The 112,897-nt window shown below is 70.0% G+C and carries 97 protein-coding genes, 1 tRNA gene and 1 pseudogene (2 of these 99 only partly in view); 63 read left to right on the top strand and 36 right to left on the bottom strand.

Translation table 11 applies throughout. The features are described 5' to 3' along the window. The 3 genes from ACI7BZ_RS03980 to ACI7BZ_RS03990 all read left to right on the top strand — a co-directional run. Positions 1-521: the 3' portion of an electron transfer flavoprotein subunit beta/FixA family protein gene (locus tag ACI7BZ_RS03980; protein ID WP_414115899.1), read on the top strand. Its footprint begins 229 nt before the window's first position; only the last 521 of its 750 coding nucleotides appear in the window; its start codon lies beyond the left edge, outside the window; the stop codon is at positions 519-521. After that, positions 521-1,465, top strand: a complete 945-nt coding sequence (locus tag ACI7BZ_RS03985; RefSeq protein WP_414115900.1) for an electron transfer flavoprotein subunit alpha/FixB family protein — start codon at positions 521-523, stop codon at positions 1,463-1,465. Before ACI7BZ_RS03980 ends, ACI7BZ_RS03985 begins: the two co-directional genes overlap by 1 nt. 87 nt (positions 1,466-1,552) lie before the next feature. Next, positions 1,553-2,434, top strand: coding sequence for a 3-hydroxybutyryl-CoA dehydrogenase (locus tag ACI7BZ_RS03990; protein ID WP_414115901.1), 882 nt, complete (start codon positions 1,553-1,555; stop codon positions 2,432-2,434). Positions 2,435-2,614: 180 nt separating this feature from the next. Here the strand turns inward: ACI7BZ_RS03990 and ACI7BZ_RS03995 are convergent, their stop codons facing one another. Both ACI7BZ_RS03995 and ACI7BZ_RS04000 read right to left on the bottom strand, forming a co-directional pair. Next, positions 2,615-3,946 carry an ATP-binding protein gene (locus ACI7BZ_RS03995; protein WP_414115902.1) on the bottom strand — a complete coding sequence of 444 codons (1,332 nt, stop codon included), beginning with the start codon at positions 3,944-3,946 and terminating at the stop codon, positions 2,615-2,617. Further along, entirely contained in the window at positions 3,943-4,671 is a 729-nt protein-coding gene (locus ACI7BZ_RS04000; protein WP_414115903.1) for a response regulator, read from the bottom strand. The genes ACI7BZ_RS03995 and ACI7BZ_RS04000 overlap by 4 nt, the downstream gene beginning before the upstream one ends. A gap of 225 nt (positions 4,672-4,896) precedes the next feature. Here ACI7BZ_RS04000 and ACI7BZ_RS04005 point away from each other — a divergent pair, with 225 nt between their 5' ends. The 7 genes from ACI7BZ_RS04005 (at position 4,897) to ACI7BZ_RS04035 (ending at position 11,723) form a co-directional block, all read left to right on the top strand. Next, on the top strand, positions 4,897-5,568 hold the full coding sequence (locus ACI7BZ_RS04005; protein ID WP_414115904.1) for a hypothetical protein: 672 nt from the start codon (positions 4,897-4,899) through the stop codon (positions 5,566-5,568). 407 nt (positions 5,569-5,975) lie between these two features. Beyond that, on the top strand, positions 5,976-7,055 hold the full coding sequence (locus ACI7BZ_RS04010; protein WP_414115905.1) for a substrate-binding domain-containing protein: 1,080 nt from the start codon (positions 5,976-5,978) through the stop codon (positions 7,053-7,055). A gap of 13 nt (positions 7,056-7,068) precedes the next feature. Beyond that, positions 7,069-8,097 carry an ABC transporter substrate-binding protein gene (locus ACI7BZ_RS04015; RefSeq protein ID WP_414115906.1) on the top strand — a complete coding sequence of 343 codons (1,029 nt, stop codon included), beginning with the start codon at positions 7,069-7,071 and terminating at the stop codon, positions 8,095-8,097. Between the two features lie 154 nt (positions 8,098-8,251). After that, positions 8,252-9,070 (top strand): ABC transporter permease, encoded by an 819-nt coding sequence (locus ACI7BZ_RS04020; protein WP_414115907.1) that lies wholly within the window; start codon positions 8,252-8,254, stop codon positions 9,068-9,070. Positions 9,071-9,074: 4 nt separating this feature from the next. Beyond that, positions 9,075-9,863, top strand: a complete 789-nt coding sequence (locus tag ACI7BZ_RS04025; RefSeq protein WP_414115908.1) for an ABC transporter permease — start codon at positions 9,075-9,077, stop codon at positions 9,861-9,863. Next, positions 9,860-10,900: an ABC transporter ATP-binding protein gene (locus ACI7BZ_RS04030; RefSeq protein WP_414115909.1), complete on the top strand. Its 1,041-nt coding sequence runs from the start codon at positions 9,860-9,862 to the stop codon at positions 10,898-10,900. The genes ACI7BZ_RS04025 and ACI7BZ_RS04030 overlap by 4 nt, the downstream gene beginning before the upstream one ends. Positions 10,901-10,904: 4 nt before the next feature. Beyond that, a complete protein-coding gene (locus ACI7BZ_RS04035; protein ID WP_414115910.1) occupies positions 10,905-11,723 on the top strand; it encodes a phosphodiesterase in 819 nt (272 codons plus the stop codon). Positions 11,724-11,927: 204 nt separating this feature from the next. Here the strand turns inward: ACI7BZ_RS04035 and ACI7BZ_RS04040 are convergent, their stop codons facing one another. Beyond that, positions 11,928-12,881: a LysR family transcriptional regulator gene (locus tag ACI7BZ_RS04040; RefSeq protein WP_414115911.1), complete on the bottom strand. Its 954-nt coding sequence runs from the start codon at positions 12,879-12,881 to the stop codon at positions 11,928-11,930. A 94-nt stretch (positions 12,882-12,975) separates the two neighbouring features. Here ACI7BZ_RS04040 and ACI7BZ_RS04045 point away from each other — a divergent pair, with 94 nt between their 5' ends. The 8 genes from ACI7BZ_RS04045 (at position 12,976) to rpe (ending at position 22,527) form a co-directional block, all read left to right on the top strand. Next, on the top strand, positions 12,976-14,442 hold the full coding sequence (locus tag ACI7BZ_RS04045; RefSeq protein ID WP_414115912.1) for a form I ribulose bisphosphate carboxylase large subunit: 1,467 nt from the start codon (positions 12,976-12,978) through the stop codon (positions 14,440-14,442). Positions 14,443-14,453: 11 nt separating this feature from the next. After that, the gene (locus ACI7BZ_RS04050) at positions 14,454-14,855 is read left to right on the top strand and encodes a ribulose bisphosphate carboxylase small subunit (protein ID WP_414115913.1); all 402 of its coding nucleotides are present in this window, start codon (positions 14,454-14,456) and stop codon (positions 14,853-14,855) included. Between the two features lie 68 nt (positions 14,856-14,923). Then, complete coding sequence (gene cbbX, locus ACI7BZ_RS04055; RefSeq protein ID WP_414115914.1) at positions 14,924-15,877, top strand: CbbX protein; 954 nt, start codon at positions 14,924-14,926, stop codon at positions 15,875-15,877. Between the two features lie 23 nt (positions 15,878-15,900). Then, positions 15,901-17,070, top strand: coding sequence for a class 1 fructose-bisphosphatase (locus tag ACI7BZ_RS04060; RefSeq protein WP_414115915.1), 1,170 nt, complete (start codon positions 15,901-15,903; stop codon positions 17,068-17,070). A 23-nt stretch (positions 17,071-17,093) separates the two neighbouring features. Next, positions 17,094-17,969: a phosphoribulokinase gene (locus ACI7BZ_RS04065; RefSeq protein ID WP_414115916.1), complete on the top strand. Its 876-nt coding sequence runs from the start codon at positions 17,094-17,096 to the stop codon at positions 17,967-17,969. Between the two features lie 276 nt (positions 17,970-18,245). Further along, a complete protein-coding gene (gene tkt, locus ACI7BZ_RS04070) occupies positions 18,246-20,318 on the top strand; it encodes a transketolase (RefSeq protein ID WP_414115917.1) in 2,073 nt (690 codons plus the stop codon). Between the two features lie 179 nt (positions 20,319-20,497). Then, positions 20,498-21,562 carry a class II fructose-bisphosphate aldolase gene (gene fba, locus ACI7BZ_RS04075; RefSeq protein ID WP_414115918.1) on the top strand — a complete coding sequence of 355 codons (1,065 nt, stop codon included), beginning with the start codon at positions 20,498-20,500 and terminating at the stop codon, positions 21,560-21,562. 272 nt (positions 21,563-21,834) lie between these two features. Continuing rightward, positions 21,835-22,527, top strand: coding sequence for a ribulose-phosphate 3-epimerase (gene rpe, locus ACI7BZ_RS04080; RefSeq protein ID WP_414115919.1), 693 nt, complete (start codon positions 21,835-21,837; stop codon positions 22,525-22,527). Between the two features lie 46 nt (positions 22,528-22,573). On the opposite strand, the gene scpC is transcribed toward rpe, so the two are convergent. From scpC to ACI7BZ_RS04105, 5 genes are all read right to left on the bottom strand, one after another. Continuing rightward, on the bottom strand, positions 22,574-24,088 hold the full coding sequence (scpC, locus tag ACI7BZ_RS04085) for a succinyl-CoA:acetate CoA-transferase ScpC (protein WP_414115920.1): 1,515 nt from the start codon (positions 24,086-24,088) through the stop codon (positions 22,574-22,576). Between the two features lie 87 nt (positions 24,089-24,175). Beyond that, complete coding sequence (locus ACI7BZ_RS04090) at positions 24,176-24,934, bottom strand: DUF429 domain-containing protein (RefSeq protein ID WP_414115921.1); 759 nt, start codon at positions 24,932-24,934, stop codon at positions 24,176-24,178. A gap of 1 nt (position 24,935) precedes the next feature. Continuing rightward, positions 24,936-26,099 (bottom strand): extensin-like domain-containing protein, encoded by a 1,164-nt coding sequence (locus tag ACI7BZ_RS04095; RefSeq protein WP_414115922.1) that lies wholly within the window; start codon positions 26,097-26,099, stop codon positions 24,936-24,938. Between the two features lie 140 nt (positions 26,100-26,239). Beyond that, positions 26,240-26,491 carry a hypothetical protein gene (locus ACI7BZ_RS04100; RefSeq protein ID WP_414115923.1) on the bottom strand — a complete coding sequence of 84 codons (252 nt, stop codon included), beginning with the start codon at positions 26,489-26,491 and terminating at the stop codon, positions 26,240-26,242. A 191-nt stretch (positions 26,492-26,682) separates the two neighbouring features. Then, complete coding sequence (locus tag ACI7BZ_RS04105; RefSeq protein ID WP_414115924.1) at positions 26,683-26,991, bottom strand: hypothetical protein; 309 nt, start codon at positions 26,989-26,991, stop codon at positions 26,683-26,685. Between the two features lie 268 nt (positions 26,992-27,259). Between ACI7BZ_RS04105 and ACI7BZ_RS04110 the strand changes: the two genes are divergently transcribed. After that, positions 27,260-27,442: a DUF1328 domain-containing protein gene (locus ACI7BZ_RS04110; protein WP_414115925.1), complete on the top strand. Its 183-nt coding sequence runs from the start codon at positions 27,260-27,262 to the stop codon at positions 27,440-27,442. Between the two features lie 201 nt (positions 27,443-27,643). Here ACI7BZ_RS04110 and ACI7BZ_RS04115 read toward each other — a convergent pair whose 3' ends face one another. Then, a complete protein-coding gene (locus tag ACI7BZ_RS04115) occupies positions 27,644-27,913 on the bottom strand; it encodes a YMGG-like glycine zipper-containing protein (RefSeq protein WP_414115926.1) in 270 nt (89 codons plus the stop codon). Between the two features lie 551 nt (positions 27,914-28,464). On the opposite strand from ACI7BZ_RS04115, the gene otsB reads away from it, so the two are divergent. The 4 genes from otsB to edd all read left to right on the top strand — a co-directional run bounded on the left by otsB (position 28,465) and on the right by edd (position 33,469). Beyond that, positions 28,465-29,280, top strand: a complete 816-nt coding sequence (otsB, locus tag ACI7BZ_RS04120; protein WP_414115927.1) for a trehalose-phosphatase — start codon at positions 28,465-28,467, stop codon at positions 29,278-29,280. 5 nt (positions 29,281-29,285) lie between these two features. Further along, positions 29,286-30,761 carry an alpha,alpha-trehalose-phosphate synthase (UDP-forming) gene (gene otsA, locus ACI7BZ_RS04125; RefSeq protein ID WP_414115928.1) on the top strand — a complete coding sequence of 492 codons (1,476 nt, stop codon included), beginning with the start codon at positions 29,286-29,288 and terminating at the stop codon, positions 30,759-30,761. A 158-nt stretch (positions 30,762-30,919) separates the two neighbouring features. After that, positions 30,920-31,006: transfer RNA gene (locus tag ACI7BZ_RS04130), tRNA-Leu, on the top strand. 627 nt (positions 31,007-31,633) lie between these two features. Further along, the gene (edd, locus tag ACI7BZ_RS04135; RefSeq protein ID WP_414115929.1) at positions 31,634-33,469 is read left to right on the top strand and encodes a phosphogluconate dehydratase; all 1,836 of its coding nucleotides are present in this window, start codon (positions 31,634-31,636) and stop codon (positions 33,467-33,469) included. A gap of 28 nt (positions 33,470-33,497) precedes the next feature. Here the strand turns inward: edd and ACI7BZ_RS04140 are convergent, their stop codons facing one another. Together ACI7BZ_RS04140 and ACI7BZ_RS04145 are read right to left on the bottom strand one after the other, a co-directional pair. Beyond that, positions 33,498-34,850, bottom strand: a complete 1,353-nt coding sequence (locus ACI7BZ_RS04140; RefSeq protein WP_414115930.1) for a sigma-54-dependent transcriptional regulator — start codon at positions 34,848-34,850, stop codon at positions 33,498-33,500. Next, positions 34,847-36,637: a sensor histidine kinase gene (locus tag ACI7BZ_RS04145; RefSeq protein WP_414115931.1), complete on the bottom strand. Its 1,791-nt coding sequence runs from the start codon at positions 36,635-36,637 to the stop codon at positions 34,847-34,849. The genes ACI7BZ_RS04140 and ACI7BZ_RS04145 overlap by 4 nt, the downstream gene beginning before the upstream one ends. Before the next feature lie 337 nt (positions 36,638-36,974). Here ACI7BZ_RS04145 and ACI7BZ_RS04150 point away from each other — a divergent pair, with 337 nt between their 5' ends. The 9 genes from ACI7BZ_RS04150 (at position 36,975) to ACI7BZ_RS04190 (ending at position 48,053) form a co-directional block, all read left to right on the top strand. Beyond that, entirely contained in the window at positions 36,975-38,321 is a 1,347-nt protein-coding gene (locus tag ACI7BZ_RS04150) for a dicarboxylate/amino acid:cation symporter (RefSeq protein ID WP_414115932.1), read from the top strand. 77 nt (positions 38,322-38,398) lie between these two features. After that, positions 38,399-39,625 (top strand): chromate efflux transporter, encoded by a 1,227-nt coding sequence (gene chrA, locus ACI7BZ_RS04155; protein WP_414115933.1) that lies wholly within the window; start codon positions 38,399-38,401, stop codon positions 39,623-39,625. 70 nt (positions 39,626-39,695) lie between these two features. Continuing rightward, a complete protein-coding gene (locus ACI7BZ_RS04160) occupies positions 39,696-39,881 on the top strand; it encodes a hypothetical protein (protein WP_414115934.1) in 186 nt (61 codons plus the stop codon). 171 nt (positions 39,882-40,052) lie between these two features. Then, positions 40,053-40,145: a K(+)-transporting ATPase subunit F gene (locus ACI7BZ_RS04165; protein WP_414115935.1), complete on the top strand. Its 93-nt coding sequence runs from the start codon at positions 40,053-40,055 to the stop codon at positions 40,143-40,145. 14 nt (positions 40,146-40,159) lie between these two features. Beyond that, positions 40,160-41,875, top strand: a complete 1,716-nt coding sequence (gene kdpA, locus ACI7BZ_RS04170; protein ID WP_414115936.1) for a potassium-transporting ATPase subunit KdpA — start codon at positions 40,160-40,162, stop codon at positions 41,873-41,875. Positions 41,876-41,923: 48 nt separating this feature from the next. Further along, positions 41,924-43,972 carry a potassium-transporting ATPase subunit KdpB gene (gene kdpB / locus ACI7BZ_RS04175; RefSeq protein ID WP_414115937.1) on the top strand — a complete coding sequence of 683 codons (2,049 nt, stop codon included), beginning with the start codon at positions 41,924-41,926 and terminating at the stop codon, positions 43,970-43,972. Positions 43,973-43,984: 12 nt separating this feature from the next. Next, complete coding sequence (locus ACI7BZ_RS04180) at positions 43,985-44,590, top strand: K(+)-transporting ATPase subunit C (protein ID WP_414115938.1); 606 nt, start codon at positions 43,985-43,987, stop codon at positions 44,588-44,590. A gap of 65 nt (positions 44,591-44,655) precedes the next feature. After that, entirely contained in the window at positions 44,656-47,364 is a 2,709-nt protein-coding gene (locus ACI7BZ_RS04185; RefSeq protein WP_414115939.1) for a DUF4118 domain-containing protein, read from the top strand. Then, on the top strand, positions 47,361-48,053 hold the full coding sequence (locus ACI7BZ_RS04190) for a response regulator transcription factor (RefSeq protein WP_414115940.1): 693 nt from the start codon (positions 47,361-47,363) through the stop codon (positions 48,051-48,053). The genes ACI7BZ_RS04185 and ACI7BZ_RS04190 overlap by 4 nt, the downstream gene beginning before the upstream one ends. An 18-nt stretch (positions 48,054-48,071) precedes the next feature. On the opposite strand, the gene ACI7BZ_RS04195 is transcribed toward ACI7BZ_RS04190, so the two are convergent. Together ACI7BZ_RS04195 and ACI7BZ_RS04200 are read right to left on the bottom strand one after the other, a co-directional pair. Beyond that, the gene (locus ACI7BZ_RS04195) at positions 48,072-48,551 is read right to left on the bottom strand and encodes a cyclic nucleotide-binding domain-containing protein (RefSeq protein WP_414115941.1); all 480 of its coding nucleotides are present in this window, start codon (positions 48,549-48,551) and stop codon (positions 48,072-48,074) included. A 49-nt stretch (positions 48,552-48,600) separates the two neighbouring features. After that, positions 48,601-49,287, bottom strand: a complete 687-nt coding sequence (locus tag ACI7BZ_RS04200; RefSeq protein ID WP_414115942.1) for a response regulator transcription factor — start codon at positions 49,285-49,287, stop codon at positions 48,601-48,603. A 176-nt stretch (positions 49,288-49,463) separates the two neighbouring features. Here ACI7BZ_RS04200 and ACI7BZ_RS04205 point away from each other — a divergent pair, with 176 nt between their 5' ends. The 4 genes from ACI7BZ_RS04205 (at position 49,464) to ACI7BZ_RS04220 (ending at position 53,088) form a co-directional block, all read left to right on the top strand. Beyond that, complete coding sequence (locus ACI7BZ_RS04205) at positions 49,464-49,955, top strand: L,D-transpeptidase family protein (protein WP_414115943.1); 492 nt, start codon at positions 49,464-49,466, stop codon at positions 49,953-49,955. Between the two features lie 126 nt (positions 49,956-50,081). Then, complete coding sequence (locus ACI7BZ_RS04210; protein WP_414115944.1) at positions 50,082-50,903, top strand: (Fe-S)-binding protein; 822 nt, start codon at positions 50,082-50,084, stop codon at positions 50,901-50,903. Beyond that, entirely contained in the window at positions 50,900-52,372 is a 1,473-nt protein-coding gene (locus ACI7BZ_RS04215; RefSeq protein ID WP_414115945.1) for a LutB/LldF family L-lactate oxidation iron-sulfur protein, read from the top strand. The genes ACI7BZ_RS04210 and ACI7BZ_RS04215 overlap by 4 nt, the downstream gene beginning before the upstream one ends. Beyond that, positions 52,369-53,088, top strand: coding sequence for a LutC/YkgG family protein (locus tag ACI7BZ_RS04220; protein WP_414115946.1), 720 nt, complete (start codon positions 52,369-52,371; stop codon positions 53,086-53,088). The genes ACI7BZ_RS04215 and ACI7BZ_RS04220 overlap by 4 nt, the downstream gene beginning before the upstream one ends. Positions 53,089-53,091: 3 nt before the next feature. Here ACI7BZ_RS04220 and ACI7BZ_RS04225 read toward each other — a convergent pair whose 3' ends face one another. Continuing rightward, entirely contained in the window at positions 53,092-53,232 is a 141-nt protein-coding gene (locus tag ACI7BZ_RS04225; RefSeq protein ID WP_414115947.1) for a hypothetical protein, read from the bottom strand. 406 nt (positions 53,233-53,638) lie between these two features. Here ACI7BZ_RS04225 and ACI7BZ_RS04230 point away from each other — a divergent pair, with 406 nt between their 5' ends. Further along, the gene (locus tag ACI7BZ_RS04230) at positions 53,639-54,343 is read left to right on the top strand and encodes a thioesterase domain-containing protein (RefSeq protein WP_414115948.1); all 705 of its coding nucleotides are present in this window, start codon (positions 53,639-53,641) and stop codon (positions 54,341-54,343) included. Between the two features lie 235 nt (positions 54,344-54,578). On the opposite strand, the gene ACI7BZ_RS04235 is transcribed toward ACI7BZ_RS04230, so the two are convergent. The 3 genes from ACI7BZ_RS04235 to ACI7BZ_RS04245 all read right to left on the bottom strand — a co-directional run bounded on the left by ACI7BZ_RS04235 (position 54,579) and on the right by ACI7BZ_RS04245 (position 56,637). After that, the gene (locus ACI7BZ_RS04235; protein ID WP_414115949.1) at positions 54,579-54,887 is read right to left on the bottom strand and encodes a branched-chain amino acid transport AzlD family protein; all 309 of its coding nucleotides are present in this window, start codon (positions 54,885-54,887) and stop codon (positions 54,579-54,581) included. Further along, complete coding sequence (locus tag ACI7BZ_RS04240; protein WP_414115950.1) at positions 54,874-55,584, bottom strand: AzlC family ABC transporter permease; 711 nt, start codon at positions 55,582-55,584, stop codon at positions 54,874-54,876. The genes ACI7BZ_RS04235 and ACI7BZ_RS04240 overlap by 14 nt, the downstream gene beginning before the upstream one ends. 105 nt (positions 55,585-55,689) lie before the next feature. Further along, positions 55,690-56,637 (bottom strand): LysR family transcriptional regulator, encoded by a 948-nt coding sequence (locus ACI7BZ_RS04245; RefSeq protein WP_414115951.1) that lies wholly within the window; start codon positions 56,635-56,637, stop codon positions 55,690-55,692. Positions 56,638-56,787: 150 nt separating this feature from the next. Between ACI7BZ_RS04245 and ACI7BZ_RS04250 the strand changes: the two genes are divergently transcribed. From ACI7BZ_RS04250 to thiE, 4 genes are all read left to right on the top strand, one after another. After that, positions 56,788-58,296 (top strand): FAD-linked oxidase C-terminal domain-containing protein, encoded by a 1,509-nt coding sequence (locus tag ACI7BZ_RS04250; protein ID WP_414115952.1) that lies wholly within the window; start codon positions 56,788-56,790, stop codon positions 58,294-58,296. A gap of 36 nt (positions 58,297-58,332) precedes the next feature. Then, positions 58,333-59,556 (top strand): glycolate oxidase subunit GlcE, encoded by a 1,224-nt coding sequence (gene glcE / locus ACI7BZ_RS04255; RefSeq protein ID WP_414115953.1) that lies wholly within the window; start codon positions 58,333-58,335, stop codon positions 59,554-59,556. A gap of 49 nt (positions 59,557-59,605) precedes the next feature. Next, positions 59,606-60,925 (top strand): glycolate oxidase subunit GlcF, encoded by a 1,320-nt coding sequence (gene glcF / locus ACI7BZ_RS04260; RefSeq protein ID WP_414115954.1) that lies wholly within the window; start codon positions 59,606-59,608, stop codon positions 60,923-60,925. Between the two features lie 382 nt (positions 60,926-61,307). Beyond that, on the top strand, positions 61,308-61,958 hold the full coding sequence (thiE, locus tag ACI7BZ_RS04265) for a thiamine phosphate synthase (RefSeq protein WP_414115955.1): 651 nt from the start codon (positions 61,308-61,310) through the stop codon (positions 61,956-61,958). Between the two features lie 185 nt (positions 61,959-62,143). On the opposite strand, the gene ACI7BZ_RS04270 is transcribed toward thiE, so the two are convergent. The 7 genes from ACI7BZ_RS04270 to ACI7BZ_RS04300 form a co-directional block, all read right to left on the bottom strand. Further along, complete coding sequence (locus ACI7BZ_RS04270) at positions 62,144-63,388, bottom strand: phenylacetate--CoA ligase family protein (protein WP_414115956.1); 1,245 nt, start codon at positions 63,386-63,388, stop codon at positions 62,144-62,146. Between the two features lie 134 nt (positions 63,389-63,522). After that, a complete protein-coding gene (locus ACI7BZ_RS04275) occupies positions 63,523-64,359 on the bottom strand; it encodes an ABC transporter ATP-binding protein (RefSeq protein WP_414115957.1) in 837 nt (278 codons plus the stop codon). A gap of 128 nt (positions 64,360-64,487) precedes the next feature. Beyond that, complete coding sequence (locus ACI7BZ_RS04280) at positions 64,488-65,768, bottom strand: ABC transporter substrate-binding protein (RefSeq protein WP_414115958.1); 1,281 nt, start codon at positions 65,766-65,768, stop codon at positions 64,488-64,490. A gap of 66 nt (positions 65,769-65,834) precedes the next feature. After that, entirely contained in the window at positions 65,835-66,905 is a 1,071-nt protein-coding gene (locus ACI7BZ_RS04285) for a branched-chain amino acid ABC transporter permease (RefSeq protein ID WP_414115959.1), read from the bottom strand. A gap of 4 nt (positions 66,906-66,909) precedes the next feature. Beyond that, positions 66,910-67,803, bottom strand: a complete 894-nt coding sequence (locus ACI7BZ_RS04290; protein ID WP_414115960.1) for a branched-chain amino acid ABC transporter permease — start codon at positions 67,801-67,803, stop codon at positions 66,910-66,912. A gap of 160 nt (positions 67,804-67,963) precedes the next feature. Continuing rightward, complete coding sequence (locus ACI7BZ_RS04295) at positions 67,964-69,913, bottom strand: AMP-binding protein (RefSeq protein ID WP_414115961.1); 1,950 nt, start codon at positions 69,911-69,913, stop codon at positions 67,964-67,966. A gap of 8 nt (positions 69,914-69,921) precedes the next feature. After that, the gene (locus ACI7BZ_RS04300; RefSeq protein ID WP_414115962.1) at positions 69,922-70,794 is read right to left on the bottom strand and encodes an ABC transporter ATP-binding protein; all 873 of its coding nucleotides are present in this window, start codon (positions 70,792-70,794) and stop codon (positions 69,922-69,924) included. A gap of 526 nt (positions 70,795-71,320) precedes the next feature. Between ACI7BZ_RS04300 and ACI7BZ_RS04305 the strand changes: the two genes are divergently transcribed. The 11 genes from ACI7BZ_RS04305 (at position 71,321) to hemN (ending at position 87,339) form a co-directional block, all read left to right on the top strand. After that, entirely contained in the window at positions 71,321-72,067 is a 747-nt protein-coding gene (locus ACI7BZ_RS04305; protein WP_414115963.1) for a TetR/AcrR family transcriptional regulator, read from the top strand. A gap of 293 nt (positions 72,068-72,360) precedes the next feature. Beyond that, entirely contained in the window at positions 72,361-73,968 is a 1,608-nt protein-coding gene (locus tag ACI7BZ_RS04310) for a carboxyl transferase domain-containing protein (protein ID WP_414115964.1), read from the top strand. A 37-nt stretch (positions 73,969-74,005) separates the two neighbouring features. Next, entirely contained in the window at positions 74,006-74,782 is a 777-nt protein-coding gene (locus ACI7BZ_RS04315) for an enoyl-CoA hydratase-related protein (protein ID WP_414115965.1), read from the top strand. Then, positions 74,779-76,779 (top strand): acetyl/propionyl/methylcrotonyl-CoA carboxylase subunit alpha, encoded by a 2,001-nt coding sequence (locus ACI7BZ_RS04320; RefSeq protein ID WP_414115966.1) that lies wholly within the window; start codon positions 74,779-74,781, stop codon positions 76,777-76,779. Before ACI7BZ_RS04315 ends, ACI7BZ_RS04320 begins: the two co-directional genes overlap by 4 nt. Next, entirely contained in the window at positions 76,779-77,705 is a 927-nt protein-coding gene (locus tag ACI7BZ_RS04325; RefSeq protein ID WP_414115967.1) for a hydroxymethylglutaryl-CoA lyase, read from the top strand. Before ACI7BZ_RS04320 ends, ACI7BZ_RS04325 begins: the two co-directional genes overlap by 1 nt. A 260-nt stretch (positions 77,706-77,965) precedes the next feature. Further along, positions 77,966-78,649, top strand: a complete 684-nt coding sequence (locus ACI7BZ_RS04330; RefSeq protein ID WP_414115968.1) for an alginate O-acetyltransferase AlgF — start codon at positions 77,966-77,968, stop codon at positions 78,647-78,649. Positions 78,650-78,658: 9 nt separating this feature from the next. Next, positions 78,659-80,044, top strand: a complete 1,386-nt coding sequence (locus tag ACI7BZ_RS04335) for an MBOAT family O-acyltransferase (RefSeq protein WP_414115969.1) — start codon at positions 78,659-78,661, stop codon at positions 80,042-80,044. A 6-nt stretch (positions 80,045-80,050) separates the two neighbouring features. Beyond that, positions 80,051-81,154 (top strand): alginate O-acetyltransferase AlgX-related protein, encoded by a 1,104-nt coding sequence (locus tag ACI7BZ_RS04340; protein WP_414115970.1) that lies wholly within the window; start codon positions 80,051-80,053, stop codon positions 81,152-81,154. Then, complete coding sequence (locus ACI7BZ_RS04345; RefSeq protein WP_414115971.1) at positions 81,151-82,134, top strand: alginate O-acetyltransferase AlgX-related protein; 984 nt, start codon at positions 81,151-81,153, stop codon at positions 82,132-82,134. Before ACI7BZ_RS04340 ends, ACI7BZ_RS04345 begins: the two co-directional genes overlap by 4 nt. Before the next feature lie 267 nt (positions 82,135-82,401). Beyond that, entirely contained in the window at positions 82,402-85,800 is a 3,399-nt protein-coding gene (locus tag ACI7BZ_RS04350; RefSeq protein ID WP_414115972.1) for a bacteriophage N4 adsorption protein A, read from the top strand. A 159-nt stretch (positions 85,801-85,959) separates the two neighbouring features. Next, positions 85,960-87,339: an oxygen-independent coproporphyrinogen III oxidase gene (gene hemN / locus ACI7BZ_RS04355; RefSeq protein WP_414115973.1), complete on the top strand. Its 1,380-nt coding sequence runs from the start codon at positions 85,960-85,962 to the stop codon at positions 87,337-87,339. Positions 87,340-87,401: 62 nt separating this feature from the next. On the opposite strand, the gene ACI7BZ_RS04360 is transcribed toward hemN, so the two are convergent. Continuing rightward, positions 87,402-88,112, bottom strand: coding sequence for a helix-turn-helix domain-containing protein (locus ACI7BZ_RS04360; RefSeq protein WP_414115974.1), 711 nt, complete (start codon positions 88,110-88,112; stop codon positions 87,402-87,404). A gap of 131 nt (positions 88,113-88,243) precedes the next feature. Here ACI7BZ_RS04360 and ACI7BZ_RS04365 point away from each other — a divergent pair, with 131 nt between their 5' ends. The 6 genes and pseudogenes from ACI7BZ_RS04365 (at position 88,244) to ACI7BZ_RS04390 (ending at position 95,316) form a co-directional block, all read left to right on the top strand. Then, positions 88,244-89,752 carry a sensor histidine kinase gene (locus tag ACI7BZ_RS04365; protein ID WP_414119083.1) on the top strand — a complete coding sequence of 503 codons (1,509 nt, stop codon included), beginning with the start codon at positions 88,244-88,246 and terminating at the stop codon, positions 89,750-89,752. Continuing rightward, on the top strand, positions 89,745-90,392 hold the full coding sequence (gene fixJ / locus ACI7BZ_RS04370; RefSeq protein WP_414115975.1) for a response regulator FixJ: 648 nt from the start codon (positions 89,745-89,747) through the stop codon (positions 90,390-90,392). Before ACI7BZ_RS04365 ends, fixJ begins: the two co-directional genes overlap by 8 nt. 129 nt (positions 90,393-90,521) lie before the next feature. Beyond that, the gene (locus ACI7BZ_RS04375) at positions 90,522-90,911 is read left to right on the top strand and encodes a response regulator transcription factor (protein ID WP_414115976.1); all 390 of its coding nucleotides are present in this window, start codon (positions 90,522-90,524) and stop codon (positions 90,909-90,911) included. 168 nt (positions 90,912-91,079) lie between these two features. After that, positions 91,080-92,795 (top strand): annotated as a pseudogene (locus ACI7BZ_RS04380) (acetate--CoA ligase family protein); the annotation flags it as partial. Between the two features lie 55 nt (positions 92,796-92,850). Next, on the top strand, positions 92,851-93,795 hold the full coding sequence (locus ACI7BZ_RS04385; RefSeq protein ID WP_414115977.1) for a GNAT family N-acetyltransferase: 945 nt from the start codon (positions 92,851-92,853) through the stop codon (positions 93,793-93,795). A gap of 189 nt (positions 93,796-93,984) precedes the next feature. Continuing rightward, the gene (locus ACI7BZ_RS04390; RefSeq protein ID WP_414115978.1) at positions 93,985-95,316 is read left to right on the top strand and encodes a putative bifunctional diguanylate cyclase/phosphodiesterase; all 1,332 of its coding nucleotides are present in this window, start codon (positions 93,985-93,987) and stop codon (positions 95,314-95,316) included. A gap of 22 nt (positions 95,317-95,338) precedes the next feature. Here the strand turns inward: ACI7BZ_RS04390 and lysA are convergent, their stop codons facing one another. From lysA to argH, 3 genes are all read right to left on the bottom strand, one after another. After that, the gene (gene lysA, locus ACI7BZ_RS04395; RefSeq protein ID WP_414115979.1) at positions 95,339-96,607 is read right to left on the bottom strand and encodes a diaminopimelate decarboxylase; all 1,269 of its coding nucleotides are present in this window, start codon (positions 96,605-96,607) and stop codon (positions 95,339-95,341) included. Between the two features lie 77 nt (positions 96,608-96,684). Beyond that, on the bottom strand, positions 96,685-96,984 hold the full coding sequence (gene lptM / locus ACI7BZ_RS04400; protein WP_414115980.1) for an LPS translocon maturation chaperone LptM: 300 nt from the start codon (positions 96,982-96,984) through the stop codon (positions 96,685-96,687). A gap of 98 nt (positions 96,985-97,082) precedes the next feature. Further along, positions 97,083-98,474, bottom strand: a complete 1,392-nt coding sequence (gene argH / locus ACI7BZ_RS04405) for an argininosuccinate lyase (RefSeq protein ID WP_414115981.1) — start codon at positions 98,472-98,474, stop codon at positions 97,083-97,085. A gap of 16 nt (positions 98,475-98,490) precedes the next feature. Between argH and tlpA the strand changes: the two genes are divergently transcribed. The 5 genes from tlpA to ACI7BZ_RS04430 all read left to right on the top strand — a co-directional run bounded on the left by tlpA (position 98,491) and on the right by ACI7BZ_RS04430 (position 105,995). Then, positions 98,491-99,279 (top strand): thiol:disulfide interchange protein TlpA, encoded by a 789-nt coding sequence (gene tlpA, locus ACI7BZ_RS04410; RefSeq protein WP_414115982.1) that lies wholly within the window; start codon positions 98,491-98,493, stop codon positions 99,277-99,279. A gap of 245 nt (positions 99,280-99,524) precedes the next feature. Next, positions 99,525-100,733, top strand: a complete 1,209-nt coding sequence (wecB, locus tag ACI7BZ_RS04415) for a non-hydrolyzing UDP-N-acetylglucosamine 2-epimerase (RefSeq protein ID WP_414115983.1) — start codon at positions 99,525-99,527, stop codon at positions 100,731-100,733. Between the two features lies 1 nt (position 100,734). Beyond that, on the top strand, positions 100,735-102,978 hold the full coding sequence (locus tag ACI7BZ_RS04420; protein ID WP_414115984.1) for a hypothetical protein: 2,244 nt from the start codon (positions 100,735-100,737) through the stop codon (positions 102,976-102,978). Between the two features lie 22 nt (positions 102,979-103,000). Continuing rightward, positions 103,001-105,115 (top strand): glycosyl transferase family protein, encoded by a 2,115-nt coding sequence (locus ACI7BZ_RS04425; RefSeq protein WP_414115985.1) that lies wholly within the window; start codon positions 103,001-103,003, stop codon positions 105,113-105,115. Positions 105,116-105,149: 34 nt separating this feature from the next. Further along, positions 105,150-105,995 (top strand): alpha-amylase family protein, encoded by an 846-nt coding sequence (locus ACI7BZ_RS04430; RefSeq protein WP_414115986.1) that lies wholly within the window; start codon positions 105,150-105,152, stop codon positions 105,993-105,995. A 51-nt stretch (positions 105,996-106,046) separates the two neighbouring features. On the opposite strand, the gene purH is transcribed toward ACI7BZ_RS04430, so the two are convergent. From purH to ACI7BZ_RS04470, 8 genes are all read right to left on the bottom strand, one after another. After that, positions 106,047-107,636: a bifunctional phosphoribosylaminoimidazolecarboxamide formyltransferase/IMP cyclohydrolase gene (gene purH / locus ACI7BZ_RS04435; protein WP_414115987.1), complete on the bottom strand. Its 1,590-nt coding sequence runs from the start codon at positions 107,634-107,636 to the stop codon at positions 106,047-106,049. Positions 107,637-107,741: 105 nt separating this feature from the next. After that, complete coding sequence (locus ACI7BZ_RS04440) at positions 107,742-108,356, bottom strand: LbetaH domain-containing protein (protein ID WP_414115988.1); 615 nt, start codon at positions 108,354-108,356, stop codon at positions 107,742-107,744. Further along, the gene (locus tag ACI7BZ_RS04445) at positions 108,353-109,063 is read right to left on the bottom strand and encodes a DUF1045 domain-containing protein (RefSeq protein ID WP_414115989.1); all 711 of its coding nucleotides are present in this window, start codon (positions 109,061-109,063) and stop codon (positions 108,353-108,355) included. The genes ACI7BZ_RS04440 and ACI7BZ_RS04445 overlap by 4 nt, the downstream gene beginning before the upstream one ends. A gap of 15 nt (positions 109,064-109,078) precedes the next feature. Continuing rightward, on the bottom strand, positions 109,079-109,720 hold the full coding sequence (locus ACI7BZ_RS04450; protein WP_414115990.1) for an MBL fold metallo-hydrolase: 642 nt from the start codon (positions 109,718-109,720) through the stop codon (positions 109,079-109,081). Between the two features lie 108 nt (positions 109,721-109,828). Continuing rightward, on the bottom strand, positions 109,829-110,659 hold the full coding sequence (locus ACI7BZ_RS04455) for an alpha/beta hydrolase (RefSeq protein ID WP_414115991.1): 831 nt from the start codon (positions 110,657-110,659) through the stop codon (positions 109,829-109,831). A gap of 64 nt (positions 110,660-110,723) precedes the next feature. Then, positions 110,724-112,067, bottom strand: coding sequence for a DUF3422 family protein (locus tag ACI7BZ_RS04460; RefSeq protein WP_414115992.1), 1,344 nt, complete (start codon positions 112,065-112,067; stop codon positions 110,724-110,726). A gap of 147 nt (positions 112,068-112,214) precedes the next feature. Then, positions 112,215-112,493, bottom strand: coding sequence for a GCG_CRPN prefix-to-repeats domain-containing protein (locus ACI7BZ_RS04465; protein WP_414115993.1), 279 nt, complete (start codon positions 112,491-112,493; stop codon positions 112,215-112,217). A gap of 29 nt (positions 112,494-112,522) precedes the next feature. Next, positions 112,523-112,897, bottom strand: the 3' portion of a protein-coding gene (locus ACI7BZ_RS04470; RefSeq protein WP_414115994.1) for a Spy/CpxP family protein refolding chaperone. 117 nt of this gene lie beyond the right edge of the window; 375 of the gene's 492 nt are visible here — the last part of the coding sequence; its start codon lies off the right edge, out of view; the stop codon is at positions 112,523-112,525.

Below are 112,897 nucleotides of genomic sequence, written 5' to 3' on the forward strand. Positions count from 1 at the left end.
CCATGGGTGCCGACCGCGGCATCCTGGTGAAGGTGGACGGCGTGGTGGAGCCGCTGGCGGTGGCCAAGATCCTCAAGGGCGTGGTGGGCGAGGAAGCCCCCGGCCTCGTCATCCTCGGCAAGCAGGCCATCGACGACGACAGCAACCAGACCGGCCAGATGCTGGCGGCGCTGCTGGGCTGGCCGCAGGGTACGTTCGCCTCGAAGGTCACCATCGAGGACGGCGGCGTGGCGGTCACCCGCGAGATCGACGGCGGCCTGCAGACCGTGAAGCTCACCGGCCCGGCCATCGTCACCACCGACCTGCGCCTCAACGAGCCGCGCTACGCCTCGCTGCCCAACATCATGAAGGCCAAGAAGAAGCCCATCGCCGAGAAGACCCCGGCGGACTACGGCGTCGATGTCGCCCCGCGCCTCCAGGTGCTGGGCACCGCGGAGCCGGCCGGCCGCAAGGCGGGCGTGAAGGTGGGCTCGGTGGCCGAGCTGGTGGCGAAGCTCAAGGACGAGGCGGGGGTGATCTGATGGCTGTGCTGCTCGTTGCCGAACACGACAATTCGGCCCTCAACGGCGTCACCGCCAAGGCGCTCACCGCCGCCGCCGCCATGGGCGGCCCGGTGCATGTGCTCGTGGCCGGCCAGAATGCCGCAGGCGTCGTGGAAGCCGCGGCCAGGCTCTCCGGCGTGGAGAAGGTGCTCGTCGCCGACGACGCGCTCTATGCCCACCGCCTCGCCGAGCCCCTGGCGGCGCTCATCGTGGCGCTGGCGCCCGGCTACGACGCCATCGTCGGCCCCTCCACCGCCATGGTGAAGAACGTGCTGCCGCGGGTGGCGGCCCTGCTCGACGTGATGCAGGTGTCCGACATCATCAAGGTGGTGGCCCCCGACACGTTCGAGCGGCCCATCTATGCCGGCAATGCCGTGCAGACGGTGAAGGCCACCGACGCCAAGAAGGTGGTGACCGTGCGCACCGCCTCCTTCGCCGCCACCGGCGAGGGCGGCGCGGCGGCGGTGGAGAGCGTGTCGGCGGCCGGCGACCCCGGCGTCTCCACCTTCGTCGAGGAAAGCATCGCCGCCTCGGACCGTCCCGAGCTGACGGCGGCCAAGATCATCGTGTCGGGCGGCCGCGCGGTGGGCTCGCGGGAGAAGTTCGCCGAGCTCATCGAGCCCCTGGCCGACGCGCTGGGCGCGGCGGTGGGCGCCTCGCGGGCGGCGGTGGACGCGGGCTACGCTCCCAACGACTGGCAGGTGGGCCAGACCGGCAAGGTGGTGGCCCCCGAGCTGTATATTGCGCTGGGTATCTCCGGCGCCATCCAGCACCTCGCCGGCATGAAGGACTCCAAGGTCATCGTCGCCGTCAACAAGGACGAGGAGGCCCCCATCTTCCAGGTGGCCGACTACGGGATTGTGGGCGACATCAACACGGTCATCCCCGAACTGAAGGCGGAAATCGCCAAGCTGAAGGGATAAGCGTAGAAGAACGCGGCCGGGTCCCCCCGGCCGCGGCCAGAAGGGCGCCGGCTCTTCCGCCCGGCATCAAGGCGAAACGAGAGAATCATGCCGCTCGAGATCAAGAAGGTCGGGGTCATCGGCGCTGGCCAGATGGGCAACGGCATCGCCCACGTCTGCGCGCTCGCCGGCTATGACGTGGCGCTCCACGACGCGGATGCCGACCGCATCCGCTCCGGCATCGCAACCATCAACGGCAACATGGCCAAGCAGGTGTCCAAGGGCACCGTGAGCGAGGCCGACCGCCAGGGCGCGCTGACCCGCATCGCCGTGGCCGAGAAGGTGGACGATCTTTCCGATTGCGACCTCGTGATCGAATCCGCCACCGAGCGGGAAGAGGTCAAACGCAAGATCTTCGCCGGCCTGTGCGCCGTGGTGAAGCCGGAGGCGATGCTCGCGTCCAACACCTCCTCCATCTCCATCACCCGCCTCGCCGCCTCCACGGACCGGCCGGAGCGCTTCATCGGCATTCACTTCATGAATCCGGTGCCGCTGATGGAGCTGGTGGAGCTGGTGCGCGGCATCGCCACCGACGACGACACCTTCGAAAGCTCGAAGCAGTTCGTCACCCGCCTGCACAAGACCTATGCGGTGGCCGAGGACTTCCCGGCCTTCATCGTCAACCGCATCCTCCTGCCCATGATCAACGAGGCCATCTACACGCTGTATGAAGGCGTGGGTTCGGTGGACTCCATTGATCGGGCCATGAAGCTGGGCGCCAACCATCCCATGGGCCCGCTGCAGCTGGCCGATTTCATCGGCCTCGACACCTGCCTTGCGGTGATGCAGGTGCTGCACGAGGGGCTGGCGGATTCCAAGTATCGCCCGTGCCCGCTGCTGGTGAAATATGTCGAGGCCGGCTGGCTGGGCCGCAAGACCCAGCGCGGCTTCTACGATTATCGCGGCGAGAAGCCGGTTCCCACCCGCTGATCGCGCGGCCGGCTGCGGCCGGCCCGCACCCCCGCAGGCCGGGGGTTGCGCCGAGGACGGGGAACGCGGCCGCTCCGCCGCGCTCCTCTGGAACACGCGCCGATCGGCCTGCATCGCAAGCTGATCGGACAACGCATTCTCTTTCCTGAGTTTAGAGGGCGATTCACCGGGCAAACGGATTCACTTTGCCCGGATCGCGCTCAGGGTGTCCTGCGTGCTTTCCTCGCCCGCCGCTGGCAGCTCCACCCGCTGCAGCAGCCCGCCGCCGGGACGGTTGGCGAGGGTGAGGCGGCCGCGGTGCCGGCCGATGATCTCATGGGCGATGGCCAGCCCCAGCCCCGCCCCCGGGATGATGACCTTGCGGCCGGGATCGACCCGGAAGAAGGGCTCGAACACCCGCCCCATGAGGGCCTCGGGAATGCCCGGCCCGTCATCCTCGATCATCAGGACCACGGTCCCGCCCTGCGCGTGCAGGGCGATGCGGGCGCCGCCGCCATGGGTGGCGGCATTCACCACCAGGTTGCGCACCGCCCGCTTCAGCGACAGGGAGCGCCCCGAAACCGTGGCGGGCTGCACCTCCAGCAGCGTCACCTTATGGGTGGCCTCGGCCAGCTCTGCGGCCACCTCCGTCACCAGCCGGTCGAAGCGCACCCGCTCTTCCGGGCCGCCCTCCACCTCCTCGCGCACCAGGCGGATGGCACTGTCGGCGATGCGATCCAGTTCGGCCAGGTCGGCGAGCCACTGGGTGCGCTCCTCCTCGTCGGCGATGAACTCGGCGCGAAGCCGCATGCGGGTGAGAGGGGTGCGCAGATCATGCGCCGCGCCGGCGACGATGCGCATGCGGCTGTCCATGACCGACTTGAGCCGCGCCGACAGCCGGTTGATGGCGGCGGCGGCGGCGCGCACCTCCTTGGCGCCCTGCTCGGGCAGCACCGGCAGCTGGCCATCCGCGCCGATGCGCCCCACCGCCTCCTCGATGAGGGAGAGGGGCTTCGTCAGCCGGCGCACGGCGAAGAACACCACCAGCGTCACCCCCGCCACCAGAAAGGCGAGCCAGGTGGCGAGCCCGAAGGGGCCGCCGGGCGGGCCGGGCGGCGGCGGCATCATCCCGCGGGTTCCCTGGAGCACGAGCCACCTTCCGTCCGGCAACCGCACCGCAGTGAGAAAGGGGCCGCCCCCCTCGGCCATCACCACGCGCACCGGGAAGGGCTTGCCCAGCCGTGCGAGGTCCGCCGCGAGCCTGCGGGTCTCCTCCTCCAGGATCTCCCCGGCGGGCGGCTCGGGGCGAATGCCGGTGGCGGGCGCGGCCTCGTGACCGCCGGGCGCGCCGGCAAAGCTGACATAGCCGGGCGCGGCCTGCGCCAAGTCCAGGATGGAGGCCAGGGGCTCGGCGGCGGCGAAGTGCGGCCAGGGCGGGCCGGCGAGGAAGAAGGAAGCACCATTGGCCAGGGCGATCACCACCAGCATGGCCACCACGAGCAGCGCGGTGACCTGGGCGCGCAGCGTCCTCACGGCATCGCCTCCGCATCCACCCGCACCGCCAGCTGGTAGCCGCCGTTGCGCAGGGTCTTCAGGATCTGGAACGTACCCTGGTCGCCGAGCTTGCGCCGCAGCCGGCTGACCAGCACGTCCACGGAGCGGTCGAAGGGGCCGGCCTCCCGCCCCTTGGTGATGTCCAGCAGCTGGTCGCGCGAGAGGATGCGGCCGGGCCGCTCCAGGAAGGCCATCAGCAGCTCGAATTCCGCGCCCGTCAGCGCCACCTCGGCGCCGTCGTCGGCAGTGACGCGGCGGATGTCCGGCTCGGCGCGGAAGCGGCCGAAGCGGAACACCCGGGCCGCCGCGGCCGGGGCGGCGGGCGCATCGCTGCCTCCGGTCCGGCGCAGCACGGCGCGGATGCGGGCCACCAGCTCGCGTGGGTTGAACGGCTTGCCGAGATAATCGTCGGCGCCGATCTCAAGGCCGATGATGCGGTCCACATCCTCCTTCAGGGCGGTCAGGAGGATCACCGGTATGGCGGAGCGGTTGCGCAGCGCCCGGCACAGATCCAGCCCGGAGGCATCGGGCAGCATGAGGTCGAGCACCAGAAGGTCGATGCGGCAGGTGGCGAGCTTCTCCTCCATCTCCCGCCCGTCGCCGGCGAGGGTGACGCGGAAGCCCTGGGCGGCGAGGTAGCGCCCCAGCAGCTTGCGGATTTCAAGGTCGTCATCGACGACCAGTATGTGGGCACCACCTTCCAATCGACTGGCCTCTCTTTCGGCTCGCAACCCCAGGTGAGGCGCCATTTCTAGCGGAACCCACCCGCCGGCTCCCGCCGCCATGTGCGTCCGAATGTTGCCAGTACCGGCCTGGCAACATTGCGCAACAAATTGGGGCGCGCAGGAGACGCTTGGACACATGCGGACCTTCGGGAGCAAAGGAGAGCAGCGACAGTGCGCATGAAACGACGCCCGACGGAGTCCCCCATGCCACATCGCGCACTGCGCCTCGCCCTCGCCGCCGGGGCCCTTCTGGTCCCCCTGCTCGGCGGCGGGCTGTTGCTTGCGCCGGCGCCGGCTGCCAGCGCGGCGAAGGCGCAGGATCGCATCCGGCAGGAGCCAGCCCCCGCCAGCGGCGCCATCGGCCCCATGGCGCTGGCGCAGGACATGATGCCGGACATGATGCCCCCCTCCGCCGGCCCGGACCGCCCCGCCCGGCCGCCCCGTGGCCGCCCGCCGGGCCCGGACGAGGCATTCCCGCCCCCCGGGCCGCTGGGCCTTGCGCAGAGCCTGGCGGCGGCCGAGGCGCAGCTGGGCATCCGCGCCGGCCAGATCGACGCGTGGCGCGACTTCACCGACGCCCTGCTGGAGGTGGCGCGCCCGCCGTTCGCCGATCCGCCCCGGCCGCCCGCGCCGGGAGCGGGACCCGCCGCCCCGCTGGCCCTCACCGCCGCCTTCGCCGCGCGGGTGGAGGAGGCCGGCAAGGCCGCGACCCGCCTCATCCAGGCCGCCGACGCCCTCAAGACCCGCCTGACGCCCCGGCAGCTGGAGCAGCTGGCCCGCATCGAGCCCGCCCTGCTGCCGCCGCCTCCCGCCGGGCCGCCCCACGCCGGCCCGCTTGCGGGGCCGCCGCCAAAGGATCGCCTCCCGCCCCGGTGAGGCCACGAGAAGGAAGGGATTCTCGCCGCCCCTGATCATCCCTTCCCCACAGCGGGCGTGTTCCCTGACACGCCCGCTGTTTAATTTTTCCTCGCGCCACCTGAGCATCGCCTCCCGCCCCGGTGAGGCCATGAGAAGGAAGGGATTCTCGCCGCCCCTGATCATCCCTTCCTCACAGCGGGCGTGTCCCCGGACACGCCCGCTGTTTATTTTTGAGACCGTCGCGCCGCCACCGGCCACGTTCCCGCCCCCGCCCGCCATCCGCCCCGGTGCGCCCTGCGTCACACGCGTGTCGCAGCTGATGGACAAGAATGCGCCTTGAAAACGTTTTCGCACTTGCCAGCCGCGGCCTCCCACGCCCTTCATCGGGCAGCCGCATGGCCGGCATGCCGGATTCAGGAGCACCATTGCCCCGCGTCGTCACCATACGCACCGTCGCCGAACGCGCCGGATGTTCCATCGCCACGGTAAGCCGGGTCATCAACCGCTCGGCCCCCACCAGCGCCGACGTGGAAGCGCGCGTGCGCGTCGCCATCGACGAGCTGGGCTTCCGCCCCAGCGAGATCGGGCGCGCGCTGAAGACCCTGCGCATGCGCACCCTGGGCGTGGTCATCCCCAGCCTCACCAACCCGGTCTTCGCCGCCTCGGTGAGCGGCATGGAGGCCGCGGCGCGCGCCCGCCGCCACACCCTGCTCCTCACCTCCACCGACTATGACCCGACCCGCGAGGCGGAGCTGGTGGAGACGCTGGTGGCGCAGAACGTGGCGGGGCTCATCCTCACCGTGGCCGATGCCGACCACAGCCCCACCCTGGACCTGCTGGATTCCGCGCGCATCGCCTATGTGCTCCTGCACAACGAGCCACAGGCCAGCGAGCGCCCCGCCGTGTGCGTGGACAATGCCGGCGCCACCTTCGCCCTGACGCAGGAGATGATCGCCGCCGGCCACCGCCGCATCGCCTACCTGGCCGGGCGCTTCTCCACCTCCGATCGCTCGCGCCGGCGCCACGAGGGCTACCGCGCCGCCATGTCGGCGGCGGGCCTTGCCCCGGAAGAACCGCTGGAGCTGGACTATCTGGGCGACGCGCCGGGCCACGTCCCCACCCTCGCCGGCCTGTTCGCCGGACCCGGGCGACCCACGGCGGCGCTGTGCTCCAACGATCTGCTCGCCATTTCCGTGGCCGGCGCCCTGCGCGCGCTCGGCCTCAAGGTCCCCGACGACGTTTCCGTCGCCGGCTTCGACGGCATCGCCCTGGGCCGTGCCGTCTACCCCACCCTCGCCACCGTGGACACGCCCACCCGCCTCATGGGCGAGCGGGGCGTGGACATGCTGTTCGCCATGCTGGAGGGCAGCGCGCCGCCGCGCGTGGAGCACCTGCCCTTCACCCTGCGGCCGGGGGGAACCCTCGCCCGCGCCCCGGACCCCGCCCGCCGGCGGGCCATCGTCCGCCCGGTCGCCGATACAGAGTCCCCCTCCAAGCCCCTGTGATGAGGCTGATGCCATGAGCCGAACCCGCGCCTTCCGTCTTCCCGGCCTCGCGGCCGCGACCATCACCGCCATTCTCGCCCTCGCCCCCGCGGCCCCCGCCGCGGCGGCGGATGCCATCTGCTACAATTGTCCTCCTGAATGGGCCGACTGGGGCGGCATGCTGAAGGCCATCAAGGCCGACCTGGGCATCGACGTGCCGCAGGACAACAAGAATTCCGGCCAGTCCCTCACCCAGCTCATCGCCGAGAAGGCGAGCCCGGTGGCCGACGTGGCCTATCTCGGCGTCACCTTCGGCATCAAGGCGAAGGATGCCGGCGTCACCCAGCCCTACGAGCCCAAGGGCTTCGCCGACATCCCGGCCGGCCTGAAGGACCCGCAGGGCAACTGGTTCACCATCCATTCGGGCACGCTGGGCCTGTTCGTGAACAAGGATGCCCTGGGCGGCGCGCCGGTGCCGGCCTGCTGGGCCGACCTGCTGAAGCCTGAGTACAAGGGCCTCGTGGGCTATCTCGACCCCACCTCAGCCTTCGTGGGCTATGTGGGCGCGGTGGCGGTGAACGGCGCCATGGGCGGCACGCTGGACGACTTCAAGCCGGGCATCGAATACTTCAGGAAGCTGCAAGCCAACCAGCCCATCGTGCCCAAGCAGACCTCCTATGCCCGCGTGGTCTCCGGCGAGATCCCGATCCTGTTCGACTATGATTTCAACGCCTACCGCGCCCGTTACTCGGACATGGGCCATTTCGAGTTCGTCATCCCCTGCGAAGGCACGGTGGTGGTGCCCTATGTGATGACCATGGTGAAGGGCGCGCCCCACCCGGAAGCGGCGAAGAAGGTGCTCGACTACGTGCTGTCCGACAAGGGCCAGGCCATGTGGGCCAAGGCCTACCTGCGCCCGGCGCGCAACATCGAGCTGCCGAAGGAGATCGCCAGCCGCTTCCTGCCCGCCGCCGACTACGCCCGCGCCAAGCCGGTGGACTATGCCAGGATGGAAGCCGCCCAGAAGGACTTCTCCGAGGCGTATCTCAACGCAGTGAAGTAACGGGGCGCCCTCTAACTTAAAGATAGAGAACGCGTTGTCCGATCAGCCTGCGACGCAGGCTGATCGGCGCGTGCTCCAGACCCGCGCGGCGTCGCTGCCCCCCACCGGCCGGGGATGCGGCGGCCTCTCACCCTCCAGACCCGCGACCTCGCCCATGCACAGCGCCGACCGCCTCGCCCGCCTGTTCCTGCTGCCGCTGTTCGTGTTCGTGGCCGCCTTCTTCCTTTTGCCCCTGGTGCGGCTGGTGGGAGTGGCGGGAGCGGGGCCGAACGGGGCGGCGGAATATCTCGCCATCCTCACCAATCCGCGCCACTTCGGCACGCTGGTGGCCACCCTGCTTTTGTCCGCCGCGGTCACCGCCGCCACCTTGGCCATCGGCACCGTGGTGGCCCTGTTCCTCGCCCGCAACCGCTTTCCCGGGCGCCCGGTGCTGGTCTCCCTGCTCACCCTGCCGCTGGCCTTTCCCGGCGTGGTGGTGGGCTTCATGATCATCCTTCTGGCCGGCCGGCAGGGATTGCTGGGAAGCGTTTCCATGAGCCTCGGCCTGGGGCGGTGGGTGTTCGCCTATTCCATCGCCGGCCTGTTCGCGGGCTATGTCTATTTCTCCCTGCCGCGGGTGCTGGTCACCCTGATGGCGGCGGTGGAGAAGCTCGATCCGGCGCTGGAGGAGGCCGCCCGCTCGCTGGGGGCGGGGCGCGCGCAGGTGCTGCGCGACGTGACCCTGCCCGGCATCGCCCCGGCGCTCATGGCCTCCGGCGCCATCGCCTTCGCCACCGCCATGGGCGCCTTCGGCACGGCCTTCACCCTGGCCACCCGCATCGACGTGCTGGCCATGACCATCTACACCGAGTTCACCCTCAGCGCGAACTTCTCCACCGCCGCCGCGCTGTCCATCGCCCTCGGCCTCATCACCTGGGCGGTGCTGGCGTTGACCCGCAACCTGGCCGGCTCCGGCGTGGCCGCGGCGGGGTGAGACCATGAAGCCCCATCACTTCACCTTCGCCTTCCAGCTGGCGGTCACGCTCGCCGCCTGCGCCTTCCTGATGGTGCCGGCCGGCGCCTCCATCCTCGCCGGCTTCACCGCGAACTATTTCCGCGGCCTCGCCTCCGGCCTGACGCTGGACTGGGTGCGGCAGGTGCTGGAGCTTTATTCCAGCACCATCCTCTTGTCCCTGGGGATCGCGCTGGGCACCCTCGCCGTCACCCTGGTGCTGGGCGTGCCCGCCGCCTGGGCGCTGGCGCGCCGGCCCTCCCGCCTGTCGCGGCTGGTGGAGGAGGTGGTGACGCTGCCGGTGGCCATCCCCGGTCTGGCGCTGGCCCTGGCCCTCATCCTCGCCTATGGCGGCTGGCGCGACTTCCGCATGAGCCCGCTGTTCATCCTCACCGGCCATGTGCTCTACACCCTGCCTTTCATGCTGCGCTCGGTGATGGCGGTGCTCGCGGCCATCGACGTGCGCACCCTGGAGGAGGGGGCGGCCTCGCTGGGCGCCTCGCCGCTGCAGCGCTTCTTCCATGTGGTGGTGCCCAATGCGCGGGGCGGCATCCTGGCCGGCGCGCTCATGGTGGTGACCCTCTCCATCGGCGAGTTCAACCTCACCTGGATGCTGCATACGCCGCTCACCAAGACCCTGCCGGTGGGCCTGGCCGACAGCTACGCCTCCATGCGCCTCGAAATCGCGAGCGCCTACACCCTGGTATTCTTCGTCATGATCGTGCCCCTCCTCATCGCCCTGCAGATGTTCGGCCGCACCGGAGGCCCCCGATGAGCGCTACCGGTGGCGCCGCCATCACCGTGTCCGGCTGCGGCAAGACCTATGCCGACGGCACCCGCGCCCTCGCCCCCCTCGACCTGGAGGTGAAGGCGGGGGAAACGCTGGTGCTGCTCGGCCCCTCCGGCTGCGGCAAGACCACCCTCTTGCGCATCATCGCCGGGCTGGAGACGCCCGATGCCGGCGGGCGCGTCGCCTTCGACGGCAGCGACGTGACCGGCCTGCCCATCGAGAAGCGCAACGTGGGCATGGTGTTCCAATCCTACGCCCTGTTCCCCAACATGAGCGTGGTGGAGAATGTGGCCTATGGCCTGCGCGTGCGCGGTGTGGCCAAGGCCGAGCGCCTGGCGCAGGCCACCGCGGTGCTGGAGATGATGCGCATCGAGGCCTTGGCCCGCCGGCGCATCGACCAGCTCTCCGGCGGGCAGCGCCAGCGGGTGGCCCTGGCCCGGGCGCTGGCGGTGCGGCCGCGCGTCATCCTCCTCGACGAACCGCTCACGGCGCTGGACGCCGCCCTGCGCGAGCACCTGCGGGCCGAGATCGACGCCTTGCTGAAGCGCCTCGCCATCACCGCCATCTATGTCACCCACGACCAGGCGGAGGCGCTGGCGCTGGGCGACCGCATCGTCGTCATGCGCCACGGCGCCATCGCCCAGGTGGGCACGCCGCGGGCGGTCTATTTCCAGCCCGCCGACGATTTCGTGGCGGATTTCGTCGGCATCACCAACCGCATCCCGGGCGCGGTGCGCGACGGGCGGTTCGTGAGCGCGGCGGGCGCCCTGCCCGTCGCCGCGCCGGACCGCGCCGCCGCCACCCTGCTGTTCCGCCCCGAGGCGGCCACCCTGTGCGCCCCGGCGGAGGCGGCGCTGACGCTGCGGGTGGAGCAGGTGGAGTTCCAGGGGGCGCGCCAGCGCGTGGTGCTCGCCGGGGCCGACGGCGGGCGCATCGTGGTGGAGGCGCCGGCGGGCACCGACCTCGTTACCGGCGCGGCCGTGGGCGTTACCCTCGACCCCACCCGAATCACCCTGGTGTGACCCGATGCTTCTCGCCCAGCTCACCGACACCCACATCCGCCGGCCCGGCACCCGCGCCTACGGGGTGGTGGACACGGCGCATTTCCTGGAAGCTGCGGTGGCGCACATCCTTGCCCTGTCGCCCCGGCCCGATGCGGTGATCGTCACCGGCGACCTGACCGACTTCGACGATGCGGCCGAATATGCCCGCTTCAGCGCCCTCACCGCCGCCCTGCCCATGCCGCTCTTCCCCATCCCCGGCAACCACGACAGCAGCGCCGGCCTGCTGGCCGCCTTCCCGCAGATTGCGGCGCGGTGCGCGGGTGCGCGGGTGAACTATGTTGTGGACGATGCCCCCCTGCGGCTGGTGATGCTGGATTCCACCGTCCCCGGCCGGCCCCACGGCACCCTGGGGGAGGCGGGCCTCGCCTTCCTCGACCGGGTGCTGGCCGAGGGCCGGGAGCGGCCGACCCTGGTGGCCGCCCACCATCCGCCCTTCCACACCGGCATCCGCCACATGGACGTGCAGAACTTGCAGGACGCCGCCGCGCTGGAACAGGTGCTGCGCCGGCATCCGCAGGTGCTGGGCTTCACCTGCGGCCATGTGCACCGCGCCGTGACCACCAGCTTCGCCGGCATCGCCGCCACCATCGCCCCGGCGCCGGCCCATGCGGTGAGCCTGGCACTCGATCCAGCCGCCCCGCCCAGCTTCCACATGGAGCCGCCCAGCCTGTCGCTGCACCTGTTCACGGATGGCCGGCTGGTGACGCATCGCAGCTTCATCGGCACATTCTCCGGGCCGCACCCCTTTTTCGGGGCGGACGGAAAGGCGATCCGGGGATAGAGTCGGCGCTGCCTGCACTCAATCGCCGAGGCGATTCCGGTTGGGCATTAAATCCGTCTCTATTCAATATGTTAGAGCGCGATCCGATCAAATTGAATCAATTTGATCGGTGAATCGCCCTCTCACTTAAGGATAGAGAACGCGTTATCCGACCAGCTTGCGTTGCAAGCGGGTCGGCGCGTGCTCTAGAGGGTGGCCCGGCCCTCAGCGGGACGGCAGGAAGCAGCGCCCGCCCTCGCCCTCCGGCATCTTCGGCAGGAACGTGCCGCCCTCCTTGGCCAGGAAGTCCAGCAGCGCCCGCCCGGCCGGCAGCAGGCGCTTGTCGCGGGCGCGCACCACCAGCCACTGGCGCACCGCCGGCAGGCCCTCCACGTCGAGCACCACGAGGCGCCCGTCCGCCACCTCCGCCGCCACCGTGTGGGCGGAGATGAAGGAGAGGCCGAGCCCCGCCATCACTGCCTGCTTGATGGTCTCGTTGGAGCCGATCTCCATGGCGATGGGCGGATGCGGAACGCAGGCTTCCTCGAACACCCGCTCCATGAGGCTGCGCGTGCCCGAGCCCTGCTCGCGCACCAGGAACGGTTCGCGGGAGAGGCTGGCGGGGGAGAGGGCGCGCCGGCGCATGAGCCGGTGGGCGGGGGGGGCGATGACCACATGGGGGTGGTCGCCGATCACCTGGGTCTGCGCCTCCATCGCCGCTGGCGGACGGCCCATGACGGCGAGGTCCAGGTCCAGGCTCACCAGGCCGGCGATGATCTCCTCCCGGTTGCCGATCATCAGCTTCAGCTCGATTTCCGGCCGGCGCTTGCGGAAGGCGGCCAGCGCCATGGGCGCGAAGTATTTGGCCGTGGAGACCACCCCCACCACCACCGAGCCGCGATCCGGGCTTTTCAGCGCCGCGATCGCCCGCTCGGCCTCGGCGAGGGCGTGGGCGATGCGCTGCTGGGCGGCCAGAAGCTCGCCGCCAGCGGCGGTCGGTCGCAGGCGGCCCTCCACCCGCTCGAACACGGGCACCCCCAGTTCCACCTCCAGCGCCTTCATCTGCGCGGTCACGGCCGGTGGGCTCAAACCCATGTCCTGTGCGGCCTTGGCATAGGAACCGGAGGCCGCGGCCAGGGCCACGAGACGCAATTGCTTGAGGGTCCAGTGAGGCGCCACTTCCATTTTCCTGAATGCTTAGTTCATATCATTCAAATTTACCTAAATCGCGACCCGCGGCAAGGTCCCTCCAACAAACAGGAGGGCCGCCATCATGGGTGCCGACGCCGCCATCGGGCAGATCAAGGACGCCAAGAAGAGGTACGCCGCCGGCGTGCTCAAATATGCCCAGATGGGCTATTGGGATGGCGACTACCAGCCGAAGGACACCGATGTCCTCGCCCTCTTCCGCGTCACCCCCCAGGAGGGCGTGGACCCCATCGAGGCCGCCGCAGCCGTGGCCGGGGAAAGCTCCACTGCTACCTGGACCGTGGTGTGGACCGACCGCCTCACCGCCGCCGACATGTACCGCGCCAAGGCCTACAAGGTGGAGCCGGTGCCGGGTCAGCCGGGCCAGTATTTCTGCTGGGTCGCCTACGAGCTCGACCTGTTCGAGGAAGGCTCGATTGCCAACCTCACCGCCTCCATCATCGGCAACGTCTTCTCGTTCAAGCCGCTGAAGGCCTGCCGGCTGGAGGACATGCGTCTTCCCGTGGCCTATGTGAAGACCTTCCGCGGCCCGCCCACCGGCATCGTGGTGGAGCGCGAGCGCCTCGACAAGTTCGGCCGCCCGCTTCTGGGCGCCACCACCAAGCCCAAGCTCGGCCTTTCCGGCAAGAACTACGGCCGCGTGGTCTATGAGGGGCTGAAGGGCGGCCTCGACTTCGTGAAAGACGACGAGAACATCAATTCCCAGCCCTTCATGCACTGGCGCGACCGCTTCCTCTACTGCATGGAAGCCGTCAACAAGGCCCAGGCCGAGACCGGCGAGGTGAAGGGGCACTATCTCAACATCACCGCCGGGACCATGGAGGAGATGTACCGCCGCGCCGACTTCGCCAAGGAGCTGGGCTCGGTGGTGGTGATGGTGGACCTCATCGTCGGGTGGACCGCCATCCAGTCCATCTCCAACTGGTGCCGCGAGAACGACATGCTCCTGCACATGCACCGTGCGGGCCACGGCACCTACACGCGCCAGAAGGGGCACGGCATCTCGTTCCGCGTCATCGCCAAGTGGCTGCGCCTCGCCGGCGTCGATCATCTCCACACCGGCACCGCGGTGGGCAAGCTGGAAGGCGACCCCATGACCGTGCAGGGCTATTACAACGTCTGCCGCGAGACGACGACCAAGACCGACTACACCCGCGGCATCTTCTTCGACCAGGAATGGGCCGGCCTGCGCAAGGTGATGCCGGTGGCCTCCGGCGGCATCCATGCCGGCCAGATGCACCAGCTCATCGACCTGTTCGGCGAAGACGTGGTGCTGCAGTTCGGCGGCGGCACCATCGGCCACCCGGACGGCATCCAGGCTGGCGCCATCGCCAACCGCGTGGCGCTGGAGACGATGATCCTGGCCCGCAACGAGGGCCGGGACATCAGGAACGAGGGCCCGGAAATCCTCATCGAGGCGGCCAAATGGTGCCGCCCGCTGCGCGCCGCCCTCGATACCTGGGGCGAGGTGACCTTCAACTACGCCTCCACCGACACGTCCGATTTCGTGCCCACCGCTTCCGTCGCCTGAAGGAGGAAGACATGCGCATCACCCAAGGCACCTTCTCCTTCCTGCCCGACCTCACCCCGGCGCAGGTCAAGGCCCAGATCCAGTATGCCCTGGACCAGGGCTGGGCGGTCTCGGTGGAATATACGGACGACCCCCACCCGCGGAACACCTATTGGGAAATGTGGGGGCCGCCCATGTTCGACCTGCGCGACGCCGCCGGCGTCTATGGCGAGGTGGAGGCCTGCCGCGCCGCCAATCCCGGCCTCTATGTGCGGGTGAACGCCTTCGATTCCACCCGCGGCTGGGAGACGGTGCGCCTGTCCTTCATCGTCCAGCGGCCGGCCGTGGAGAACGGCTTCCGCCTGGAGCGCACCGAAGTGGAAGGCCGCACCCAGCGCTACAGCCTGCAGCACCGGCCGTATTCGGCCGGCTGATCTTCGCCCCTCTTGCAGCTTCACCAGCGCGGCCGTTCCCACCGCGCAACTTAGCCGAGGTCCGGGTCATGCTCGACGTTGCCTTTTCCGCTCCGCCCGCCGCGTTGCCGGCAAAGGCCGCCGAAGGCAGGCTCGACCTCGGCGCTCTCTTCACCGAAAGCGAAGTTCCGCAATTCCTGGCCGAGCTGGACGCCGGCCTCATCGGGCTGAAGCCGGTGAAGCGCCGCATCCGCGAGATCGCCGCCCATCTCGTCATCGGCCGCGCCCGGCAGACGCTCGGCCTCACCTCCGGCGCACCCACCCTGCACATGGCCTTCACCGGCAACCCCGGCACCGGCAAGACCACCGTTGCCCTGAAGATGGCGCAGATCCTCCATCGCCTGGGCTATGTGCGCCGGGGTCATCTTGTCTCGGTGACGCGGGACGATCTTGTGGGTCAATATATCGGCCACACGGCACCGAAGACCAAAGAGATTCTTAAGAAAGCCATGGGCGGGGTCCTTTTCATAGACGAGGCTTATTATCTGTACCGGCCCGAGAACGAGCGGGATTACGGACAGGAAGCCATCGAGATCCTGCTGCAGGTGATGGAGAACCAGCGCGACGATCTGGTGGTGATCCTCGCCGGCTACAAGGACCGCATGGACCGCTTCTTCGAAAGCAATCCGGGCTTCCGCTCGCGCATCGCCCACCACATCGACTTTCCTGATTACGAGGACGCCGAGCTGGTGGAGATCGCCCGCACCATGGCCGAGGAGGCGGACTACAGCTTCAGCCGCGCGGCCGCCGTGGCGCTGGAGGAATATGTGGCCCTGCGCCGGGCCCAGCCGAATTTCGCCAATGCGCGCTCCATCCGCAACGCCTTGGACCGCATGCGCCTGCGCCAGTCCCTGCGCCTGTTCGAACAGGGCGGCATGGCCGACCGCGCCGCCCTCGCCACCATCGAGGAAGGCGACGTGCGCGCGAGCCGGGTGTTCGCCGGCGGCATCGACGCACCGAAAGACCCCCCCCGCGCCGGATGAAGGCCGCGGAACCGACAAGACCGATGACGGCCCGGCCAACGGGCCGCGCGGAGGAGCCCTCAGGGAGACCTGCCATGCCGACATCTGCCTCGCCGACAGCCGCCTCGCCGAATGTGTCCGCGTCCACCTCCGGCCTTCATGGCGCCCCGCGCGCAACCGCCGGCATCACCCTTGCCTGCGCCCTGGACGAATGGGCGGGCGAGGCGGCCGGCCGCCGTGACGTCGCCGCCACCATCGCCGCCCTCGGCGCGGGCGCCATCGCGCTGGCGCAGCGCATATCCGAGGGGCCCCTGGCCGGCGACATGGCGCACACCCTGTCCTCCGGCGAGGCCGGCGAGGGGCAGAAGGCGCTGGACGTCCTCTCCAACGACATGATCATCGCGGCCCTGCGTCACGCACCGGTCGCGGCAGTGGCTTCGGAAGAGAACGACGCGCCGGTGCTGCTGGACGCCGCCGCCCCGCTGCTGGTGGCCATCGACCCGCTGGACGGCTCGTCCAACATCGACACCTGCCTCTCGGTGGGCACCATCTTCGCCGTCTTTCCCCGGCGCGAGGGCGCCGACGCGGGCGAGGCCGCGGCCTTCCTCCAGGGCGGGCGGGACATGCTGGCCGCCGGCTATGTCATCTACGGCCCCCACACGGCGCTGATGCTCACGGTGGGCGCCGGAACCTGGCATTTCGCCCTCGACCCGGACGGCGCCTTCCGCCTCGTGAATGCGGCGGTGAAGGTGAAGGAGGGGGCGGCGGAATTCGCCATCAACATGTCCAACTACCACCATTGGGACCCGCCGGTGCGGGCCTATGTGGACGATTGCCTGGCCGGGGCGAAGGGCCCGCGCGAGCGCGACTTCAACATGCGCTGGGTGGCCTCCATGGTGGCCGATGCCCACCGCATCTTCCAGCGCGGCGGGGTCTATCTTTATCCCGGCGACAGCCGCAAGGGCTATGGCAGCGGTCGCCTGCGGCTGCTCTACGAGGCGTTCCCGGTGGCCTTCCTGATGGAGCAGGCCCAGGGCTGCGCCACCGACGGGCGCGCCGACATCCTCGACCTTGCCGCCACCGGCCTGCACCAGCGCGTGCCCTTCGTGTTCGGCTCCCGCGACGAGGTGACCCGCGTCGCGCGCTATCACCTGGAATCCGCCGGCCACGGCGAGCGCTCGCCGCTGTTCGCGCGGCGCGGCCTGTTCATCTGATCCCGATCGAAGGCCGCACCTCCATGTCCGTGAAGCACCCCATCATCGTCGTCACCGGCTCCTCGGGGGCCGGGACCACCTCCGTCAAGCGCACCTTCGACCAGATCTTCCGCCGGGAGGGGGTGAAGGCCGCCTATGTGGAGGGCGACGCCTTCCACCGCTACGACCGCTACGAGATGCGCGAGCTGATGGCGGCCGAGGCCGCCAAGGGCAACAAGCATTTCAGCCATTTCTCGCCCGACACCAATCTTTTGGGCGAGCTGGGCCAGCTCTTCCGCGATTATGGCGCCACCGGCTCCGGCCGCTTCCGCCACTATGTGCATGACGCCGACGAGGCCAAGGCCTATGGCACCGACCCCGGCCGCTTCACCGGCTGGGAGGAGGTGGAGGGCAGCACCGACCTTCTGTTCTACGAGGGCCTGCACGGCGCCGTGGTGACCGACGAGCTCAACCTCGCCCAGCATGCAGACCTGAAGATCGGCGTGGTTCCGGTGATCAACCTCGAATGGATCCAGAAGATCCATCGCGACAAGTCCACCCGCGGCTATTCCACGGAAGATGTCACCGACACCATCCTGCGCCGTATGCCGGATTATGTGCGCTACATCTGCCCGCAGTTCACGGAAACCGACATCAACTTCCAGCGCGTACCCACGGTGGACACCTCCAACCCGTTCACCGCGCGCTGGATTCCGACGCCGGACGAATCCATGGTGGTCATCCGCTTCCGCGACCCGCACGGCATCGACTTTCCCTATCTGCTGTCCATGATCCACAACAGCTTCATGTCGCGGGCGAATTCCATCGTCATCCCGGGCAACAAGCAGGACCTCGCCATGCAGCTCCTGCTCACCCCGCTGATCATGAAGCTGATGGACAGGAAGCGCCGCGCCGGCTGAGCCGGCCGCACCGGTCCCCTCCCCCGCGCCGGGGGGCGGGCGCGGGGGAGGGGGGCAGGTTCCGGGCACCCGGTGCGGGCCGCCCGGGATGCGTGACTGCCGCCCTCCCCCACCACCCCCTTTTGGGGGCGCCGCAGGGATGATCCCCCCTTCCAGACGGAAGGGGCACGGGACGGCGCGCCGCCGCCCCGACGAGAACTGGCATGCCCTTCCCACCCGCCGCCGGCCGGCGCGGGGGAAACCGCGAAGGGACAAGAAGCCGAAGGGAGAAAAGCCATGACCGCCCACGCCATCGCCCCGACCACCGGTGCCGCGACCGCCGGCTCCGCGCCGGCCGACCGCACCCCCGGCGCCCTCGCCTGGCCGGTGACGGCCGCGCTGCGGGCGCTCGCCATGGATGGCGTGGAGCAGGCGAAATCCGGCCATCCCGGCGCCCCCATGGGCATGGCGGAGATCGCCGCCGTGCTGTGGCGCGAGCAGCTGCGGCACAATCCCGCCGATCCCTCCTGGCCGGACCGCGACCGCTTCGTCCTGTCCAACGGGCACGGCTCCATGCTGGTCTATGCCCTGCTGCACCTCACCGGCTACGACCTGCCGATCGACGAGCTGAAGCGCTTCCGCCAGCTGCATTCGCGCACCCCCGGCCATCCCGAATACGGCATGACCCCGGGGGTGGAGACCACCACCGGCCCGCTGGGCCAGGGCCTCGCCAATGCGGTGGGCATGGCCATTGCCGAGAAGACGCTGGCGGCCCAGTTCAACCGGCCGGGCCTGCCCATCGTCGATCACCGCACCTTCGTCTTCCTCGGCGACGGCTGCCTGATGGAGGGCGTCAGCCACGAGGCCTGCTCGCTGGCCGGCCGGCTCGGCCTGGGCAAGCTGGTGGCCTTCTATGACGACAACGGCATCTCCATCGACGGCAAGGTGGAGGAATGGTTCCCCGACGACACCCCGGCCCGCTTCGCCGCCTATGGCTGGCAGGTGATCGGCGCCGTGGACGGCCACGACCCCGCGGCCCTGCGCGCCGCCATGGAGAGCGCGCTGGCCGAAACCGGCAAGCCCACCCTCATCTGCTGCAAGACCACCATCGGCCGCGGCGCCCCCACCAAGCAGGGCCACCAGGACACCCACGGCGCCCCGCTGGGGGCCGAGGAGATCGCCCGCACCCGCGCCGCCATGGGGTGGAACTTCGCCCCCTTCGAGGTGCCGCAGGAGATCTACGCCCTGTGGGATGCCCGCAAGGCCGGCGCGGCGCGGCAGGAGGCGTGGGAGGCCCGCATGGCGGCCTATGAGCGGGCCTACCCCGCCGAGGCGGCCGAATTCCGCCGCCGCCTCAGGGGCGACCTCTCCCCCGCCTTCGCCGCAACCTATGCCGCCGCGCTCGACGCCACGGTGGAGAAGGCCGAGACGGTGGCCACCCGCAAGGCCAGCCAGCAGGCGCTGGCAGCGCTGGCCCCCGCGGTGCCCGAATTCCTCGGCGGCTCGGCGGACCTCGCCCATTCCAACCTCACCACCTTCCCCGGCGCGGTGCCCATCACCCGCGATCCGGCCGGCAACCAGATCTTCTATGGGGTGCGCGAGTTCGGCATGTCGGCCATCGCCAATGGCATCGCGCTGCACGGCGGCTTCATCCCGTTCGTGGCCACCTTCCTGGTGTTTTCGGACTATGCCCGCAACGCCATGCGCATGAGCGCGCTGATGGGCCAAAGGGTGATCTACATCCTCACCCACGATTCCATCGGCCTGGGCGAGGACGGCCCCACCCACCAGCCGGTGGAGCATGTGGAGAGCCTGCGCCTCATCCCCAACCTCCAGGTCTGGCGCCCCTGCGACACGGTGGAGACGCTGAAGGCCTGGCATGGGGCCCTTACCCGCACCGACGGGCCGAGCGCGCTCATCCTGTCGCGGCAGAACCTGCCCTGCTGGCCGCGCAGCGAGGCCCAACTGGGGGCCATCGAAGGCGGCGCCTATGTGCTGCGCGAGAGCGAGGGCCTGGCCCGCGCCGTCCTCGTGGCCACCGGCTCCGAGGTGAAGCTGGCGGTGGCGGCGGCCGAGGCGCTGGACCTCGCCGGCATCCCCACCCGCATCGTCTCCATGCCCTGCCGCGAACGCTTCGAGGCGCTGACCGAGACCGAGCGCGCCGCGCTGTTCCCCAAGGGCGTGCCGGTGGTGGCGGTGGAGGCGGGCGTCACCCGCGGCTGGCGCGGCCTGTGCGGCACGCGCGGCGACGGCATCACCGCCATCGGCATCGACCGCTTCGGCGAGAGCGCGCCGGAAAAGGATCTTTGGCCCCTGTTCGGCTTCACCGCCGAGAAGGTGGCCGACGCCGTGCGCCGCGCGGTGGGGTGAACGCAAATAAAGCCCTCTCCCGCTTGCGGGGGAGGGTTGGGAGGGGGCAGGCCCTCTCCGCTTTTCATGGCGGCCGCCAATTCGAACCGCCCCTTCCCCCTCCCCGGCCCTCCCCCGCAAGCGGGGGAGGGGGAGCGGCGGCTCATGTGACGAAACCCAGGATTTAAAAGGAGAGGACAATGGCCCTCGTTTCCATGCGCCAGCTGCTCGACCACGCGGCGGAGCTTTCCTACGGCCTGCCGGCCTTCAACGTGAACAACATGGAGCAGGTGAAGGCGATCATGGAGGCGGCCCGCGCCACCTCCTCCCCCGTCATCCTCCAGGGCTCGGCCGGTGCGCGCAAATATGCCGGCGAGCCCTTCCTGCGCCACCTCATCGCCGCCGCCGTGGAGGCCTACCCGGAAATCCCGGTGGTGATGCACCAGGACCATGGCGCCTCCCCCGCCGTGTGCATGGGCGCCATCAAGTCCGGCTTCTCCTCGGTGATGATGGACGGCTCCCTGAAGGAGGACGGCAAGACCCCGGCGGACTACGACTATAACGTCGCCGTCACCGCCAAGGTGGTGGAGCTGGCCCATGCGGTGGGCGTCTCGGTGGAAGGCGAATTGGGCTGCCTCGGCTCGCTGGAGACCGGCAAGGGCGAGGCGGAGGACGGCCACGGCGCCGAGGAGGCCCTCGACCATTCCAAGCTGCTCACCGACCCGGACGAGGCCGCCCAGTTCGTGAAGGCCACCCAGTGCGACGCGCTGGCCATCGCCATCGGCACATCGCACGGCGCCTACAAATTCACCCGCAAGCCCACCGGCGACATTCTCGCCATCGACCGCATCAAGGCCATCCACCAGCGCATCCCCACCACCCATCTGGTGATGCATGGCTCCTCCTCGGTGCCGCAGGAGCTGCTGGAGGAGATCCGCACCTATGGCGGCGACATCAAGGAGACCTACGGCGTGCCGGTGGAGGAGATCCAGGAGGGCATCCGCTACGGCGTGCGCAAGGTGAATATCGACACCGACATCCGCCTCGCCATGACCGCCGCCATCCGCCGCGTGGGGGCGAAGAACAAGTCCGAGTTCGACCCGCGCAAATTCCTCGCCGCCGCCATGGAGGAGGCCAAGAAGGTGTGCATCAACCGCTTCGAGGCGTTCGGATCGGCCGGCAAGGCCGAGAAGATCCGGCCCATCGAGCTCGACGACATGGCCAGGCGCTATGCCTCCGGCGAACTGGCGCAGGTGGTGCATTGAGGACGTCCGCTGGTGCCAATGCGGCGCCGTGACGTATAGAAGTGCGCAAGGCGGCTCTGCCGCCGCGTCCCCCGGACAAGCGACAGCGCAGCTGGAGCGCTGATCCGGGGTCCAGGGAAAGGTCCTGCGCTGCAGGCTCTTTCTGCGACGGTCAGGAAGAAAGCCGCCTGCGGCGCACGCTTGCGCCGGGCCCCGGCTCTCCTTCCGCCGACGCTCCAGTCGGCCGGGGCACAAGATCGGGCCCTGGCTATCCAGATGTTGAGGAGACCCCCATGGCCAGCGCCCACCCCATCATCGCCCCGTCCATCCTCTCGGCCGATTTCACCCGCCTCGGCGCCGAGGTGGAGGCGGTGCTGCAGGGCGGGGCCGAGTGGATCCATTTCGACGTGATGGACAATCATTACGTCCCCAACCTCACCATCGGCCCGCTGGTGCTCCAGTCCCTGCGCAAGGTCACGAAGGCCTTCGTGGACGTGCACCTGATGGTGAAGCCGGTGGACGGCATGATCGAGGCGTTCGCCGGCGCCGGCGCCGATCTCATCTCCTTCCATCCCGAGGCGAGCGAGCATGTGGACCGCTCGCTCCAGCTCATCCGCTCCAAGGGGGTGAAGGCGGGGCTGGTGCTGAACCCGGCCACCCCGCTGGCCGTGCTCGACCACACGCTGGACCAGCTCGACCTGGTGCTGGTGATGTCGGTGAACCCCGGCTTCGGCGGGCAGGCCTTCATTCCCGGCGCCCTTGGCAAATTGAAGGCCATCCGCGAGCGCATCGCCGCCTCGGGCCGCGACATCCGCCTGGAGGTGGACGGCGGCGTGAAGGTGGACAATATCGGCGCCATCGCGGCGGCCGGGGCGGACACCTTCGTGGCCGGCAGCGCCATTTTCGGCGCCGCCGACTATGCCGCCACCATCGCCGCCATGAAGCGGGAGATCGCCGCCGCCACCGCGGCCGCCGCGGCGGCGTGACGGCCCCGGCATGCCGGCCGCGCCCCGCCGGGGCCGGCCACCGCCCTCACGCGATCTTCAGCGCCGCGCCGTCCGGCAGCATGGAACCCGCCTCGCGCGCCTTCACATGCCAGGACAGCGCCTCCTCGATGAGGTGCGGCGTGTGCCCGCCCCGCGCGCAAGCCCGCGCGAAATAATCTTCCAGCGCCGGGCGATAGAGCGGGTGGACGCAATTGGCGATGATCACCCGCGCCCGCTCCCGCGGGGCCAGCTCGCGCAGGTCGGCAAGGCCCTGCTCGGTGATGAGGATGTCCACGTCGTGCTCGGTGTGGTCCACATGGCTCACCATGGGCACCACCGAGGACAGGGCCCCGTTCTTGGCGATGGACTTGGTGACGAAGACCGAGAGATAGGCATTGCGCGCAAAGTCGCCCGAGCCGCCGATACCGTTCATCATGTGGGTGCCGCCCACATGGGTGGAATTCACATTGCCGAAGATGTCGAATTCCAGCGCCGTATTGATGCCGATGAGGCCGAGCCGGCGGATGATCTCGGGATGGTTGGAAATCTCCTGCGGGCGCAGGATGAGCCGCGACTTGTAATCGGTGATGCGCGGCATCACCTCGTCATACTTGGTCTTCGACAGGGTGATGGAGGAGCCGGAGGCAAAATTGAGCTTGCCGGCGTCGAACAGGTCGAAGGTGGAATCCTGCAGCACCTCCGAATACATGGTCAGATCGCTGAAGGGGCTGGCAATGAAGCCGTGCATCACCGCATTGGCGATGGTGCCGATGCCGGCCTGCAGCGGCTGCAGGCGCTCGGTGAGACGGCCGCGCTTCACCTCGTGCTTCAGGAATTCCATGAGATGGCCGGCGATGGCCGCCGTCTCGTGGTCGGGCGGCAGCACGGTGGACGCGGAATCGAGCTTCTGGGTGATGACGATGGCTGCGATCTTCTCCGCCGGAACGGGAATGAAGGGCAGGCCCACCCGGCTTTCCGGCGCCACCACCGGAATCGGCTGGCGGAACGGGCGGCGGGTGGGGATGTAGATGTCGTGCAGCCCCTCCAGCTCCACCGGCTGGGTGAGGTTGATCTCCACGATCACCTTTTCCGCCAGGATGGCGAAGGTGGCCGAATTGCCCACCGAGGTGGTGGGAATGATGCCCCCCTGCGCGGTGATGCCCACCGCCTCGATCACCGCCACGTCGATGGGGCCGAGCTGGTTGGTGCGCAGATGCTCCACCGTCTCGGACAGGTGCTGGTCCACGAACATCACCTCGCCGGCGTTGATCGCCTTGCGCAGCGCCGGGTCGGACTGGAACGGGATGCGGCGCGAGAGCAGGTGCGCCTCGGCCATCTGCTTGTCCAGGTCGTTGCCCAGGGAGGCGCCGGTGATGAGGGTGATCTTCAGCGGCTCCGTTTTCGCCCGCGCCGCCAGCGCCATGGGCACCGCCTTGGCCTCGCCGGCGCGGGTGAAGCCGCTCATGCCCACGATCATGCCATCCTTGATGTGGCGGGCCGCCTCCTCGGCGGAGACGATCTTGTCACACAGGGACGAGAGGCGGATACGCTCGTGGTGCATCGTCGGCCATCCGGAATGGGGGGACTGTTCCCCGCGCATAGCGATGCGGCCGCGGCGTCTCAAATTCGACTTAAGAGAAAAGCCCGGTCAGGCGTGGATGGCCACCGGCAGGCCGAAGGCGTCGCGCCCGGGCGGGTCGGGGTAGCGCAAAGCCTTGCCCTCGGCCACTCTTCTGGCGGTGACGGCGCAGGCGCAGGCGTCCACCAAGTCGTCGAGCCCTGCGTGGAGCGCAAGTGCGGTCTTCGCCTCAAGCAGACCGACAGGCAGGCCGGCGCGCGCCAGCAGGCCGATGCGCAGGGCCAGGCCGGGCCCGTGCGGCCGGCCCTTCACCTTCTTGGGCTCGGGCACCACGGCCCCGTTCATGGTGCGGAAGGAGACCTCCGGGTGGCACTCCACCAGGCGCGCCTGAAGCTCCGGGCGCCGCCGCAGCAGCTCGTCCACCTCGGCGATCTTGGCAAACAGGTTGAAGCACTGGATGGAGACCTTGCGCGGCGGGCTCGAATGAGCGAGCGCGGCAGCGCAGGCGGCGGCAAAGCGCGCCTTTTCGTCTCCCGGCCCGAGCCCGGCCATCACCGCCGCCCGCGCCGGCACCGAGAACACCGACGACTGGCGCATGCCCAGCAGCGGGCGAACCGCGCGCTCGGCGCTGCGGCCGCCGATCTCGCTGGTTTCGGGCAGGCCGATGGGCATGTCGATGGCGGCGAGGGCGGGGGCATCGGGCGCGTCGAACAGTTCCTCCACCCGGGTGCGGCGGAACAATTGGAGATGATCGGCGCCGTCCCATCGGGCGATCACCCAGCCGCCGCGGCAGCCGTCGATGCCGGCGAAGGGAAGCGCGCCGGCCATCTCAATCCTCGCCGGCCTTCGCCTTCGGCAGCGGGATGGTGGAGGGCTGCGGCAGGGGCGCGGTGTAGTATTTGCGCTTGATGGAGCCGGTTTCCGGGTTGCCGGCGGACGCGCCGGGCGACGTATAGGACATGGGCACCCCCTGCGGGCCCACCTGCCAGCCGGGCGGAATGCCGGACGGCGCCGGGGGTGGCGGCGCGGGCCGCGCGGCGGGTGCGCCCTGGGGCATGGCCGCCGGCGGCAGCGGCGCCGGCGCGGCAACGATGGCCGAAGAAGGCGCGGGCGGCGCACCCCATTGCACCGGCGGCGCGGGGGGTGGCGGTTCCGCAGCGGCGGGCGCCGGCCGGGGCGCGAACAGGCCCGACAGGAAGGAGGGCGGCGCTTCGGGCGGCGGGAGCGGCGGCGGCTCGGGCGGCGCCATCACCGCCTGCGGCGCGGCTTCGAACTGCGGCTGCTGCGCCATCGGCGGCGCCTTGGTGGCCATCGGCGCCGGCATGGGCCGGGGCGCCGGCTTGCAGATGGTGCGCCCTTTGGCGTGGCGCATGAGATCCAGGTGGATATGGTCGTAATGGAACATGTTGGAGCCCGGTGCCAGCACCGTGGAGAAGCGCTCGCAGGCGCCGGCCTGCACCTGCAGCAGGAAGCCGCGGGCGTCGGCCGGGCCCTTCCAGCCGTCGCGGACCGTGATCCAGCGCCCGTCCGCGGTGCGGAAGGCGCCGATGTCCAGGGCATTGCCGAAGGCGTGCTCGGAAATCTTGGCTCCGGCCTGCCCGTTCATGCCGCGGCAGGAATAGGCCGACATCTGACTGATGGCGACGATGGGCTGGCCCAGCCACGCCATGGCGGCCGGCTGCACCACCTCATTCACCCATGCATCCACCTGGTAGATGACCGGGCAGGCGAGCTTGCCGGCCGGCTCCAGCACCACGTTTCCGCCCGACAGCGCGCTGACGCGGAAGGGGTGGTCCATGCCGCACATGCCCGGCCCGTCGATGGCCGGCAGGGGCTCCATGAAGGCGGAGGCGACCACGCCGCGCGCGGCGATGCACTCGTCTTCCGCTTCCGCGCGCCAGCGCTCCCGCGTTTCGAAATCGAAACGACAGCCGGAAAGCACCACAGCCAGGACCAGCAGGGTGAGGGGGATCGACAAAGCACCGCGCGCCATGGCGGGCACCTTGGCCGATGCGGCGTTGCGAAGGGGTTAAGGCAGGCCCGGCGGGACATGCCCGGCGCCGGCCTGCGAGGGAACGCGCGGGGCCGGGACGCGGGACAGAGAAGGACGGCGCCGGGAGCGGAGCGCGCGGCCTACCGCGTCTCCTCGTCGTCGGCCACCCGGCCGTTGCGCAATGGGACGGTGGGGGCGGGCCGCGCCCCGGCCCCCTGCACCTGCGGCGGGCCGCCCTCCGGCCGCTCCTCGAAGGCGGCCTGGAGCTGCTCGGCGAGCCGCTGCAGCTCGTCGGGCATGTCTTCCTGCGTGTAATCGTCGAAAAGCTGGCGCAGCTCCCGCCCCAGAAGATCCTGACGCGCGGAAATATCCCGACGGTGAGGCGTCCGCATGGAGCCGGCCTCTTTCTGATGCTGCGTCATGGGCGTGTCGAGAGGGCCTTCAGAGCGTGCCGTTCGCATGGCTGATCTTCGAGACAGACGCGGGCGATCCCAACCTGTGGCACCACGCCGCGTACGTTGCAATGTGAGATTTCGTCATCATTTGTCGGGAAGAAACCCGGCCCCGGAAGGGGAAACGGGCCTCATTCGCGGTAGAGCCGCACGGACTTGCCGGTGCCGGCCCGGGAAGGCATGGCATCAGGCGCCGCGTCCTCGTCCCACGCCTTGTCGCCGTCCGCATCCACGTCGGACCGGCGGTCCGGCCCCTCGAATGCGGCTTGCGCCTCGCGCAAGAGGCGGCGCTCCTCGTCCGGCTCCCGGCGGCGGCGCGGGGGAAAATCCCGCCGGCTCTCGCCCGGGCCGAACTCGGTGCGGTCATAGCCGTGCGGCGTCGCGCTGGCAGGCCAGCCGCCGTGGCCTGGCGGACCTTCGCTGTGTCGCGGTCCGGTCATGCTGCTGCTCCGCGCTCCTGGAGCGCGCGCCGATCGGAAAGATTCAACCCGATCGCATCGCGCTCCGATCCGAGAATTCCACGAGAAACGCGGCGCGCAGGGGTTTTGTTCCAGAGCCTGGCCCCCTTCGTCCTTCCCAACCGGCGGCGGGAACCGGCCATCGGGCACTGCCGTTTCAGAAACTCTACAGTTTCACAGAACGCCGGGTTGGCCATTTATAAATTCACGTCACGCCCGGCCGAAATCCACCTGCAAAGGAGATGTAAAAATGCTGAGCTGGGCAATAACCTTCCTCATCATCGCCCTGATCGCCGCATTGCTGGGGTTCGGCGCCATTGCCGGAACCGCCATCGAGATTGCCAAGGTGATCTTCTTTGTGGCGATCATCCTGTTCCTGATATCGGCAGTGGCCGGCCTGATGCGCCGCGGCCGCGGCCCCACCGTGCCCTGACCGGCGCGCCGGGTGATCGAGCGTTCGTGAAGTCACGCGCGGCGCAAAAAAGGGGCGGATCGGGAGGTCCCGGTCCGCCCCAGGTGCTTGGAGATGACAACATCCTGCGCCGACGTGGTAAATTTTACGTTTAGCCGGCGCCTTCGGGAACGGCGGAAAGGGCGCCGCTCCGGCGCCCCTTCCCCGTCCTGCAATCCGGCCTCAGGGGCACTGGACGCGGTAGCGGTTGCCGTAGGCGTCACGCGCCCAGCAGGCCTTGGGGGTCGTCTCGGCGCCGATGACCGCGCCGGCGCCGGCGCCGATCAGGCCGCCCACCAGGGCTCCGGTGCCGGTGCCGGTGGCCGCCGCGCCCACCAGGGCCCCGGTGCCGCCGCCGATGAGCGCGCCACCCACGGCCCGGTCCGACCGCGAATACTCGCTGCAACCGCCCAGCGCCAGCGCCATCGCGCACGCAATGAGAGCCGCTTTCATCATGTTCTCCCTTGCCCTAGATCCCCGGCGAAGGCCGGGCTCAGCCCGATCGGTCACTCCACGATCCTCGACGACGGCCGACGGGCCTGCCCCCTCGACGAGGACGCCGCCGAACGATTTCCCGTCCCGGACGACGTAACGGCATATAACACGCCCCCCACACCCACGCCCACCGCCAGCGCCACCGGCCCAAGTCTTGTGCCGGCTCTAGCCAGTGAATTAGAGGGCCATCCGCTCCCAGCCGCCGGACTGGCGGGGCCACAGGGCATCCTGCAGTTGCTCCATCTCTTTCCTCAGCGTCGCGAGGCGCCGGCCAAGGCTGGCCGACGAGGCGTGCCTGTGCCCTGCAAACATCCGCCGCTCTCTCGTGGAGGGTGCCCGTGAGGGCTCCCGTTCCTGCCTCGAACGCCCGACAATGGCTAAGGTTCCTCACGCCGATCAAAGGTCCGGCGGCTTGTGGCGGGATTGCGTCGGCCCTGCGATGGAACCATGGCGACGCCTGCGGCGTTCTGTGCATGGTATTCAGGAACGGAGGAGCAGCGAAAACCGCAATGCAGGAGCGCGTCACACCTTCTCCCGTCGCCCCGCGCGCCGACGCCGCCCTTGCGGACATTGCGCAGGGGCCTGCGCTTCTGGCCGCGGTCGCTCCCCCGACACACGCTTTCTTCCTCGACGTGGACGGAACACTGCTCGACCTTGCGCCCCACCCCGATGCCGTAGAGGTGCCGGCCGCCCTTCCCGCCGCGCTCCAGGCCCTTTCCGTACGGGCCGGCGGCGCGCTCGCCCTGGTCAGCGGCCGCACGGTGGACCGGCTCGACCGCCTTTTCGCCCCGCTGCGCCTGCCGGTGGCGGGAAGCCATGGGGCGGAGATCCGCGCCGCGCCCCATGGCGCGGTGGAGCGGGCGGCGCCCCTCGACCGGGACCTGGTGGCGGCGCTGGCGCAGATCGCCCGCGCCCATGGCGGCCTGTTCACGGAGGACAAGGGGCCGGCCTTCGCCATCCATTACCGCGCCCGGCCGGAGCTGCAGCGCCCGCTGGCCGCGGCGCTGGCGCAGCTGCTGGCGGGGCGGGAGGCGCTGGCCTTGCTGCCCGGCCATTTCGTGTTCGAGATCAAGCCCGCCGGCCGCGACAAGGGCAGCGCGATCCGGGCCCTGCTGGCCCAACCGCCGTTTGCCGGCCGCATCCCGGTCTTCATCGGCGACGACGTGACCGACGAGGCCGGCTTCGCCGCGGCAACGCAGGCGGGAGGGCTGGCCCTTGCCGTGGGCGTGCCCCGGGCCGGAGCCCAGGCGGTGCTGCCCGGCCCCGCGGCGGTGCGCGATTTCCTCTCCCGCCTTGCGGCCGAGCCGCAGCAACACAGGAGGTGACCCCCGTGTCCCGCATCGTGGTCATATCCAATCGCGTCGCCGTGCCGGAACGCGCCGGCGGCCCTTCCGCCGGCGGGCTCGCGGTGGCGGTGAACGCCGCCCTGAAGGACCGGGGCGGCATCTGGTTCGGCTGGAGCGGCCGCATCACCGAGGAGCCGTCCGATGCGCCGCAGGTGACGCGGCACGGGGCCGTCACCTATGCCGTGGTGGACCTCAAGCCCGACGACTATCAGGAATATTACAACGGCTTCGCCAACCGGGTGCTGTGGCCCGTGCTGCACTATCGCCTGGACCTGACGGAATTCTACCGCTCGGACCTTTCCGGCTACATCCGCGTGAACCGCATGTTCGCCGACCGGCTGGAGAAGATCATCCGGCCGGACGACGTGTTGTGGGTCCACGACTACCACATGATGCCCCTCGCCAAATACCTGCGCGAGCGCGGCCATGCCAACCGCATCGGCTTCTTCCTGCACATTCCCATGCCGCCGGCGGACATCATCCAGGCCCTGCCGCAGCACGGCGCCACCGTGGGGGCGCTGGCCCATTACGATCTCGTGGGCTTCCAGACCGAGGGGGACCGGGACAATTTCTCCGGCTACCTGGAGACCCGCGGCGGACAGATGACCCCGGACGGCACCGGATGCGACATCGGCGGGCGCCGGGTGCAGCTCGGCGCCTTCCCGGTGGCCATCGAGACCGCCGCCTTCGCCCGGCGGGCGCGCCATGCGAGCCGCACCCGCCCGGTGAAGGCGCTGCGCGAGAGCCTCATGGGCCGCAAGCTCATCATCGGGGTGGACCGGCTCGACTATTCCAAAGGCATCCCCAACCGGCTCGATGCCTATGAGCATTTCCTGCGCACCGTGCCGCAGTGGCACGACAAGGTTTCCTACGTGCAGATCACCCCCAAGAGCCGCACCGACGTGCCAGAATATCAGGAGATGGACCGCTACGTGTCCCACAAGGCGGGGCAGATCAACGGCGCCTATTCCGATGTCACCTGGACCCCGCTGCGCTACGTGAACCGCACCTATTCGCGCTCGGTGCTGGCCGGCTTCTACCGCATGGCCGACGTGGCCCTGGTGACCCCCCTGCGCGACGGCATGAACCTGGTGGCGAAGGAGTTCGTGGCGGCGCAGGACCCCGCCGACCCCGGCGTGCTGGTGCTGTCCCAGTTCGCCGGTGCTGCGGCGGAGCTGGCCACCGGCGCCCTCATCGTGAACCCGCACGACACCGAGGGCATGGCCGCCGCCCTGCCGCGGGCGCTGGAAATGCCCCTGGGCGAGCGGCGCGAGCGCTATGCGCGGATGATGCGGGTGCTGGAGACGCGGGACATCGACCGCTGGGCGGAGGATTTCATCGCCGCCCTGTCGCCGCCGCCGGCCCGCGACCCGCTGCACATCCCCCTGCCCCGGGCCGCCCTGCGCAGCGTGCACCTGCCCGGCGCGTGGGGCCGCGGCCTCGCCCCGCGCGGCGCCTGACCCCGCCGCCGACGGTTGCCGCCGGCGGGCCTTCTCGCTATAGGCAGGATGGTGCTTCGGCCCGTGCCACGCGGGCAGGAGGAAGTGGCCCTGAGCCGCCGAAGGGGGCAACTGCCCCGGCCGGCGCGGCGCGCACCGGCGGCCATGGGCGGCAGAATGCGGGCGTGGCGGAATTGGTAGACGCAGCGGACTCAAAATCCGCCGTCCTCACGGATATGTCGGTTCGAGTCCGACCGCCCGCACCACCTCTTTTTGCGCGATGCCGCCCCCCAACCCATCGCGCCACCTCTTTTTGCGCGATGCCGCCCCCCAACCCATCGCACCACCTTCTTCTGCGCGATGCCGCCCCCCAACCCATCGCACCACCTTCTTCTGCGCGATGCCGCCCCCCAACCCATCGCGCCACCTGCGCCTGCGCGGTGACCAGCAGCCCCGCCAGCACATAGAAGGTGCCGGCCGGGGCCATGGCGCGCGGCAGCCTGCGCAGCGCGGCGAAGATGCCAAGGCCCACCAGCATCTGCCACAGGCCCGGCAGCAGCCGGAGATGGCCCGGCGCGCATCGGCAAGACCAAGATGGCGGCGACGCGCGCGAGCCACCATCTTGGTGCCGATGATCGCCGCGGCAAGGGCAGCCGCGGCACGCCGATGCGAATGGGCTTGCCCTCCCGGCCTCCGGCGCGCCAGAATCGCCCCGCACCGGACCTGCGCGGGTGCACGCCGTCACGGCGACCTTCGAGCATCCCTCTCCCCGCCGCTTGTGCAGAAGGAAACCGTTGCACCCGCCGGATCGTTGCGCGATCTGAACCCGCGCCTCGCGCCGGTCCCCACGGGTCGGCGCCGCCAGCCCATGCCAGCCCCGCAGGAGAACCGCGATGGTCGCACAGCCCCCCCTCAACGCCCGTGTCGGCGAGGTCACGCAGCGCATCGTCGAGCGCAGCCGGGAGCGCCGGGGGCGCTATCTGGAGCGCATTGCCGCCGCGGCGGCCCGGGCGCCCCAGCGCCAGGCGCTGGGCTGCGCCAACCAGGCCCACGGCTTCGCCGCCTGCGGCCCCTCCGACAAGGCCATGCTGCGGGCGGGGCAAGGCGCCGCCCTCGGCATCGTCACCGCCTATAACGACATGCTGTCCGCCCACCGGCCCTATGAGCGCTACCCGGACCTGCTGCGCGAAGCCGCGCGGGAGGCGGGCGGCGTGGCGCTGGTGGCCGGCGGCGTGCCGGCCATGTGCGACGGCATCACCCAGGGCGAGGCAGGCATGGAACTGTCCCTGTTCTCCCGCGAGGTCATCGCCCTTTCCACCGCCGTCGCCCTGTCCCACCAGACCTTCGATGCGGCCGTGTTCCTCGGCATCTGCGACAAGATCGTGCCGGGCCTTGTCATCGGCGCCCTGTCCTTCGGCCACCTGCCGGCGGTGTTCATCCCCTCCGGGCCCATGACCAGCGGCCTGCCCAACGATGAGAAATCGAAGATCCGCCAGCTCTTCGCCGAGGGGAAGGTGGGACGCGACGCGCTGCTGGAGGCGGAATCCCAAAGCTACCACGGCCCGGGCACCTGCACCTTCTACGGCACCGCCAACACCAACCAGATGCTCATGGAGATCATGGGCCTGCACCTGCCCGGCGCCTCCTTCGTGACGCCGGACACGCCGCTGCGCGATGCCCTCACCCGCGCCGCCGCCCAGCGCGCGCTGGCCATCACCGCGCTGGGCAACGACTATATCCCCGCCGGCCGGATGTTGGACGAGCGGGCGTTCGTGAACGGCATCGTCGGGCTGCATGCCACCGGCGGCTCCACCAACCACACCCTCCACCTGGTGGCCATGGCGGCGGCGGGGGGCATCGTGCTGAGCTGGGACGATTTCTCGGCTTTGGCCGAGGTGACGCCCCTGCTCGCCCGGGTCTATCCCAACGGCGCGGCGGACGTGAACCACTTCCACGCCGCCGGCGGCATGGCCTTCGTCATCCGCGAACTTCTGGGCGCGGGCCTGCTGCATCCCGATGCGCAGACCATCCTCGGCACCGGGCTCGACGCCTACACGCGCGAGCCGGTGCTGGCGGCGGACGGCAGCCTCTCCTGGCGCGACGGCCCGGCCGCCAGCGGCGATGAAAAGGTGCTGCGCGGCGGCGCCGCCCCGTTCCAGGCCACAGGCGGGCTGAAGGTGCTGGACGGCAATCTCGGCCGCGCCGTCATCAAGACCTCGGCCGTGGCGCCCGAGCGGCACGTCATCGAGGCCCCCGCCCGCATCTTCCATTCCCAGGAGGAGCTGCAGGCGGCGTTCAAGGCCGGAGCGCTGACCGGCGATCTCGTGGCGGTGGTGCGGTTCCAGGGTCCCAAGGCCAACGGCATGCCGGAGCTGCACAAATTGATGCCGCCCCTGGGCGTGCTGCAGGACCGCGGGCACAAGGTGGCCCTCGTCACCGACGGCCGCCTGTCCGGCGCTTCGGGCAAGGTGCCCGCCGCCATCCATGTGACGCCGGAAGCGGTGGACGGCGGCGCCATCGCGAAGATCCGTGACGGCGATCTGGTTCGGGTGGATGCGGTGTCCGGCCGGCTGGAAGCCCTGGTGCCGGCCGCCGAATGGGCGGCGCGGCCGGCTGCCCGCGCCGACCTCACCGGCAACCATGCGGGGGTGGGGCGCGAACTGTTCGCCGCCTTCCGCGCCGCGGTGGGCGGGGCCGAGCACGGCGCGAGCATCTTCGAAGAGGCGTGACGGGGCGCCACCCGGGAGGTGGCGGCGCTCAGTCGGCCGGCGTGCGCCCCCGCGGCGAGCGGTAGGCGGACTGGTCGATGCCATGGCGGCGCAGCTTGTCGTAGAAGGTCTTGCGCGGAAGGCCGAGGGCGGCGACCGTGGCCTGCACGTCGCCCTGATGGGCGGCGAGGGCCAGGCGGATCTCAGCCGCCTCGAAGGCGTCCACCCGCTCCGGCAGCGGGCCGGCAGCGGCGGGGGGCAGGGCCTGCGGCGCCGTCTCCGCCAGCCCCAGCGCCACCCGCTCGGCATAATGCACCAGCTCGCGCACATTGCCCGGCCAGTCGTGGGTGGCAAGGTGCCGGCGCACGTCGGCATCCACCGGCGGCGGCGGCCGGCGGAAACGTTCCGCCGCCCGGGCAAGGAAATGGCCGAACAGCAGCGGCACGTCCGCCCGCCGCTCGCGCAGGGCGGGAATGCGCACCGCGGCCACATGCAGGCGGTAATAAAGATCCTCCCGGAAGCTGCCCTGGCGCACCAGCGCGGGCAGGTCCACCTTGGAGGCCGCGACCACGCGGATGTCCACGCGGCGCGTCTCGTTGGTGCCGAGGGGGGCGATCTCGCGCGCCTCCAGCACCCGCAGCAGCTTCACCTGCAGGGCCGGCGACATGGCCTCGATCTCGTCGAGGAAGAGGGTGCCGCCATTGGCGTGCTCGATGCGCCCCACCCGCTTCTTCAGCGCCCCGGTGAAGGCGCCGGCCTCGTAGCCGAACAGCTCGCTCTCGATGACGGTTTCCGGCAGCGCGCCGCAATTCACCGTCACCAGCGGACGCGGCGCCCGCCGGCTCCAGCGGTGGAGGGCATGGGCCACCACCTCCTTGCCCGATCCGGTCTCGCCTTCCACCAGCACGTCCACGTCGGCATCGGCGATCTGGTGCAGCATCTGGCGCAGGCGCTCCATCACCGGGGTGGAGCCGAGCAGCGGCAGGTCCTCGCGCGCCGCCTCCACGCTGCGGCGCAGCTCGCGGTTCTCCAAGACCAGCCGGCGCTTGTCGAGGGCGTGGCGCACGCTGGTGATGAGCCGCTCGGAGGCATAGGGCTTGGCGAGGAAATCGTAGGCCCCCTCGCGCATGGCATCCACCGCCATGGCGATGTCGCCGTGGCCGGTGACGAGGATCACCGGCAGGTCCGCATCGCAGCGTTTCAGCCGGCGGAACAATTCCAGCCCGTCGATGCGCGGCATGCGCACGTCGCTCACCACCACGCCGGGGAAGGTCTGGTCGATCTCCTCCAGCGCCGCCACGGCGGACGAGAAGGACACGACGGAAAGCCCGGCCAGCATCAGCGCCTGCACATTGGCGACGCGCAGCACCTCGTCGTCGTCGATGAAGGCGACGTCGCTCATCGGGCCTCCTCCTGCGCCCGGGGCAGCGTGATGGTGAAGACGGCGCCGCCGCGGTTCTCCACCGCCAGCGACCCGCCGCATTCGGCGATGATGTCGTGGGAGATGACGAGCCCGAGCCCCAGCCCCTGCGGCTTGGTGGTGGTGAAGGGCAGGAACAGGGCGCCGAGCACATGGGCCGGCAGCCCCGGCCCGTTGTCGGCCACGGTGATGACCACCCGCGCGGCATCGCTGACGCCGGTGATGCGGATCTCGCCGTCGGCGCGCCCGGACAGCGCTTCCGCCGCATTCTGGATGAGGTTGACGAACACCTGCTCCAGCCGCACCCGGTCCACCGCCACCCTGGCCTGCGGCGCATCCAGCGCCAGGTGGAGGGCGATATCGCTCTTGATGAGGCGGAAGCGCAGCAGCAGCAAGGCGCCATCCAAGGCGGTGCCCACCGCCACCGGCTCGGCCCGGCCTTCGGACTTGCGCGCGAAGGCCCGCAATTCGCCGGTGATGGTGCCGATGCGCTCGGTGAGGGCGGCGATGGTGTCGAGGTTCTGCGCCGCCGAGCGGGTGTCGCCGCGATCGAGGAAGGTGCGGGAATTCTCCGCGAAGGTGCGGATGGCCGCCACCGGCTGGTTCACCTCGTGGGCGACGCCGGCGGCGATCTGGCCGAGCAGGGCGAGCTTGCTCGCCTGCACCAGCTCGTCCTGCATGGCATCGAGGGCGAGGCGGGCGAGGCGGCGCTCCTCCATCTCGGTCACGAGGCGGGCATTGGCGGCGCTCAGCTCGGCCGTGCGCTCGGCGACCCGCGCCTCCAGATCGCGCCGGGCCGCCGCCTGCCGCGCCTCGGCGCGGGCGCGGCGACGGCGGCGGGAGCGCCACAGGCCGGCGGAGCCGAGGGCGACGACGCCGAGCAGAGCGGCGGAAGCCCGCGCCGCGGTGGCGGCAAGGCCGGTGGTGGCGGCGGTGGGGGCGAGCACGAACAAGGTCCAGTCCGTGGTGGGCACGCTCTGGGCGGCTTCCAGGAAGGTTTCCCGCCGCGCCTCCCCCGGCAGGCGCACCTGCTTCACCCGAGGGTCGCCGGGCACCGGGGCAAGGTCGATGAGGTCGAGGGGCGCGTCGCCGAACTGCAGGCTTTCGCGGATGGCCGCGCGCTCCACCTCGTCGAGGGGCGCGGTGGTGCGGAAGCGGAAGGCCGGCTCGCTGGCGATGAGGACGATGTGGCGGGCATCGGTGACGAAGGTGGGCTCCGGCAGCTGGCGCCATGCCTCCTCGATGGCCGCGAACTCGGCCTTCAGCACCAGCACCCCCAGCGGCGCGCCATCATGCTCCACCCGCTGCGCCAGATAGAGGCCGGGCTTGTGGCTGACGGTGCCGAAGGCGAAATGCTCCGCCTGCCCGTCCGCCAGGGCCAGGCGGAAATAGGGCCGGAAGCCGTAGTCCGACCCGAGGAAGCTCTCCGGGGTGCGGAAGTTGCTTGCCACCACCGTGTGGCCGTCGGCGTCGATGAGATAGATGACGCCGGCGCGGACCCCGGACGCCAGCGCCTCGAACCGGGCGCTGAGCGCGGCATAGAGCCGGGGGTCGCGGGTCTGCAGGGCGCGGCGGACATCCGGGTCCTGGGCCAGAGCGAAGGGCAGGGAGCGCTGCTTCTCGATCTCGCTGCGCAGCACCGCCACCCGGAGCGCCGCCGCTGTCTGCGCCCGGGCCTCCACCTCGGCGAGAGCCCAGCGCCGGGCGGCATGGTCGGCGAAGCGATCGAGGCTGAACAGGATGGCGAGGGCACAGGCGGCAAGGACCATGCCGGCGACGATGCGCCCGCTCCCGCCCCTCCCGCCTCCTGCATCCCCGGCGGCGCTCACATCGTGACCCTCGGATCAAATCTGTGCGACTTTCCGCACGCATTCCGGGCCAGAGTGCAGCAATCCGCACGTCATGTCGAGCCCCGGCCGCGCCGTACGCCATTTTCTCCAATATCCACAGATAGATATGGACGCCCCGCGGAGCGTGCGGAACTGGCATGCAGCTTGCGCAGGAGGGAGCGTCCACGGCGCCCCTGCGCCGGCCCCACAACGAAGCATCCGGCGCCCGAAGTGCCCAGCTGAAGAGGCACCACGGCCCCGGCGGAGGAACTCTCCAATGGCCCATGCCATTCCGGTCGCGGTGCCGATGCGCCCGCGCAAATTCTATCATCACCTTTATTTCCAGGTGCTGTTCGCCATCGTGGCGGGCTGCCTGCTCGGCCATTTCTACCCGGACCTCGGCGCCAGCCTGAAGCCCCTCGGCGACGCCTTCATCAAGCTGGTGAAGATGGTGATCGCGCCGGTGATCTTCCTCACCGTGGTCACCGGCATTGCCGGCATGCGCGACCTTGCCAAGGTCGGCCGGGTGGCCGGCAAGGCCATGATCTATTTCCTCAGCTTCTCCACCCTTGCCCTCATCATCGGCCTGATCGTCGCCAATGTGGTGCAGCCGGGCGCCGGCCTCAACATCGACCCGGCCAGCCTCGATCCCAAGGCGGTGGCGGGCTATGCGGCGAAGGCCCACGATTCGTCCATCATCGCCTTTCTGATGAACATCATCCCGGCCACGCCGGTGTCGGCCCATGCCTCGGGCGACATCCTGCAGGTGCTGTTCTTCTCGGTGCTGTTCGGCATCGCGCTCGGCAGCATCGGCGATCTCGGCCAGCCGGTGATGACGCTGTTCAACTCCCTGTCCCAGGCCATGTTCCGCCTGGTGGCCATCGTCATGAAGGCGGCACCCATCGGCGCGTTCGGCGCCATGGCCTTCACCATCGGCAAGTACGGCATCGGCTCGGTGGCGAACCTTGCCATGCTGATCCTCACCTTCTACATCACCTCGGCGCTGTTCATCTTTGCAGTGCTGGGCGCGGTGGCGCGCTACAATGGATTTTCCCTGTGGAAGCTCCTGCGCTACATCCGGGAAGAACTGCTGCTGGTGCTCGGCACCTCCTCGTCGGAGGCGGCCCTGCCCGGCCTCATGCTGAAGATGGAGCGGGCCGGCTGCGCCAAGTCGGTGGTGGGCCTCGTCATCCCCACCGGCTATTCGTTCAACCTGGACGGCACCAACATCTACATGACGCTGGCCGCCCTGTTCATCGCCCAGGCCACCGGCATCCATCTGTCGCTGGAGGAACAGGTCCTGCTGCTACTGGTGGCCATGCTCTCGTCCAAGGGCGCGGCGGGCATCACCGGGGCGGGCTTCATCACCCTTGCGGCCACCCTGTCGGTGGTGCCCTCGGTGCCGGTGGCGGGCCTGGCCCTCATCCTCGGCATCGACCGCTTCATGTCGGAATGCCGGGCCATCACCAACTTCATCGGCAATGCGGTGGCCACCATCGTCGTCGCCCGCTGGGAAGGCGAGCTGGACAAGGGGCAGCTGGCGCGCGCCCTCTCCGGCGCGCCCTTCTCCCTGGAGGACGAGCTTGAGACCGGCCGGGTGCCGGTGGCGCAGCCGGCAGAATGATGCCGGCCGGCGGCCGCGGGCCTTGACGGCCGGCCCGTCGCAATGACATCCACCCCCGCAGGCAGCGGGGGTGATCCATGGTCCAGCAGGCCGACGGCACGAGGGAAGACCCGCAAGGCACGCCGGGCGAAGTCTTCCTCGCCTTCCTGAAGCTCGGCCTCACCTGTTTCGGCGGGCCCATCGCCCACCTGGGCTATTTCCGCGACGCCTTCGTGCTGCGCCGGAAATGGCTGGACGACGAAGCCTATGGCGATCTCGTCGCCCTGTGCCAGTTCCTGCCCGGGCCGGCATCGAGCCAGCTCGGCTTCGCCCTCGGCATCCTGCGCGGGGGCGGGCTGCCCGGCGGGCTGGCCGCCTGGGCCGGCTTCACCCTGCCCTCCGCATTGGCGCTGCTGGCCTTCGCCCTCGCCGCGCCCGCCGTGGCCGGGCCGACCCTCGACGGCGTGCTGCACGGGCTGAAGCTGGTGGCGGTGGCGGTGGTGGCGCAGGCGGTGTGGGGCATGGCGCGGAACCTCACGCCCGACCGGCCGCGCGCGGCCATCGCCCTCGCCGCGGTCGGGCTTGCCGCCTTCGCCGGCGGGGCCTTCGCCCAGATCTGCGCCATCGGCCTCGGCGCCGCGGCGGGGCTGGTGCTGTGCCGCGACGGCCATGCGCCACCGGCCGGCGCGATGCGCCTGCGCTTTTCCCTTTCCCCGCGTCTCGGCGCCGCCCTGCTCGCGCTCTTCGCCGCGCTGCTGGTGCTGCCGCCGCTTCTCGCCTCAGGCACCGCGTTCCAGGGCGTCGCCGTGTTCGATGCCTTCTACCGCTCGGGCGCGCTGGTGTTCGGGGGCGGGCATGTGGTGCTGCCTCTGCTCCAGGCGCAGGTGGTGGCGCCCGGCTGGGTTTCGCCGGAAACCTTTCTCGCCGGCTACGGCCTCGCCCAGGCAGTGCCGGGACCGCTCTTCACGTTCGCCGCCTATCTCGGCGCGGTGATGGGCCCGCCGCCCAACGGTGTGGCCGGCGCCGCCATCGCCCTGGTGGCGGTGTTCCTGCCGGGACTGCTGCTGGTGGCCGGCATCCTGCCCTTCTGGGACGGGCTGCGGCGGCGCAGCCGGGCGCAGGCCGCCATGCGCGGCGCCAATGCCGCCGTTGTGGGCATTCTTGCGGCCGCGCTCTACAGCCCGGTGTTCACCGGCGCCGTGTTCGGCCCGCCGGACTTCGCCGCCGCCCTCGCCGGCTTCCTGCTGCTGACCGTATGGAAGGCGCCGCCGCTGCTGGTGGTGGCCCTCGCCGCCGCCGCCGGTCCGCTGCTGGCCGCCGCCTGAGCCCAGGGGCCGCGCGGGCGTGACCAACGGCCCATGAGGCTGCGGCGGCGGGTCTTTATAAAATTCCTATATGGGCGGCGTGCGATCCGTCTCGATTCCCTATGCCCCACCTGCCACCTTCAGCGGCGAACCCCGCGGCCCGGACGCCCCGGGGGCAGCTGAAGGCACCTTGATGCTCGACATTCTGCTGGTGGCGCTGGTCGCCATCCTCGCCGCCGCGGCCATAGGCTATGCCTATGCCTGCGAACAGCTCTGACCCGCGTGCGGTCCCGACGCGTCGCACGAGCCGGAACCGGCTCCTGACCTGAACAGCGAAACGGCTGCCGGACGGACCGCCCCCCGCGATCCCCCGGGCCCTGCCTGAGGCCCACAGGCTCCCGCCCCGCACCCCGCGCGGCGGGCGCATGCCCATGGGTCGGGGAGACACATGATGACACTTGATTACGCCCTCGGCGGCCTGGTGGCGGCCGCGCTTCTTTTCTACCTCACCTTCGCGCTGCTGCGCCCCGAGCGGTTCTGAGGAGGAACGCTCCCATGACAGCCAACGGCTTCATCCAGATCGCGCTGTTCTGCGCCGTCGTCCTGGCCCTCGCGCGGCCGCTGGGCGGCTACATGACGCGCGTGTTCTCCGGCGAACGCACGCTCCTGTCCCCCGTCCTCGGTCCCGTGGAAGGGGGGCTCTACAAGCTCGCCGGCGTCGATCCGGCGCGCGAGCAGCATTGGCTCTCCTATGTGCTGGGCATGCTCCTGTTCAACGTGGCCGGCATCGCCCTGCTCTATGCGCTGCTGCGCTTCCAGGATGTGCTGCCCCTCAACCCGCAGGGCATGGCGGCGGTGCCGCCGGAGCTTGCCTTCAACACGGCGGTGAGCTTCGTCACCAACACCAACTGGCAGAATTACGGCGGCGAGGGGACCATGTCCTACCTCACGCAGATGCTGGGCCTCACCCACCAGAACTTCCTGTCGGCGGCCACCGGCATCGCCCTTGCGCTGGCGATGATCCGCGGCTTCTCCCGCCAGTCGGCGCGCACCGTGGGCAATTTCTGGGTGGACCTCACCCGCACCACGCTCTACGTGCTCCTGCCCATCTGCATCCTCTACACCCTGTTCCTGGTGTGGCAGGGCATGCCCCAGACCCTGGGCGCCACGGTGGACGCCACCACGCTGGAGGGCGCCAGGCAGTCCATCGCCCTCGGCCCGGTGGCCTCGCAGGTGGCCATCAAGATGCTGGGCACCAATGGCGGCGGCTTCTTCAACGCCAATGCCGCCCACCCGTTCGAGAATCCCACCGCCCTGTCCAACTTCGTGCAGATGGTGTCCATCTTCGCGCTGGGCGCGGCGCTGACCAACGTGTTCGGCCGCATGGTGGGGGACGAGCGGCAGGGCTGGGCCATCCTCGCCGCCATGGGCCTCCTGTTCCTTGCAGGCGTCGCGGTGGCCTATTGGGCGGAAGCCTCCGGCACGCCGGCGCTGAACGCGCTGGGGCTCACCGGCGGCAACATGGAAGGCAAGGAGGTGCGCTTCGGCATCGTCCTGTCCGCCTTGTTCGCCACCATCACCACCGCCGCCTCCTGCGGCGCGGTGAACGCCATGCACGACAGCTTCACGGCGCTCGGCGGCATGATCCCGCTCATCAACATGGAGCTGGGCGAGATCGTCGTGGGCGGCGTGGGCGCGGGCCTCTACGGCATGCTGCTGTTCGTGGTGCTGGCGGTGTTCGTCGCCGGCCTCATGGTGGGGCGCACGCCGGAATATGTGGGCAAGAAGATCGAGGCGAAGGAAGTGAAGATGGCCATGCTGGCCATTCTGGTGCTGCCCCTGGTGATGCTGGGCTTCACCGCCCTGGCGACGGTGCTGCCGAACGCGGTGGCCTCCATCGCCAATCCGGGGCCGCACGGCTTCTCGGAGATCCTCTACGCCTACACGTCCGCGGCGGCCAACAACGGCTCGGCGTTCGGCGGGCTCACCGGCAACACGCCCTTCTACAATGTCACCCTCGGCATCGCCATGTTCCTCGGCCGCTTCTTCATGATCGTGCCGGCGCTGGCGCTGGCCGGCGCGCTGGCACAGAAGAAGAAGGTGCCCGCCTCCGCCGGCACCTTCCCCACCGACGGCGGCCTGTTCGTGGGCCTGCTGGTGGGCGTGATCCTGATCGTGGGCGGCCTCACCTTCTTCCCGGCCCTGTCCCTCGGACCGATCGTGGAGCACCTCGCCGCCATCGCCGGCCAGACCTTCGGGGCGGGCGGCTGATCGCCGCCGCCCGCGACACCCCTTTGCAACATTTCGGGAGTTCCCCCCATGGCGAAGTCGCATACGACAAGCCTGCTTGATGCCTCCATCCTGGTGCCGGCCATCGGCGCCTCGTTCCGCAAGCTCGACCCGCGGACGATGGTGAAGAATCCGGTGATGTTCGTGGTGGAGGCGGTCGCGCTCCTCACCACCGTGCTGTTCCTGCGCGACCTCGCCACCGGCGGGAGCGGCCTTAGCTTTTCCTTCCAGATCATCCTGTGGCTCTGGTTCACCGTGCTGTTCGCCAATTTCGCCGAGGCGGTGGCGGAGGGGCGCGGCAAGGCGCAGGCGCAATCCCTGCGGCGCACCCGCACCGAGACATCGGCGAAGCTGCTCGCCAGCCCGGCGGGCACCGGCTTTCGCACCGTGCCCGGCACCAGCCTGAAGGTGGGTGACGTGGTGCTGGTGGAGGCCGGCGATATCATCCCCTCCGACGGCGAGGTGGTGGAGGGCGTGGCCTCGGTGAACGAGGCGGCCATCACCGGCGAGAGCGCGCCGGTGATCCGCGAGAGCGGCGGCGACCGTTCGGCCGTCACCGGCGGCACCACCGTGGTGTCCGACTGGCTGAAGGTGCGCATCACGGCGGCAGCCGGCGCCACCTTCCTCGACCGCATGATCGCTTTGGTGGAGGGCGCCGAGCGGCAGAAGACGCCGAACGAGATCGCCCTCAACATCCTGCTCGCGGGCATGACGCTCATCTTCCTGTTCGCCACGGCCAGCATTCCCAGCTTCGCCGCCTATGCCGGCGGCTCCATCTCCGTGGTGGTGCTGGTGGCGCTGTTCGTGACGCTCATCCCCACCACCATCGGCGCCCTGCTCTCCGCCATCGGCATCGCCGGCATGGACCGCCTGGTGCGCTTCAACGTGCTGGCCATGTCCGGCCGCGCGGTGGAGGCGGCCGGCGACGTGGACACGCTGCTTCTGGACAAGACCGGCACCATCACCCTGGGCAACCGGCAGGCGGCGGCGTTCCTGCCCCTGCGCGGGGTCGGCGAGGAGGAGCTGGCCGATGCGGCGCAGCTCGCGTCCCTCGCCGACGAGACGCCGGAAGGCCGCTCCATCGTGGTCCTGGCGAAGGAGAAGCACGGCCTGCGGGCCCGCGACATGGCCGGCCTCGACGCCCATTTCGTGCCCTTCACCGCCCAGACCCGCATGAGCGGGGTGGACGTGGGCGGCAGCTCGGTGCGCAAGGGCGCGGTGGACGCCATCGTCGCCTCGCTGCAGAACCGCGGGGTGTCCGAGGCGGTGCGCGAGCTGACCGCCATTGCCGACGACGTGGCCAAGGCCGGCGGCACCCCCCTCGCCGTCGCCCGGGACGGGCGCCTCCTGGGCATCATCCAGCTGAAGGACATCGTGAAGGGCGGCATCCGCGAGCGCTTCGCCGAGCTCCGGCGCATGGGCATCCGCACGGTGATGATCACCGGCGACAACCCGCTCACCGCCGCCGCCATCGCCGCCGAGGCGGGGGTGGACGACTTCCTCGCCCAGGCCACGCCGGAGGCCAAGCTGAAGCTGATCCGCGACGAGCAGGCCAAGGGCAAGCTGGTGGCCATGTGCGGCGACGGCACCAACGATGCCCCGGCGCTGGCCCAGGCGGATGTGGGCGTGGCCATGAACACCGGCACGATGGCCGCCCGCGAGGCCGGCAACATGGTGGATCTGGACAGCGACCCCACCAAGCTCATCGAGATCGTGGAGATCGGCAAGGCGCTGCTGATGACGCGCGGCTCGCTCACCACCTTCTCCATCGCCAACGACGTGGCGAAGTATTTCGCCATCATCCCGGCCATGTTCGTGGCCTTCTACCCGCAGCTCGGGGCCCTGAACGTGATGGGCCTCGCCTCGCCGCAGAGCGCCATCCTCTCGGCCATCATCTTCAACGCGCTGATCATCATCGCGCTGATCCCGCTCGCCCTGCGCGGCGTGCGGTTCCGTCCCATCGGGGCGGGCGCGCTGCTGAAGCGCAACCTGCTGGTCTACGGCCTCGGCGGCATCCTGGTGCCCTTCGCCGGCATCAAGGTGATCGACCTTGCCGTGACCGCCCTTCACCTCGTCTGAGGAGATGCTTCCATGCTGAACGAACTCCGCCCCGCCCTGGTGCTCGCCGTGCTGCTCGCGGCCATCACCGGCCTTGCCTACCCCCTCGCCATGACCGGCGCGGCGCAGGCGCTGTTTCCGGTCCAGGCCAATGGCAGCCTGGTGGAGAAGAACGGGACCGTGATCGGCTCGGCCCTGGTGGGCCAGGCCTTCACCGGGGAGGGCTATTTCCACCCCCGCCCCTCCGCCACCACCGGCGCCGATCCGGCCGACCCGGCCAAGAGCGTGCCGCAGCCCTACAATGCGTCCAACTCCATGGGCTCGAACCTTGGTCCCACCAACCCGGCCCTGGTGGAGCGGGTGAGCGCCGACCTCGACCGGCTCAAGGCGGAAAATCCCTCCGCGGCGGTGCCGGTGGATCTCGTGACCACCTCCGGCAGCGGCCTCGACCCGCACATCACGCCCGCGGCCGCCCTGTTCCAGGTGCCGCGCGTCGCCAGGGCCCGCGGCCTTGCGCCCGATGCGGTGAAGGCCCTGGTGGAGGCCCGGGTGGAAGACCGTACCCTCGGCGTGCTGGGCGAGCCGAGGGTGAACGTGCTGGCCCTCAACCTCGCCCTCGACGCCCTGCCCCGGCGCTGAGGCGTGCGCCGGCCACGTTGCGGGGACGCGGCCGGCGCGGTAATGCGACAAGGCGAGGGATCACCATGGCCGAAGACGGAAACGGCGGAAAGCGCCCGTCACCGGAGGCTCTGCTGGAAGCCGCCGAGCGGGAGACCCGCGGCCGGCTGAAGATCTTCCTCGGCGCCGCCCCGGGCGTCGGCAAGACCTACGAGATGCTGAGCGCCGCGCGCGCCCGCAAGGCGGACGGCACCGACGTGGTGATCGGCGTGGTGGAAACCCACGGCCGCAAGGAGACCGAAGCCCTCATCGAGGGGCTGGAGGTCGTCGCCCGCCGCCGCACCGCCCACCGCGGCCGCACCCTCGACGAGATGGACCTCGACGCCATCCTCGCGCGCCGGCCCGGCCTCGTCCTGGTGGACGAGCTGGCCCACACCAACGCCCCCGGCAGCCGCCACGCCAAGCGCTACATGGACGTGGAGGAACTGATCGCCGCCGGCATCAGCGTCTACACCACCCTCAACATCCAGCACCTGGAAAGCCTCAACGACGTCATCGCCCAGATCACCCGGGTGCGGGTGCGCGAGACGGTGCCCGACGCCATCCTCGACCGGGCCGACGACATCGAGCTCATCGACCTGACCCCCGACGACCTGATCCAGCGGCTGAAGGACGGCAAGGTCTACTTCCGCGAGACGGCGCGGCGGGCCATGGAGAATTACTTCTCCCCCGGCAATCTCACCGCCCTGCGCGAGCTGGCGCTGCGGCGCACCGCCCAGCGGGTGGACGAGCAATTGCTCTCCCACATGAAGGCCCACGCCATTTCCGGCCCATGGGCGGCGGGCGAACGGGTGGTGGTGTGCGTCAGCGAGGACCCGCGCAGCGCCGGCCTGGTGCGCTATGCCAAGCGCCTCGCCGACCGCCTGCGCGCGCCCTGGACCGCGCTCTACGTGGAGACCGCGCGCAGCCTGCGGCTCGGCGAGGCGCAGCGGGACCGCATCGCCGAAACCCTGCGCCTCGCCGAGCGCCTGGGCGGCGAGGCGGTGAACATTCCCGGCAGCCGGGTGGCGGACGACGTGATCGCCTATGCCCGCGCCAGCAATGTCACCCACGTGGTCATCGGCAAGTCGGACCGCTCCCGCTGGTTCGAGATCCTGCATGGCTCCGTGGTGCATGACCTGGTGCGGGCGGCGGGCAACATCTCGGTCCATGTCATTGCCGGCGAGGCGGCGGAGGGCGCGCCGGCGACCCCGGGCGGGCGCGCGGCTGCCGCCGATGTCCGCACGGCGCGGGCCTATGCGGCCACCCTCGGCATCGTCGCCCTGGCGACGCTGGTGGGCTTCGCCCTCCAACGCATCCTCGCGGTGCAGAACATCGCCCTGGTCTTCCTCACCGGGGTGCTGGTGGCCGCGGTGCAGTCCGGCCTGTGGCCGGCGCTCTTCGCCTCGGTGGCGGGGATGCTGGCGTTCAATTTCTTCTTCATCCCGCCGCTCTATACCTTCACCATCACCGACCCCGAGAATGTGGTCGCGCTGTTCTTCTTCCTCGTCGTCGCCGTCATCGCCAGCAACCTCACCGCGCGGGTGCGCGCCCAGGCCCTGGCCGCGCGGGCGCGGGCGAAGACCACCGAGGACCTCTACCTGTTCGCCAAGAAGCTCGCCGGCGTGGGCGCGCTGGACGACCTTCTGTGGGCCACCGTGTTCCAGATCGCATCCATGCTGAAGGTGCGGGTGGTGGCGCTGCTGCCGGAGGACGGCAGCATTTCGGTGCGGGCCGGCTACCCGCCGGAGGACGTGCTGGACGCCGCCGATGTCGCCGCCGCCAAATGGGCGTTCGAGAACAACCGCGCCGCCGGCCGCGACGCCGACACCCTGCCGGGTGCCCGGCGCCTGTTCCTGCCCATGCGCACGGGGCGCGGCGCCGTGGGGGTGATCGGCATCGACCGGGACAAGGAGGGCCCCCTCCTGTCGCCGGAGCAGCGCCGCCTGTTCGATGCTCTCTCGGACCAGGCGGCGCTGGCCATCGAGCGGGTGAACCTTGCCGGCGACATCGAGGCGGCCCGCCTTGCGGCGGAGACCGACCGGCTGCGCTCGGCGCTGCTCACCTCCATCTCGCACGATCTGAAGACCCCGCTCGCCTCCATCCTCGGTGCCGCCGGCACGCTGCGCAGCTTCTCCGGCGCGCTGGCGGAGCGGCAGCGCGCCGACCTGCTCGCCACCATCGAGGAGGAGGCCCAGCGGCTGAACCGCTTCATCGCCAACCTGCTCGACATGACGCGCCTGGAATCCGGCGCGGTGGCGCCCAATGCGAGCTTCCACGACGTGTCCGAGGTGGTGGGCAGCGCGCTGCGCCGGGCGGAGGCCATCCTGAAGGACCATCTGGTGACCATCGACATCGCCCCCGACCTGCCCATGCTGCGGCTCGACCCGGTGCTGTTCGAGCAGGTGCTGTTCAACCTCCTGGACAATGCCGCCAAATACGCTCCCATCGGCTCGGTGGTGGGCATCCGCGCGGTGCGGCAGCCGGATGCGGTGGTGATCGAGATTGACGACGAGGGCCCCGGCATCCCCGCGGACGAGCGCGAGCGGGTGTTCGATCCCTTCTACCGCGTGCGCAAGGCGGACCAGGTGCGGGCGGGCACCGGGCTCGGCCTTGCCATCTGCCGCGGCTTCGTGGAGGCCATGGGCGGCACCGTCACCGTGTCCGACCGCCCCGGCGGACCGGGCGCCCGCTTCCGCATCGAGATGCCGGTCACCGCCGATGCGGCCGAGCCGGTGCCGGAGACCCAGGCATGAGCCCCGCCCCCGTCCGCATCCTGGTGGTGGACGACGAGCCGCCCATCCGCCGGCTGCTCATCGCCGGCCTCGGCACCCAGGGCTACGAGGTGACCGGCGCGGCCACCGCCGCCGAAGCGCAGGCCGCCGCGGCGGCGCAGCGGCCCGACCTCGTGCTCCTCGACCTCGGCCTGCCGGACATGTCCGGCCAGGACCTGCTGCGGCACTGGCGCAGCAGCGGGCTGGATGCGCCGGTGGTGATCCTGTCCAGCCGGACCGACGAGCCCGGCATCGTCGAGGCGCTCGACATCGGCGCCGACGATTATGTGACGAAGCCGTTCGGCATGAACGAGCTCATCGCCCGCATCCGCGTCGCCCTGCGCCACCGGCTGCAGCAGCAGGGCGAGCGGCCGGCCTTCCGCACCGGCGACCTCAGCGTCGATCTGGTGCGCCGCATCGTCAGGGTGCGCGAGAGCGAGGTGAAGCTCTCGCCCAAGGAGTACGACATCCTGCGGGTGATGATCCAGCACGCGGGCAAGGTGCTCACCCACGCCTTCATCATGCAGAAGGTGTGGGGCAATGCGCAGGACGTGCAGCACCTGCGGGTCTATGTGCGCCAGCTGCGCCAGAAGCTGGAGGACGACCCCGAGCAGCCGCGCTACATCCGCACCGAGACCGGCGTCGGCTACCGGCTGCGGGCGCCGGACTGAACCTTGGCCCGGGTGCCGTCAGCGGCGGCGGTGCTGGCGCTGGTCCTCCAGCTTCGCCCGCACGTTGTCGAGGGCGCGGATGGTGTCCTCCAGCCGCTTGGCGATGGAGCGGCGCAGCTTGGCGGTGGCGTCCGGGAAGCTTTCCAGCATGCGCACGAAGGTGGAGCGGGCAATGCGCATCACCACGGTGGGTTCGCTCGCCACCGCCGAGGTGGGTCGCGGCGTGGCGACGATGAGGGCCGTCTCCCCGAGGAGCGCGCCCGGTCCCGCCACATGCAGCACGCGCGGGGCGTCGCTCTTGCGGTCGTCCACCAGATCGACCCGGCCCGACACCACCACATAGGCGCAGTCGGCGGTCTCGCCCCTGCGAAAGAGCACTTCCTCCGCCGCCAGATGGCGCTCCTCGGCGCTGATGGCGATGATGCGCAGGGCTTCAGCGCTGAGCATGTCGAAGGTGGCGACGCCCCGAAGCAGCGCGATGTCCTTCTCTATGCTCACCGAATGGGTTTCCTCGATGGTGGCGGCCGGGGGCGGCGCGCCTTCAGGTTCAGGGAACGAGCTTGTAGCCTCCGGCCTGAGTGGCAAGCAGCGTCGGATTGGAGGGGTCGGGCTCGATCTTCTGGCGGAGGCGGTAGATGTGGGTTTCCAGAGTATGCGTCGTCACGCCGGAATTGTAACCCCAGACCTCCTGCAGCAGCGTCTCGCGCGGCACCGGCGTCTTCCCGGCGCGGTAGAGGTAGCGCAGGATCGCCGTCTCCTTCTCCGTCAGGCGGATCTTGGAGCCGCGCTCGGTGAGCAGCAGCTTGGCGCCGGGGCGGAAGGAATAGGGGCCGATGGCGAACACCGCATCCTCGCTCGCTTCGTGGGAGCGCATCTGCGCCCGCAGGCGCGCCAGCAGCACGGCGAAGCGGAAGGGCTTGGCGATGTAATCGTTGGCGCCGGCCTCCAGGCCCATGATGGTGTCGCTGTCGGTGTCGTGCCCGGTCAGCATGAGGATGGGGGCCTTGAAGCCCGAGCGGCGCATCTGGCGCACCGCGTCGCGGCCGTCCATGTCCGGCAGGCCCACGTCCATGATGACGAGGTCGATCGCCCCGTTCTTCGCCAGTTCGAGGGCGGCGGCGGCGGTTTCGGCGGGCACCGGCTCGAATTCGTCCTGAAGGGCGAGTTGCTCGATCAGGGCGTCGCGCAGCTCCGGGTCGTCCTCGACCACCAGGATTTTCCACGCATTGGCCATCTAATCCTCCTGCACCCTTGCGGGTGCGCGAATCGCGCAAGTACAGCATGTCCATGCGTCCGCGCAAATTTCCACCTGCGGACAACGATGAATAGGTATTTTATTACGTCATGAGGGGTCGATATCCTGTGGGCATCTCGCGAATCGTCGTGCGCCGGCGTCCCGGCTGCCGCCATATGGGGCTGCTTCTCTGCGCCGGCCAAGGCCTGCCGGTGGCCATCGGACGATCGGGGACCGCCTTCGACAAGCGCGAAGGGGATGGGCGAACTCCGGCGGGAACATGGCGCATCCGCGAGCTGCGCTACCGCGCCGACCATGGCCCCCGCCCGATGACGCGCCTGCCCTGCCGGCGGACCCGGCCGGCGGACGGCTGGTGCGACGACCGCACGGACCGTCGCTACAACCGCCCGGTCACCCTGCCACTCGGCGGCGGGCGGCCGGTCTCCCACGAGCGCATGTGGCGCGCGGACGACCTCTATGATCTCGTCCTGGTGCTCGACCACAACAGCCGGCCCCGGGTGGCGGGGCGGGGCTCCGCCGTGTTCATCCATCTTGCCCGCCCCGGCTTTTCCGCCACCGAAGGCTGCGTGGCGCTGCGCCGCGCCGATCTCCTGCGCCTGCTCGCCCGGCTGCGCCCCGGCGCGCGGCTGGTGGTGGAGCCGGGATAGGCGCGGATGAGGGGAATGCGCAGGCGCGCCATTTCACCCGCCGGGCGGCGGTGCTATAGAACGTTTTAAAAGTGGCGCCGCCGTCCGCGGCAGGCGCACATTCTCCGCAACAACGCCCGGGTAGCCATGACCGTCCAGCCGTCGTTCGATGCGGTGCCCCACCCGCCGCGGGTGGGCCTGTTCTGCACCTGTCTCGTGGACACCATCCGCCCCTCCGTGGGCTTCGCCGCGGCGACCCTGCTGGAGCAGGCCGGCTGCGAGGTGGACGTTCCGCGCCAGACCTGCTGCGGCCAGCCCGCCTTCAATTCCGGCGACCGCGCCACCACCCGCGCCCTGGCGGAGCAGGTGATCACGGCGTTCGAGAATTTCGATTATGTGGTGGTGCCCTCCGGCTCCTGCGCCGGCATGATCAAGACCCATTATCCCGAGCTGTTCGCCGGCGAGCCGGATTTCACCCTGCGGGTCGCCCGCTTCTGCGCCAAGGTCTACGAGCTGGTCTCGTTCCTGGTGGACGTACGCGGCCTCTCGGGCGTGGACGCTGCCTATGCCGGCACCGCCACCTACCATGACAGCTGCTCCGGCCTGCGGGAGCTGGGGGTGAAGGCGCAGCCGCGCCGGCTGCTCGCCACGGTGGAGGGGCTGAACCTGGTGGAGATGCAGGACGCAGACACCTGCTGCGGCTTCGGCGGCACCTTCTGCGTGAAGTACCCGGACATCTCCAACGCCATCGTCGAGAAGAAGGCCGCGAACATCGTCGCCACCGGTGCCGACACCCTGCTGGCCGGCGACCTCGGCTGCCTCATGAACATGGCGGGCAAGCTGCAGCGCCAGGGCCACCGCGTGGCCGTGCGCCACGTGGCCGAGGTGCTGGCCGGCATGGGTGCCGACGCCGCCATCGGCGAAGCGCCCGCCGCAGCGACCGGACGCACCCGGGGGGACCGGACGTGAGCGTCGATATCACCTCCCCCCGCTTCAAGGACAATGCCCGGCACGCCCTCGCCGACGCGCCGCTGCAGGCCGCCCTCTCCAAGGTCGGCCCCGGCTTCATCGGCAAGCGCGCGGCGGCGGCGGCGAAGCTGCCGGAATTCGAAGCCCTGCGCGACTCGGCGCGGGACATCAAGAACCACACGCTGGCCCACCTCGACCTCTATCTGGAGCGCTACGAGGCCAGGGTGAAGGAGGCCGGCGGCCACGTGCATTTCGCCGTGGACGCCGCCGAGGCGCGCGACATCATCACCGCCATCTGCAAGCGCCTCGGCGCGCGCACGGTGACCAAGGGCAAGAGCATGATCTCCGAGGAGATCGGCCTCAACGACCACCTCGACGCCGCCGGCATCGTGCCGGTGGAAACCGACCTCGGCGAATATCTCATCCAGATCCGCGGCGAGGCGCCCTCCCACATCATCGCCCCCGCCATCCACCTCAACAAGGAGCAGGTGGAAGAGGATTTCCGCCGGGTGCACGCCCATCTGCCGCCGGAGCGCAACCTCTCCGAGCCCACGGCATTGCTGGCCGAGGCGCGGGGCGAGCTGCGCCAGAAGTTCCTGGCGGCGGACGTGGGCATCACCGGCGCCAATTTCCTGGTGGCGGAGACGGGAACCTCCATCATCGTCACCAACGAGGGCAATGGCGACCTCACCCAGACCCTGCCCAAGGCCCATATCGTGCTCGCATCGCTGGAAAAGCTGGTGCCGACGCTGGAGGATGTGAGCCAGCTGCTGCGCGTGCTCGCCCGCTCCGCCACCGGGCAGGAGATGAGCGTCTACACCACCTTCTCCACCGGCCCGCGCCGGGCGGACGACGTGGACGGGCCAGGCGAATATCACGTGGTGATCCTCGACAACGGCCGTTCGGGGATGCTCGGCGGCGAGCTGCGCGAGATGCTGCGCTGCATCCGCTGCGGCGCCTGCATGAACCATTGCCCGGTCTACCATGCGGTGGGCGGCCACGCTTACGGCTGGGTCTATCCCGGCCCCATGGGCGCGGTGCTCACGCCCTCGCTGATCGGCATCGAGAAGGGCGCGAACCTGCCCAACGCCTCCACCTTCTGCGGCCGCTGCGAGGAGGTGTGCCCGGTGCGCATTCCCCTGCCCAAGCTCATGCGGCACTGGCGGGAGAAGGAATTCGAGCGCCACCTGACCCCGGCGCCGCAGCGCTACGGCCTGGCGGTATGGGGCTTCTTCGCCCGGCGCGGCTGGCTCTACCGGCCGGCGACGCGCCTTGCCATGGCGGCGCTGGCCTTCGCCGGGCGGCGCAAGGGGCGCTTCGCGTCGCTGCCGCTGGCGGGCGGCTGGACGCGGCATCGCGCCTTCCCCGCCCCGCAGGGCGACACCTTCCAGGCCCAGTGGCGCGCCCGCAAGGCGGCGGAAGCGGAACGCCGCGCCGCCGCGGCCGGCAGCACGGGAGACGCCCGATGACCTCTTCCCGCGATGTGGTGTTTGCCTCGGTGCGCCGGGCGCTGGGCGTCTCCTCCACCGAAGCGCCGCGCCGCCAGGAGGTGTCCGACCGGCTCGCCGGCCACCCGCGCGGGCTGGTGCCCGCCCGCGCACAAATTCCGGCGGCCGCGCGCATCACCCTGTTCAAGGACATGGTGGCGGCGGCGGCGGCCAGCATCGACCATCTGCCCGCGGCCGCGTCCGTGCCCTCGGCCGTTGCCGCCTATCTGCGCGGGCGCAACCTGCCCATGACCATCCTGCGCGGCGCGGACCCGCGACTCGCCGCCTTGCCCTGGGAGCAGGAGCCCAATCTTGACGTGTGGATCGGCGCCTCGGACGGCCGCCAGCTTGCCGGCCTGTCCCACGCCTTCGCCGGCGTCGCCGAATCCGGCACGCTGGTGATGCTTTCCGGCCCCGACAATCCCAGCACCCTCAACCTGCTGCCCGACCACCATCTGGTGGTGGTGGACGCCGGCGACGTGGCGGCGGACTACGAAACCGTGTGGGGGCGCATCCGGGACGCCTATGGCGCGGGACTCATGCCGCGGACGGTGAACTGGATCACCGGCCCGTCGCGCTCGGCCGATATCGAGCAGACGCTGCTGCTAGGCGCCCATGGCCCGCGCAGCCTGCATGTGCTCCTCGTCGGCGGCACCCAGGCGGGCGAAACACAGGCGGGCGAAAGGCCTGCGGGCTGACCCTCAGTCCGGCTGGCCGCGCGCCCAGATGCCCACCGCGATTCCCACGGGGAGCGTGGCGAAGACGGTGGCGGCAACCGAGAGGTAGCCGCCCAGCAGCAGGCCCATGAGGGCGCCGGACAGCGCGGAGAGCGCCGCCACCATGAGCACTCCGCCCGGCGGCCGTGCGAGCGGCGCTTCAGGCGGCTTGCGCTGCCGGGGCGGGAGGTCGTCGTCCGATTTGAAGGTCAGGTTGCACAACGGCAAGAGCGCGGGCGCGATACTGTCTCGCAAGACCATGCGCTGAGCCCGGACCACGGATACCTCCTTTGCCACGGCCAAGAAGTACCACAAGCGCCCGGCATTGCAACCAGAGCGGGACCGCGGGTTACAGAACACCGTCCCATCGCACTGGATTATCCTGATACCGTGCCGCCGATGATGCAGAAGCGCAACGGGCCTGTGGAAAATGCGCCCCCGGCCCTGCGTTCCTGCGCCGGGAAACCAATCCGCAGTTGCCCGGGGCGCAATTTGACGGCAGAACTCGGCAAGGATCAGGGACGGTGAGACAATGAAGTCTGGCTTGCGCGTCATTGCGGTGCTGCTCGCAGCCCTCGTGGTAGTTTGTGCCGGGAAGCCGGCTGCGGCCCAGCAGTCCCGCGGCCATGTCTACCTCCTGCGCGGCCTTGCCAACGTGTTCTCCCTAGGCATGGACGACCTGGCGACCAAGCTGAGCTCGCGCGGCGTGGTGGCCACCGTGCACGAATACGGGCAGTGGCAGTCCCTCGCCGATGCCGCCGCCGCGGAAAGCCGCGCCAACGGCAATGCGCCCATCATCATCGTCGGCCATTCCCTCGGGGCCGACGCCGCCATCGAGATGGCCCAGCGCCTCACCGCCCTTGGAACCTCGGCGCGTCTGGTGGTGACCTTCGACCCGGTGGGTGTCACCTCGGTGGGGCCGGCGGCGGGCTATTTCATCAATTACTACCAGTCCAACAACGGCTACGGAAAGCGCCTCGCCAGCGGGCCCGGCTTCCGCGGCAACCTGGTGAACCGCAACCTCAACGCCATCGGCTCCATCGATCATTTCAACATCGAGAAGTCGCCGCGGCTGCATGAGGAAGTCATCGCCCAGGTGCGTTCCGTCACCGCGCCGAAGCCCAAGCCGAAGCCCAAGCCGGCCCCGGCCGCCCCCGCCGAGCCCGGAATGCCGGCCTCCGCGCCCGCGGCGCCCTCCGGCACCCAGGCCGCAGCCAAGCCCGGCGCGCCGGGCTGACCGCGCCCCCGCGCCACGGCTGAGACGCCCGCCAAGGTCCGTGCCAAGGTTCCCCTCCCTGGTTCCCCGCGAAGGTTCACCGCCAAGGTGGCCAGTCAGGATTGCCCGCAAGGGCGAACAGCGGGGCAGCACGGGTATGCGGACGCCAAGCTGAAGCGCCCCGGGCGGCTCTGGCTGTCTCCGGTTCCGCCTCTTGCGTCTGCCCCGCCCCGGCCGGCCGCGAGAGCGGTCCGCCTCAGAAGCCCAGCAGCCGCACCATTGCCGCCACCGCCATCGCCGCCACCACCGCCGCGAAATCGCTGCGGGTGAGCCGCGTCGCCACCAGCGCGGCCAGCAGGCCCAGCAGCATGGCGGCATCCCCGTGAACCACGCCCGGCGCCAGAAGCGCCACCAGCACCGCCCCCGGCAGGCAATCCAGCACGCGCCGCACCCGCGGGGTGACCGGAATGAGCCGCATCAGCAGGAAGCCGGCGGTGCGGTTGAATGCGGTGGCCCCCGCCATCACGCAGATGGCGGCGAGGGTGCCGGCGTCAACGTCCATCATCGGTGAACCCGCCTGCAAACGCGCCGGCCAGGGCGCCGATGACGATGAACCACCAGCCCGGCAGCACGAACGACACGGCGATGGACACCGCCGCGGCAACGCCCCAGCCCACCGCCTCCCGCCGCCCCTTCCAGTTGGGCAGCAGCATGGCGACGAAGAAGGCCGGCACCACCAGGTCGATGCCGATGGCTTTCGGATCGGGAATGCCGCCGCCGATGATGTGCCCGGCCATGGTGGCGAGCACCCACACCACCCAGGTGAGAAAGCCCGAGCCCACGAAATAGCCGGCATCATCGCCGCCCTCGGCGTGGTAGCGCAGGGAGGCCGCCCAATTGTTGTCGGCCAGCAGCAGCAGGGCACAATAGGATTGCCATGCGGGCAGCGGCCCCAGCCAGGGGCGCAAGGCGGCGGCCATCAGCACATGGCGCATGTTCACCGTGAAGGTGAGGAAGCCGAGGGCCACCAGCGTCGCCGCGCTCCAGTGCTGCGTCCAGCCCTCCAGCGCCACCATCTGGGCAAGGCCGGCAAACACCAGCGCGCTGGAAAGGCTGGCCTCGGCGAAGGAAAAGCCCTTCTGCACCGACGCCGCGCCGAACGCCATGCCGAAGGCGGCGATGCCCGGCATCAGCGGCAGCATGGCGCGGGCGCCCTGAAGGCAGCCGGAAAGGGTGAGGGGAACGGGGCGGAGCTTCGTCATGCGGGGCTGTGAAAAGGAGGCCGTGCGGCGAGGAGGGAACGTTCTGCCGGGTGCTTATGGCCGCTGCGGCGGCGCGCGCCAACCCGATTCCGGTCGTCTCATACCTCAGGCCGCCTGCTGCTGGTCGAACAGATGGGACAAGCCCTCGTCCCAGGGGGGCACCCCGCCGTGCCCCTGGCCATAGAGGGCGGCGAGGTGGTCGATGAACACCCGCACCTTCTGCGGCAGGAAGCGGCGGGAGGGGTAGACCGCGAACAGCCCCACGCGGTGGGAGGCGCGCCAGCGCGGCAGCACCACCTTCAGCGCGCCGGAGCGCAGTTCCGGCCCCACATCCCAGGTGGAGCGCAGGGCGATGCCAACGGAGGCGAGCACCGCCTCGCGCACCACCTCGTTGGAATTGGTGCGCAGCTGGGAATGCACCCGCAGCGTCACCGGCCCGTCCGGCCCCTCCAGCCGCCACGGGTCCTGCCCGTGGGTGGCGAGCAGCACATGGCCGGACAGTTCGGAAATGCGCTGGGGCTCCCCCGCCCGCGCCAGATAGTCGGGCGTGGCGCACAGCACCCGGTGAACCGTGGCGAGGCGGCGGGCCACCAGGCTCGAATCGTCAAGGTCGGCGATGCGCACCGCCACGTCGAACCCCTCGCCCACGATGTCCACGAAGGAATCGGAAAGCTCCAGGTCGATGGTAAGGTCGGGGTTGGCGGCCATCAGCGGCCGCAGGTGGGGCGCGATGTGCAGGCGCCCGAACGAGGTGGGGGCGGACACCCGCAGCAGCCCGCGGGCCTCGGTGGACTTGCGGGCCAGCTGGCTCTCGGCCTCCTCGATGGCGGCGAGGATGGCCACCACCCGCTCATAGAAGCCCTGCCCGGCCTCGGTGAGCGTCACCTTGCGGGTGGTGCGCTGGAACAGCCGGGCCCCGAGCCGCTCCTCCAGCCGCTGCACCCGCTTGGAGACCACCGGCGGCGAGAGCCCCAGCTCGCGCCCCGCCGCCGAAAGGCTGCCGGCGGTGACGATGCGCGCAAAGATTTCAAGATCGCCCAGATTGCCGATCATGCCCCGGGTTCCGACCCCTCGCCGGCCATTGGCAGCCGCTTGTTTTGGTTTCCAAACTCACTTTATCCGGCAGAGAAATAATCTGCGACGGTTTTTCCGGCTGAACCGATTATAGTCGCTCCAACAAGAATGGTCTCAAGGGACGCCACAATGACGGGAACAGCTCCGGGCCTCAGGCTGCCGGAAGCGGATGGGCGGGTTCTCGCCCGCAGGCAGGCGATCATCGCCGACCTCAAGGCCCTCGTGCCGGGAGAAGGCGTCATCTCCCATGAGCGGGAGATGCGGCCCTACGAGTCCGATGCCCTCACCGCCTACCGGCAGCTGCCCCTCGTCGTGGTGCTGCCGAGCACCACCGCCCAGGTGGCGGCGGTGCTGAAATATTGCCACGACAACGCCATCCGCGTGGTGCCCCGGGGCGCGGGAACCTCCCTCTCCGGCGGGGCGCTGCCCCTGTCGGATGCCGTGCTGCTCGGCATGGGCAAGTTCAGCCGCATCCTGGAGATCGACACCGCCAACCGCTGCGCCGTGGTGCAGCCGGGGGTCACCAATCTCGGCATCTCCCGGGCGGTGGAGCATCTGGGCTTTTATTATGCGCCCGATCCCTCCTCGCAGATCGCCTGCACCATCGGCGGCAATGTGGCGGAGAATTCCGGCGGCGTGCACTGCCTGAAATACGGGCTGACCACCAACAACGTGCTGGGGGTGGAGCTGGCGCTCATCACCGGCGAGATCGTCCGCCTCGGCGGCAAGCACCTGGATGCCGGCGGGCTCGACCTGCTCTCGGTCATCATCGGCTCGGAAGGGCTGCTGGGCGTCGTCACGGAAGTGACGGTCCGCCTCTTGAAGAAGCCGGACACGGCGCGGGCGGTGCTGGTGGGCTTTTCCACCTCCGAGGATGCCGGCGAATGCGTGAAGCGCATCATCGCCGCCGGCATCATTCCCGCCGCCATCGAGATGATGGACCGCGACGCCATCGCCGCGGCCGAGGCCTTCGTGAACGTGGGCTACCCGCTGGACGTGGAGGCCCTGCTCATCGTCGAGCTGGACGGGCCGCAGGCCGAATGCGCCCACCTCCTCGGCGAGGTGACCGCCATTGCCGACGCCTGCAACGCCGCCACCCGGCGCGTCTCCACCAGCGAGGCCGAGCGGCTCGGCTTCTGGGCCGGGCGCAAGGCGGCCTTCCCGGCGGTGGGGCGCCTCTCGCCCGACTATCTGTGCATGGACGGCACCATCCCGCGCAAAGAGCTACCCTTCGTACTGTCGCGCATGCGGGAGCTGTCGGCGCAATACGGCCTGCGCGTGGCCAACGTGTTCCATGCCGGCGACGGCAACCTGCACCCGCTCATCCTCTACGATGCCAACAAGCCGGGCGAGCTCGACGCCGCCGAGGCCTTCGGCGCCGACATCCTGCGCCTGTGCGTGGAGGTGGGCGGCGTGCTCACCGGCGAGCACGGGGTGGGCGTGGAGAAGCGCGACCTCATGCCCACCATGTTCAACGAGGTGGACCTGGCCCAGCAGCAGCGCCTGAAATGCGCCTTCGACGCGCAGAACCTCCTCAACCCCGGCAAGGTCTTCCCCACCCTCCATCGCTGCGCCGAGCTCGGCCGCATGCATGTGAGCGGGGGCGCCCTGCCCTTCCCGGATTTGCCGCGCTTCTGACGCGTGCGGTCCCAGGCCCCGAGCGAAAGCCATCCGATGAGCGACATCATCGCAGCACGCGACGAGGCGGATGTGGCGGACGCCGTCCGCACCGCCCTCGGCGCCGGCAAGACCCTGGACATCACCGGCCACGGCTCCATGCGCGCCCTCGGGCGGCCGAGCCAGACCGACACCACCCTCGACCTCTCGCGCCTTAGCGGCATCACCCTCTACGAGCCGGAAGAACTGGTGCTGTCGGCCCGGGCCGGCACGCCGCGCGCCGACATCGAGCAGATGCTGGCGAACTGCGGCCAGATGCTCGCCTTCGAGCCCATGGACCTTGGCCCCCTGCTGGGCCGGGGCCCGCAGGACGGCGCCGCCCGCGGCACCCTGGGCGGCCTGTTCGCCGTCAACCTCTCCGGCCCGCGCCGCATCAGCCACGGCGCGGCACGCGACCATGCGCTGGGCATCAAGGCCGTTTCGGGCCGCGGCGAGCCGTTCAAGTCCGGCGGGCGGGTGGTGAAGAACGTCACCGGCTACGACCTGCCGCGCCTCATGGCCGGGGCCTTCGGCACCCTTGCGGTGCTCACCGAGGTCACCCTGAAGGTGCTGCCGCGCCCACCCATGGAAGAAACCCTGTTCGTCCCCGTGGCCACGCCGGACGCCGCCGCGGCGGCGCTGTCCACCGCGATGGGCTCCTCCTGCGAGGTCTCCGGCGCGGCCTACCTGCCGGCCGGCGTGGCCGGGCGGCTGCCGGGCCTTTCCGGCGCGCCGTCCGGGGTGGCGCTGCGGCTGGAGGGGGTGGAGCCGTCGGTCCATGCCCGGCGCGCCATGCTCGGCGCGGTGCTGGCGCCGTTCGGCGCGGCGCAGGGCATGGAGACGGCGGCGTCCCGCGCCCTGTGGCAGGCGGTGCGCGATGTCATCCCCTTCTGCGGCGCGGGCGAGCAGGCGGTGTGGCGCATCTCCACCGCCCCCACCGCCGGCCCCGCCCTCGCGGCGCGGCTGTGCGCCGAACTGGGCGCACAGGCCTATTGCGACTGGGCCGGCGGGCTCGTCTGGCTCCGCCTGCCGGGCGAGGCCGCCCATGGGGAAGCCGTGCGCGCCGCGCTGGCGCCCCTCGGCGGCCATGCCACGCTGATCCGCGCCAGCGCCGCCGAGCGCGCCCGCACGGAGGTGTTCCAGCCTCTCGACGGGGCGCTGGCGGCGCTGATGAAGCGGGTGAAGGAGAGCTTCGACCCCGGCCTGGTGCTCAACCCCGGCCGCATGCATGCGGGGATGTGAGATGGCGCCCGCACCCCTCCCCCTTTCCGCTTTTCAGGGCTGAGCGACCATGCAGACCCATTTCTCCCTCGCCCAGCTCGCCGATCCGCACATCCAGGAGGCGGACAAGATCCTGCGGGCCTGCGTGCATTGCGGCTTCTGCACCGCCACCTGCCCCACCTATGTGCTGCTGGGGGACGAGCTGGACAGCCCGCGCGGGCGCATCTACCTCATCAAGGACATGCTGGAGAACGACCGCCCGGCCACCGCCGAGGAGGTCAAGCATATCGACCGCTGCCTCTCCTGCCTGTCGTGCATGTCCACCTGCCCGTCGGGGGTGAACTACATGCACCTGGTGGACCAGGCCCGTGTCCACATCGAGAAGACCTATGCGCGCCCCCTCCCCGACCGGGTGATCCGAACCCTGCTGGCAAAGGTGCTGCCCTATCCCGGCCGCTTCCGCCTCGCCCTCGCGGGGGCGCTGGCGGGCCGGCCGTTCGCCGGCCTTCTCGCCCGGGTGCCGGCCCTGAAGCCCCTTGCGGCCATGCTGCGCCTGGCCCCCGGCCTGCCGGGCGGGCGGGCGGAGGCGGAGGCGCCGGGGGTGCACCGGGCGCAGGGGCCGCGCCGGGCGCGGGTAGCCTTGCTGCGCGGCTGCGCCCAGCCGGTGCTGAACCCGGCCATCGACGCCGCCGCCATCCGCCTGCTCACCCGCCTGGGCGTGGAGGTGGTGCGGGTGGCGGGGGAGGGCTGCTGCGGCGCCCTGGTGCACCACATGGGGCGGGAAGAGGAGGCCCTCGCCTTCGCCCGCACCAATGTGGACGCCTGGACCCGGGAAATGGCGGGCGAGGGCCTCGACGCCATCCTCGTCACCACCTCGGGCTGCGGTACGCCCATCAAGGACTATGGCCACATGCTGCGGCTGGACCCGGCCTATGTGGACAAGGCGGCGCGGGTTTCCGCCATCACCCGCGACATCAGCGAGTTCCTCGCCACCCTCGGCCTGCCGGCCGCGCCCGCACCCATGGGCCGGCGGGTGGCCTACCACGCCGCCTGCTCGCTGCAGCATGGGCAGAAGGTGAAGGGGCCGCCGGTGGACCTGCTGCGCCGCGCCGGATTCGAGGTGGCGGAACCCTTCGACGCGCATCTGTGCTGCGGCTCCGCCGGCACCTACAACATGCTGCAGAGCGAGCTGGCGGACCAGCTGAAGGCCCGCAAGGTGGCGACGCTGGAGGCGCTGAAGCCGGACATCATCGCCGCCGGCAACATCGGCTGCATGACGCAGATCGGCTCGGGAACCGGCGTTCCCGTGGTGCATACGGTGGAATTGTTGGACTGGGCCACCGGCGGCCCGCCACCGGCCGGCCTTGCCGGGCCGGCGCAGGCGGCGTGACGATCCTTGCCCGCCCGGAAAAGGTGTTGGAGCGCGATCCGAGCAAATTGAATCCATCTGCTTGGTGAATCGCCCTCTAACTTAAGGATAGAGAACGCGTCATCCGATCAGCTTGCGATGCAAGCCGATCGGCGCGGGCTCTAAACTCAAGAAAAAGCGCGCGCCGGGGGCGGGCGTGTCGTTTCGGCGGGCGCCGCGGTAATTTCGTGCCGACTGCCCGTGACCGCGACCCATGGGCTCTGGTCAATTCCCCACGGCGCCTGAGCGGACCCGCCTGGCACCGGTCAGGCACCAAGATGGTATAAGGCGGCACGGACGACGCCGCGCTCAACGCTTCACCGCCGCCCGCGCGGCGATCACGCCACAGGATTCAGGACCCGCCATGCCCCTTCCCTTCGACCTCAGCCTCTATCTCGTCACCGATCCCCGGCTTGTCGCCGCCCGCGGGCTCCTGGCGACGGTGGAGGCGGCGGTGAAAGGCGGCGTCGGCGTGGTACAGCTGCGGGACCCGCAGGCCCACGGCCGGGTGCTGGTGGAGCAGGCGCGGGCGCTCAAGGCCCTGCTGGTGCCCCTCGGCATCGCCCTGATCATCAATGACCGGGTGGACGTGGCGGTGGCGGCCGATGCGGACGGCGTGCATCTCGGGCAGGACGACATGGCGCCGGCCGACGCGCGCGCGCTCCTCGGGCCGGGCCGCATCCTCGGCCTTTCCGTGGGCAGCCCGGCGGAATTCGCCGCATCGGACCTGTCGGGCGTGGATTATCTCGGCGTCGGCCCGGTGAAGGCCACCGGCACCAAGGCCGATGCGGGCTCGGCCATCGGCGCCGAAGGTGTCGCAGCCATCCGCGGCCTGACACGCCTGCCGCTGGTGGGCATCGGCGGCATCGACGCCGCTTTGGCGGGGGAGGTGATCCGCGCCGGCGCGGACGGGGTGGCGGTGGTTTCCGCCATCTGCGGCGCGCCCGACCCGCAGGCGGCCGCCCGCGCCCTGAAGGCAGCCATCGCGGCGGCCCGCGGCGCCGCCCCGCTTTAATCCCAACGGCTTGCGAGCATTGCGCAGGGTCCCTTGGTCAAGCCCGCGCGGCGCTTGAGCGAAGTCGTTCGACACCGCTCAAAGACCGGGGCCGATGGCGCAACACCCTGCCCCCACAGGGGGAATGGGCGCTCCGGCGCCGCTTTCGTCGAACGCAGGCGAAGCCCCGGCGCCGGGCCGGAGCCTCACACCGGCCGCCGGTCCTCGATGGTCTTGGCGTCGCCGGGCAGCGTGCCCGGCGCCAGCACAGCGAGGCGCCCGCGCAGCTTGGTGGCGGCGCGCAGGTCGTCCAGCAGCGCCTCCTGGGAGAGGGCCGCAGCGTCCGCCACCTCCACCTCCAGCAGCATGTCGTCCGCATCGCCCTGCCGGTCCACCACCAGGCGGGCCTTCGCCACGGCGGGATGCTTCTTCACCGCCGCCGTCACCTGCACCGGATGCACGAACATACCGCGGATCTTGGTTATCTGGTCGGCCCGGCCCATCCAGCCCTTGAGGCGGATGTTGGTGCGCCCGCAGGGGCTGAGGCCGGGCAGCACGGCGGAAAGGTCGCCCGTGGCGAAGCGCACGAGGGGATAATCCGCCTCGAACAGGGTGACCACCACCTCGCCCACCTCGCCTACCGTCTCCACCGGATCGCCGGTGCCCGGGCGCAGGATCTCCACAAGGCAGCCCTCGTCCACGATCATGCCGTCTTCCGCCTCGCTCTCATAGGCGACGAGGCCGAGGTCCGCCGTGCCGTAGCACTGGCGGGCGGTGATGCCGGCGGCCTTCAGCTCGGCCCGGTGGGCGGGAAGGAAGGCCTCCCCGGTCACCAGCGCCTTCTTCAGGGAGGAGATGTCGGCGCCGGTCTCGCGCGCCTTGTCCACCAGGATCTTCAGGAAGGAGGGGGTGCCGCCGTAGCCGTCCGGGCGGATGTCGGCGATGGCGCGCAGCTGCAGGTCGGTCTGGCCGACGCCGGCGGGCACCACCGCGCAGCCCAGGGCATGGGCGCCGCCCTCGATCATGGAGCCGGCCGGGGTCAGGTGGTAGGAAAACGAATTGTGCACCACCTCGCCGGCCCGGAAGCCGGCGGCGAACAGGGCGCGGGCGAAGCGCCAGTAGTCCGCGCCATGGCCCTCGGGATCGTAGATGGGGCCGGGCGACATGAAGATGCGGGACAGCTTGCCCGGCGGCGTCGCATTCAGCCCGCCGAACGGATAGCGCCGCGGCTGGATCTCCACGAGGTCCGACTTGCGGGTGACCGGCAGCTGCGCCAGCGCCGCCCGGCTGGTCACCGCCTGCGGGTCCACAGTCTTGAACACTTCGGCGAAGTAGGGCGACTTCGCCTTGGCGTGCCCCACCTGGGCGGCGAGCGCCGCCATCAGCGCGGCCTCGCGGGCCTCGGCGTCGCGGGTTTCGCTTGCATCATAATGGCGGTTCGGATCGGTCATGGTGTCTTCCTGTCCCGCGGCCCGTGAGCGTTGGCCATGGGCTGCTGGTCACGCCCGCGCGGCGTTTGAGCGAACCCGCCTGGCGCCGGTCAGCGACCGGAGCCGACGGTATCACGCAGCCTGTAACGGCCCGATCACAACCAGCGCTTGCGGCGCTTGAAGCTCTTGAGGTTCTTGAAGCTCTTGCGTTCCTCGCCGCCGCCCTGGCCGAGGTAGAATTCCTTCACGTCCTCGTTGGTCTGCAGCATCTCGGCAGTGCCGTCGAGCACGATCTTGCCCTGCTCCATGATGTAGCCGTAGTCGGCCACAGAAAGCGCCACCCGGGCATTCTGCTCCACCAGGAGAATGGTGACGCCCAGCTCCTGGTTGAGCTTCTTGATGATGCCGAACACTTCCTTCACCAGGAGCGGGGAGAGGCCCATGGACGGCTCGTCCATGAGGATGAGCTTGGGGCGGGCCATCATGGCACGGCCGATGGCCAGCATCTGCTGCTCGCCGCCGGAGAGATAGCCGGCCAGCCCGGTGCGCTCCCGCAGCCGCGGGAAGAAGGCATAGACGCGCTCGATGTCGCTCTTCACCTCATTGTCGCGCCGGGTGAAGGCGCCGAGGCGCAGGTTTTCCAATACCGTCATGTCGGAGACGATCCTGCGCCCCTCCATGACCTGGAAGATGCCCCGGCGCACGATCCTGTCCGGCTCGATGCCGTTGATCTTCTCGCCGAGGAAGGTGACGTCGCCGCGGGTGATTTCCCCGTCCTCGGTCTTCAGCAGGCCGGAAATGGCCTTGAGCGTGGTGGACTTGCCCGCGCCGTTGGAGCCGAGCAGCGCCACGATCTTGCCCTTCGGCACCTTCAGCGAGAGGCCGCGCAGCACCAGGATGACGTCGTTGTACACCACCTCGATATTGTCCACCGAAAGCAGCGGCGGGGCGGTCTCGGGGGCGGTTTCGAACTTCAGTGCGGCCTCTGCCATGGCGTTTTCATCCTCGTCACACCGTCATGCCCGGCCTTGTGCCGGACATCCCCGTCGCACCGCAGGCGCAGAACCCGCGCATCAGCCCACGGCCGGGACGTGCCCGGCCGTGATGCCTGACGAAAGGCTCACCAGCCCTGCAGCTCGGTCTTGCGCGGCAGGTCGATGGTGGCGACCTTCTCGAGCTTGATGGTGCCGGCCTTCACCAGATCGGCCATCGAGGCGTCGGTGGGCCCGCTCACCACCGAGCGGTAGAGGTCCACACGGGTGGTGGGGCGGTGGTCGGTAGCGGTCCAGGTGGAGGGGTTGCAGACGCCCTCGGCGCCCTTCGGCACCCAGTCCTTCTTCTGGTACATGCCGTCGCGGGTCTTCACGCCGGTCACGCCGCCGTTCTTGTCCGCCCACTCCATGGCTTCCTTCATGTAGAGGGCGGTGCAGACCGCGGCGAGATAATGCACCGGACGGTAGGCCGTGCCGGAGGCATCGGACATCTTGGAGATGTCCTTCAGGGTCGCCATGCCGGGGGCGCTGCCGGACCAGGTGACGGCCGTGCGCACCGGGAAGACGACGCCGTTCGCCGCCTCGCCGGCGGCCTTCATGGCGTTCTCGTCCATGCCCCAGACGTTGCCGAGGAACTGCACGTCAACACCGGCGGTCTTGCAGGCCTTCAGCACGGAGATGTTGGAGCCGGCGGTGTTGCCGAGATAGGCATAGTTGGCGCCGGACTGCTTCAGCGTCAGGCACTGGGGGGTGTAGTCGCCGGGGGTGAGGGCGAAGGTGATGGGGTCGAGCACCTCGAAGCCGAGCGACTTGGCGTATTCGGCGGCCGCCTCCTTGGGGGAGTTGGGATAGGGGTGGTTGGCGCCCATGTGCACCCATTTGGGCTTGCCGGGCTTGCCCTTGGCCTTCCAGTCATCGGCGGCCCACTGCACCATGGCGCGGGCGGCGTCGGAATAGGACGGGCCATAGAAGAAGTTGAACGGCGCGGCGCGCTCGCTCTTGGCGTTCACCTTGCCCTTGGGATCGGTCAGGGAGGCGGAATAGGAGGCGGAGAAATAAGGAATCTCCTCCTTCGTCACCATGCCGACGAGAGCTTCGGTATCGGCGGTGCCCCAGCCCTGGATGGCCACCACTTTCTCCGAGCCCACCCACTTCTTGAAGGCGGCCAGAGCGCGGGGCACCTGATAGCCATATTCATTGAAATCGGAATTGATCTTCTTGCCGTTCACGCCGCCGTTGGCGTTGATCCAGGCGATGGTGTCCTGGATGCCCTGACCATAGGGCTGGCCCACGTCCGAGGTGCCGCCGGAATAATCGGCCAGATGGCCGATGTTGATGGACTGGGCCATGGCCGGCGCAGCGGCGCACAGGGCCAGCGCCGAGACGAGGGAAAGGGTGGTCTTCTTCATCTGGGGTCTCCTCGGGTTTCCTCGGGGTGCCGGGCGGTTCTGCGTCGCCTCGGCGGTGGGTCGGCGTCAGTAGGAGAAGGGGTAGAGCTTCCAGTAGGCCTTGATGAGGCGCCAGCGGTGGGCGAGGCCGTCCGGCTCGAAGATGAGGAACAGGATGATGGTGGCACCGATCAGCATCTCGCGCATGTAGGTGATGCCGTCCTTCAGGTGCAGCGCCTGGTCGATGGCGCTGCCGGAAAGGGCGCTCGCCAGCCATCCGGTCGCCTCGGGCAACAGCACCATGAAGATGGTGCCCATGAGCGAGCCCATGATGGAGCCGAGCCCGCCGATGATGATCATACCGAGGAACTGGATGGAGAACAGGATGTCCAGTCCTTCCACCGACATGAAGCCCACATAATGGGCATAGAGCGCCCCGCCGATGCCGGCGTAGAAGGACGAGATGCCGAAGGCCATGGTGCGGTACTTGGTGAGGTTCACGCCCATCATCTCGGCGGAGAGATAATGGTCGCGCACCGCGATCAGCGCCCGCCCGTCCCGCGAGCGCATCAGGTTGGTGGCGCCGAGATACATGACCACCACGAAGAACAGCACGACGTAGAAGTATTTGTCGTCGCCCGACAGGTCGTAGCCGAACAGGGTGAAGGGCGCGGCCATGGCGCCGTGGGTGCCCCCCGTGAACCATTCCGCCCGCACGAAGAAATCCTGCAGGATGAACTGCGCCGCCAGGGTGGCGATGGCCAGGTAGAGCCCCTTCACCCGCGCCGCGGGCAGGCCGAACAGCAGGCCCACCGCGGTGGTCCACAGGCCCGCCAGGACGATGGCGATGGGCACCGGCACGCCCTTGTTGGCCAGATAGGCCGAGGCGAAGCCGCCGAAGCCGAAGAACACCGCGTGGCCGATGGAGATCTGCCCCGAGAAGCCCACCAGGATGTTCAGCCCCAGCGCCGCGATGCCCAAATAGCCGATCTGGATCATCAGGCTCAGCGCGTAGCGCGAGAAGAAGAACGGGGCGAAGCACAGCGCCACCACCGCGGCGACGCAGAACAGCATGGTGAGCCGCGTCGCAAAGACGGTCTGGTCGGCCCGGTAGCTTGAGCGATAGTCCCCGCAGGGGCGCATGCTGACGATGGCCATGTCCTCAGACCCTCTCGATGTCGCGGGTGCCGAACAGCCCGTAGGGCTTGATCATCAAAATGATGATGAGCGCGTAGAAGGGGATGATCTCGTAGAGATTGCCCCACTTCAGATACTGGCTGTCCACATACTGGCCCACATTCTCCAGGAGCCCCACGATGAGCCCGCCCACCACCGCGCCGAACACGCTGTCGAGGCCGCCCAGGATCACCGCCGGAAACACCTTGATGCCGAAGTAGGAGAGGGCCGAAGACACGCCGTTGACGATGCCCACCACCACGCCGGCGACCGCCGAGACCGCCGCCGAGATGCCCCAGGACAGCGCGAACACCTGCCGCACCGAAATGCCGAGCGACTGCGCCACCTGCTGGGAGAAGGCCGTGGCCCGCATGGCGAGGCCGAGGCGCGAATATTTGAAGAACCAGGCAAATCCCGCCATGATGGCAAGACTTACCCCCGTGGACATGAGATAGGCCGTCTGCACCTGCAGCCCGAGGACGTTCACCTGCGCCACCGGGAAGATGGGCGGGAACGGCTGGGCGAAGGTGCCGAACATCCACTTCATCAGCGCCTGGAAGAAGATGCTGAGGCCGATGGTGACCATGATCACCGAGATGATCGGTTCGCCGATGAGCGGGCGCAGCACCACCATCTGCACGGCGATGCCGAACACCATCATGAAGCACACGGCGATGAGGAAGCCCCAGAAGAAGGGGATGTTCCACGCCGTGAGCAGCCACCAGCAGGTCCAGGCGCCGATGAGCAGGAATTCGCCCTGGGCGAAGTTCACCACCTGCGAGGCCTTGTAGATGAGCACGAAGCACATGCCCACCACGCCATAGAGCGTGCCGATGATGAGCCCGTTGATGATGAGCTGGAGGAGGAGATGGGATTGCATCAGATGCTCCCGATAGAAGCCCTCTCCCGCTTGCGGGAGAGGGTTGGGAGGGGGAAGGGGTGGCAGCGGGCGGCGTTCGGGCGCGGGGCGGGCAGCCCCCTCCCCATCCCTCCCCCGCAAGCGGGAGAGGGAGCAGGCCGGCGATTGCGGAACGCACCCATCACGCCGCCCTCCTCTTGCCGTCGTCCTTCACCGGCGCCGGAGCGCCGAGGTCGATCACGTCGAGCTTGGTCTTGATGCGCTGGCGCGTGCCGTCCTGGAAGGTGATGGTGGTGTCCACGTCGATCACCTTCTCACCCGCATACATGGCGTCGATGATGGTGCCGTAGCGCTCGTTGATGACGCCGCGGCGCACCTTGCGGGTGCGGGTCAGTTCGCCGTCGTCGGCATCCAGTTCCTTGTAGAGGAGGAGGAAGCGGCCGATGCGCTGCTTTTCCGCCAGCGTCCGGTTCACCGCCTCCACCTCCTTGCGCAGAAGCGCGATGACCTCGGGCCGCGCCGAGAGGTCCGTATAGGTGGTGAACGAGATGCGGTTCTTCTCCGCCCATTTGGAGACAATGGAGAAGCGGATGCACAGCAAGGCGGCAAGGCTGTCCCGGGCGTCGCCCAGAACCACCGCCTCGGCCACATAAGGCGAGAACTTCAGCTTGTTCTCGATATATTGGGGCGAGAAGCGATCGCCGTGGGAGGTCCGCGCCATGTCGCGGATGCGGTCGATGACGACGAGATGGCCCTTGGGATTGAAGTAGCCGGCATCGCCCGTGCGCATCCAGCCCTCTTCCGCGAAGGACTTCTTCGTCTCCTCCTCGTTGCGGAAGTAGCCGGTGAACATGTTGGCATGGCGCGTCACCACCTCGCCCAGCCCGTTGGGGTCCGGGTCGTCGATGCGCAGCTCCACGCCCGCGAAGGGCACGCCGACCGTGTCGAAATCCACGTCGTCGCCCTTGTGCAGCGTGTAGGCGCCGAGCAGCTCGGTCTGGCCGTAGAGCTGGCGCATGGGCACGCCGAGGGCGAGGAAGAAGCGGAAGGTGTCCGGCCCCAGCGCCGCGCCGCCGGTGGCGGCGGACTTGAGGTTGGAAAAGCCGAGGCGGTCGCGCAGGGCGCGGAACAGGATGAAGTCCGCCAGAGGCGAGCGCCGGCCCTGGTCCAGCGCCTTGAGGCCGAGCTTCAGGCCCAGGTCGAACATACCCCGCTTGAAGGCGGAGGAATCCATCATGCGCGAGCGCACGTCGGCGGCGATCTGCTCCCACACCCGCGGGGCGAACAGGACGAAGGAGGGGCCGATCTCGCGCATGTCGGCCATGAGCGTCTCCTGCTCCTCCACGAAGTTCACCTTCATGCGGGAGATGAGCGCCTGGCCGAAGGCGTAGATCTGCTCCATGATCCAGGGCATCTGCAGCACGCTGACATATTCGTCGTCGGCGGTGCGCGGGTCCATGTCCAGATAGGCGCGGCAGTGGCGCAGCAGCGCACCGCCGGTGAGCATGGCGAGCTTGGGATGGGAGGTGGTGCCGGAGGTGGTGCACAGGATGGCGATGTCGTCGCCCCTGCCCTGCGCCACCAGGCGGTCGTAGGCGCCGGCATCGCGCGCCCACACCTCGGCGCCGCGCCTTTCCAGCTCCTTCAGGGAGATCAGGCGCGGGTCGTCATATTTGCGGATGCCGCGCGGGTCGGCATAGACGATGTGCCGGACGGTGGGGATCTTGTCCTCCAGCGACAGCAGCTTGTCCACCTGCTCCTCGTCCTCGGCGAAGACGACGGCCACGTCGGCATAGGTGACGAGATAGGCCACCTCGTCGGCCAGCGCGTCCCGGTAGATGCCCAGGGACAGGCCGCCCACCGCATGGGTGGCAATCTCCCCCATGAGCCATTCGGGACGGTTGTCGCCGAGCAGCCCCACCACGTCGCCCCGGGCGACCCCGAGCGCGGTGAGCCCGAGAGAGATGTTGCGCACCCGCTCGGCCACTTGGCCGAAGGTGTAGGAAATCCAGATGCCGAGGTCCTTCTCGCGCAGCCAGACCGTATCCGCGTGGTTGCGGGCGTGGAGCGCCAGGAGCTTCGGCAGGGTATCGTGGACGGTCACGTCCGGGTAGGCGAGGGAGGTTGCCATCATCAGCCTCACGCGCTCGCGGCGACGACAGCCGCCTCTTCTTCGAGGAGGGGGTCCTCCTCGCCCAGATAGGCCTTGCGCACATGGGGATCGGCCAGCACCTCGGCCGGCTCGCCCTCCACCAGCTTGCGGCCGAAGTCGAGCACCATCACCCGGTGGGAGATGTCCATCACCACCCCCATGTCGTGCTCGATCATGATGATGGTCATGCCCCACTCCTCGTTGAGATCGACGATGTAGCGGGCCATGTCCTCCTTCTCTTCAAGGTTCATGCCCGCCATGGGCTCGTCGAGGAGGATGAGTTTCGGCTCCAGCGCCACCGCGCGGGCCAGCTCCACGCGTTTGCGCAGGCCGTAGGAGAGGGTGCCGGCGGTGGCCTTGCGCACATGCTGGATGTCGAGGAAGTCGATCACCTCCTCCACCTTGCGGCGATGCTCCAGCTCTTCCTTCTGGGCGCCGCCGATCCAGTAGAGCGCGCCGGTTAGGAAGTTGTTCTTCAGGAGGTGGTGGCGGCCGACCATGATGTTGTCGAGCACGCTCATGTGGCTGAACAGGGCGAGGTTCTGGAAGGTCCGCCCGATGCCGATGGCCGCCCGCCGGTTGGGCTTCAGCTTCGTGACGTCCTGCCCGCCGAAGACGACCCGCCCTTCGCTGGGCGTATAGCGGCCCGAAATGCAGTTGAGCATCGAGGTCTTGCCGGCCCCGTTGGGGCCGATGATGGAGAAGAGTTCGCCGGGGCGCACATGAAAGCTCACGCTGGTGAGCGCTTTCAAGCCGCCGAACCGCAGCGAGATGTTCTCGACGCTCAATAGCGCACGGCCCGCATCGGCACGCGCGTCCGCAGCGGCCTGCGGAGCCACCTGAGTGGTGCTCAAGCCCATCCCTCCCTCTGTTCGGGAGGATCGGGATCGCTGCCCGCCCTCCCCTTCTCGGCGCCCCGCATGATGCGGCTGGCTCGGCGCCCTTGCCCGGTCGTTCCGCCGGGTTTCAGGAAACAATCAAGCGTTCTTTTTTATTCTGGTCAAGCGACATTTCGTATCGCGACAGGCAGCTCTTGCGCGGAGACATCGCCGCCCGCCCCCTGGATCGAGGGCGTTCCCAGCGCGGCCTGCCTGATCGACACAATGCCTTTTCTCTTTGCGCACATCCATTAATAATCGCGCACTTTCAATGTGCGCAAATCCTCATATGCCCAGGCGCGCCGCGGAGCGGAGCACCTTCACCGATTTAAAAACAATCAAGCGTTCTTTTTTATTCTGGCCAAGCAGCAGGCCTTGGCGCAGGATCGCCTTGCGTCGCGGGCAAGGCCGGCTCAAACTCTGGCCTCCTCCCCCGCCGGATCTGTGATCCGTCCCACACGGTTCCGGCCGGCCCCCGTGGCTGGCCCCAGCAACATTCCAGAAGGCCATGGCGCGCACCATCGGTTCCAACGGCGCCCGTACCGCCGAAGCCATCCGCCAGGCGGGCGTGAAGCTCATCTACAAGCATGGCTACGAGGCCATGAGCCTGCGCCAGCTGGCGGCCGAGGTGGGGCTGCAGTCCGGCTCGCTCTACAAATATTTCGAGAACAAGCAGAACCTGCTGTTCGACATTGTTCGCGACCACATGGAGGACCTGCTGGGCAAGGCGGAAGCCGACCTTGCGGGAATCAACGACCCCATGGCGCGCCTGAAGACCTTCTCGGCCTTCCATCTGCGCTACCACATGACCCGGATGGCGCACGTCTTCATCGCCAACATGGAGATTCGCAGCCTGGAGGACGAGCACCGCGCCGTGGTGGTGGGCCTGCGCCGCCGCTATGAGGGCCTGCTGGAGGACATCCTGCGCCAGGGCGCGCAGGAAGGGGTGTTCCAGGTGAGCGAGCCCAAGGTGGCCACCTATGCCATCATCTCCATGCTCACCGGCATCTGCATGTGGTACCGGCCCGGCGGCCGGCTGGACCAGGACGACCTGGTGGACATCTACACCGGCCTCGTGGTGGACGGCGTGACCGGGCCCGCCGCCGGGCGTGCGGCACCGCTCCTGCCCACCCTGACCGATGCCGAACCGCCGATGGCGGCGCACGAAACACCGCCCCGCAAGCCCCGGGCGGCTGCGGCGAAGGCCGGCGCGGGCAAGGCCCCGGCGGCCGGCGAGGCCCGCCGGCGCCGCTGAAGCCCGCCGCGCGCTGCCGGTGCCGCGCGCTGCGGCCGGGGACGGGAAGATCCGCCAAATGCCCCTTGCGCGTCGCAGAAAAAAACGTACGATCGTTTCCAAGCCGGCACCGACCGGCGCAGGAGGATGTCGCCCATTGGCCGCCCGCGCACCGCGCGCCGGGGTGTGTGCCATCTTCCGCCCCGTTGGCTGGCGTGCGTTCCGGTCCGATTGCATCGCATCGAGACCGGCAAACGCGCTCCGCGCCGACGCAGGAGCCACCAACACGAGTCCGATCGGGGGCCAGAGCGCACATGGCGATCATCGAGGACGCGGTAGACCGCCGCTCCGACGCATTCCGCCGCAACCGGCAAGCCCTGGAGGCCAGCGTCGCGGATCTGCGCACCACAGTGGAACGCATCTCGGAAGGCGGCGGGGAGGTCGCCCGGGAGCGCCACCTGAAGCGCGGCAAGCTCTTGCCGCGGGACCGCATCCGCACCCTGCTCGACACCGGCTCGCCGTTCCTGGAGCTGTCCCAGCTTGCCGCCTTCGGCATGTATGACGACGAGGTGCCCGCCGCCGGCATCATCACCGGCATCGGCCGCGTCTCCGGCCGCGAATGCGTCATCGTCGCCAACGACGCCACCGTGAAAGGCGGCACCTATTTTCCCATCACCGTGAAGAAGCACCTGCGCGCCCAGGCCATCGCCCGGGAAAACCACCTGCCCTGCATCTATCTCGTGGATTCCGGCGGCGCCAACCTGCCGAACCAGGACGAGGTGTTCCCCGACCGCGAGCATTTCGGCCGCATCTTCTTCAACCAGGCCAACATGTCGGCGGAAGGCATCCCCCAGGTGGCGGTGGTGATGGGCTCGTGCACCGCCGGCGGCGCCTATGTGCCGGCCATGGCCGACCAGTCCATCATGGTGAAGAACCAGGCCACCATCTTCCTCGGCGGCCCGCCTTTGGTGAAGGCGGCCACCGGCGAGGTGGTGACCGCTGAGGAACTGGGCGGGGCGGACGTGCACACCCGCACCTCCGGCGTCGCCGACCACATGGCCGAGAACGACGCCCATGCGCTGGGCATCGCCCGGTCCATCGTGGCGGACCTCAACCACACCAAGACCCACAGTCTCGACATGCGCGAGCCCCGCGCACCCCTCTACGAGGCGCAGGACATCTACGGCATCGTCTCCGCCGATCCCAAGCAGCCCTTCGATGTCCGGCAGATCATCGCCCGCATCGTGGACGGCTCGGAGTTCGACGAGTTCAAGCCGCTCTACGGACCCACCCTGGTCACGGGCTTCGCCCGCATCTTCGGCTATCCGGTGGGCATCGTCGCCAACAACGGCATCCTCTTCTCCGAAAGCGCGCTGAAGGGCGCGCATTTCGTGGAATTGTGCTGCCAGCGCAATATTCCCCTGGTGTTCCTGCAGAACATCACCGGCTTCATGGTCGGGCGAAAGTATGAATCCGGCGGCATCGCCAAGGATGGGGCGAAGTTCGTCACCGCCGTTTCCTGCGCCAGCGTTCCCAAGTTCACCGTGGTGATCGGCAATTCCTTCGGCGCCGGCAATTACGGCATGTGCGGGCGCGCCTTCGATCCGCGCTTCCTGTGGATGTGGCCCAATGCCCGCATCTCGGTGATGGGTGGCGAACAGGCCGCGGGCGTGCTCGCCCAAGTGAAGCGCGACGGCATCGAGGCCCGCGGCGGCACCTGGCCCGTCGAGGAGGAAGAGGCCTTCAAGGCGCCCATCCGCACCCAGTACGAGGTGCAGGGGCACCCTTATTACTCCTCCGCCCGGCTGTGGGACGACGGGGTGATCGACCCCGCCGACACCCGCATGGTGCTGGCCCTGGCCCTCTCCGCCGCCCTCAACGCACCGGAAAAGGAGACGCGCTTCGGCGTGTTCCGCATGTGATGGCGCGCCTCCGCCCCGCCTCGCTCGTGAGGACCAGATGAGCCTGACCACCACCGTCGAGGATGGCGTCGCCATCCTCACCATCGACCGGCCGCAGGTGCGCAACGCCTTCGACGAGGTGCTCATCGCCGCGATCACGCGCGCCTATGAACTGGCCATCGCCGACCCCGCCGTCGTCGCCATCCTGCTGCGGGCCAATGGCCCGATCTTCTGTTCCGGCGGCGACCTCAACTGGATGCGGCGCATGGCCGGCTACAGCCGGCAGGAGAACCTGGCCGACGCCATGGGTCTCGCAAAGCTCATGCGCACCATCGACCTCAGCCCCAAGCCGACCCTGGTGCGGGTGCACGGCTCCGCCTTCGCCGGGGCCACCGGGCTGATTGCCGCCAGCGACATTGCGGTGGCGGTGCCGGAGGCTGAGTTCGCCGTCACCGAGGTGCGCATCGGCCTCATCCCGGCGGTCATCAGCCCCTATCTGGTGCGCGCCATGGGGGCGCGGCAGGCGCGGCGCTACTTCCTCACCGCCGAGCGTTTCTCAGCGCAGACCGCCCTCGCCCTCGGCCTCGTTCACGAGGTGGTGCCGGCCGAGGAGCTCGACGACGCCATCGCTCGCCACCTCAAGGCGCTGAAGGCGGCCAGCCCCGCCGCCCTCGCCGCCACCAAGGCTTTGGTTGCCGCCGTGGACCGCCCCATCGATGCCCAGGTGGTGCAGGACACCGCGCGGCGCATCACCGATCAGCGCGCCGGCCGTGACGGGCGCGAGGGCGTATCCGCCTTCCTGGAAAAGAGAAAACCCAAATGGGAGGCCCTATGATCCGCCCGATCCGCACCCTGCTCGTCGCCAATCGCGGTGAAATCGCCGTCCGGGTGATGCGCACGGCGAAGGCCATGGGCATCCGCACCGTCGCCGTCTATTCGGAGGCGGATGCCGACGCCCTGCATGTGGCGAGCGCCGACGAGGCCTATCCCATCGGTCCGGCACCGGCCCGCGAAAGCTACCTTCGGATCGAGGCCATCCTCGATGCGGCCAGGCTGAGCGGCGCGGACGCCATCCATCCCGGCTACGGCTTCCTCTCCGAGAATGCCGGATTCGCCGATGCCTGCGCGGCTGCCGGCATCGTCTTCGTCGGCCCGCCCGCCTCGGCCATCCGCGCCATGGGCTCCAAGAGCGCAGCCAAGGCGCTGATGGAAAAAGCCGGGGTGCCGCTGGTGCCCGGCTATCACGGCGAGGACCAGGACGCGGGCCTGCTCGCCCGGGAAGCGGAGCGCATCGGCTTCCCGGTGCTCATCAAGGCCTCCGCCGGCGGCGGCGGCAAGGGCATGAAGGTGGTGCGGTCGGCGGACGACTTCCCCGAGGCCCTCGCCTCGGCCCAGCGTGAGGCCAAGAGCGCGTTCGGCGACGACAAGGTGCTGGTGGAGAAATATCTCGCCACGCCCCGCCACATCGAGGTGCAGGTGTTCGCCGACAGCCGCGGCAATGCGGTCTACCTCCACGAGCGCGACTGCTCCATCCAGCGCCGCCACCAGAAGGTGGTGGAGGAGGCCCCCGCCCCCGGCATGACAAGCGAGCGCCGCGCCGCCATGGGCAAGGCGGCCGTGGATGCGGCAAAAGCGGTGGGCTATGTGGGCGCCGGCACGGTGGAATTCATCGCCGAGGGCGAGCATTTCTACTTCATGGAGATGAACACCCGCCTGCAGGTGGAGCATCCGGTGACGGAGGCCATCACCGGGCAGGACCTGGTGGAATGGCAGATCCGCGTGGCGCAGGGAGAGGCGCTGCCGCTCAGACAGGCCGACATTCCCCTGAAGGGCCACGCCATGGAGGTGCGCCTCTATGCGGAAGACCCGGCGCGGGACTTCTTGCCGCAGGTGGGCCGGCTGGACCACCTGCTCCTGCCGGCCGGCCTGCCCGGCACGCGGGTGGACACGGGCGTGCGGGCCGGCGACACGGTTTCCATCCATTATGACCCCATGATCGCCAAGATCATCGTCGCCGGTGCCGATCGCCTGGAAGCCGTGCGACGCCTGGAGGCCGCGCTTGCCGCCACCGAGGTGGTGGGGCTCGCCACCAACCGGGTGTTCCTGAAGGCCATCGCCGCCCACCCCGCCTTCGCCGCAGCGGAGCTGGACACCAACTTCATTGCCCGCCACCAGGATCAGCTTCTGCCCCCGCCGGCACCGGCGGACGACATGGTGCTGGCGCTGGCCGCCCTCTCCATCCTGAAGGAGGAGGCCCGCCAGTCGGCGGAGGCGGTGGACCCGGCCGACCCCTGGTCGCCCTGGGGCCGCGCCCCGGGCTGGCGGCTCAACCGCGACGCCCATGTGGACCTCGCCTTCGCCGACGGCGAGCGCCGCATTTCGGTGCGCGCGCACTTCCGCCCGGGCGGCTTCATCCTCGCCTTGCCCGGCGGCGACGTGAGCGTGGAGGGCGAAGCCGCGCCCGACGGCTCCATCCGTGCCCGGCTCGGCGGCGTGGCGCTCACGGCCCGGGTGATCGCCAGCGGATCGCGCCTCACCGTGTTCGTGCGCGGCGGGGAATATGTGCTGGATTTCATCGACCCGCGCCTCGCCTCGCAGGCCGCCACGGGCACGGCGGGACGCCTTGTAGCCCCCATGCCGGGCACCATCATCCGCATTGTCGTGGAAGAGGGGCAGGAGGTGGCGAAGGGGGCCGCCCTGGTGGTGGTGGAAGCCATGAAGATGGAGCACACGGTGGCCGCCCCGCGCGACGGGCGGGTGAAGACCCTGAAGTTCGCCGTGGGCGACCTGGTGGACGAGGGCGCCGAGCTGCTGGTTCTGGAGGACGCCTGATGGCCCGCCCCGCATCCGTGCGCATCGTCGAGGTCGGCCCGCGCGACGGGCTGCAGAACGAGCCCGGCCTCGTGCCGGTAGCGGCCAAGGTGGCGCTCATCGACGCCCTCGCCGACGCCGGGCTGAAGGTGATCGAGAGCGGTTCCTTCGTGTCGCCCAAATGGGTGCCGCAGATGGCCGACACCGCCGAGGTGCTGGCCGCCATCACCCCCCGGCCGGGGGTGCGCTATCCGGTGCTCACCCCGAACCTGAAGGGCCTGGAGCTGGCGCTGGCCAGCGGGGTGGAGGAGGTGGCGGTGTTCGCCGCGGCGTCGGAAGCCTTCTCCGCCAGGAACATCAACTGCACCATCGCCGAAAGCCTGGAACGCTTCGCCCCCGTGCTCGACCTCGCCCGCGCGCGGGGCGTCGCCGTGCGCGGCTATGTGAGCTGCGTGCTCGGCTGCCCCTATCAGGGCGAGGTGCCGGTGGCCAAGGTGGTGGAGGTGGCCGAGCGCCTCATGGCCATGGGCTGCTACGAGGTGTCCCTGGGCGACACCATCGGCGTCGGCACGCCGGAACGGGCCAAGGCCATGGCCGCGGCGGTGGCGGAGCGGATCGGCACCGCGCACACGGCCCTTCACTTCCACGACACCTACGGGCAGGCCCTGGCCAATGTGCTCGCCTGCCTCGACCTCGGCATCGCCACCGTGGACGCGGCCGTGGCCGGCCTCGGCGGCTGCCCCTATGCCAAGGGCGCATCGGGCAACCTCGCCACCGAGGACCTGGTGTACATGCTGGACGGGCTGGGGGTGGAAACCGGCGTGGATCTCGGCCGGCTGGCCGCCGCCGGGCGCGCCATCACCGCCGCCCTCGGCCGCACGCCGGCATCCCGGGTGGCCCAGGCGCTGGCGGCCAAGGCGGCTGAGCCCCTCGGCCGCGGTCTTTGACCGGCGTGCGCTCACGGGCCGTTGGCGTTTGGGCGCAATTCAATCACATGGCGCGAAGCGGGGCCGGAGCCCGAGCCGGTGGCGGAATGGCGGGTGGCCGTCCCGCAACCATAATCCGGGTGGCGATCCGGCACGGTGTCCAGTAACCTTAACCGGAGATAGGGCCGCGCTCTCGTTGTCATGGCGGGATGCGCACCCTAACTGAAACGACGGTTTCGCGCGTTTCTCCTGCCAACGGTCAGTTCCCGGGGTCCCCGCTCATGCCCGCGCCCACCCGCATCGCACGTCGGATAGCCGGTTGCCTTGCCCTGCTGGCCCTCGTGGCGGCGCAGTCGGCCGCCGCGCAGGAGCTGACGCGGCTTTATGCGCCCAAGCCACCGGCGGGTTCCGCTTATGTGCGCGTCGTGGACCTTGCGGCGCGCGGCGCGCCCGTGGTCATCGGCAGCGGGGCTCCGGCACCGCTGGCCGCCGGGGACATCGCCACCATCTATCGCGTGGTGAAGGGCGGCGCGCCGCTGGCCGTCACCATCGGCGGCAAGCCGGCGGAAGGCACCATCGTGCCGGCGGCAGATGCCTTTTCCACCGTGGTCATTCCCGCCAGCGGGCCGGCGGTCACCATTGCCGACCCCACGGAAGGCCGCAACGACCTCAAGGCCCAGCTGCGCTTCTACAATCTCGTGCCCGGCTGCGCCGGTGCCGTGGCGGTGGCGGACGGCCCCACCGTATTCGAGGGCGTCGCCACCAACGACACCCGCCAGCGCGCCATCAACCCCATCGAGGCCCGCCTCGTGGCCACCTGCGGCACCGCGACGGCGGCGCCTTTGACCCTGCCGCCCCTGAAGGCCGGCGACCATTTCAGCCTGTTCCTCCTGCCCGGCACCTCCGGCCCGGTGCTGGCCGGCCAGCGCGACGCGACGGAACCCTATCGCGGCCCCGCGAACTGACGGGTCCCCATGGTCTTCGCCTCAGACAGCTTCCTGTTCCTGTTCCTGCCCGTCTTCCTCATCGTCTATGCCCTGACGCCCGGCATTGCGCGCAATCTTGCCATCCTCGCCTTCTCCTGGCTGTTCTATGCCTGGTGGCGGGTGGATTTCCTGCCCCTCATCGTCTCCATCGCCGTGTGGTCCTGGGCCACCGGCCTGTGGATCGCCCGCGCCGGCGGCGTTGAGCGGCGCCGGGCTCTGGTGGTGGGCATCGCCTGGCCGCTGGCCTCGCTGGTGTGGTTCAAATACGCCAACATGTTCGTCCATTCCGCCGGCGCGCTGGGCGCCTCGGTCTGGGGCTGGGAGGATGTGCTTCTGCCCATCGGCCTCAGCTTCTTCGTGTTCGGCGCCATCTCCTATTCCACCGACGTGTTCCGTGGCACGGTGCAGGCCGAGCCGTCCTTCGTGAATTATGCCACCTACCAGTCCATGTTCGGTCACCTCGTGGCCGGCCCGGTGGTGCGCTACGAATGGGTGGCGCAGCGGCTGAAGGCGCGTACCTTCCACCGCGCCGAATTCATGTTCGGCGTCGAGCGCTTCATGCTCGGCTTCGCCCAGAAGGTGCTGATCGCCGACACGCTGGCCCCCATGGTGGATGCCGGCTATGCCCTTGCCGAGCCCACCACCCTCGACGTGGTGCTGGCCGTCACCGGCTACACGCTGCAGCTCTATTTCGACTTCTCCGGCTACAGCGCCATGGCCATCGGGCTCGGCCTGATGGTGGGGCTGAAGTTTCCCGAGAATTTCGACAACCCGTACCTCGCCACGTCGCTCTCGGACTTCTGGCGGCGCTGGCACATCTCCCTGTCCAGCTGGCTGCGCGACTATCTCTACATCCCCCTCGGCGGCAACCGCGGGAGCACGGGGCGCGTCTCCATGAACCTCCTCGTCACCATGGGCCTCGGCGGCCTGTGGCACGGAGCGAGCTGGACCTTCCTCATCTGGGGCCTGTGGCACGGCTTCGGCCTCATGGTGGGGCGCGTGTGGACCAATGCCCAATTGCCGCGGGTGGGCCCCCTCGCCGGGCACGTCCTCACCCTCGCCTTCGTGATGCTGGGGTGGGCCCTGTTCCGCGCCCAGAGCTGGGAGGAGGCCGGGCTCATCTTCTCCGGCCTCGCCGGGCTGCATGGGGTGCCCCTCTCCCCCGCCATGGGTGCGGCGCTGCGGCCGATGGAATTCCTGGCCCTCGGGCTGGGCATCGGCCTCATCTACCTGCCGAAGCTGCTGCGCATCGATCCCTCCGCCCCCAATCCCGGCCATGCCCTCAGGGCCTGGAGCGCGCTGCCCCTGTTCCTGTTCGCGCTGTGGGTGCTGCAGGGACGCATCGTCGTGCCCTTCCTCTATTTCCAGTTCTGAGGAGCCATGAACCCCTTCACCGCCACCCTGGCCCGCACCCTCGCCACCCTCGCCTTCCTGGCGCTGATGCTGGCCGGGCTCGGCTTCGTGGCCACGCATCTGGCCGGTGCCGGCGGCGAGCGGGTGGCGGAGGCGGCCACCGGGCGGGGCATATTGAGCGGGCGCTTCACCGCGGCCCTCGACACCGCGGTGGTGGCCGCTCTGCCCAAGACCCCCGGGCTCGACGACCTGGCCGCCGGCCTGTCCTATCTCGCGCTGGGTGATGCGGGACCGCAGGTGCGCGGCGGCTGTCCCGGATGGCTGTTCCTCGCCGAGGAGATCCTGGAGGTAAAGGGAGGCGACGCCAACCTCGCCGCCCGCCTGCGCCTCGCCGGCAAGCTGCGTGATGCCTTCGCCGCCCGCGGCATCGCGCTCGTGGTGCTGCCGGTGCCGGACAAGGCGGAGCTCGACGCCGGAAACCTCTGCGGCCTGCCGGTGGCGCGGCAGGCGCGCCAGCGCCGGGCGGCATGGCAGGCGGCAAGCGCGCCCCTGGGCCTCGACCAGCTGGACCTTGCCGATGGCTGGCCGAAGGGTGCCTTCCTGCGCACCGACACCCATTGGAATGTCGCCGGCGCGCGCTTCGCCGCCGGCCGCCTGGCCGCGGCGATCGACCGGCGCCTTGGGCCCGGGACCACGCGGATCACCCTGGAGGAGAGCGCGCCGCGCCTGCGCGTGGGCGACCTCATGCGCCTTGCCGGCCTCTCCCGCTCCTGGCCCTGGTCCGGCCCCACGCCCGACGAGGAGCCGGAGGTGACGGCGCGGATCGCCCGCAGCGGTGGGCTGCTGGACGATGTGGCCGCCCCGGCGGTGCTGCTGGCGGGATCGTCCTATTCGCTGAACTCCGGCTTCGCCGATCAGCTCCAGGCGGCGCTGGGCCGAGAGGTGGCCCAGAAGAGCCGCGAGGGCTCGGGATTTGCCGGGGCGCTGCTGGACATCCTCGACCGCACGCCGCACATGCTCGACGGCGTGCGCCTCGTGGTCTGGGAATTCCCGCTGCGGTCCCTCACCCTGCCGCTGAGCACAGACGAACGCCGCCATCTGGCCGACCAGACACCGGGAGACGAGACATGATGCGCCCCTTCGCCCGCCTGCGCCACGCCGCCGCGGGCCTTGCCTTCGGGATCACCGCCTTTGCCGCGGCGGCGCCTGCCACGGCACAGACCAGCATCATCATGGGCAAGGACGGCTGGCTGTTCCCCGGCTGGGAGAGCATCACCACCCTCGACCGCTCCGGCATCGAGGCCGATGTGGGCCTGATCCGCGAGGCGAAGACGGCCCTTGCCGCGCGCGGCATCACGCTCCTGACCATGGTGGTGCCGCTGAAGGCCACCTTCTACCAGGACAAGCTGCCCGTCGGCACCGCCATATCGGCCGACATCGCGGGCCAGTACGACTTCATCCAGGACCAATTGAAGAAGGCCGGCATCGACACGGTGGACCTGCGCCCGGCGATGAAATCGGTGCAGACCGGGCGGCAGACCAGCTTCTATCGCGCCGATTATCACTGGACATCGTGGTCGTCGGAAGCCGCCGCCGACGCGGTGGCCAAGGCCATCAAGGCAAAGATCCCCAAGCTTGCCGGCGCCCCCGGCGGCGACAAGCTGGGCGAATGGGTCACCCAGCGCCATCTGGGCGACCTTGCCCAGCGCTTCCTCACCCCCGACCAGCAGAAGCAGGTGGGACCGGACCTTTATACCGTCCGCGCCCCGGCGCCGGCGAAATCGTCGCTGGTGGATGCGGGGCCCGCGCCGGTGCATGTGGTGGGCAACAGCTTCGTGCAGCCTTATCTCGGCTTTCCGCAGAAGCTGTCCAACGTGCTCGACCGCCCGGTGTCCCTCACCTGGAACCCGGGCAATGTGGGCCCCTGGCTCACCTTCCTGCAGTATGTGGGCTCGCCGGATTTCGCCAAGGCGCCGCCGCAGGTGATCGTCTGGCTGTTCAATGAAGGGCCGTTCCACAGCGGCCCCCAGGCGGCGGACCAGTGGGACGCCACCTCCCTCATGAGCCGGGAGACCTGGCGGGATCGGATGCTGGCCGCAGTCCGCAAATAGCTGATTTCAAATACAAAAGATTGGCTTGATCCACCCGCCGCGCCCCAGGGCCGGCGGGTGGAGCGCTTTCAGCGCACGGCCTCCTTAACGCTTCTTTAAAGTAAACAAATAGTTTACACGCGCATTTTCTTTACCCTGCCTGTTAAGGTTAACTGCGGATTAAGTAGTCGTGGCGATAGTAACGCCATGACGACCGCCATTCACTTCAGCACTCCTGAGACTCCCGCGCATCGTCGGGACCGGACAAGGCTCCTGAGGCGAATCGCCTTGGGCTTGACGCTGGCCGCGTCGGCAACGGCACTCACCCTGCCGGCGCTGGACCAGGCCCGCGCGGACCCGCCGGAGCTTACCGGCGCGGCGTGGAGCGCGGCCGACCGGGCCTATGCGGCGCAACGCGACAAGCAGTACGCACAGGCGGTGACCTACGTGCGCGAGGCGCTGAAGCTGCGGCCGGACGTGCCGCGGCTCTGGCTGCTGCTGATGGATGCCCTCGACGCCCAGGGCAAGACCGCGGAATCGGTGGCCGTCGCCAATGAGGCCATCGCCGCGGGCATCAAGGACCCGACCATCACCGCGCGCCTGCGGGCGCAGAGCAAGGTACTCGCGCAGGCCCCTTCCCTGGCCGCGAACAAGGCGCTGGAGGCCGCGAACCCGAAGGTGGCGGCGGACCTGGCGCGCAAGGCCATCGCTCTGGTGCCGGACGATCTCAGCTACCGCATGCTGCTGGTCTACGCCCTGATCGCCGACGGACAGATCGAAGCGGCGGAAAAGGCGGCGGGCGAGGCGGTGGATGTGGACCCGCGCTCCTTCCTGCCCCGGACCCTGCGGGGCTACCTGAGGGAGCGGCTCGGGCGCATTGCGGACGCCGAGCAGGATTTCGACACGGCGCTGCAGGACGAGGTGCTCACCGGCCCGACCGACCGCGACGTGCGCCTGGTCATGGCCGATGCCGCGATCGCCGCCGGCCACCCCCAGCGCGCCATCAAGCTGCTGGAGCCCCTCCAGCCCGGCGATCCGGCGGTGTCGGGGCGCCTGCGCGTGGCCCGCGCCCAGGAGAAGAACCCCAAGAGCGTGCCGGAGAACGCCCTCCAGACGCTGCCGGTGCCCTACCAGAAGTGCATCGACACGCCCTATGGCCCGGCCTGCAGCCTTGTGCCCGCCACCACCCCGCCCGGCGGCGGGGTGAGCGATACCCCCGGCTATGATGCCGCGCTGGAGGCCTTCAACGCCTATCGCGACGGCAATGATGCCCTTGCGGCCACCCGCATCCGCGAGGCCCTGAAGGACAATCCCGGCAACTCGTCCTGGCGGCGCCTGCTGGTGGACACGCTGGAGCGCGCCAAGAAGTTCAAGGAGCTGGACGAAGCCATCCGCGACGCCATCGCCCAGGGCGACAGCGACCCCACCCTTCTGGCCCTGCGCGCGGCCAACGAGAAGCGCCTCGCCGAGCCGCTGGCGGTGCAGGCCATCAAGGACATCGGACGCGGCAAGGCCGCCGCCGCCGTGACGCAAGCCCGGCAGGCGGTGGAGCGCGCCCCCGATGCCCTGGTGTTCCGCATCATCCTCATTCATGCCCTGATGGCCTCCGGCCAGATCAAGGAAGCCGAGGCCGCCGCCAGCGCCGCCGTGGCGGACAACGACAAGGAGCCGCTGCCGCACATGCTGCGCGGCTACCTGCTGCAGAAGCTGGGGCAGAGGGACGAGGCGGCAGCGGAGTTCGACCGCGCCCTCGCCAGCAACGTGCTGACCGATCTGGAAGATCTCAACTATCGCCTGATCGCGGCCAATGCGGCCATGGCCGCCGGCCAGGCCGATGCGGCGGTGAAGCTGCTGGAGCCCCTCGACGCCGAACGCAACAAGGAGGTCGCCGCGGTCCGCAAGCAGGCGGAAGCGCTGGTGAAGTCGCCCGCGGCGGCGCGGCCGGCCCTGATGGCCCCCGTGGTGCTGTGCCAGCCCACCAGCTACGGCATCATCTGCTCCATCTTCTCCGGCCAGGCCATGCAGGTGGCCGGCGCCGCGGGTCTCAACCCGGCGGCCCCCGGCTATGCGGCCGCCAGCGCCGCCTATGCCGCCTTCGCGCGGCGCGATTTTGCCACCGCCATCAGCCAGGCCCGGCGCGCGGTGGACATCGAGCCCGGCAACACCAACTACCAGGTGCTGCTGCTCAACGCCCTCACCTCGGCCGGCCGCTACCAGGAGGCGGAAGCCGTGGCCAACCGGCTGCTCGCCGGCAACCCGCGGGACGCCACGCTCCTCGTCCAGCGCGGCAACCTGCGCATGCGGGCCCGCGACTATGCCGGCGCCATCCAGGATTTCCGCACCGCCCTGTCGGCCCGCAACCTGCCTGCCGCGCAGGTGCGCATCGTGCGCTTCAGCCTCGCCGATGCCGCCCTGCAGGCCAAGCAGCCCGAGCTTGCCATCTGGGCGCTGGAGCCCCTGGCGGGGGAGGACAGCTACGAGGTGCAGGCGCGGCTCGGCTATGCCTACCTCACCCTCGGCGACAAGGAGGGCGCGCTCGACGCATTCACCCGCGCCGCCGCCCGGGCCCGCAACCGGGAAGAACGGCTCTCCATGCTTTCGGCCCGCCTTGGCGTGCTCTCCCAGCTCGGGCGCACCCAGGAGGCCCGGCAGATCTTCACCGAGGCCTACAATCGCGGCGAGCTGCGCGGCATGAGCAACGTGGATCTCGCCGTGCTCGCCAGCCAGGCGGGCGAAGACGAGCTGGCCTACCAGTATTTCTCGGAGGCCAACAGCCGCATGCAGCTGCGCGGCTCCAACCTGGTCAATGCCGGCTACAATGCCCGGCGCACCTATCACAACGCGGAAGCGGTGGAGTATTTCAAGGCCGCCATCGATGAGAACCGCGAAGGCAAGCTCCAGCTCGATCCGCAATATGCCTTCGGCCTGCGCCGCGAGGTGGCCGAACTGACACGCACCTGGGGCGCCTACGCCTCGGTGAGCTACGGCCCGGTGGGCGTCGCGCCCGGATCATACCTCGTCCCGGCCACCGGCGGCACCAACCGGACCGTCGGCGCCGGCGCCGAAATCTACTGGCGGCCCCCGGGCATCGGCTATCGGGATGGCTCCATCTTCGAGGTCTTCGTCCGCAGCTTCGGCACGGTCTATGACGAATCGGGCGGCGCCACCGGTGTGGACACCATCCAGGGATCGGTCGGCGCCCGCTGGAAGCCGCTGAAGACCGAAAACCTGGTGTTCGAGGCGTCCTACCTCTTCCCCGTCGGCCAGTATGCCCGCGACGACGTGCTCCTACGCGTGGCCTATTCCAAGGCGGAGGGCACGGACCTGCGGGTGGACGTGGACAATTGGCGGGCCTGGCAGATCTACGGCGACTACAATTATTTCGTGATGCAGCCGCAGACCATCGCCACCTTCGAGGCGCGCTACGGCCACGCCTTCCGCATGGATGCCCTCTCCGACCGGCTGGTGCTGTGGCCCTACCTCGCCCTCGGCGGCGGCTACGACACCGGGCTCGCCACCCCGTTCGCCCTGGGCGCCGGCCCGGGGGTGACCATGCGCTACTGGTTCAACGAGGACGAATACACCGCCCCGCGGTCCTATCTCGACCTCACCATGCAATATCGCTTCAAGCTCGCCGGAGACGACCGGGCGGAAGGCATCTTCGCCGGGGCGTTCCTCTCCTACTGAAGCGCGATCCGCCCGCAGGGCGCCGCGGCGCGGCCTCCTGCGGGTGGTGAACCGGCCTGCGGCCCGGCGAGAAAACACCGCTCCGGCGGCTGCGGCGCGGCGCCGCGGCCTTGCGCCACATCAAGGCAGGGCATGGGTCCACGCCGCATGGTTGCTGCCATGACCCGCCCCGATAGAGATACCCTGCTCGCCCGCTACGGGCAGCCGGTGCCGCGCTACACCAGCTACCCGACGGCGCCCCATTTCAGCACGGACGTCGATGCCGCCACCTATGCCGCATGGCTCGCCGCCGTGCCGCACGGCGCGAGCGTTTCGGCCTATGTCCATGTGCCGTTCTGCGCCGAGCTCTGCCTCTATTGCGGCTGCCAGACCGCTGTGGCCCGCTCCCGCACCCCGGTGAAGGCCTATGCCGATCGCCTGGTGGAGGAGATCGGCCGCGTGGCGGCGCAGCTTCCGGGCCGCCTCGCCCTCAGCCACCTGCATTTCGGTGGCGGCACCCCCACCATGCTGGCGGACGAGGACTTCGCCGCGGTGATGGGCGCCCTGCGGGCCGCCTTCGATTTTGCCGATGATGCCGAGATCGCCATCGAGATCGACCCGCGGGTGATGGACGCGGACAAGGTGGCCACCCTCGCCCGCGAGGGCTTCAACCGCGCCAGCCTCGGCGTGCAGGATTTCGACCCGGCGGTGCAGAAGGCCATCGGCCGGGTCCAGTCCTACGCCCAGACCCGCGACGTGGCCGACGCGTTGCGCGCGGCCGGCATCACCGCCCTCAACCTCGACCTCATGTATGGCCTGCCCCATCAGGACGTGGCCTCGGTGCGCCGTACGGTGGAGGAGGCCCTGGGCCTCGATCCCGATCGCATCGCCGTGTTCGGATATGCCCATGTGCCGTGGATGAAGAAGCATCAGGCCCTCATCCCCGAAGCCGCGCTTCCCGGCGCCGCCGCGCGCCTGGCGCAGGCGGAGGAGGTGGCGGCGCTGCTCGCCGAGCGCGGCTACCGGCAGGTGGGGCTGGACCATTTCGCCAAGGCCGCGGACCCCATGGCGCAGCGGGCGGCGGACGGCACCTTGAAGCGGAACTTCCAGGGCTACACCACGGACGACGCCCCGGTGCTCCTCGGCTTCGGCGCCTCCGCCATCGGCGCCCTGCCGCAGGGCTATGTGCAGAACATCGCCTCCACCCCCCAATGGCATGCCAGCGTCGCGGCGGGGCAGCTTCCCATCGCCCGTGGCATCGCAGTGTCTGCGGAGGACCGCCTGCGCCGCCATGTGATCGAACGGCTCATGTGCGACCTGGCGGTGGATCTCGACGCGTCCTGCGCCCTGTTCGGCTTTCCGCGCGGAACCTTCGCGCCGGAGCTGGAGCGGCTGGAGCCGCTGGTGGCGGACGGCATCGCCTTGCGTCACGGCGCGGTGGTGGAGGTGCCGGAGGCGGCGCGCCCCTTCACACGCGTGGTGTGCGCCGTGTTCGACGCCCGCCTTGCCGCGAGCCTGGCGCAGGCGCCGGAAAAGAAACGGCACGCCGCGGCGGTTTAAGCCGGACGTGCCGAGGAACAACCGCCGCGGACGTTGACCGCGGCGGGCCGGGAGGAAGCCGATCAGGAATTGAGGCGCCGCAGCGCCGAGCCGTCGCGCAGCACCACCCGGCGCGACGAGGGCAGCGCGATGGCGGCGGTCTCTTCCAGATGCGTGAGGGTGCGGGATACGGTTTCGATGGTGAGGCCGAGGAAGTCGGCAATGTCCTGGCGGGACATGGGCAGGGTCACCTCGACCCCGTTGGCGCCCTGGCAGTTGCCGGAGCGCTGCGCCATGTCGAGCAGGAAGGTCGCCACCCGCTCCTGCGCCGTCTTGCGGCCGAGGACGAGCAGATGGCTCTGCGCCCGGCTCAGCTCGGCCACGGTCAACGCCCACAAGGCATGGGACAGCTCGGCGTCATCGGTGGCGCGGGCGAACAGGATGGACCGCTTGATGCGGATCACCTTGCATTCGCTCACGGCCTCCGCGGAAAAGCGGTGGCGGGGCGCGGTCTCCCAGCCGAATACGTCGCCGGCGAGGCAGAAGGTCTCGATCTGCCGCCGGCCATCGCCAAGGAGCTTGCAAATGCGCACCGCACCCGAGAGAACAATGTAGATGTGCTCGGCAAGCTGGTCTTCACCGAAGATCTCGGCGTTCCGACCGTAGCTGGCAACAACGCCAAGGCGGCCCACCACGTCGCGGGGGGTGCGGGACTCGCTGTCTTCGCTCCACTTTCCGGCGGAAAGGGTCTGGGCGTAGGCAGTGTGGGCGGTCGCTGCGGCGGGGCTCGGCATCGGGGTGACCCTTCCATCTGTGTTGAAGAAGGGATAACCGGCAGAAGGCATGGGAAAAATTCGGATCGAATCCTTAAGTCGGTCCCCTTAGGTAGAATCACGGAGGTGGAACGCAGGTGCCGAACTACGGCATGGGGACCGGGACACAATTCTCGATTGCGGCCAGCGGAGCGCCGCGCCGGCGCATCCGCGCCATGGCGCTGGACCTGCTGCGCGGCACCGCGGCTGCTGCGATTGCGCTGGCGGCATGCCAGTTTGCGGGCATCGGCCCGCTGCGCGCGGAAGGCCTCCTGCTGGGGCTGGCCGCGGTCATCATCGTGAGCGGACGGGGCCTGGCGGCCGGAGCCGGCGCGCTGGCGGCCATGCTTGCGGGCGGGGCCGCCCTGGTCCTGGCCTTCGACGGCACTGGCGGACTGGACTACGGCGCCGCCGCGCTGTTTGTCGCAGTCGGCCTCGGCATCGCCATTCTCGGCGAACGGCTGCGGCAGACCCGGGTCGATGCCACCGCCCGCAACCGGGAGCTGCTCGCCCGCGAGGCGCACCTCTCCTCCATCCTCGACACCGTGCCCGACGCCATGGTGGTGATCGACGAGCGCGGCATCATGCGGTCCTTCTCCGCCACTGCCGAGCGCCTGTTCGGCTACACTGCGGCGGAGGCCATCGGGCAGAATGTCTCCGTCCTCATGCCGCAGCCCCACCGGCAAGCCCATGACGGCTATATATTGCGGTATCTGACAACCGGAGAACGCCGCATCATCGGCATCGGCCGCGTGGTGGTGGGCGAGCGCAAGGACGGCTCCACCTTCCCCATGGAGCTGGCTGTGGGCGAGATGCGGTCCGCCTCCGAGCGCTTCTTCACCGGCTTCATCCGCGATCTCACCGAGCGACAGGAGACGGAGGCGCGGCTGCAGGAGCTGCAGGCGGAGCTGGTGCACATCTCCCGCCTCACCGCCATGGGAGAGATGGCCTCCACCCTGGCCCACGAGCTGAACCAGCCGCTGTCCGCCATCGCCAATTACATCAAGGGTTCGCGCCGGCTGCTGGACGGCGGGGCGGTGAAGGTGGAAATGCTCCAGGGCGCCCTGGAAAAGGCCGGCGAGCAGGCCCTGCGCGCCGGGCAGATCATCCGCCGCCTGCGGGATTTCGTCTCCCGCGGGGAAAGCGAGCGGCGGGTGGAAACCCTCTCCAAGCTGGTGGAGGAGGCAAGCGCCTTGGCCCTGGTGGGCGCCAAGGAGCACGGCATTCAGGTCCGGTTCCAGTATGATCCCAGATGCGACCTGGTGCTGGCCGACAAGGTGCAGGTGCAGCAGGTGCTGCTGAACTTGATGCGCAACGCGCTGGAGGCAATGATGGAGGCACCGCGGCGACAGCTTCTGGTGCAGACCGAGCCGGCAGAGGACGAGATGGTGATGATCAGCGTCAAGGACACCGGACACGGCATTTCCGGGGAGGTCGGCGCCCAGCTCTTCACGCCCTTCGTCACCACCAAGCAGCACGGCATGGGGGTGGGCCTGTCCATCTCCCGCACCATCATCGAAGGGCATGGCGGGCGCATCTGGGCCGAGCCGAACCCGGAGGGCGGCGCCATTTTCCGCTTCACGTTGCGTGCGGTCGGCGAGGAGGTGGCGGTCCATGAGTGAGGCGACGGCATCCGACACTGCCGTGATCCACGTCATCGACGACGACGAAGCCGTGCGCCAGTCGCTCGCCTTCCTCCTGGCGACCGCCGGCCATGTGGTGCACGAGCACCCTTCGGCGCGCCATTTCGTGGAAGCCGGACTACCGGGCGCCGATCCGCACATCAGCTGCATCATCACCGACGTGCGCATGCCGGACATGACCGGCATCGACCTGCTGCAGCACCTGCTGGAAAAGGGCTGCACGGTGCCGGTGATCGTCGTCACCGGGCACGGCGACGTGCCCCTCGCGGTGGAGGCCATGAAGCTCGGCGCCGCCGACTTCCTGGAAAAGCCGTTCGACGACGTGGCCATCCTCGACACGGTGAAGGCCGCCCTCGCCCGGCGGGAGAAGTCCACCCGGCATGACGCCCTGCGCGAGCAGGTGGCCGACCGCATCGCCGCTTTGTCCCACCGGGAACGGCAGGTGCTGGAATGCCTTGTCGCCGGCCAGGCCAACAAGACCATCGCCTACGAACTGGGAATCAGCCCGCGGACGGTGGAAGTCTACCGGGCGAACGTGATGACCAAGATGAAGGCGCAAAGCCTCTCGGAACTGGTGCGCATGGCGCTGCTGGCGGGCATCACCCCCAAGGCGGCGTGACCGAATGGCAACAGTGCGGTGCATCCGCGCACCGCTTGATCTAACGCAAGGCCCGCCACCCCCTCCCAAAGTAGATTGCCGGTACCGACCACGTGGACCCACGAGCGGGTCGTGGGAGGATTGAGGGCCATGATCGCATCCGCCGAGACGCCGGGTTGGGTCGTCCACATCGTTGACGACGACCCGGCGGTGTGCAGCTCGCTGAAGTTCGCGCTGGAGATCGACGGCTTCAGCGTGTGCACCTATGCGTGCTCGGAAGATGTGCTTGCGGCGAACATCTCGCGCGGCGGCTGCATGATCGTCGATTACAATATGCCCGGCATCAACGGGCTGGACCTGCTGCGCGAGCTGGACCGGCGCGACGTCCACCTTCCCGCCTTCCTCATCACCTCCAACCCCGCCCTGCATGTCCGCCGCCGGGCCAATGCGCAGGGGGTCGCCATCATCGAGAAGCCATTGCTCGGCAACCAGCTGAGCGAGGCCGTGCGCGACAGCTTCGCGCGCTCCCACCCCTGCTGAGCGCGTCCCCACGGGACAAGCCAGGCCCAGCGGCCGTCTAAAGACTGTCGCGCTCCCGGGCCATCATCGGCAATTGGCATTCACCGACCTTTCCTTACGTCATTCGCGTGCGTACCTTCGCCCGGACCGGATCATCCGGCGCCGGGACACCGCAGGACCGAGGCCGCCATGACCACCCGCAATCTCGATGCCCTTTTCCATCCGCGCGCCATCGCCCTCATAGGGGCCAGCAACCGCTCCGGGTCCATCGGGGCCCTGGTGGCCCGCAACCTGTTTGAAGCCGGCTTCGAGGGACCGATTCTCACCGTCAACCCCAAGGAGCGGGCCATCCGCTCCTCCCTGAACTACAGCTCGGTGGCCGACCTGCCGATTCCGGTGGACCTTGCCGTGGTGGCGACCCTCCCGGAGGCGGCGCCGGAGGTGATCGCCCAGCTCGGCGCCCGCGGCTGCCGCGCCGCCGTGGTCCTGGCCGCCGGCTACGGCCCCGGCGAGCGCCACGAGGACCCGGACCTGCGGCAGAAGATGCTGGATGCGGCGCGGCCGCACCTGCTGCGCATCGTCGGCCCCAACGGCCTGGGCTTCCTTTCCACCCGCGCCCACGTCAATGCCAGCCTCGCCCACCTGATGCCGGCCAAGGGCGACGTGGCCTTCGTCAGCCAGTCGGACGGCATGACCGCGGCCGTGCTCGACTGGGCCCATGCCCGCGGCTTCGGCTTCTCCCACGTGATGGCGCTTGGCGAGGGCGCGGACGTGGATTTCGGCGACATGCTGGATCACCTCGCCCTCGACAACACCACGCGCGCCATCCTGCTCTACGTGGAAAACGTCACCGACGCGCGCAAGTTCATGTCCGCCGGGCGCATCGCGGCCCGCGCCAAGCCGGTCATCGTCATCAAGGCCGGCCGCAGCGCGGCCGGTGCCAGGGCGGCCCTGTCGCACACCGGCGTGCTGGCGGGCAGCGATCTCGTCTATGACGCCGCCTTCCGCCGCGCCGGCATGCTGCGGGTGCAGGAGCTGCGCGAGCTGTTCGAGGCGGTCACCACTTTGTCGTCGGGCGTCCGCCTCGCCGGCGACCGCCTCGCGGTGCTCACCAATGGCGGCGGGCCGGGGGTGATGGCGGTGGATGCCCTGGAAGGCACCGCCGGGCACCTGGGCAGCATCACGCCCGCGGGCATGGAGGTGCTCGACAAGGCCCTGCCGTCCTCCTGGTCCCACTCCAACCCGGTGAACATCCAGGGCGACGCCAATGGCGCACGCTACGCTGCCGCGCTGACCGCCCTCCTGGCCGACAAGGGTTCGGACGCCGTGCTGGTGCTGAACAGCCCCCATGCCGTCGCCGACAGCGCGCAGGCGGCCGAGGCCGTGGTCTCCGTGCTGGAAACCCGCCCGCGGGCGCCGGTGCTCACCTGCTGGCTGGGCGAGACGGCGGCCGCCAAGGCGCGGCAGCGGTTCGCCACCCGCCGGATTCCCACCTATGACACGCCCGAAGAGGCCGTGCGCGCCTTCGGCCACCTCGTCTCCTACCAGCGCAACCAGTCGCTGCTGATGGAAACGCCCCCCGCACGCTGCTTCGAGCAGCCGGACCGGGACCAGGCGCGCAAGCTGGTGGAGCAGGTGCTGGCGGCCGGGCGCAGCGCCCTCAGCGAGGCCGAGGCCAAGACGGTTCTGGCGGCCTATGACATTCCCGTGGTGGACACCCGGGTGGCCGCCTCCCCCGAGGAGGCCGGGCGCCTCGCCGAGGAGATCGGCGGTCCGGTGGTGGTCAAGGTGCTGTCTCACGACCTCACCCACAAGTCCGACGTGGGCGGGGTGCGGCTCGACCTGCGCGGCGCCACGGCGGTGGAGGATGCCTGCCGGGCCATCATCGCGTCGGTGGCGGAAAAGCGCCCCGGTGCCCGCGTCGAGGGCTTCACGGTGCAGGCCATGGTCCGCCGGCCCAATGCGCAGGAGCTGCATCGCCGGCATCGCCCACGACCCCACCTTCGGCCCGGTGGTGCTGTTCGGCCAGGGCGGCACGGCGGTGGAGGTCATCAGCGACCGCTCGGTCGCCCTGCCGCCGCTCAATGGCGTGCTGGCCCGGGACATGATCCAGCATACCCGCGTCGCCCGCCTGCTGGCCGGCTATCGCGACCATCCCCCCGCCGACATGGACGCCATCGCCGGGACCCTGATCAAGATCGCCGAGCTGCTGGCCGACCTGCCGCAGATCGCCGAGCTCGACATCAATCCGCTGCTGGCGGACGAGAACGGCGTCATCGCGCTGGATGCGCGCATCATCGTCCACCCCACCCGGGTGGAGGGCACCCACCGCTTCGCCATCAAGCCCTATCCGGCCGAGCAGGAGAAGGTGCTGGAGCTGACCGACGGCTCCTGCGTGGCCCTGCGCCCGATCCGGCCCGAGGACGAGCCCGGGCTGGTGGACGTGGTGCACCGCTCCGACCCGCAGGACGTGCGCATGCGCTTCCTCGGCTCCGTGAAGGACTTCCCCCACCTCATGGCCGCGCGCCTGTCGCAGATCGACTATGACCGCGAGATGGCCTTCGTGGCGGTGGAAGACAATGGCGACATCTGCGGCGTGGTGCGCATCATCGCCGACCCGGACAATGAGGAAGCCGAATACGCCATCATGGTGCGCTCCGACATGAAGGGCAAAGGCCTCGGCTTCCGTCTCATGTCGGAAATCCTCAGCCATGCCAGGAAGCGGGGCCTGTCCCGCGTGTTCGGCGACGTGCTGCGCGAGAACGGCCCGATGCTGCACCTCGCCGAGGACCTCGGCTTCAAGGTGGGTCCCAGCGCCGATGATCATTCGGTGATGCGGGTGGTGCTGGACCTGCCCCGCCAGGCCCGGCTCGCCGAGGCGCAGGCCGCCGGAGCGGAAACCTGAGCGTGCGGCACCGTGCCGTGACATGGCGCTTGCTCCCGCTCAAGCCTGCAGTCAACATGCCCGGGATTTCGGTTTGCGCCCAAACCGGTGTAAGCAGGTCCCGGGACGGGGAGGAAAACCTCGCCGGGGAGTTGCTGCATCTGCGGACCGCGCAACGCACCGGCGGAAAACAATCGGCTGAAGTAAATGGTGAGCGACGCCAACGATGTAGCGGGAGGCCCCTGGAAGTCGGAGTATCTTGCGCTGCACGACCCGGTGACCAGTCTGCCGAACCGCGTCCTGATGATGGAGTTTCTCGCGGGCGCGCTCAGCTCCCCGCGGGAAGGACAGCGCGCGCTTGCGGTCTTCGCCCTCGATATCGACAACTTCAAGCATATCAACGAGACCTTCGGCCTTACCGCGGGTGACCTCGTGCTCGCCGAGGCGGCCCGGCGCATCCGGCGCTGCATCCGCGACAACGACCTCGTGGCCCGGGTGGGCGCGGACGAATTCGTGGTGGTCGCCACCGGCCTCACCGGCGCGCGTTCCGTGGAGGGGCTGTTCCGCCGGCTGCAGACCGCCCTCGGCGTCCCCTTCACCCTGCCCGGCGGCGGCGTCGCCTACCCCACCGCCGACATCGGCATCACCCTTGCCCCGCAGGATGCCGAGGAGGCGGATGCCCTTCTGCACTGCGCCGAGCTGGCGCTGGCGCGGGCCAGGAGCGAGGGGCCCGGCGCCTGCTGCTTCTTCGCCGCCGACATGAATGACGAACTGGCCGGCCGGCGCACGCTGGAAGGCGACCTGCGCCGCGCCATCACCGCCAACGAGTTCGTGCTGTTGTTCCAGCCGCGCTGCGATGCCAAGACGTTGCAGTTGCTCGGCGTGGAGGCGCTCATCCGCTGGGACCATCCCCAGCTGGGCCGCCTGGTGCCGGACGAGTTCGTGCCGCTGGCGGAGAAGAGCGGGCTCGTGGTTCCACTCGGGGAATGGGTGCTGCGCAAGGCATGCGACACCATCTCCCGCCTGCCGGAGCTGAATGTCTCGGTGAATGTCTCGGTCGTGCAGTTCCGCGGCGGGGAGCTGGTGACCACCGTGGAATCGGTGCTCAAGGCCACCGATCTGCCGGCGCACCGGCTGGAGCTCGAGATCACCGAAAGCGTGCTGATCGAGAACACCGACAAGGCCCTCGACATCCTCGAACGCCTGAAGGGCCTCGGGGTGCGGCTGTCCATGGACGATTTCGGAACCGGCTATTCCTCCCTGGGATACCTGCGCACCTTCCCCTTCGACGCCCTGAAGATCGACCGCCGCTTCGTCGGCGATCTCGACCAGAGCAAGGGGGCGCTGGCCATCGTGCAGGCCATCCTCGGCCTCGGCCGGGCGCTCGGCATGCAGGTGGTGGCGGAGGGCGTGGAAACCGAGAGCCAGCTTCAGTGCCTCAAGGCCGATGCCTGCGACGAGGTGCAGGGCTTCTATCTCGGCCGCCCGATGACCGAGGAAGCGCTCCACGCTTATATCGCGGAGCGCCGCGTGGTCTGCTGAAGGCGGGCCGAACGGCCCCGGCTCAGTCCAGCCAGGGCGCCCGGCGGTCGAGCGCGATGATCTCCTCGGCGGTGAACCGCGGGCGCACCAGCGCCGCCGCCGCGCCCCGCACCAGCACTTCCGGCACAAGGGGGCGCGTGTTGTAGGTGCCGGACTGCACCGCGCCATAGGCGCCGGCGGTCATCACCGCCAGCAGGTCGCCGGCCTTCAGCGCCGGCAGCGGCCGGTCGAGGGCGAGGAAATCGCCGGTTTCGCATACCGGGCCCACCACGTCGGCAATCACCATTTGCGCATCGGCCGCCGGCTCGGCTACCGGGACGATGTCGTGGTGCGCCTCGTAGAGAGTGGGGCGGATGAGGTCGTTCATGGCGGCGTCCACCACCACGAAGGTCTTCCCCTCCCCCTGCTTCACATAGATCACCTGCGTGACCAGGATGCCGGCATTGGCCACCAGCATCCGCCCCATCTCGAACACCAGGGGCAGGCGCAGGTCGCCGAGCGCGCGGTTGACCACCGCGGCATAGGCCTCAGGGCTGGGCGGAACCGGGTCCGAGGCGGCATAGGGCACGCCCAGCCCGCCGCCGAGATCCATGTGATGCAAAGCGTGGCCGGCGGCGATCAGGTCCCGCGCCAGTTCCGCCAGCAGGGTCACCGCATTGTCGAACGGCGCCATGTCGGTGATCTGGCTGCCGATATGCATGTCCACGCCGCGCACCGCCAGGCCGGGCAGGCGGGCGGCGCGGTCATAGACCTCCCGCGCGCGGGATATGGGGATGCCGAACTTGGTGGCCGACTTGCCGGTGGAGATCTTCTTGTGGGTCTTCGCATCCACATCCGGATTGACGCGAACGGAGATGGGGGCCACGCGCCCCATGGCCTGCGCCACCTCGGAGAGGGCGGCAAGCTCGGGCTCGCTCTCCACGTTGAAGCACAGGATGCCGGCGGCCAGCGCCTCGGCCATCTCGTCGCGGGTCTTGCCCACCCCGGAAAAGACGATGCGTGCGGCAGGCACCCCGGCGGCGAGGGCGCGCCGCAGCTCGCCGGCCGAAACGATGTCCGCCCCCGCGCCCTGCCGGGCCAGGGTGGCGATCACCGACTGGTTGGAATTGGCCTTCAGCGCATAGCACAGGAGCACGTCGCGCCCCGCGAACGCCTCCATGAACACGCGATAGTGCCGCTCAAGGGTGGCCGAGGAATAGCAATAGAACGGCGTTCGCACGTCCGCGGCGAGGGAGGTGAGGTCCACATCCTCGGCGAAGAGGCGGCCGTTGCGGTAGCTGAAATGATGCATGGAGACGGGGCAGTCCGGGAACGCAGCGCGCGGGAGCCATGGCGGTGCGCCCGCGCGTCAGAGGTCGGCGGCCTGCGTCAGAGCAGGCCGTCGAGAATGAAGGGTTGCTGCGGCCGCTGCACGCCTTGCAGGAGCTGGGAGCCACTGGACGTGGGCTTCTTCTGCGTCTGCCAGTCGGCGTGGGGGGTGGCCGAGTTTTGGATGTCCGTGGAACTGCGGGGCGCCACATAGCTGCCCTCCGCCGTCGCAGCGGCGGCGGGTTTGGACGGGGGCGGCGCGGCCTGCGCGCCGGGCGGCGGCTCCAGCGGCCCCTTCACGCCGCACGCGGCGACGGCGAGGGTGCCGCAAAGGGCCAGAAGAATTCGAAGGCGAAGCATTTCGGGCCGAGCCCTTCCGGGAAAAGTCGCCGCCACTATAGCCGGCGATGCGGCAAAGGCGAGCCCCCGCCGCCGCAGGGCGCCGATGCGAGGCAAGTTCACGCCGCACTGTCTCCCAAACGCTTCAGCCAGCGCCGGGCCTGGGCGCGCACCCGCGACGGCGCCGTGCCGCCATAGGACGTGCGGCTGCGCACCGAGCGCACCACCGAAAGCACGGAGAACACATCCGCCGTGATGCGGCCGTCCACCTCCTGCATCTGCGCGAGGGGCACCTTGTGCAGGGGCACGCCCGCATCCGAGGCCAGTCCGACGATGCGGCCGGTGATGTGGTGCGCCTCGCGGAAGGGAATGTTCAGCGCCCGCACCAGCCAGTCGGCCAGGTCGGTGGCGGTGGAATAGCCCTGGCCCGCCGCCTTCTCCATGCGCTTCTCGTCGGGCACCAGGTCGCGCACCATGCCGGCGCTGGCGGCCACCACCAGGGACAGGGCGGAGAAGGCATCGAACGCGCCTTCCTTGTCCTCCTGCATGTCCTTGGCATAGGCCAGCGGCAGGCCCTTCATCACCACCAGGATGCCGGTGAGCGCGCCGATGATGCGCCCGGCCTTGGCGCGCACCAGCTCGGCGGCGTCCGGGTTGCGCTTCTGCGGCATGATGGACGAGCCGGTGGTGAAGGCGTCGGACAGCTTCACCAGCGCGAACGACGGCGAGGTCCAGATCACCACCTCCTCGGCGAAGCGCGAGAGGTGCACGGCGCAGATGGAGGCGGCGGCCAGGGTCTCCATTACGAAGTCGCGGTCGGAGACGGCATCCAGCGAATTGGCGGTGGGCCGGTCGAAGCCCAGCGCCTGCGCCGTCGCCTCGCGGTCGATGGGGAAGGAGGTGCCGGCCAGCGCCGCCGAGCCCAGCGGGCATTCGTTCAGCCGCTTGCGCGCATCGGCGAGGCGGCCGCGGTCGCGCGCCACCATCTCCACATAGGCCATCAGGTGGTGGCCGAAGGTGACCGGCTGGGCGGTCTGCAGATGGGTGAAGCCGGGCATGACGGTGGCGGCGTGGGCCAGCGCCTTTTCCGCCAGCGCGCGCTGGAGGTCGGCCAGCTGCGCGTCGAGGGCGTCCAGCGTGTCGCGCACATAAAGACGGAAGTCGGTGGCCACCTGGTCGTTGCGCGAGCGGGCGGTGTGCAGGCGCCCGGCCGGCGCGCCGATAAGTTCGGCGAGGCGCGATTCCACGTTCATGTGGATGTCCTCCAGCTCGCGCCGGAAGGAGAATTTGCCCGCCTCGATCTCTGACAGGATCGTGTCTAGACCCTTGGCGATCTTGTCGGCATCTTTCGCCGCCACGATGCCCTGGGCCGCGAGCATCTTCGCGTGGGCCTTGGAGCCGGCAATGTCCTGCGCATAAAGACGCTGGTCGAAGCCGATGGAGGCGTTGATCTCCTCCATGATGGCGTCGGGGGCGGAGCTGAACCGCCCGCCCCACATCTTGTTGCTCATGACGGACCCTCCGCTGATGACCGATGCCGACCCGCCCCACGCCACCGATGAACCAGAAACCCGCCCCGGCACGCCGGCCGGCGGACGCCGCTGGCGGTTCGGAACAATCGGCCTGATTACGCTGGCGACGCTGGCGGGCGCCGTGGCCGGCGCGCTCGCCCTATACGGGATGAACCGGCTCCCCGGCAATGCACCGGCGGCGCAAACCTCCGCCGGCGCCGCCCCCGAGCGTGCCGCGACCGCTGCCGACCCGGCCTGCGCCGGCACGGTGGAGCGCGCCCGTGCGCTGGCCCCGCTGGTGAAGGGAGACGTGGCCGGCCTCGCCCTCGCCACCGAGCCGCGGCGCCTGCCGCCCCTCGCCTTCACCGATGCGGCCGGCAAGCCCGTCAGCCTCTCCGATCTGAAGGGGCGGGTGCTGCTGGTGAATCTTTGGGCCACCTGGTGCGTGCCCTGCCGCAAGGAGATGCCGGCCCTCGACGCCCTGGAGGGGGCGGCCGGCGGGCCGGACTTCCAGGTGGTGGCCATCAATCTGGACACCCGCGACCCGGAGAAGCCGCGTACGTTCCTCTCCGACATCGGAGTGAAGCACCTCGCCTATTTCGCCGATCCCGCCACCCGGACCTTCCAGTCCCTGCGCACGGTCGGCCGCGGCTTCGGGCTGCCCACCACCCTTCTGGTGGACCGCGACGGCTGCGAGATGGCCTATCTGGCCGGCCCCGCGGAATGGGGCGGGGACGACGCCCGGGCCCTCATCCAGGCCGCGGTCGGCACCCGGCGGGCGGACGCTGCGCCCCCGGCCCGTTGAGGGCGAAGGTACGCCGCGGCAGCCATCGCGCCCGCGCTTAAGCCTCCTGCAACCTTCTGGCGGCAGACTGCGCCTGCATCACGGGGGCGTCGCCCGCACCTGTGATGCCGTCTGGCCGGACATCACATGCCTTCGCGACATCTCAGGTTGCGATTCACGTCCGGGGGATGGTAAAAATCATTATCTTGACAGCACGCGTCACATTTCCCCGAAATCGAATCACTGGTGACGATCCCTTGAAAATATTGTCGATTTTCGGAACGCGGCCGGAGGCCATCAAGATGGCACCGCTGGTTCAGGCCCTGGGCCGCGAGCCATCGGTGACATCCCTGGTGTGCGTCACCGGACAGCATCGCGAAATGCTGGACCAGGTGCTCGCCCTGTTCGAGATCCGCCCGGACTTCGATCTCGGCCTCATGGCCCACAATCAGGGGCTGAACGTGCTGGCCGGGGCGGCCCTCTCCAGCCTTGACGTCGTGCTCGCACAGGTTGCGCCGGACCGTGTACTCGTTCACGGCGACACGACCACCGCCATGGCGGCGACGCTGGCCGCCTTCCACCGCCGCATTCCGGTGGGCCATGTGGAGGCGGGGCTGCGCACCTATCACCTGGCGCAACCCTTCCCGGAGGAGATGAACCGCCGCGTGGTGGACATCGCCAGCGACCTGCTGTTCGCCCCCACCGCGCGGGCGAAGGCCAATTTGGAAGCCGAGCGGCTCGAAGGGGAGATCATCGTCACCGGCAACACCGTGATCGACGCGCTGCAGGCCACCCTGGCGCGCATCGACGCAGATGCCGCCCTGCGCGATAAGCTGGATGCCGCCCTTCCGGCGCTGGACCCCCGCAAGCGCATCCTCCTCGTCACCGGCCACCGCCGGGAGAATTTCGGCGACGGCTTCCGCAACATCTGCGACGCGCTGCGCGACCTGTCCGCCCGCGACGACGTGGAGATCGTCTATCCCGTCCACCTCAACCCCAATGTGAAGGGCCCCGTCGGCGAGGCGCTTTCCGGGCGTGCGAACGTGCACCTGATACCGCCGCAGGATTACCTGCCGTTCCTGCGGCTGATGCAGCGGGCCCACATGGTCCTCACCGATTCCGGCGGCGTGCAGGAGGAGGCCCCGGCCCTCGGCAAGCCGGTGCTGGTCCTGCGCGACGTGACCGAGCGCCCGGAGGCCGTGGACGCGGGAACCGTGCAACTGGTGGGCACCGCCCGCAGCGCCATCGTGCGCGCGGCCGCCCGCCTGCTCGACGACGCCGACGCCTATGCCGCCTACGCGGCCCGAATCAATCCCTATGGCGACGGACACGCCTGCCGCCGCATCGTGGACTGCATCTGCGGACGGCCCGTGCAGGAATTCTCGCCCACGGGCGGGAAGTCCGGCATGTCCGGCTCCGCTGCTCCATCGCCCCGGCAGACTGCCGCCCTCGACGCCATGCTCGTGAGAAACTGACATGAGACCTCATCACGCCTTCCGCACGTGGCGCGGCGCCGGCCCCGCCGGCTTCGCCCCGGGCCTCATGGCCGGCGCCCTTCTCGCCAGCGCCCTCCTCGCCGCCCCGGCTGCCGCGCAGACCTCCGACCCGGTGCTCGCCGCCGTGCAGGAGCGCGCCGCCGACACGCGGGTGACGCGCTCCTTCAGCCTCGGCGACCTCGGCATCGACGGGCCGGTGGTGCTCCAGGGCATGGACGCCCGGCGCGACATCTACCTGCCGGTGCCGGCGGGCGTGCCGATCCAGGACGCCAGCATCAACATCGACGGCGAATATCTGCGGGGCGACGGCGGCCGCGCCACCATGGTCCTTTCGGTGGACGGCGTGCCCGTCTTCTCCCGCCGCCTGGAAGGCGAGAGCGGCAGCGCATCCACGGTCCTGCCGGTGGACGGACGGCCGCGCGAGACCGGCTTCGTGCGCTTCGGCACCGCCTGGTCCTCGGTCATCGGCGAATATCTCTGCGCCGACGAGCGCGGCATCGGCAACGTGCTGAAACTCAGCCCCAAGAGCCGCTTCACCTACACCTACGACGCCTCCCAGGTGCGCGACCTCTCCACCGCCTGGAGCGCCATGCCCGGCTCCGGCTCCCTGCTGGTGGCCGGCGGCACCCTCTCCAAGGACGCCTACGACACCGCCTGGCGCCTGGGCCTCGCCCTTGAATCCGCCGGCAAGCGGCTGATCGTGAAGACCCTGCCCGCCATCGGCGACGAGGTGGACCTGTCCGGCCTCGACGTGCCGGCCTCCCTGCGCGTGGTGGCGCCGTTCTCGTCCTTCGTGGACGTGAAGTCCTACCGCATCCGGGATGCGGCCGAGCTCGGTGCGCTCCTGGTGCTGCCCGGCTCGCCCATCGGCGCCGACGTCGCCGTGGCGGACGGTGCGCTGCTCTCCGCGGTCCGCGGCGCCCTGGATGCGCTCGCCGCCCGCCTCGGCAACGCCTCCGCCGCCTTCACCGAATGGCGCGGCAAGGCCGCGAGCCTTGGTTCCGTCACCGTGGCGGCGGACGAGATGACCCTGCAGACCCTCGCCGGCCGGCCTGTCATCGCCGTGGGCGGGGGCGCGGGCGGCAAGGCCACCCAGCTGTTCGACGGCTTCTGGCGCACCTCCCTCGCGGCCGGCACGGTCACTGTGCGCGCCGTGGACTCGGTGCCGGAAAAGGCCTCCTCGGTGCCCCTGTCGCGCCTCGGGCCGGCCCAGGGCAATCTCGACGTGCTGGCGCGCGGCGACTGGGTGGTGAGCTTCGACCTCGCCGCGGCCACCGGCGGCTCCAGCCTGCCCAGCCGCCTCAACCTCGACGTGGCGGCCGCCCCCGGCGCCTCGGCCTCCGAGCCGGTGGTGGCGGTGTTCCTGAACGACGTGCTGCTGGCCGCCAAGCGGCTGGAGGCCAACGGCCAGCCCGAACACCTGTCGGCCGCGGTGCCGACCTATGCGCTCGCCGCCCGCAACGTGCTGCGCGTGACCTTCCAGCGCCAGCCGGTCAGCGACCGCTGCCGCGAGACGCCGCAGGCCTTCCCGGTCTCGGTTCTGCCCACCAGCCATTTCGAGCTGGGCGGCAGCGTGCCCGGCGGCGACTTCCTGGGCATCATCTCCGCCATGACCACGGGCGGGCGCCTGGTGGTGCCCGACACCTACCTCTCCACCGCCCGTTCCAGCCTGCCCCGCGTGGTGCGGGCGGCGGCCGCCGCCGGCCTGCCGACGGCCAGCAGCACCTTCGACGTGATCGCCACCGGCGCCCCCTTCCGGGCCACCAGCGGCGGCTTCGTCGCCCTCGACGTGCCGGTCCAGGGTGTCACCCAGAAGGCCCGCGTCGATGGCGACCGCCTCGTGGTCGGCACCGACGAGAAGGCCCGCCTGCTGGACATCACCGGCCTCAAGAACGTGGCCCTGGTGCAGGCCGTGCGCGGCGACGACACCCGCGGCATCCTCTGGCAGAGCATCGGCCCCGTGCCCATGACCCCCGCCAAGCCGGTCCGCCTCTCCCGCGGCGACGTGGCCCTGGTGGGGATGGACGGGACCCTGACGGAGCTCACCGCCTCCGGCGCCCCGCTGGGCACCATCCGTGTCGCCGACACGGATGGCCCGTCCGGCACCCTGCAGCGCCTGTGGCAGAATTCCGCCGACTGGGGCATCCCGCTGGGCATCGGCGTCGCCGCCTTGTTCTTCCTGCTGCTGATCCGCGCGTCGCACGTGCGTCGCCGCGGCAACTGATCGACCTGCAGGAGCCCCCGCCATGTCGCTCTACTGGCCCTATATGCTGGCCGACTACATCCGCTTCGTAGAATATGTGGCGGCGGTCGTGGCGGTGGTCATCCTCATCTCGTCCCTCGACGACCTGTTCGTGGACGCCTGGTACTGGGGGCGGCGGATCTACCGCCGCTTCGTCATCGAGCCGTTCATCCGGCCGCTGACCCCCAACGCCCTCTACCAGAGGGACGAGCAGCCGCTCGCGATCATGATTCCCGCCTGGCAGGAATCGGCGGTGATCGCCGCCATGATCGAGAACATGGTGAGCGTGCTGGACTACCGGCGATACATGATCTTCGTCGGCACCTATCCGAACGACCCGGAAACCATCGCCGAGGTCGAGCGCATGCGCCGGCGCTACAAGCAGCTGGTGCGGGTGGAAACGCGCGCGCCCGGCCCCACCAACAAGGCCGACTGCCTCAATGCCGTGGTCCGCGCCATCTTCCAGCACGAGCAGATGTCCGGCACCGAATTCGCCGGCCTGGTGCTGCACGACAGCGAGGACGTGCTCCATCCGCTGGAGCTGCGCTTCTTCAACTATCTTCTCCCGCGCAAGGACCTCATCCAGATCCCGGTGCTCTCGCTGGAGCGCCACTGGTCGGAACTGGTGGCCGGCATCTACATGGACGAGTTCGCCGAGTGGCACGCCAAGGACCTCGTGGTGCGCGAGAGCGTGGCCGGGTCCGTGCCGTCGGCGGGCGTGGGAACCTGCTTCTCGCGCAAGGCCATCCTCCACCTGCTCAGCCAGAATGACGGGGATGCCTTCAACACCTCCAGCCTCACCGAGGACTACGACATCAGCGCCCGGCTCCACGAGGCGCACATGCAGTCCATCATCGCCCGCCTGCCGGTGGAATACCGGGTGAAGCGCGAATCCTTCTTCGGCTTCGGGCCGGACCGGGAAGTGCACCTCACCATGCCCCTGTGCGTCCGCGAATTCTTCCCGGACACCTTCCGCACCTCCTACCGCCAGAAGGCGCGCTGGTCGCTGGGCATCTCCTTCCAGGGCTGGAGCCAGATCGGCTGGCGCGGGAGCCTTGCGGCCAAATACTTCCTGTTCCGCGACCGCAAGGGCATCATCACCTCCATCGTGGCGGTGCTGGCCTATGTGGTGGCGGCCCACTTCCTCATCATCTATGCCGCCTCGTCCCTCGGGGTCCTGCCGGCGCGCTTCCCCTCCATCTTCGCCACCGAATCCTGGCTGCTGGCGGTGCTGACCGCCAACGCCATCGCCTTCGCGCTGCGCCTCATCCAGCGCTTCTACTTCGTCACCCGAATCTATGGCTGGGAACAGGGCATCATGTCCGTTCCGCGGGTGGTGATGAGCAATTTCGTCAACTTTGCCGCCACCATGCGGGCCTGGTACCTTTATCTAGGCCATGTCTTCCTCGGCCGGCGCATCGTGTGGGACAAGACCGCGCACGACTTCCCCGACGCCGCCGAATTCCGCCAGCAGCGCCAGCGCCTGGGCGAGCTGCTGCTCACCTGGCAGGCGGTGCTGCCGGAGCAGGTGGAGGAGGCGCTGGCCATCCAGGACGAGCGCCAGCAGCCCCTCGGCCGCATCCTGGTCTCGCGCGGCTGGCTCGACGAGGAAACGCTGGCCGAGGCCATCGCCTACCAGTCGAACCTGCCCCGCACCCATGTGACCGAGCATTTGCTGCGGCAGTTCAACGACCTGTTGCCCATCGACCTGATGGTGCGCCGGCGCGTGCTGCCCATGGGCAAGGACGAGACCGGCCGGCTGGTGGTGGCCGTCGCCTCCCCCCTGAGCGATCGGGCGCTGGACGAGCTGCGAGTCGCCGTAGGCGACGCGCCGGTGCAGCACATTGCGCGCGAAGGCGAAATCAACGACGGATTGCGCCTGCTGCGCGGCGTGGCGACGGACATCGAGGGGCAGCGATCGGCGCCGCTCCTGGGCGACCTGCTGCTGGAGAAGGGCTTCATGCAGCGCGAGGCGTTCGAGGCGGCCATGGAGCATTACCGTCCCGACGTGGACGGGCGCATCGGTGAATATCTGGTGCGCTGCGGCATCGTGAAGGAAGATGCGCTGATGGCCACCGTCCGCGAGCAGGAACGCCGCCTCACAGTCGTCACGGCATGAGCCGCGCCGGGCGGACCGCGGTGGGGCCGGCGCGATGAAGCGCCGGGCCTTCCTCATCGCCGGCGCGGGTGCGGCCGCCCTGCTCGGGCTCGACCTCGCCCTCACCTTGCGGCGGCCGACCTCCCCCGCCCTCATGACCGGAGTGGTCTGGCAGCTCCATGCCGGCGCCCTCGACCCGCGCGGCGACTGGGATCTCCTCGGCGCGCGGAGCCTTCTGCTGCAATGGATGGTGGCGGACGGCACCGCCTTCGTCCCCGGCCTCGGCCTGCCGCTGATCGCCAATGCGCCCAACTGGCAGCGGATCGCCCGCGAGCCCTGGGCCCGCAGCATCATCGCCGGCCTTGCCGGCAGCTTCAATGAGCCCACCGCCCGCCGGAACGTGGCGGAACTGGCGGCGCTGTCCGCCCGCATCGCCGCCAAGCCCCTGCCCTTCGAGGCGGCGGGCTTCTATTTCCCGGTGGAGGCCGACCCCACATGGAGCGGGGTTGCCGACCTGGGCCGGCTTTTGGCGCCCATTGCGCGGCCGCTCTGGGTCAGTGCCTATGACAATTCCAATGTCGGTCCCGGCGCCATGGCGGACTGGGTTTCCAGCTGGCTGCCGGCCGATGTGGGGCTGTTCTTCCAGGATGGGGTGGGCATCCACACCCGCACGCCGGAGGCGGCCCGGGCCTATGCCACGGCCCTTTCGGAGCGGCTCGGGGCGCATCGCTTCAAGCTGATCGCCGAGGCGTTCCGTCCGGCCCCCGGCGGCAGCTTCCGCGCCGCCACCGCCGCCGAGCTGAGGCCGCAGCTCCAGATGTACGCGGGCTTCGACGTGTTCGTGTTCGACGGCCCCCATTATCTGGACCGGGTGATGGTGCAGGACCTGCTGGCGGGCTGATCTACTGGCCGGCTGAGCCCTCCGGCGGCACTCGGCACCGTCCCCCCCGCCTCAGTGGCGGAAGTGGCGCACCCCGGTGAACACCATGGCGAGGCCGGCCGCGTCCGCCGCCGCGATCACCTCGGCGTCGCGCATGGAGCCGCCCGGCTGGATCACCGCGGTGGCTCCCGCCTCCACCGCGGCCATCAGCCCGTCGGCGAAGGGGAAGAAGGCGTCGGAGGCCACCACCGAGCCCTTGGTGAGCGGCTCGGACAGGCCGGCCGCCTCGGCGGCGTCCAGCGCCTTGCGGGCGGCGATGCGGGCGCTGTCCACCCGGCTCATCTGCCCGGCGCCGATGCCCACGGTGGCGGCGTCCCGGGCGTAGATGATGGTGTTGGACTTCACATGCTTGGCCACGCGGAAGGCGAAGCGCAGGTCGGCCAGCTCCGCGTCGGTGGGCGCGCGCTTGGTGACGACGGTCAGCTCCAGGTCGTCGGCGCTCACATTGTCCCGGCCCTGAACCAGCAGGCCTCCGGCCACGGTCTTCACCACCAGGCCCGGAGCGCGGGGGTCGGGCAGGGCGCCGGTGAGGAGCAGGCGCAGGTTCTTCTTGGCGCCCACCAAAGCGATGGCCTCCTCGGTGGCGTCGGGGGCGACGATCACCTCGGTGAAGATCTCCACCATGGCGCGGGCCGCCTGAGCGTCCAGGGTGCGGTTGACGGCGATGATGCCGCCGAAGGCCGACACCGGGTCGCAGGCCAGCGCCTTGCGATAGGCCTCCTCCAGCGAGGCGCCCTCGGCCACGCCGCAGGGGTTGGCGTGCTTGACGATCACCACCGCCGCGGTGCGGCCGGGATGGAATTCGGACACCGCCTCGAAGGCGGCGTCGGTGTCGTTGATGTTGTTGTAGGAGAGCTGCTTGCCCTGCACCTGCCGGGCGGTGGCGACGCCGGGGCGGATCTCGTCCGAGGCATAGAAGGCCGCGGTCTGGTGCGGGTTCTCGCCATAGCGCAGGGCCTCGATGAGCCGGCCGCCCACGGCCCGGAAGGCCGGGGCCTCCTCCTTCAGCTCGCGGGCGAACCAGTTGGAGATGGCGGCGTCATAGGCGGCGGTGCGGGCATAGGCCTTCTGGGCGAGGCGCCGGCGCAGGGCCAAAGTGGTGCCGCCATGCTCGGTGATCTCGGCGATCACGGCGTCATAGTCGGCCGCCTCCACCACCACGCTCACGTCGTCATGGTTCTTGGCGGCGCCGCGGATGAGGGCCGGGCCGCCGATGTCGATATTCTCGATGGTCTCCTCGAAGCCGGCCTTGCGCGCCACGGTGGCCTCGAACGGATAGAGATTGACCACCACCAGGTCGATGGGGGCGATGGCGTGCTCGGCCAGGGAGGCCTGGTGCCCGGCATCAGCGCGAATGGCGAGGATGCCGCCGTGCACCTTGGGGTGCAGGGTCTTCACCCGCCCGTCCATCATCTCGGGAAAGCCGGTGAGCTCGCTCACGTCCTTCACCGCAAGTCCGGCATCGGCCAGCGCCCTGGCAGTGCCGCCGGTGGACACGAGCTCCACCCCATGGGCCACCAAGGCGGTGGCGAACGGCACGAGACCCGTCTTGTCGGACACCGAAAGGAGGGCGCGGGTCACGGGACGGATATGTGCGGTCATGGACGGCTCCAGGGGTCAAGTCGCCGCTCGCCTATCATTATTGCGCCCACATCGCCAGCACCCCGGCGCGCAGCCGCCATGCGGCAGGGCAGCACCGCCCCCGCCTCAGGCGCCGTATTTCTCCAGGAAGGCCTCGATGGGCAGGGCGCGGAAATCCGGCAGGGCGGCGCGCAGGGCGGCGTGGTCCCAGTCCCACCAGGCGAGACGCTGCAGGCGCTCGGCAATGTCCGGCGCAAACCGCCATTTCACCTGCCGCGCCGGCACGCCGGCAACGATGGCATAGGCCGGCACGTCCCTGGACACCACCGCGCCCGCCGCCACCACCGCCCCGGTGCCCACGCTGCGCCCGGCCAGCACCACCGCCCCGTGGCCGATCCACACGTCGTGGCCCAAGGTGAGCCGCTGCGCCCGGCGCCAGGCGAAGAACGCCGCCTCGTCCGCCTCGCCGGGGAAATAGGCCGAGGCGCGATAGGTGAAATGGGCCTGCGAGGCGCGCCAGGTGGGGTGGTTGCCGGGATTGAGCCGGGTCATGGCGGCGATGGAGCAGAACTTGCCGATGCCCGCATAGGCGATGTCGGCATCGTTCACCACATAGGAATAATCGCCCATCTCCACTTCCAGCAGCTTGGTGCGGGCCCCCACCTCGGTGTAGCGGCCGAGAGTGGAGGCCTGGACCCGCGCGGTGGGATCAATGAGGGGCGCTTCGCCGAGAACCTTCATGGACAGGGCCTTCCCAGGGGAATGCGGCGCACCAGGCGGAACCGCGCCTGCGGCGTCTCCTGCACAAAGTGGCCCACATGGTCGATGGTCACCGGCTTGTCGGCGCCGCTGCCGGCGAAGGCATCGCGCAGCGCATTGAGGGCATGGTCGCGCACGCCCTCCGGCAGGGGACCGGTGAGGGTCATGTGGAAACGGAACTCGTCCAGCACATAAGGGTAGCCATAGGCCTCCAGATAGCCGGACTGCCGGGCGGAGAGGCGGTCCGGCCGGCGCCGGGCGATCTCCGCCGGGCTGAGCGGCGCGCGCACCGGCTCCAGGTCCAGCACCAGGCAGCGGGCGAGGTCCTCCAGCACCGGCACCGGCGCCGGCGGAACGAGCGCCACGAACGGCCCCAGCGCCTGCGCCACCAGCGGCGGCAGCTCGAACGGGTGGTGCAGGGCGAGGCAGGCGGCAAGGGCGGCGTCGAAATCGGCCCCGGTGCAGTCCTCGGCGAGGCGGAACGGCGCCTTCAGGGTGCCGTGGAAGCCGTAGCGCCGCGGTTCGGCGGCAATCTCCCGCCAGCCCTGCGCGTCGAAGCCCGGCAGGTCCGGCGCCTCGGGCTCGGCACCGGTTTCGGCATCATAGCCGAGCACGGCCGAGCCGAAGCGCCACAGGGCGCTTTCCGCCGGCGGCGCGAGATAAAGGGCATGGCGCCTCGATGCGGTCACGGCGCAAGCTCCGCGTCAGCGGGGAAGGAAGGGATTGTGGGCCTTCTCGTCGGCGATGCTGGTGACCGGCCCGTGGCCGGGCAGGCACACCACGCCGTCGCCCAGCGGCAGCAGCTTTTCCACGATGCCGGAGATGAGCAGGTCGTGATCCCCATAGGGAAAGTCCGTGCGCCCCACCGAGCCGCGGAACAGGGTGTCGCCGACAATGGCGATGCCGGCGGGCGGATAGACGAACACCAGATGCCCCGGAGTGTGGCCGGGCACGTGCAGCACATCGAGGGACAATTCACCCACGGTGAGGCTGTCGCCTTCCGCGAGGTAGCGGTCGGGCGTCACCGCCCGGGCGCCTTCCATGCCGAACTTCGCCGCGGCGGCGGGAATGTCGTCCATGATGAACTGGTCGGCGGCGCCCGGCCCCACCACCTCCACCCCGAGGGCCTGCGCCAGCTCGGCCGCGCCGGCGGCGTGGTCCACATGGCCGTGGGTGAGCAGGATCTTCTCCACGCTCACGCCGGTTTCGGCCAGGGCGGCGCGGATCTTGTCGAGGTCGCCGCCGGGGTCGATCACTGCCCCCTTCATGGTCTTCGTGCACCACAGGATGGAGCAGTTCTGCGCGAAGGGGGTCACCGGGACGATGGCGATCTGGATGGGTTGCATGACGGCTCCGCTGGAGACGATGGGCCGCCGGAGGCGCCCGCGCGGGGCGGGCGGGGCCGGCCCCGGTTCAGGAGAAAAACGTGATGGCGCGCGGGGCCGCGGCTGGCCTCACCGCGCCACCGACTGCGCCATCTCCACCAGGCGGCGCACCATGTGGGAGGAGGGATCGGCCAGCGCATCCACCACGGTGAAATGGTTGGCGCCCGCCACCTCGTGGCAGGCGGTGCGCGCCCCCCGGGCAGCCCATGCGGCGGCAAGGTCGCGCCCCTGGCGCAGGAATTCCGCGCTTTCCGCGCCGCCGGCGAAGGTTTCGAACACGCGCCCCGGCGGCAGCGGCCAGAGCACCGGCGACAGGCGCCGCGCCTCCTCGGCGTCGAGGTGGAGGGCCTTGTTCATCTGCGTGGCGATCAGCGGCTCCAGGTCGTAGACGCCGGAAATGCCGATGCCGGCCGGCACGATGTCGTCGGGCGTGTCCACATCCAGCTCGCGCCAGGAGGTGGCGGCGAGGGCAGCGGCCAGATGCCCGCCGGCGGAATGCCCGCTCACCGCGATGGGGTGGCCCACCAGGCGATAGAGGGTGAGGGTCGCGGCCCGCACCTGGGCCAGGATGGTGCCCACCGGCACCAGCGGGGCAAGGTCGTAGCCCGCCAGCGCCAGCGCCACCCCATGGGCGAGGCAGCCGGCGGCGGCGAAGGAGAAGTCCCGCGGGTGCAGCGATTGCCAGTAGCCGCCATGGATGAACAGGGCCACCGGGGCCTGCCGGTCCGGCGCCGGCCAGAAGATGTCGAGGAACTGCCGCGGATCGGGGCCGTAGGGCACGCCGAGGTCGGCGGCCACCGCCGCGCCGCGGAAGGCGGCCGAGCTCTTGGCCCAGCGCTCGAAGATGGCCGGATGGTCGCTCACCCGGGCGCGATTGTTGTATTCGACCTCGTAATCCATCCCGCCTCCCGGAGCCGGCCGGGGCAACCCGCCGGCGCGTGCAATCCCTGAACCTGCGCCCGCCTCAATCGGCGTCGCCGTGCGCGCTGCGGATGCGCCGCACCACCGCCCACACGCCCAGCACCGCCAGCGGCACGGAGATGGCCGTCACCAGGCCCACGTCCAGATGCAGGCCCAGGGTCGCCACATCCGCCCCGCTCTCGTGGATGCCTTCCACGAGATGATGGATGAGGCTGACCACATAATAGGAAATCGCCGCCACCGACAGGCCCTCCACCGTGCGCTGGAGGCGCAGCTGGAGGCGGGTGCGCTCGTTCATGGAGGTGAGCAGGTCGCGGTTCTGCTGCTCCAGCTCCACGTCCACCCGGGTGCGCAGCAGGTCGGCGGCGTTGGAGAGCTTGCGGGCGATCTTCTCCTGCCGCTCCTCCACGGTGAAGCAGGTGCGCATGGCCGGCGCCATGCGGCGATCCAGGAACTGCTGCCAGGTGGGAAAGCCCGGCACCGCCATTTCCCGGATGGTGGCGAGGCGCAGGCGCACGATCTCCATGTAGGCGCGGCTGGCGCCGAAGCGGAACAGGGAGGCGGTGGCCCCCGCCTCCAGCTCCGCCGCCAGGGCCACCAGCTCGTCCAGCAGGGCGTTGTTGTCGGACAGGCCCTTGGTGCGGGTCATCTCGGTGGCGGCGGCGGCCAGCCGGCCCTCGATGCGCGCCACCGCGGGGGCGAGGCGCTGGGCCTCCGGCAGGCCCAGCAAAGCCAGGGTGCGGTAGGTCTCGATCTCCAAGAGCCGCTGCACCAGCGCGCCGGCCGCATCGCCGCCCAGGCCCCGGTCGCGCACCAGGATGCGCACATAGCCGGAGGGGTCGGCCATGAAGTCGCTGGCAATCTCGGCGAAGCCGTCGTTCACGTCGGCGCGGGCCAGGCTGGAACGGTCGAACACCTTGTCGAGGTAGAGGTCCTCGGCGGTGTCCTGCACCAGGTGCAGGTCCACCGCCACCAGCAGCGGGCCGGGCTGCGGCACCTCGCCGAACGGGCTGGCGAGGGTGGCGGCCGGCGGCTGGAACGGCAGCGCCCCCGGGCCGATGCCGCTGGAGGGCAGGTCCCAGGTATAGGTGCAGAATTCGGCGTGGCTCTCCCAGCGCAGCTCGGCACCGCCGAACGAGACATGGTGATATTTGGCGCCGGCGGCGGGTGCCGGCAGCCCGCGCGCGGTGCACAAAGCGGCGAGGGCGGCGCGGTCGGCCTGGGCCCCGGCCGGGTCCAGCAGGAAGGCCGCATGCAGCATCCGCCGCGGCGTCTCGGCCGGGGCGAAGGGGCGGGCGTGCAGCTCGCGCAGCACCGCCGCCCGCAGGGGATGGGCGGCAAGGGCGCGCCCTTCGCCGATGACGAGATCCGCCTCCCCGCTGGCCATGCCGCTCGCTCCCCTGCTGCTTTCGTATGGTGCTTGCATGGCAGCGGCACGCGATCAAGCCGCGCGTGACGGCGCGAGCGTCGCACCGGGCCCGCCGCACCGGGCGGCGACCCCCGGCGCGACGCCGGGACGCGGGGCTTCAGACGCTCAGCGGCAGACGCGCACCGGCCCCCACGGGCCGGGCCGCCACCAGCAATAGCGCGGGCCCCAATAGGGGGCGGGTCCCCAGTAATTGGGGCGGCAGCCGCCCCACGGGCCGCGGTGGAAGCCGATGCCGCAGCCCTGCGCCACCTGCTCCACCGGGGTTCCGTCCGGCGCGGCGATGCCCGACGCCACCAGCGCCTGCGGCACCGGCAGGGCGAGCGCGGCACCGGCGCCGAGGGCGGTGAAGCCGAGCGCGGCGGCAAGGACGATCATCTTGCGCATGTTGGTTCCTCCCTTTCCTGGCGACAGGCTCACTCTTCCTCTTCGAAGATCCACAGCTCGGAAGTCGCCGGCATCTGCCCGGTGTCGTGCACGCCGAGGAAGGTGGGGATGCGGTTGCGCTGGGCCGGGGTGAGGGAGGCGACGAAGGGCTTGGCCGCATCGACGAAGGCGCGCAGCGCCTTGGCGCGGGCCTCCTCGGCGTCGGCCACCTGGCCCAGTACGTCCAGCACGGTGGCCGGCGGCGGCGCCGCAAGGCGCTTCTCGCGGCGGGCGATGGCGTCCTTCACCGCATTGCGGATGGAGGCCTCCACCGGGGGCCACAGCTTGTCCTGGTCGGGGGTGAGGCGCAGCACCGTCTTCAGCGCGGCAAGGCGCGCATCCAGGATGGCGGCGGCATCTTCGGC

Source organism: Xanthobacter sp. AM11, assembly GCF_047444035.1.
Classification (GTDB): domain Bacteria; phylum Pseudomonadota; class Alphaproteobacteria; order Rhizobiales; family Xanthobacteraceae; genus Xanthobacter.

What these genes read in the sequence shown, in the direction of transcription:
- ACI7BZ_RS03985 (WP_414115900.1), top strand. Translation starts at nt 521, where the DNA reads ATGGCTGTGCTGCTCGTTGCCGAACACGACAATTCGGCCCTCAACGGC.
- ACI7BZ_RS03990 (WP_414115901.1), top strand. Translation starts at nt 1,553, where the DNA reads ATGCCGCTCGAGATCAAGAAGGTCGGGGTCATCGGCGCTGGCCAGATG.
- ACI7BZ_RS04005 (WP_414115904.1), top strand. Translation starts at nt 4,897, where the DNA reads ATGCCACATCGCGCACTGCGCCTCGCCCTCGCCGCCGGGGCCCTTCTG.
- ACI7BZ_RS04015 (WP_414115906.1), top strand. Translation starts at nt 7,069, where the DNA reads ATGAGCCGAACCCGCGCCTTCCGTCTTCCCGGCCTCGCGGCCGCGACC.
- ACI7BZ_RS04020 (WP_414115907.1), top strand. Translation starts at nt 8,252, where the DNA reads ATGCACAGCGCCGACCGCCTCGCCCGCCTGTTCCTGCTGCCGCTGTTC.
- ACI7BZ_RS04025 (WP_414115908.1), top strand. Translation starts at nt 9,075, where the DNA reads ATGAAGCCCCATCACTTCACCTTCGCCTTCCAGCTGGCGGTCACGCTC.
- ACI7BZ_RS04030 (WP_414115909.1), top strand. Translation starts at nt 9,860, where the DNA reads ATGAGCGCTACCGGTGGCGCCGCCATCACCGTGTCCGGCTGCGGCAAG.
- ACI7BZ_RS04035 (WP_414115910.1), top strand. Translation starts at nt 10,905, where the DNA reads ATGCTTCTCGCCCAGCTCACCGACACCCACATCCGCCGGCCCGGCACC.
- ACI7BZ_RS04045 (WP_414115912.1), top strand. Translation starts at nt 12,976, where the DNA reads ATGGGTGCCGACGCCGCCATCGGGCAGATCAAGGACGCCAAGAAGAGG.
- ACI7BZ_RS04050 (WP_414115913.1), top strand. Translation starts at nt 14,454, where the DNA reads ATGCGCATCACCCAAGGCACCTTCTCCTTCCTGCCCGACCTCACCCCG.
- cbbX (WP_414115914.1), top strand. Translation starts at nt 14,924, where the DNA reads ATGCTCGACGTTGCCTTTTCCGCTCCGCCCGCCGCGTTGCCGGCAAAG.
- ACI7BZ_RS04060 (WP_414115915.1), top strand. Translation starts at nt 15,901, where the DNA reads ATGACGGCCCGGCCAACGGGCCGCGCGGAGGAGCCCTCAGGGAGACCT.
- ACI7BZ_RS04065 (WP_414115916.1), top strand. Translation starts at nt 17,094, where the DNA reads ATGTCCGTGAAGCACCCCATCATCGTCGTCACCGGCTCCTCGGGGGCC.
- tkt (WP_414115917.1), top strand. Translation starts at nt 18,246, where the DNA reads ATGACCGCCCACGCCATCGCCCCGACCACCGGTGCCGCGACCGCCGGC.
- fba (WP_414115918.1), top strand. Translation starts at nt 20,498, where the DNA reads ATGGCCCTCGTTTCCATGCGCCAGCTGCTCGACCACGCGGCGGAGCTT.
- rpe (WP_414115919.1), top strand. Translation starts at nt 21,835, where the DNA reads ATGGCCAGCGCCCACCCCATCATCGCCCCGTCCATCCTCTCGGCCGAT.
- scpC (WP_414115920.1), bottom strand. Translation starts at nt 24,088, where the DNA reads ATGCACCACGAGCGTATCCGCCTCTCGTCCCTGTGTGACAAGATCGTC.
- ACI7BZ_RS04090 (WP_414115921.1), bottom strand. Translation starts at nt 24,934, where the DNA reads ATGGCCGGCGCGCTTCCCTTCGCCGGCATCGACGGCTGCCGCGGCGGC.
- ACI7BZ_RS04095 (WP_414115922.1), bottom strand. Translation starts at nt 26,099, where the DNA reads ATGGCGCGCGGTGCTTTGTCGATCCCCCTCACCCTGCTGGTCCTGGCT.
- ACI7BZ_RS04100 (WP_414115923.1), bottom strand. Translation starts at nt 26,491, where the DNA reads ATGCGGACGCCTCACCGTCGGGATATTTCCGCGCGTCAGGATCTTCTG.
- ACI7BZ_RS04105 (WP_414115924.1), bottom strand. Translation starts at nt 26,991, where the DNA reads ATGACCGGACCGCGACACAGCGAAGGTCCGCCAGGCCACGGCGGCTGG.
- ACI7BZ_RS04110 (WP_414115925.1), top strand. Translation starts at nt 27,260, where the DNA reads ATGCTGAGCTGGGCAATAACCTTCCTCATCATCGCCCTGATCGCCGCA.
- ACI7BZ_RS04115 (WP_414115926.1), bottom strand. Translation starts at nt 27,913, where the DNA reads ATGAAAGCGGCTCTCATTGCGTGCGCGATGGCGCTGGCGCTGGGCGGT.
- otsB (WP_414115927.1), top strand. Translation starts at nt 28,465, where the DNA reads ATGCAGGAGCGCGTCACACCTTCTCCCGTCGCCCCGCGCGCCGACGCC.
- edd (WP_414115929.1), top strand. Translation starts at nt 31,634, where the DNA reads ATGGTCGCACAGCCCCCCCTCAACGCCCGTGTCGGCGAGGTCACGCAG.
- ACI7BZ_RS04140 (WP_414115930.1), bottom strand. Translation starts at nt 34,850, where the DNA reads ATGAGCGACGTCGCCTTCATCGACGACGACGAGGTGCTGCGCGTCGCC.
- ACI7BZ_RS04145 (WP_414115931.1), bottom strand. Translation starts at nt 36,637, where the DNA reads ATGGTCCTTGCCGCCTGTGCCCTCGCCATCCTGTTCAGCCTCGATCGC.
- ACI7BZ_RS04150 (WP_414115932.1), top strand. Translation starts at nt 36,975, where the DNA reads ATGGCCCATGCCATTCCGGTCGCGGTGCCGATGCGCCCGCGCAAATTC.
- chrA (WP_414115933.1), top strand. Translation starts at nt 38,399, where the DNA reads ATGGTCCAGCAGGCCGACGGCACGAGGGAAGACCCGCAAGGCACGCCG.
- ACI7BZ_RS04160 (WP_414115934.1), top strand. Translation starts at nt 39,696, where the DNA reads ATGGGCGGCGTGCGATCCGTCTCGATTCCCTATGCCCCACCTGCCACC.
- ACI7BZ_RS04165 (WP_414115935.1), top strand. Translation starts at nt 40,053, where the DNA reads ATGATGACACTTGATTACGCCCTCGGCGGCCTGGTGGCGGCCGCGCTT.
- kdpA (WP_414115936.1), top strand. Translation starts at nt 40,160, where the DNA reads ATGACAGCCAACGGCTTCATCCAGATCGCGCTGTTCTGCGCCGTCGTC.
- kdpB (WP_414115937.1), top strand. Translation starts at nt 41,924, where the DNA reads ATGGCGAAGTCGCATACGACAAGCCTGCTTGATGCCTCCATCCTGGTG.
- ACI7BZ_RS04180 (WP_414115938.1), top strand. Translation starts at nt 43,985, where the DNA reads ATGCTGAACGAACTCCGCCCCGCCCTGGTGCTCGCCGTGCTGCTCGCG.
- ACI7BZ_RS04185 (WP_414115939.1), top strand. Translation starts at nt 44,656, where the DNA reads ATGGCCGAAGACGGAAACGGCGGAAAGCGCCCGTCACCGGAGGCTCTG.
- ACI7BZ_RS04190 (WP_414115940.1), top strand. Translation starts at nt 47,361, where the DNA reads ATGAGCCCCGCCCCCGTCCGCATCCTGGTGGTGGACGACGAGCCGCCC.
- ACI7BZ_RS04200 (WP_414115942.1), bottom strand. Translation starts at nt 49,287, where the DNA reads ATGGCCAATGCGTGGAAAATCCTGGTGGTCGAGGACGACCCGGAGCTG.
- ACI7BZ_RS04205 (WP_414115943.1), top strand. Translation starts at nt 49,464, where the DNA reads ATGGGGCTGCTTCTCTGCGCCGGCCAAGGCCTGCCGGTGGCCATCGGA.
- ACI7BZ_RS04210 (WP_414115944.1), top strand. Translation starts at nt 50,082, where the DNA reads ATGACCGTCCAGCCGTCGTTCGATGCGGTGCCCCACCCGCCGCGGGTG.
- ACI7BZ_RS04220 (WP_414115946.1), top strand. Translation starts at nt 52,369, where the DNA reads ATGACCTCTTCCCGCGATGTGGTGTTTGCCTCGGTGCGCCGGGCGCTG.
- ACI7BZ_RS04225 (WP_414115947.1), bottom strand. Translation starts at nt 53,232, where the DNA reads ATGGTGGCGGCGCTCTCCGCGCTGTCCGGCGCCCTCATGGGCCTGCTG.
- ACI7BZ_RS04230 (WP_414115948.1), top strand. Translation starts at nt 53,639, where the DNA reads ATGAAGTCTGGCTTGCGCGTCATTGCGGTGCTGCTCGCAGCCCTCGTG.
- ACI7BZ_RS04235 (WP_414115949.1), bottom strand. Translation starts at nt 54,887, where the DNA reads ATGATGGACGTTGACGCCGGCACCCTCGCCGCCATCTGCGTGATGGCG.
- ACI7BZ_RS04240 (WP_414115950.1), bottom strand. Translation starts at nt 55,584, where the DNA reads ATGACGAAGCTCCGCCCCGTTCCCCTCACCCTTTCCGGCTGCCTTCAG.
- ACI7BZ_RS04245 (WP_414115951.1), bottom strand. Translation starts at nt 56,637, where the DNA reads ATGATCGGCAATCTGGGCGATCTTGAAATCTTTGCGCGCATCGTCACC.
- ACI7BZ_RS04250 (WP_414115952.1), top strand. Translation starts at nt 56,788, where the DNA reads ATGACGGGAACAGCTCCGGGCCTCAGGCTGCCGGAAGCGGATGGGCGG.
- glcE (WP_414115953.1), top strand. Translation starts at nt 58,333, where the DNA reads ATGAGCGACATCATCGCAGCACGCGACGAGGCGGATGTGGCGGACGCC.
- glcF (WP_414115954.1), top strand. Translation starts at nt 59,606, where the DNA reads ATGCAGACCCATTTCTCCCTCGCCCAGCTCGCCGATCCGCACATCCAG.
- thiE (WP_414115955.1), top strand. Translation starts at nt 61,308, where the DNA reads ATGCCCCTTCCCTTCGACCTCAGCCTCTATCTCGTCACCGATCCCCGG.
- ACI7BZ_RS04270 (WP_414115956.1), bottom strand. Translation starts at nt 63,388, where the DNA reads ATGACCGATCCGAACCGCCATTATGATGCAAGCGAAACCCGCGACGCC.
- ACI7BZ_RS04275 (WP_414115957.1), bottom strand. Translation starts at nt 64,359, where the DNA reads ATGGCAGAGGCCGCACTGAAGTTCGAAACCGCCCCCGAGACCGCCCCG.
- ACI7BZ_RS04280 (WP_414115958.1), bottom strand. Translation starts at nt 65,768, where the DNA reads ATGAAGAAGACCACCCTTTCCCTCGTCTCGGCGCTGGCCCTGTGCGCC.
- ACI7BZ_RS04285 (WP_414115959.1), bottom strand. Translation starts at nt 66,905, where the DNA reads ATGGCCATCGTCAGCATGCGCCCCTGCGGGGACTATCGCTCAAGCTAC.
- ACI7BZ_RS04290 (WP_414115960.1), bottom strand. Translation starts at nt 67,803, where the DNA reads ATGCAATCCCATCTCCTCCTCCAGCTCATCATCAACGGGCTCATCATC.
- ACI7BZ_RS04295 (WP_414115961.1), bottom strand. Translation starts at nt 69,913, where the DNA reads ATGGCAACCTCCCTCGCCTACCCGGACGTGACCGTCCACGATACCCTG.
- ACI7BZ_RS04300 (WP_414115962.1), bottom strand. Translation starts at nt 70,794, where the DNA reads ATGGGCTTGAGCACCACTCAGGTGGCTCCGCAGGCCGCTGCGGACGCG.
- ACI7BZ_RS04305 (WP_414115963.1), top strand. Translation starts at nt 71,321, where the DNA reads ATGGCGCGCACCATCGGTTCCAACGGCGCCCGTACCGCCGAAGCCATC.
- ACI7BZ_RS04310 (WP_414115964.1), top strand. Translation starts at nt 72,361, where the DNA reads ATGGCGATCATCGAGGACGCGGTAGACCGCCGCTCCGACGCATTCCGC.
- ACI7BZ_RS04315 (WP_414115965.1), top strand. Translation starts at nt 74,006, where the DNA reads ATGAGCCTGACCACCACCGTCGAGGATGGCGTCGCCATCCTCACCATC.
- ACI7BZ_RS04320 (WP_414115966.1), top strand. Translation starts at nt 74,779, where the DNA reads ATGATCCGCCCGATCCGCACCCTGCTCGTCGCCAATCGCGGTGAAATC.
- ACI7BZ_RS04325 (WP_414115967.1), top strand. Translation starts at nt 76,779, where the DNA reads ATGGCCCGCCCCGCATCCGTGCGCATCGTCGAGGTCGGCCCGCGCGAC.
- ACI7BZ_RS04330 (WP_414115968.1), top strand. Translation starts at nt 77,966, where the DNA reads ATGCCCGCGCCCACCCGCATCGCACGTCGGATAGCCGGTTGCCTTGCC.
- ACI7BZ_RS04335 (WP_414115969.1), top strand. Translation starts at nt 78,659, where the DNA reads ATGGTCTTCGCCTCAGACAGCTTCCTGTTCCTGTTCCTGCCCGTCTTC.
- ACI7BZ_RS04340 (WP_414115970.1), top strand. Translation starts at nt 80,051, where the DNA reads ATGAACCCCTTCACCGCCACCCTGGCCCGCACCCTCGCCACCCTCGCC.
- ACI7BZ_RS04345 (WP_414115971.1), top strand. Translation starts at nt 81,151, where the DNA reads ATGATGCGCCCCTTCGCCCGCCTGCGCCACGCCGCCGCGGGCCTTGCC.
- hemN (WP_414115973.1), top strand. Translation starts at nt 85,960, where the DNA reads ATGACCCGCCCCGATAGAGATACCCTGCTCGCCCGCTACGGGCAGCCG.
- ACI7BZ_RS04360 (WP_414115974.1), bottom strand. Translation starts at nt 88,112, where the DNA reads ATGCCGAGCCCCGCCGCAGCGACCGCCCACACTGCCTACGCCCAGACC.
- ACI7BZ_RS04365 (WP_414119083.1), top strand. Translation starts at nt 88,244, where the DNA reads ATGGGGACCGGGACACAATTCTCGATTGCGGCCAGCGGAGCGCCGCGC.
- fixJ (WP_414115975.1), top strand. Translation starts at nt 89,745, where the DNA reads ATGAGTGAGGCGACGGCATCCGACACTGCCGTGATCCACGTCATCGAC.
- ACI7BZ_RS04375 (WP_414115976.1), top strand. Translation starts at nt 90,522, where the DNA reads ATGATCGCATCCGCCGAGACGCCGGGTTGGGTCGTCCACATCGTTGAC.
- ACI7BZ_RS04385 (WP_414115977.1), top strand. Translation starts at nt 92,851, where the DNA reads ATGCGCAGGAGCTGCATCGCCGGCATCGCCCACGACCCCACCTTCGGC.
- lysA (WP_414115979.1), bottom strand. Translation starts at nt 96,607, where the DNA reads ATGCATCATTTCAGCTACCGCAACGGCCGCCTCTTCGCCGAGGATGTG.
- lptM (WP_414115980.1), bottom strand. Translation starts at nt 96,984, where the DNA reads ATGCTTCGCCTTCGAATTCTTCTGGCCCTTTGCGGCACCCTCGCCGTC.
- argH (WP_414115981.1), bottom strand. Translation starts at nt 98,474, where the DNA reads ATGAGCAACAAGATGTGGGGCGGGCGGTTCAGCTCCGCCCCCGACGCC.
- tlpA (WP_414115982.1), top strand. Translation starts at nt 98,491, where the DNA reads ATGACCGATGCCGACCCGCCCCACGCCACCGATGAACCAGAAACCCGC.
- ACI7BZ_RS04420 (WP_414115984.1), top strand. Translation starts at nt 100,735, where the DNA reads ATGAGACCTCATCACGCCTTCCGCACGTGGCGCGGCGCCGGCCCCGCC.
- ACI7BZ_RS04425 (WP_414115985.1), top strand. Translation starts at nt 103,001, where the DNA reads ATGTCGCTCTACTGGCCCTATATGCTGGCCGACTACATCCGCTTCGTA.
- ACI7BZ_RS04430 (WP_414115986.1), top strand. Translation starts at nt 105,150, where the DNA reads ATGAAGCGCCGGGCCTTCCTCATCGCCGGCGCGGGTGCGGCCGCCCTG.
- purH (WP_414115987.1), bottom strand. Translation starts at nt 107,636, where the DNA reads ATGACCGCACATATCCGTCCCGTGACCCGCGCCCTCCTTTCGGTGTCC.
- ACI7BZ_RS04440 (WP_414115988.1), bottom strand. Translation starts at nt 108,356, where the DNA reads ATGAAGGTTCTCGGCGAAGCGCCCCTCATTGATCCCACCGCGCGGGTC.
- ACI7BZ_RS04450 (WP_414115990.1), bottom strand. Translation starts at nt 109,720, where the DNA reads ATGCAACCCATCCAGATCGCCATCGTCCCGGTGACCCCCTTCGCGCAG.
- ACI7BZ_RS04455 (WP_414115991.1), bottom strand. Translation starts at nt 110,659, where the DNA reads ATGGATTACGAGGTCGAATACAACAATCGCGCCCGGGTGAGCGACCAT.
- ACI7BZ_RS04460 (WP_414115992.1), bottom strand. Translation starts at nt 112,067, where the DNA reads ATGGCCAGCGGGGAGGCGGATCTCGTCATCGGCGAAGGGCGCGCCCTT.
- ACI7BZ_RS04465 (WP_414115993.1), bottom strand. Translation starts at nt 112,493, where the DNA reads ATGCGCAAGATGATCGTCCTTGCCGCCGCGCTCGGCTTCACCGCCCTC.